The organism is Aliigemmobacter aestuarii (assembly GCF_004799285.1).
Classification (GTDB): domain Bacteria; phylum Pseudomonadota; class Alphaproteobacteria; order Rhodobacterales; family Rhodobacteraceae; genus Aliigemmobacter; species Aliigemmobacter aestuarii.
The window spans coordinates 1-112,096 of sequence record NZ_SSND01000004.1; the positions used below are offsets into that span (position 1 = coordinate 1).

The following is a 112,096-nucleotide window of genomic DNA, read 5'->3' on the forward strand; positions in this document are numbered from 1 at the left end:
ATCCCGGATCGCCGCGATCAGCAGTTCGGGAATGCCGCAAAGGCCAAAACCCCCCGCGGCAATGGTCATGCCGTCAAACAGCAGACCGTCCAACGCGGATTGCGCGTCAGGATAAACCTTCGTCATGGGAAACCCCCTGCAAACTCTCCACGGGTTTTGTGGGGCAGGGCGCGGGCGGAGTCAATCGCCGCACTGCGGCGACTGCCCTTGGCCGCAGGTTTCAGAACAGCTCGATCGTGGCGCCGTTGAAGAGGTCGTCGAATGTGTCGACACCGCGGAACAGGATCGTCTCGCCGCCCGCGAACCGAAGGGCGAAGTCGCCGTTGATCGTGGTGCCGAAGCGCTGGATCACCTCGGAGGAGCCGAGGGTTCCCGTCCACAGCCGGTCATCCAGCCAGATCGTGTCGCGCAGGTCTGCGGCCAGCCCCGGTGTGGTGCGGATATCGGTGATCACGTCCCGTCCCGACCCGCGGGTGAAGATGAAATCGTCGGGGCCCGCGCCGCCGGTCAGCCGGTCGCGCCCGCCGCCGCCGTTCAGCACGTCATTGCCGGCGCCTCCGTTGATGGCGTCGTTTCCGCCTCCGCCGAACATCCGGTCATGGCCGCGCGCGCCGTCGATCCGGTCGCGCCCCGCCCCGCCGAAGAGGTCGTCGTTGCCGCCCCGTCCGTTCAGCGTATCGGCGCCGCCCCGGCTCTCGATATAGTCGTCGCGCCCCGAGCCGTTCAGTGTGTTCGCCTGTGCGTTCCCCGCCTTGTAGGCCGCAAGGAACGGGGCCGGTTTCAGGAAGGGGTTCGACAGGGCGAAGGTGCCGGGCCGGTCGGTGGCGCCCCCCGGCTGCAGGTCGCCGTCCGTCGCATGCACCGTGATCACCCGCCCGTCGGCGGAAATGTCGTAGCTGTAGGCCGACACGTTCAGCCCGGCGTCGAAACTGTCTCCAGTCCGCGTCACGCCGTTCCAGGATCCCTGCAATTGCACCGATTTCCCGGTTGCGGCGTTGAACAGCCAAAGCCCGTTCTTCGTCACGTCCGGATTGCCCGAATGCGAAAACAGCACGAACTGGCCGTTGCCGCTGATCTGGGGGCCATAGGAATCGCCGTCCAACTGGCGGCCTGCCTGATCGACCGACACAAGCCGCGTGTTGCCGCCGGCGGCAGAATAGAGGAACACGTCATCGTCGCCGTTCCGATCGCCGCTGATCAGGTTCGTGGCCTCGGACCGGTAGGCGACGAAGCGCCCGTCGGCGGAAATCTCGGCTTCGCGCGAGGTGGCGTTGCCCGGATCGCCGTTCGCGGCGCGGCTGATGATCCGCGCCCCGCCGCCTGTCCCATAAAGGACCACCTGATACCCGTTCGTCTCGGCCCCGGCCGAACTGGAGAAATAGCCGGTATAGGCCATGGCCAGCCCGTTCCCCGAAAGGGACGCAGGGCCGAAGGTCGAGGTTTCACCGGTCGGCGTGCCGGGGCGCGTCACCGTGTTCGAGACAAGATCGACGATTACCATCTCGTCGCCGCCGCGGGTTCCGCCGAAACTGTCGATCCGGTCCACGGCGACGGCCACCTTCTGCCCGTTGCGCGACAGGGCCGCGAACGAGGTTTCCAGCAGAAGGCCGGGCCCCGCATTCGCCACCCCGGTGAAACCGGTGCCCGGGGTTCCGACCAGCACATCGATCGCGGCGTTCGGAAAGGCGATGCGGCTTCCGTCCGGCGCCAGCGCCACGGTGATGGCGAGGCCCGTCTGCAGAAGGCTGAACGTATTGGCCAGCGTGGTCTGCCCGGTCTGAAGATCGCGGACAAAGAAATTGCGGTCGTTCAGGCCAAGGGGGCCGGGTGTATTGGGCACCAGATCGGTGGAGGTCGAGGCGAACAGGACAAAGCGGCCTGTTTCCGAGATGATCTGGCTGGAATTCAGCGGGTCGTTCCGGCCATTTCCGAGGCGTCCGCCGTTGCCGACCGAAACGAATTTCATGTGCGAAAGAAACATGGGTCACTCCGTAAAACCTTGGGTAAAACCTTGGTGCTAATGCAGCTACGAATATGCGGGTCGGAAATTCCGCAGATCAAATCAAATCTTCAGGGTGCGGGATTTTTCCCGCTTCGGTGATGCGGGTGCCGTGGAGCGGTTCTGCAGCGCCCGCCTGCCATCCCTTTACCCCGCCGCCGCGGCCGCTATGCTGCGCGCGCCCGCCCGCGTGGTGGAATGGTAGACACAGGGGACTTAAAATCCCTAGGCTTCGGCCATGCCGGTTCGAGTCCGGCCGCGGGCACCATCCATTTGGCTCGTTCCGCGTTCGGCGTTCGGCCGTCGTAGGGACGGGCAGGTCGTGACGCGCAGGTCGTGACGGGCCGTCTTGCGGGCGCAAGGCCTGTCTGGTTTGATCTTCCGGTCAGCAGGAAGGAGCCGGAGCCATGGCGACAGAATCCGAAGTTTTCACGCTTCCCGCGCGTCGGGGTCGTGCGGTGCGCCTTGGAAAGGGCGACGCGATCCAGATCATCAACACACACGGGTCGCAGGTGGTGGATACATGGGTGTTCAACGCCGAGGACCTGACCGAATTCTAGTCGAACGAACACATGCGGCCGACGCTTGGCAAGCTTTGGCCGGGCAAGGGCGATGCGCTGATCACGAACCGGCGCCGGCCGATCGCGATCATCGAAGAGGATACGTCGCCCGGGCGTCACGATACGCTGATCGCGGCCTGTGACGATTATCGCTATGGGCTTCTGGGGTGCAGGGATTACCACGACAACTGCACCGACAACCTGCATGCGGCGATGCGGCGGATCGGGCTTGAGGCGCCGGAATGCCCAAGCCCGCTGAACCTGTGGATGAACATTCCGGTTGCGGCGGACGGATCGACAAGCTGGGGCGAACCCCTGTCGAAGCCCGGCGACCATGTCGTTCTTCGTGCGTTGATGGATTGCGTGGTGGCGATGTCGGCCTGTCCGCAGGACATGCTGCCGATCAATGGCGCGGATTGCCAGCCCACCGAGGCGCATTACCGGATCCTGCACGGCCCGCGCTGAGGGCGGCGGCGGGCTTTTGCCGCCGGGATCAGCAGGTGCCGCCGCAGAGGCGGGCCTGTCGGGGCGGTTCGGGCCAGCTTACCTTTTGCGGCCACTCGGCCTTTTGCGGCAGGACCATCAGTTGGCGGCGATAGTCGAGCCACTGCGCCCGACCTGCCAGCGCGACGGGATGGCTTTCGATCCACTCCGTCGCCATGAGACAGCGGCGATGATAGAGCACGGCAATCTCTTCTGTGTTCCGGGCGAAGGGCAATTCGGTCATGGGTGCGGTGATCCTCTCTGGCGGGTATCGTGCGCGCAATCGCCGAAAAATGGATTGATATATATCAAGCAGCGACCCCTGTGCCCTGGCGCCGGGGGACGCGGGACCGTTGCAGATCGCCGGGGATGGCCGGGAAAACCCGCGATTTCACACGGTCGGGAAGCGGTGTAAGGTGGCCCGGTGCAACGGCTGGCTCCCTGTGGCGAGGGCATGGCCCTCAGGCCGGGGATGTCAAAGCGGGCGTGGTGGAACGGGCATGGCGGTAACCCTGAAGGACGTGGCAGAGCGCGCGGGCGTGTCCCGTTCGGCGGTGTCGCGCACCTTCACGCCGGGCGCGTCGGTTTCGGCCAGAACCCGCGAAAAGGTGGAACGGGCGGCGCGCGATCTGGGCTATGCGCCCAATGCGCTGGCCTCAAGCCTGACGACCGGACGCACCAAGCTCATCGGCCTGATCGTGAACAACTTCCACAATCCCCTGATCCTCGAGGTGTTCGACCTGTTCACCCGGGGCTTGCAGGACAGGGGCCTGCGGCCGCTGGTGGTGAACCTCAGTGCCGCGACCGATCCGGCGGGAACGGTGCGGATGCTCAGGCAGTATTCCGTCGATGGCGTGATCGTGGCGTCCTCCACCCTGCCGCCAAGTTTTTCGGCCTCGTTCCGCGAGGCGGGGATTCCGGTGGTTCATGCCTTCGGGCGCCATTCGCCCGCGCCGGATGTCCATGTCGCGGGGATCGACAACATCGTCTGCGGCCGGATGGCCGCTGATGCGCTGGTCCGCCGGGGCCACCGCCGGGTGGGGTTTCTGGGCGGGCCGGAACGGGCCAGTTCGACGCAGGATCGCGCCGCGGGGTTCCTTGAGGCCCTGAAGGCCCATCCCGGCATTTCCGTCAGCGTCAGCTACGCGACCGATTACACCTTCGATGCCGGCCGGACCGAGATGCAGCGCCTGCTTTCCGGCACCCCGGCCGAGGCCTATTTCTGTGGCGACGACCTGTTGGCCATCGGCGCGCTGAGCGCGATCCGCGAGGCTGGCCTGCAAGTGCCCGGGGATATCGGCCTGATCGGGCTGAACGACATGGAAATGGCGCGCTGGCAGAACATCGGGCTGACGACGATCCGCCAGCCCGTGGCGCAGATCATCGAGGCGGCGATCGACCTTGTGGTGAAGACGATCGAAACCCCCGACTGCCCGATTGAATCCCGGCTTTTCCCCTGCGATGTGATTGACCGCCAGACGCTGCGCCCGCCCCTCTGACGCACCGTCAGCGGAACATCGGCGGGCGGGCATCGACCCATGCGCCCCCCGCCCTGGCCGAGGCCACGGCCGCATGGACCGCCGCCATCGACCGCAGGCCGCTTTCCGCGCCCGGAAGCCCGTCGCGCGCTTCTCCCCGGATCGCATCGGCGAGATCGCAATAGATGTTCGCCACCGCCAGCGGAAAACCCTCTGGGTGGGCGATGGCCACGCGCGACAGGCGCCGCGCCTCGTCATGCAGCCCTCCTTCGCCCTTTTCGATGATCTGGGTGCGCCCGCCGACCGGCGTATAAATCAGCTGGTTCGGCTGTTCCGAAGCCCAACGAAGCCCCCCGGTTTCGCCGAAGACCTGAATGTCGAACCCGTGCTGACGGCCGATCGCGACCGAGGATGTCCAAAGCCGCCCGACCGTGCCGCCGGTCATGCGGAAATTCACCATCGCGTCATCCTCCAGTTCACGGCTGGGGATGGTCGAGGCGAAATCGGCGGACAGGCGTTCCACCTCGTCATCGCAGATGAAGCTTGCCATGTGCAGCGCATGGATTCCGCAATCGGCGAACTGCCCCGAGACCCCCGCCATCGCCGGATCATAGCGCCAGCGCACGCGGGGATTGTCGGCATCCGTCGCATCGCCGTGGTGGCCGTGGCTGAAGTTCGTGACGACCAGCCGCACGCGCCCGACCTCGCCCGCGCGCACCATGGCGCGGGCCTGGCGGATCATCGGATAGGCGGAATAGCAGTAGTTGACCGCGCAGATGCGGCCCGTCCGGCGCGCGGTGCGCACGATCTCTTCGCCCTCGTCCACCGTCATTGTCATGGGCTTTTCGCACAGCACGTGGAACCCGGCCTCTAGAAACGCCCGGGTGATCTCGAAATGGGTGGAATTGGGTGTGGCCACGGTGACAAGGTCGACGCGGTCGGGGCGGTTCCGTTCGCCTTCCAGCATCTCGCGCCAGTCGCCATAGGCACGGTCGGCGGCGATGCCCAGACGTTGTGCATAGTCGCGCCCGGCATCGGGCCGGTGGTCCAGCGCGCCCGCGACAAAGGCGAAATGCCCGTCAGCCTGCGCGCCAAGACGGTGTGCCGGGCCGATCTGGCTGCCTTCGCCGCCGCCGATCATGCCCCAGTTCAGTTTGGCCATGGCTTTCCCTCAGAATCCGATGGATTTCAGATAGTCGCGGTTCCGGCGCGCGTCCTCGACCGGGTGGACATCCAGCGTCGGGTCGCAATCCTGCTCGACCGTGCACCAGCCTTCGTATCCCGCGTCCAGCAGGATCTGCCGGACTGCGGGGAAATCGACATCGCCCTGCCCGAGATTGCAGAAGATGCCTTGCCCGCAGGCGTCGTAAAAACCCGTGCCGCGCGCGATCACATCCGCCTTCACCGCCGGGTCGATATCCTTGAAATGCATGTACGAGATGCGCCCGACATGGCGGCGCATGAAGGCCACCGGATCGAACCCCGCATAGGAATGATGGCCGGTGTCGAAACAGATCTTCAGGATCTTTTCATCCACCTCGTCCAGGAGGCGTTCCAGTTCGGGTTCAAAGTCGATGAAGCCCGCCGCATGGGCATGGATGCCGACGGTCAGGCCGTAATCCTCGGCACCCATCCGGGCGACCGTGGCGATGCGGTCGCGGAAGGCTGTCCATTCGGCAAGGTCCATCTGTTCGGCGGCATCCGGGCGGCCCGCCGTGGGTGCCCGGCGGGGCGAGATCGAATCGATCAGCACCAGATGCCGCGCACCATGCGCGACCAGCGCCCGGCAGGTCCGCTGCGCCGCATCCACCACCTCGTCCCATTTGGCGGGATCGTGGAACGGGCGAAAGACCACGCCGCCGATCAGCTCCAGCCCGTTTTCGGCCAGCGCCTCGGACAGGATCGCGGGGTCTTCGGGCATGTAGCCGATGGGGCCAAGCTCGATCCCGCGGTATCCTGCGTCGGCGCAGTCCTTCAGCACCTGACGCCAGGGCGGGTTGCGCGGATCGCCCGCGAATTCGACGCCCCAGGAACAGGGCGCATTGCCGATGCGGATGGTCATTTCGGGGTGTTCCTCATGTGGTCAGGACGCTGTGCCAGCGTCCGTCGGCGGATGCGGCGAAGGCCGTTTCGATCACCTGGGCCACGGCAAGGCCATCGCGGAAGGTTGGCCAGACCGGGCGGCCTGTCTCGATCGCGGTCAGGAAATCGCGCGCCTCGATGATGATCTGATCCTGATATCCGGTGCCATGGCCCGGACCCTGGCAGAAGGCGAGGTAATCGGGATGTGCGGGGCCGGTCAGGATGCGGGTGAAGCCGCGCGCGGCCTCGGGCCCTTCGGCGCGATAGAGCCAGACCGCGTTCTGGTCTTCCTGGTCAAAGCGGATCGCGCCCTTCGTGCCGTGGATTTCATAGGCATAGCCCATCTTCCGCCCGGTCGCGGTGCGGCTGATGTAGAGATGCCCCATCACGCCCGAGGCAAAGCGCAGCATGATCTGGGCGTGGTCGTCATTGTCCACCGCGACCGGGCCATGCGGGCCGGGGCGGGTGGTGTGGATCGTCTCGATCCGGGCCGACAGTTCGGCGACATCCCCCATCAGTGCCAGCGCGCAGTTGATCGGATGCGGCGCCAGATCGCCCATGCAGCCATTCGCGCGCCCGGTCGTCCGCCATGTCGCGGGCAGCGCGGGATCGGCCAGGAAATCCTCGGTATGTTCGCCGCGGAACCACGTCACCTGTCCGATGGCGCCTTCGGCCAGAAGGCGGCGTACGAACTGCGTGGCGGGGGTGCGCACATAGTTGAAGCCGATCATGTTCGGCAGGCCCGAGGCCTCTGCCGCCGCCACCATCGCGCGCGCATCCTCAAGCGAGGCCCCAAGCGGTTTTTCGCAAAAGACGGGCTTTCCCGCGGCAAAGGCCGCTTCGGCAATCGCGCGGTGGGTGGCTTGCGGCGAGGCGATCACCACCGCCTCGACCCGTGGATCGGCGACGAGGTCGCGCCAGTCGCGCGCCGCGCGGGCAAATCCATAGGCGCGCCGATAGGTTTCGGCCGAATCCGCGCTTGAGGCGGCGATCATTTCAAGCCGGGGCCTGAGGGCAGTGTCAAAGACCGCGCCCACGGCAGACAGGGCCACGGCATGGGCCTTGCCCATGTAGCCGCCGCCGACAAGCCCGATCCCGATTTCCCGCATTGGCGCCTCCTGTCGTCGACCCGGTTGCAACCGGTTGCAAAAGATGTATCCTCAGTCCGCACGGCGCGCAAGTCCCGTTCCTGTCGAAACGCGGGGGGCGCCATGCGGGGGAGGAAGAATGTCGGGTTCGGACGGAAGGATCAGGCTGACCGTGGCGCAGGCCATCGTCCGCTGGCTGATGAACCAGTTCATCGAGATCGACGGCGTCGAGACGCGCATCTGCGGCGGGGGCTTCGGCATCTTCGGCCATGGCAACGTGCCCTGCCTGGGCGAGGCGCTCTATCCGGTTCGCGACGAGATGCCGCTTTACCGGGGGCAGAACGAACAGGCGATGGGATTTGCCGCGGCGGCCTATGCCAAGTATCACCTGCGGCGACGCTTCATGTTCTGCACCGCAAGCGCGGGCCCCGGCACGGCGAACCTGGTGACGGCGGCGGCCCTTGCCCATGCCAACCGCCTGCCGATGCTGATGCTTTGCGGCGATACGTTCCTGACGCGCCTTCCCGATCCGGTGCTGCAGCAACTGGAGCATTTCGGCGATCCGACGCTGGGGGTGAACGACGCCTTCCGCGCCGTCAGCCGCTACTGGGACAGGATCACCCATCCGGCGCAGGTCCTGCAATCCCTGCCCGCCGCGCTGGCCACGATGCTGGACCCGGCCGATTGCGGGCCCGCCTTCCTTGGCCTTCCGCAGGATGTGCAGGGCTGGGCCTGGGATTACCCCGAAGCCTTCTTCGCCCGGCGGGTGCATCGCATCCGCAGGCAGACCCCGGACGAGGCCGATCTGGCCGAGGCGGCGGCCCTTCTGCGGGCGGCGCGGCGGCCGGTGATCGTTGCGGGCGGTGGCGTGCAGTATTCCGGCGCGGTGGCCGAACTGACCGCCTTCGCCGAGGCGCATGGCATCCCGGTCGTGGAAACCATCGCCGGCCGCGCGAACCTTCTGGCCACCCATCCCCTGAACGCCGGGCCGATCGGCGTGACCGGATCGGACAGCGCCAATGCCATCGCCGGGGCCGCCGATGTGGTGTTGGCGGTCGGCACAAGGTTGCAGGATTTCACCACCGGATCCTGGACGGTCTTCGCGCCAGGGGCGCGTCTGATCGGCCTCAACGCGGCGCGCCATGATGCGGCCAAGCACCTGTCGCTGCCGGTCGTCGGGGATGCACGGCTTGGGCTGGTGGCGCTGGATCGTGCGCTTGGCGGCCATCGCGCGCCTGCAGAGTGGACGGCACGGGCGGCGGCCGAGCGGCGCGCCTGGGATGACTACGTCGCGGCGAACACGGCCCCCGGAAACCGCCCGAATTCCTATGCCCAGGCCATCGGCACGGTGAACGCGCTTTGCCATCCGCGCGACCGGATCGTGACCGCCGCGGGCGGGCTTCCGGCAGAGATCACCGCGAACTGGCGCACGCTGGGGATCGGAACGGTGGATGTGGAGTTCGGCTTTTCCTGCATGGGCTATGAAATCGCCGGCGGCTGGGGCGCGCGGATTGCACAATCCGAACAAGAGCCTGATCGGGATACGATCGTCTTCGTCGGTGACGGCAGTTACCTGCTGATGAACTCCGACATCTATTCCTCGGTCCTGACGGGGAAAAAGCTGATCGTGCTGGTGCTGGACAACGGTGGTTTCGCCGTCATCAACAAGCTGCAGAACAACACCGGACAGGACAGTTTCAACAATCTGATCGCCGATTGCCCGACGGTGGCCGACCCGTTCCCGGTGGATTTCGAAGCCCATGCGCGGGCAATGGGGGCGCTGGCCGAAACCGTCGCCAATCCGGCGGAACTGGCTGCCGCCTTCCGTCGGGCGCAGGCTGCCGACCGAACGACGGTCATCGTGATGCAGGTCGATCCCTACGAAGGCTGGACGACGCGAGGCCACGCCTGGTGGGAAATCGGCACTGCCGAGGTGTCGCAAAGCGCCCGCGTGCGTGACAGCCGCGCCGGGGTCGAGTCCGGCCGCGCGGCGCAAAGGCAGGGCGTGTGATGGGGGGTCTTGCCAGGCTTTCGGGGCGGTCCTTTCTGGTCCTGGGCCGGGCGGGGATGGACCTTTACGCCGATCCCCCCGGCGCGCGGATGGAAGAGGCCACGCGCTTTACCACCGCGCTTGGCGGATCGTCGGCCAATATCGCGGTGGCACTGACGCGGCAGGGTTGCCAGGCCGCGCTTGTGACCTGTGTGTCTGATGACGCCATTGGCCGGTTCTGCCTGAACCAGCTTGACCGCTATGGAATCGACCGGCGGCATGTGCGTGCCGTTGCGGGCGAGGCGCGCAATTCGCTGGCCCTTGTCGAAACCCGGCTGGAGGATTGCCAGTCGGTGATCTACCGCAATGGTGCGGCGGATTTCGCGATGACCCTCGCCGATGTCGAGGCGGTGGATTATTCCGCCCATTCGGCGCTGATCGCCACCGGGACGGTGCTTGCGGCCGAACCTTCGCGCGGCGCTGCGTTCCGGGCCTTCGATCTGGCGCGCGCGGCAGGCCTGCCCCTGATCTTCGATATCGACCATCGCCCCTATTCCTGGCCTTCGGCGCAGGTCGCCTCGGACGTCTGTTCGCGCGCCGCCGCGCTATGTGACGTGATCGTGGGCAATGACGTGGAATTCGGCTTTCTCGCGGGCGATCCCGGCAAGGGACTGGAAGCCGCGCGCGCCCTTGTCACGGCCGGAGCGGCGATCGCCGTCTACAAGATGGGCGAGAAGGGCGCGATCACCCTTGCGCCGGATGACGAGTTCGAAACCGGCATCTACCGCACAGCGGCGCTGAAGCCGACCGGGGCGGGCGACAGCTTTCTTGGCGGCTTCATCGCGGCCCTTGCCGATGGCCGCCCCCTGCGCGAGGCGGTGCTGCGCGGATCGGCCGCCGCCGCAATCGTCGTGTCGCGGGTGGGTTGCGCGCCTGCGATGCCCGATCGCGCCGAACTCGACCGTTTTCTTGCCGAACACCCCGGCCCCGATGCCGATTGAGGAGAGACCATGCACATCGCCCCCTTCGACAATCAGAACCGCCCCATCGTCGATGCCGATGACGCCCTCGTGCCGCTGGTCTATTTCAACCGCATCCGCCTGCGCGCCGGAGAACACTTCGATTATCGCGTGGCTGGGTATGAAACCTGCATCGTGCCCGCGACCGGGACCGTGACGGTCGAGACGGCGGGCGAGGCCTTTGCCGGGATCGGCCATCGCGGCGCGGATGTCTGGGATGGCGAACCCGAAGGCGTCTATGTGCCCACCGACACCGGCGCGCGCATCACCGCGCTGACCGATACCGAAACCTTCATCGCGGGCGCGAGGTTCGCCGAAACCCTGCGCCCCTTCGCGGTGCGGGCGGGTGATCTGGACGTGGTGCAATACGGGTCGGACGACACCAAGACTCACCGCAAGATCAAGCATATCCTGGGCGCGGCCTACCATGACCGCGTGGGCCGCCTTCTGGTCAGCGAGCTTTTCACCGTGGGGGCAGGGGGGTGGTCGGGATTTCCCAGCCACAAGCACGACACCGACCGCCTGCCCGAGGAAACCCGGCACGACGAATGTTACAATTTCCGCTTCCGGCCTGACTATGGGTCGGGCCTGCAGATGCTGCAGCGCGTCGACAACGAACCGGGCGATGCCTATCACATCATGGATGGCTCGACCGTGCTGATCGACCGTGGCTATCACCCCTGCTGCGTCCTGCCGGGATACGAGATGTATTACTTCACCATCCTCGGCGGGCAGAACCAGCGCAGCCTGAAACAGTATTTCCAGCCGACCCATGCCGCGCAGCTGCACACCATTCCGGGGATTATGGACATGGTGGCCAAGTTCAAATGACGCGGGCCACGCTGGCACAGGTTCTGCAACCGGCCCTGCGGTCAGGCTATGCCGTGCCGGGCTTTGTCTGCCTCGGGTGGGAGGATGCCCGCGCCTATGTCGCCGCGGCCGAGGCCGAACAGGCGCCCGTGATCCTTCAGGCGGGGCCGGGCGCGCGGGCGCATATGCCGGTGGCGGTCTGGGCGGCGATGTTCCGGCACCTGGGGGAAGGCGCGGGCGTGCCGGTGGTGGCGCATCTGGATCATGGCACCGACATCGAGGAATGCCGCGCCGCGATCGGGGAAGGCTTCACCTCGGTGATGTTCGACGGATCGCGCCTGCCGCTGTCGCAGAACATCGACCTGACCGCCGCCGTTGCCGGTCTGGCGCATGCCGCCGGGGTGTCCTGCGAGGGCGAGATCGGCTTTGTCGGCTATGCGCGGGGGGCGCAGTCCAAGGGCACGGACCCGGCCGAGGCCGCGCGCTTTGCCAAGGAAACCGGGGTCGATGCGATGGCCGTTTCGGTCGGGAACCTGCACCTTCAGGAAGACGCGGGCAACGGGCTTGACCTGCCCCGCATCCGCGCGATCGAGGCGATGACGGTTGTGCCCCTGGTCATTCACGGCGGCTCCGGGGTTCCGGCATCGGAACGCAGCGATCTGGCGGCGTCCTCGCATGTGTGCAAGTTCAACATCGGAACCGAGCTGCGGCAGGTCTTTGGCCGGGCGCTGCGCGAAGCTGTCGCACGGGATGCCGCAAGGTTCGACCGGCTTGAGCTGCTTGGGGAAACCGAAGCGCCGCTGGTCGAAGCCGCGCGGCTGGTCCTGCGCCAGCTTGGCGCGTCCGGCAAGGCGGGGCAGGGCGCCCTTTCACAATGATCCCCCCGGAATGACGAAACCCCGGACAGTGTCCGGGGTTTCGCCGTGTCGTGTGGGGCGGACCAGGGCCCGCCCCGCCCTGTGCCTTACGCCAGATCGAAGCGGTCGGCGTTCATCACCTTGGTCCAGGCGGCGACGAAGTCCTGCACGAACTTCTCGCGGCTGTCGTCCTGGGCATAGACCTCGGCATAGGCGCGCAGGACCGAGTTCGAACCGAACACCAGATCCGCACGGGTCGCGGTGTGGCGCACGGCGCCGGACTTGCGATCCTGGATCTCGTAAAGGTTGCGGCCCTTCGGCACCCACTTCAGGCCCATGTCGGTCAGCGTGACGAAGAAATCGTTCGTCAGCGCGCCGGGGCGGTCGGTGAAGACGCCATGCGCCGTGCCGCCGTGGTTGGTGCCCATCACGCGCATGCCGCCCAGAAGGCAGGTCATCTCGCAGGCGGTCAGGCCCATCAGCTGCGCGCGGTCCAGCAGCAGCTCTTCGGGCTGCACGACGTAATCCTTCTTCAGCCAGTTGCGGAAGCCATCGGCCACCGGTTCCAGAACGTCGAAGGATTCCGCGTCGGTCTGCTCTTGCGTCGCGTCACCGCGTCCGGGGGCGAAGGGCACCGTGATGTCGAAGCCCGCGGCCTTCGCCGCCATCTCGACGCCAAGGTTGCCCGCCAGCACGATCACATCGGCAACCGAGGCGCCCGTCGCCGCGGCGATCGGCTCCAGCGCCGCAAGGACGCGCGCCAGCCGGGCCGGTTCGTTGCCTTCCCAGTCCTTCTGCGGCGCAAGGCGGATGCGGGCACCGTTCGCGCCGCCGCGGAAGTCCGACCCGCGGAAGGTGCGGGCGCTGTCCCAGGCGGTGGCGACCATGTCGGCCGCCGACAGACCGGCCGCTGCGATCTTCGCCTTGACCGCCGCCACGTCATAGCCGGTGCTGCCGGCCGGGACCGGATCCTGCCAGATCAGGTCTTCGCCGGGGACTTCCGGGCCGATGTAGCGCGCCTTCGGCCCCATGTCGCGGTGGGTCAGCTTGAACCAGGCGCGGGCGAAGGCATCGTCGAACTGGTCGGGGTTCTTGTGGAACCGCTCCGAGATCTCGCGGTAGATCGGGTCCATCTTCATCGCCATGTCCGCGTCGGTCATGATCGGGTTGTAGCGGATCGACGGGTCTTCCACGTCAACCGGCTTGTCCTCTTCGCGGATGTTGACCGGCTCCCACTGCCATGCGCCGGCGGGGGATTTCTTCAGTTCCCATTCATACCCCAGCAGCAGGTCGAAATAGCCGTTGTCCCACTTGGTCGGGTGCGTGGTCCAGGCGCCTTCGATGCCCGAGGTCACGGTGTTCCGGCCGATGCCGCGGCTCGTGTGGTTCATCCATCCCAGGCCCTGTTCGTCGATCGCCGCACCTTCGGGCGAGGGGCCGAGGTTTTCGGCCCGCCCGTTGCCATGGGCCTTGCCCACGGTATGGCCACCGGCCGTCAGCGCCACGGTTTCCTCGTCGTTCATGCCCATGCGGGCGAAGGTCTCGCGCACCTGAAGCGCGGTCTTCAGCGGGTCAGGCTGGCCATTCACGCCTTCGGGGTTCACGTAGATGAGGCCCATCTGCACGGCGGCCAGCGGGTTTTCCATCGTCGAGGGGTCCTCGACGTTCTCATAGCGGTTGTCGGACGGCGCAAGCCATTCCTTTTCCGAACCCCAGTAGACGTCCTTTTCGGGATGCCAGATGTCCTCGCGGCCGAAGCCGAAGCCGAAGGTCTTGAAGCCCATCGATTCATAGGCGACGTTGCCGGCCAGGAGGATCAGGTCGGCCCAGCTGATCTTGTTGCCGTACTTCTTCTTGATCGGCCACAGCAGACGGCGCGCCTTGTCGAGGTTGGCGTTGTCCGGCCAGCTGTTCAGCGGGGCGAAACGCTGGTTGCCGGTGTTGCCGCCGCCGCGCCCGTCGGCCGAGCGGTACGAGCCCGCCGCGTGCCAGGCCATGCGGATCATCAGGCCGCCGTAATGGCCCCAGTCCGCCGGCCACCAGTCCTGGCTGTCGGTCATCAGTGCGGTCAGGTCGGCCTTCAGCGCCTTGACGTCCAGCTTCTTGACCTCTTTGCGATAGTCGAACCCTTTCAGCGGGTTGGTCTTGGTGTCGTGCTGATGCAGGATGTCGAGGTTCAGCGCATTGGGCCACCATTCCATCACGCTGCTGCCGGTCGAGGTCAGCGCCCCATGCATCACCGGGCACTTGCCGGGTTCATTGACGTTTTTACCGTCCATCTGTCTCTCCTGATCTGGGTGAATGGCTTGCCGCAATGGCAATGTGGAATCGTTCTAACAAAAAGTGTTCATCAGTGGAATTCCAATCTCCTGATTGCCGTGATAATTTTGCCTTATGATAAACCTCACCCTGAAACAGTTGCGCTATTTCGACGCCCTTGCCCGGCAGGGGCATTTCGGGCGGGCGGCCGAGGTCTGCGCCATCTCGCAGCCCGCACTGTCCATGCAGATCAAGGAGATGGAGGCGACGCTTGGTACCGATCTGGTCGAACGGGGGGCGCGGCAGGTCCGCCTGACTGCCTTCGGCGAAGAGGTTCTGGCCCGGGCACGCGAAATCCTGCGGGCTGTCGACGAGTTGCAGGATCTGGCCCGGGCGACGCGGGGCGGGCTTTCGGGGCGGTTGCGGATCGGGGTGATTCCGACCGTTGGCCCCTATCTTCTGCCCCGCCTGATCGCCGATCTGACCCGGCGCTTTCCCGAGCTTGACCTGCAACTGCGCGAAACGGTGACGCACCGCCTGATCCGCGAACTGGCCGAGGGTCGGCTGGACACGGCCATCGTCGCGCTTCCGGTGTCGGAACCCGCGCTGGCCGAGGTCGCCCTGTTTTCCGAGGAATTCGTGCTTGTCCGCCCGGCCGAGGACGCGGGCAAGCCCGTGCCCAACCCCGAGGCACTGCGCGAGATGCGGCTTCTCTTGCTGGAAGAGGGGCATTGCTTTCGCGATCAGGCGCTGTCGTTCTGCAACCTTGAAACCCGGCGCCCGCGCGAATTGCTGGACGGCAGTTCGCTGTCGACGCTGGTGCAGATGGTGGGCGCGGGGATCGGCGTCACGCTGATCCCGGAAATGGCCGTGGCGGTGGAAACCGGATCGGCCCCCGTGTCGATCGCGCATTTCGACAAGCCCGCGCCAAGCCGGACCATCGGCATGGTCTGGCGGCGGTCAAGCCCGCTGGCGCGTCAGTTGCAACAGGTGGCCGAGGTCGTCCGCGCCGTGGCCACGTCGAAGACCCCGGCGCAGGCCCCGCACTGACCCCGGCGCGCTGATCCGGCCTAGAAGGCGATGATGTCGAAGTCGTCTTCCGTCAGATTGGCCACGTTGAAGTTTTTCAGCAGGATCTCGACCTCATCCCCGGTGAGCCGGACATCTGACCCGACCTGGAAACGGTCGAACTCGATCAGTTGATCGGCCGGCGCCCGGATCACGATCCGGTCCACCCCGTCCTCGAAATCGGTGATGACATCGCTGCCGCTGTTCACCTTGTAGATGAAGCGGTCCGCGCCGGCCCCGCCGGTCATCGTGTCATTCCCGCCGCCGCCGTTCAGGCGGTCGTTTGCGCTGCCGCCAAGAAGCGTGTCACTGCCCGACATGCCCTCGAGCAGGTCTGCCCCCAGCCGCCCCTCAAGCCGGTCGCGACCGATGCCACCTTTCAGCACGTCATTGCCCGCGCCCCCGATCATCCGGTCTGCGCCGGTCTGACCCAGCAGCACATCCGCGCCGGCCTCGCCGCGCAGCCTGTCGTTGCCAAGGCCGCCGATCAGCCGGTCGCTCGCCGTGCCGCCCCGGATCAGGTCGTTGCCGGCATCGCCCAGGATCGTATCGCCCAAGGAACTGCCGATCACGGTGTCATTCCCCGCTCCGGCAAAGAAGTAGTGCCCTTCGGGCGGAAGCGGCCCGTCGGTCAGCAACCGGACGAAGTTCGCGGGCGCCAGCATCTGCCGCAACAGGGCGATGTCGTCCGTCCGGTCGGAGGTTGCCGCCGCGTTCGCGACATCCACCGCCGAAACCACGAAACCCATGATGCCGTTCACCCATTCCGGCCCGCCGGTGTGATAGGCAAAGCCGTAAACCGCCCCGCCGGTGATCGTGCCACTGCTTTCGGTGATGTTGCTGCCAAGGAAGACGGGGAAAAAGCTCATCGGGCCGGGGCCCATGATCCGCAGCTCATCGTAATACGCGATGTTGCCCAGTCCGTAGACGGCGACGGTCTTGCCCAGGTCGCTGTCGATCAGCGATGCCGTTGTCGGCCCGCCAAGATCGGAAAGGTTGAAATCGCGCATGTCGAAGGGGGTGCGGATCACGACCCGCGCGTCGGCATCAATCAGAAGGGGTTCAGACATGACTTTGCTCCACAGGCCATGATGTTCAAATTACCATTCACACAATTGCAGCAGAGATTATCACGCCGGCGCGAGTCGGCCTATCCGTCTCGTGCGGTGGTCAGCCCGTTTCCTTGACGGCTTCCATCGCCACATAGGTCGATGTCCCTGCCACATGGGGCAGGGCGCTGATCTTTTCCGCAAGGACCCGGCGGTAATCCTGGATGTCCGATGTCCGCACCTTCAGAAGATAGTCGAAGCGGCTGGCGATCATGTGGCACTGTTCCACCTCGGGGATCGTCAGCACCGCCCGGTTGAAGGCCTGCAATGCGGCCTCGCGCGTGTCGGACAGCCGCACCTCGACGAAGGCCACATGCGCCATGCCCATGCGGATCGGGTCCAGCAGGGCGCGATATCCGGTGATGACACCGATTTCCTCAAGCCGCTTGAGCCGCGCCTGTGTGGGCGATTTCGAAAGCCCGATGCGCCGGGCGAGTTCGGTTGCGGTGATCCGGCCTTCGGTCTGAAGGATGGTCAGGATGGCCCGATCGAACCGGTCAAGGTCTACGCTTTCCATTTTGCCTCCGATAGTTGGGAAATTCACGGCAAACGGCCACCATATGAAGCATCTTCAGGAAGAACGACTTCCTGATCAGATGTATCATGGGCGAAACGCAGATTCCAGCCACAGGATCACCCCGATGCCGCGCGACGCCGCCCCGAATGCCTGGTCGATCATCTCTCATGACAGCCTCCGGGACGAGGCCGCGCTGGTCCGCGCCCTGATCGCCGAGGCGGGGCTGGATGCCGAGGCCCGCGCCCGCATCAGCGCCGCCGGGGCCGATCTGGTGGCCCGCATCCGTGCCAGCGCCAAACCTGGGCTGATGGAGGTTTTCCTGGCCGAATACGGCCTGTCCACCGACGAAGGCATCGCGCTGATGTGCCTTGCCGAAGCGCTTCTGCGGGTGCCCGACGCCGAGACGATGGATGCGCTGATCGAGGACAAGATCGCGCCCTCGGACTGGGGCCGCCATCTGGGCAAGTCCGCCTCGAGCCTTGTCAATGCCTCCACCTGGGCGCTCATGCTGACAGGCAAGGTGCTGGACGACCGCGAACCGGGCGTCGTGGGCCATCTGCGCGCGGCCGTCAAACGGCTGGGCGAACCGGTGATCCGCACCGCCGTCTCGCGCGCGATGAAAGAGATGGGCCGCCAGTTCGTGCTGGGCGAAACCATCGAAGCCGCGATGAAGCGCGCGACCGAGCTTGAGGCGAAGGGCTATACCTACAGCTATGACATGCTGGGCGAGGCCGCGCGCACCGAAGCCGACGCGCGGCGCTATCATCTGGCCTATTCCAAGGCGATCTCGGCCATCGCCGCCGCCGCGACCAAGGGCGACATCCGGTCGAACCCCGGCATCTCGGTCAAGCTGTCGGCGCTGCATCCGCGCTATGAGGTCGCCAAGCGCGACCGTGTGATGGATGAACTGGTGCCGCGCGTCCGGGCGCTGGCGGGGCTTGCCAAGGCCGCGGGGCTTGGCTTCAACATCGACGCCGAGGAAGCCGACCGGCTCCAACTGTCGCTTGAGGTGATCGAACGAGTGCTGGCCGATCCGGCGCTGCGCGGGTGGGACGGCTTCGGCGTGGTGGTGCAGGCCTATGGCCGCCGGGCGGGCGCGGTGATCGACTGGCTTTACGACCTGGCCACGCGGCTTGACCGCAAGATCATGGTGCGACTGGTGAAGGGCGCCTACTGGGATGCCGAGGTGAAGCGCGCGCAGGTCCTGGGGCTGGAAAGCTTTCCCGTCTTCACCCGCAAGCAGGCGACCGATGTGTCCTACATCGCCAATGCCCGCAAGCTTCTGGGGATGACCGACCGGATCTATCCGCAGTTCGCCACCCACAACGCCCACACCGTCGCCGCGATCCTCGACATGGCCGAGGACAAGCGCGCCTTCGAATTCCAGCGCCTGCATGGCATGGGCGAACGGCTGCACGATCTGGTGCTGACCGGGCAGGGCACGCGTTGCCGCATCTATGCGCCGGTGGGCGCGCATCGCGACCTTCTGGCCTATCTGGTGCGCCGCCTGCTGGAAAACGGCGCGAATTCCAGCTTCGTCAACCAGATCGTCGACGAGGACGTGCCGGCCGAGGTCGTCGCGGCCTGCCCGCTGACGGCGATGGAAGGGATGGCGCAGATCGCCAACCCCGCGCTTGTCACCGGGCCCGGCTTGTTCGGATCCCGTCGCAACTCTGCCGGGTTCGACCTGACCGACGAGGCGGACCTTGCGCGGATCGAGGCCGCCCGCGCGCCCCATGCGGCCACCCTCTTTGACGCCCGCCCGCGTCTGGCGGGGCCGCTGGCCGGGGGGCAGCGCGACGAGATTCGCAACCCCGCCACGGGCGCGCCGGTGGGCAACGTGATCCCCGCCGCCGCCCCGGATGTCGAAACCGCGCTGGCATCGGCGCGGGTCTGGGATGCGGCCCCGGCGGAACGGGCCGAGGTGCTGCGCCGCGCTTCTGACCTTTACGAGGCCGAATTCGGCCCGATCTTCGCGCTTCTCGCACGCGAGGCGGGCAAATCGCAGGCCGATGCCGTTTCGGAACTGCGCGAGGCGGTGGATTTCCTGCGCTATTACGCGGACGGGGCCGGAACCCTTTCCGCCCCGCCGCGCGGTGTCTTCACTTGCATCAGCCCGTGGAACTTCCCGCTGGCGATCTTCACCGGCCAGATCGCCGCGGCGCTGGCCGCCGGAAACGCGGTGATCGCCAAGCCCGCCGAACAGACGCCGCTGATCGCGACCTTCGCGGTGGACCTGATGCACCGTGCGGGTGTGCCTGCGACGGCGCTGCAGCTTCTTCCCGGCGATGGCCCGACCGTGGGCGCGGCGCTGACGCGCGATCCGCGCGTGAACGGCGTCTGCTTCACAGGGTCCACCGAAACAGCTCTGATGATCCGCCGCGCGATGGCCGAACATCTGGACCCGTCCGCGCCGCTGATCGCCGAAACCGGCGGGCTGAACGCGATGATCGTGGATTCGACCGCGCTTCCCGAACAGGCGGTGCGCGACATCCTCGCCTCGGCCTTCCAGTCGGCCGGACAGCGCTGTTCCGCGCTGCGCTGCCTCTACCTGCAGGAAGACATCGCCGGCCACGTGCTGCCCATGCTTTATGGCGCGATGGATGAACTGGCCCTTGGCGATCCCTGGGCCTTGTCCACCGACGTGGGGCCGGTGATCGACGCCGAGGCGCAGGCGGGCATCCGCGCCTATGTCGAGGCCGCGCGCGCCGAGGGCCGGGTGCTGAAGGAACTTGCCGCCCCCGCCGCGGGCACCTTCATCGCGCCGACCGTGATCCGGGTCGCGGGCATCGACCGGATGGAGCGCGAGATCTTCGGCCCGGTCCTGCATGTGGCCACCTTCAAGGCCAACGAGATCGACGCCGTTGTGGATGCTGTGAACGCCACCGGCTACGGGCTGACCTTCGGGTTGCATACCCGCATCGACGACCGTGTGCAGCAGATCGTGGACCGCATCCGCGTGGGCAACACCTATGTCAACCGCAACCAGATCGGCGCCGTGGTGGGCAGCCAGCCCTTCGGCGGCGAGGGCCTGTCGGGCACCGGGCCCAAGGCGGGCGGGCCGGAATACCTGTCGCGCTTCACCGCGCATCCCGCCACCCACAGCGCCCCTGACGGCAGCCGCGCGGACGAGGCGGCGGTACAGAAGGCCCTGACGGCGCTGCGCCCGATCGCGCGGCCAATCCACACCCTTGACCTGCCGGGGCCGACGGGTGAATCGAACCGGCTGTCCACCTTCCCGCGCGAACCGCTTCTGTGCCTTGGCCCCGACCGGGCGGCGGCACTGACGCAGGCGGAACTGGTGCGCAAGCTGGGTGGCCTCGCGGTGGAAGCACCGGGGCTTGATCCCGAGGCGCTGACACGGCTTCAGGGCTTTGCGGGCGCGATCCTCTGGGGCGGGGACGGCCACGCCGATGCCCGCGCCCGCGCCCATGCGCGCGCTCTCGCCGCGCGCCCCGGGCCGATCCTGCCACTGATCACCGGCACGCCAGACCTTGCCCATGTGGCGCTGGAACGGCATGTCTGCATCGACACCACCGCCTCGGGCGGGAACGCGCAGCTTCTGGCGGCGGTCGGCGAAGGCTGACCGTCTTTCTGGCCCGGATATCCGCGACCTGTGCCGACTTGCTGCGGGGTGCCGCCACCGCCCCGCCAGCGATGCGGCCTTGATCCGGCTTGATCCGGCCATCCCCCGTTCCGGGGCCAGCAGGGCGCGCCCACTCGGCGCTTGACGGCCCGGCGGTATTGCGGAACTCTGCCGCCCATGTTCCCGATCCGCGATCACAATCCCTCGGGCCGCACGCCCTTTGTCACCTATGCGCTGATCGTGGCGAACGTCCTGATCTTCCTGGGCTATTTCCTGACCCTGACGGATGAGGTCAGCCTTGGCCGCTTCTTCTACGACTGGGGGCTTGTCCCGCGCTTCCTGACCGAGGGCGGCGGATGGTCGGGCCTTCTCAGCCACATGTTCCTGCATGGCGGCTGGATGCACCTGATCGGCAACATGCTGTTCCTGTTCATCTTCGGCGACAATCTGGAAGACGTGATGGGGCATGTGGGCTTTGCCGTCTTCTACGTCTTGTCGGGCCTTGCCGCGGCCTTCCTGCAATTCGCGGCCGACCCCCTGTCCGAGATCCCGATGGTCGGCGCGTCGGGCGCGATCGCGGGGGTCATGGGGGGCTATCTTCTGCTGTTTCCCAAGGCGCGCGTCGATGTGCTGCTGATCATCTTCATCTTCATCCGGATCATCCCGGTGCCCGCCTGGGTGATGCTGGGCCTGTGGTTCGCCTTCCAGATGGTGTCGGGTTTCACCATGCCGACCGATGGCGGGGGCGTGGCCTACTGGGCGCATGCGGGGGGATTTGTCGCGGGGGTCGTCCTGGCGCTGCCGGTCTGGATGCGGCGCGGCGCGGCGGGGTTCTGGTCGCGGACCCGCGGCCATCCCGACCACCCCGAGGCGACCTATCGCTTCCACAAGTCGCGCATCCCCCGCGTGCCCCGGCGCTGATCCTCAGCGGCCGTAGTAATCCCGATACCAGTCCACGAAGGCGCGGATGCCGTCCTTCACATCGGTCTGCGGGCGGTATCCTGTCAGGCGCTGCAACAGCGTGGCATCGGCGAAGGTGCGCGGCACGTCGCCCTTCTGCATGTCCATGTAATTGCGGATGGCCTTGCGGCCGAGGGCCTGTTCGATGGCCTCGACGAAATCCAGCAGCCGGACGGAGCTGGAATTGCCGATGTTCACCACCCGCCAGGGGGCTGCGGGCGACAGGCTGTCGCCTGCGGGAATGTCTGCGGCGGTTGCCGGGCGTTCGGGGGGCGTATCGACCAGAAGGCGGATCGCCCGCACCAGATCGGTGACATAGGTGAAATCCCGCCACATCTCGCCGTGGTTGTAGATGTCGATCGGGCGGCCATCGAGGATCGCCTCGACGAACCTGAAAAGCGCCATGTCGGGCCGCCCCCAGGGGCCATAGACGGTGAAAAAGCGGAACATCGTCGTGGGGATGTTCCACAGATGGGCATAGGCATGCCCCATCGCCTCGGTTGCCTTCTTGGTGGCGGCATAGATCGTCAGCGGCGTGTCGGCCTTGTCGGTTTCGGCAAAGGGCACGTCCTCGTTCGCGCCGTAAACCGACGAGGTCGAGGCCATCAGCAGATGTTCCACCGCGTGGCGCCGCGCGACCTCCATCACGTTGAAGGTGCCCACCACATTCGCATCGACATAGGCACGTGGGTTTTCAAGGCTGTAGCGCACGCCCGCCTGCGCGGCCAGATGCACGATCACCTGCGGCCGGAAGGCATCGGCCACCCGGTCGAGCGTCGCCTGATCCTCAAGCATCGCCTCATCAGCCCGGAAGTTCGGGTGCTGCAACAGGATCGCATGGCGCCGCGCCTTCAGCGCCACGTCATAATAATCCGTCATCCCGTCATAGCCCTGGACGACAAAACCTTCGTCCAGCAGAGCCTTGGCCAGATGGAACCCGATGAACCCGGCGCTTCCCGTGATCAGCACCCGGCGCATCGGCGGTCACTCGCCCCGGATGATCTTGCGGAAGGGCTCGAACAGGCCCTCGTTGCCGCAGATGACCGCGCCCTTCTCCAACGGGTCGTCATCCTCGCGGATGCCCGAGACGAAGCCGCCCGCCTCCCGGACCAGCAGCATGCCCGCCGCGATGTCCCAGGCGTTGATGCCGCGTTCCCAATAGCCGTCATAGCGCCCGGCCGCCACATAGGCGAGGTCCAGCGCCGCCGAACCCCAGCGTCGCACGCCCGCGCAGACCGGCATCAGCCGCGCAAGATCCTGCAGCGTCGCGGGCAGGGTGCCGCGCCCGCCGAAAGGGACGCCCGTGGCGAAGATCGCCTCGATCATGTTGCGACGGCCCGACACGCGCAGGCGCTTGTCGTTCATCCAGGCGCCGGCGCCCTTCTCGGCCCAGTAAAGCTCGTCCTTGGCGGGGTCGAAGATCACGGCCGAAACGATCTGGCCCTTGTGTTCCAGCGCGATCGATACCGACCAGTGGGGCAGCCCGTGCAGGAAGTTCGTCGTCCCGTCCAGCGGGTCCACGATCCAGCGCCGCGTCGGGTCCTCGCCCGCCGTCTCGCCGGTTTCCTCGCCCAGCCAGCCATAGCTCGGGCGACCGCCCATCAGTTCTTCCTTGATGATCCGCTCGGCCTCGCGGTCGGCCTTCGACACGAAGTCGCCCGGCCCCTTGGCCGACACCTGAAGGTTCTCGACTTCGCGGAAGTCCTTCACGAGGCTGCGGCCCGCCTTTCGGGCGGCCTTGATCATCAGGTTCAGGTTGGCGCTGCCCTGCATGGCGCGGCTCCTTCAGGCGTTCGGGTTCAAACCGTTGCCCTACACGCGCGAACCGCGATTGTGAAGGCCTCCCGGCCGTCATTCATTCTGGCGCACATATCCCGCGGGGGGTGGGGTGGGGGTCCGGGGGGTGTGAACCCACCCGGCCAGCATCTCAGCCGCGCTGCAGCTTGACGGGCTCGCTGCGCCCCAGCCGCAGGAAATGGGCCATGTAGGGCTGGCTCACGTCCTCGCTCCGGGTCGCGGCGTAAAGGCGTTTCGTCACCGTCCGGGGCCCCAGCGGGCGGGTGACGTAATCGGCATTGGTGTGGATCGTGCGCAGCACCCAGTCGGGCAGGACCGCCACGCCCCGGTTCGATCCGACCAGCATCAGGATCACGGCGGTCAGTTCGACGCCCCGCATCGCGCGGGGCTCGACCCGCGCGGGCGTCAGAAGCTCGGTGAAGACATCCAGCTTGTCGCGCGGGACCGGATAGGCGATCAGCGTCTGGTCGCGGAAATCCTCGGCCTCGATCATCGCCTTTTCCGCCAGCGCGTTCTGGGCCGAGGCGACGAAGGTCGGATGATAGTCGAACAGCGGGTTGAAGCTGACGCCATCGAGTTTCACCGGATCGGACGAGATCACCAGATCGACTTCCTCGCGCAGAAGCGCGGGCATCGCCTCGAAGGCAAGGCCTGCGCGAATGTCCACATCCACATCGGGCCAGGCATGGCGGAACCGTTCCAGCACCGGGAACAGCCAGTCGAAACAGGCATGACATTCGATGGCGATGTGCAGCCGCCCCGTCTTGCCCGACCGCAGCGCCGCGAATTCCTCTTCCAGCGCCTCGATCTCGGGCAGGATGCGGTCGGCCAGCCGCAGCATCCGCTGCCCCGCGGCCGTCAGGCGCATGGGTTTCGACCGGCGCACGAACAATTCCACCCCGGCCTGATCCTCAAGCCCCTTCACCTGATGCGACAGCGCGCTTTGCGTCATGTTCAGGATGTCGGCGGCGCGCGACAGCCCCCCGGCCTGATGGATCGCGCGGATCGTCTTGAGGTGGCGCAGTTCGATATGCATGTGAGTGAGTTTCATATTGATGTTGAGAATTATGAATTTGTCTCACATCCGGCTTTCCGGCACAAGAGAGGCAGAAAACAGGAGCAGTTCCATGTCCCAGACGCCGCGCATCAGTTTCGAATTCTTCCCGCCGCAGACGCTCGAAGCGTCCTTCCGGCTGTGGGAAACGGTGCAGATGCTGGCGCCCCTGTCGCCCGAATTCGTATCGGTCACCTATGGCGCGGGCGGGACCACCCGCAAGCTGACGCATGACGCGGTGACGACGATCGGCAAGTCCTACGGGCTGAACGTGGCCGCGCATCTGACCTGTGTCGATGCCAGCCGGGCCCAGACGCTGGAAATCGCGAATGCCTATGCCGACGCCGGTGTCACGCAGATCGTGGCGCTGCGCGGCGACGCCCCGAAAGGGGCCGCACGCTTCAACCCCCATCCCGAAGGTTTCGCGAATTCGATCGAACTGATCGAGGCGCTGGCCGCGACCGGTCGCTTCACCCTGCGGGTGGGCGCCTATCCCGAACCCCATCCCGATGCCGCCGATACACTGGCCGATGTCCGCTGGCTGAAGCGCAAGATCGACGCGGGCGCCTCTGCCGCGATAACGCAGTTCTTCTTCGAGGCCGAAACCTTCCTGCGCTTCCGCGATCTCTGCGTGAAAGAGGGAATCACCGCGCCGATCATTCCGGGCATCCTGCCGATCGAGAATTTCGGCGGCGTGAAGCGCTTTGCACAGCGTTGCGGCGCGCAGGTTCCCGCCTGGCTGGACGAGGCCTATGCGGCCGCTGCCCGCGACGGGCGCGAGGACCTGCTGTCGGTCGCGCTTTGCACCGAACTGTGCGACACGCTGATTTCGGAAGGGGTGGAAGACCTGCACTTCTACACCCTGAACCGTCCCAATCTGACGCGTGACGTGTGTCACGCCCTTGGTGTTACCCCCGAGGTGGCGCTGGAAAAGGTGGCCTGACAGGCTCTTTCCAGTCATCTTGCGCCCGGTGGAGGATCAGCCACCGGGCGTTTTTTGTTGCTGCCGTCGGACAGGCACGGACGGGCCGCGGGGGCGGTAGCGGGATTTTCCGCGTGCCGCGCGCGCCCGAAGCCTTGCCCCGCCGTCCGGTTCGGCTAAGGTCGGACGACCGCGAAACGGGGCCGCGATGCCGTCCCGCATTCCTGCCCGAACCAAGGCGAACCGATGACCAAGCCCATCTTCATCCTGAACGGCCCGAACCTGAACCTTCTGGGCAAGCGCCAGCCCGAAATCTACGGCCGCGCGACGCTGGAGGACGTGGCCGATGCCTGTGCCGCCCTGGCCGAGGATCTGGGCCTGTCGATCCGCTTCCACCAGTCCAACCACGAGGGCCAGATCGTCGACTGGATCCACCAGGCGCGCGATGAAGGCGCGGGCGTCATCATCAACCCCGCCGCCTATACCCACACGTCGGTGGCCATCCTCGACGCGCTGAACGCCTTCGACGGCCCGGTGCTTGAGGTCCATATCTCCAACGTCCACAAGCGCGAGGCCTTCCGGCACCATTCCTACGTCTCGCTTCGGGCGGACGGGGTGATCGCGGGCTTCGGCACCGAAGGCTATCAGCTTGCCCTGCGGCGCATGGCGACGCTGGTGAAGGGGAAATGACGATGGCCGACATGCCGGTGAACCTGTTCAGGCGCGGGCTGGCCGAGGGGCGCCAGCAGATCGGCCTGTGGAATTCCATTCCCGGCCCGCTGGTGGCCGAACTTCTGGCGGGGGCCGGTTTCGACTGGCTGGTGATCGACACCGAACACGCCGTGACCGACGTGCCCGACACGCTGGCCATGATGCAGGCGATGGCGCCCTATCCGGTGGCGCCCGTGGTGCGCCCCGCCGCCAACGACACGGTGCTGATCAAGCGGCTTCTGGATCTGGGCGCGCAGACGCTGCTGATCCCCTATGTCCAGTCGGCAGCCGAGGCCGAGGCCGCGGTGCGCGCCATGCGCTATCCGCCGCGCGGCATCCGTGGCGTGGCGGGCGCCACGCGCGCCAGCCGGTTCGGCACGGTCGCCGATTACGCCGCCCGCGCCGAAGAGGAACTTTGCCTGATCGTTCAGGTGGAAACCGATGTCTCGGTCGACCGGATCGAAGAAATCTGCGCCGTTGACGGGGTTGATGCGCTGTTCATCGGGCCTGCGGACCTTGCCGCCTCGATGGGGTATCCGGGCAAGTCATCGCACCCCGCCGTGGTGGCCCGCATCGAAGAAGCGATCCGCCGGATCACCGCGGCAGGCAAGCCCGCGGGCATCCTGACGCTGGACCCTGCCTTCGCGCGCCAGTGCATCGACTGGGGCACGACCTTCACGGCGGTGGGGATGGACCTGTCGATCCTCGGGCAGGGGGCGCGGGCGCTGTCCTCGGCCTTCCGGGGCTGATCCGCTTGACCGGGGCAGGGCAGCCAGGCGGCGCCATCTTCCGCTGGCACGATGCGGCGCGGCTGATCGACGGGGCAGGGCGGGCTTTCGGCCCGGCGGGCCCCTGCGAAGGGGGGGTGCTGGCCGATGCAGACGCGGTCGCCGCGCTGCGCTCTGCCATCGGATCGCCCGCCTTCCGCATCGGTGCGACCGGTGCGCCTTCGCCCCGTGCCGACCGGGTACCGGCCGGGGCGCCCGTTCTGGAAACCCTTTCGGGCGGCACCTCGGGCACGCCGCGCCGCATCCTGCGCACGCAGGCCTCGTGGATCGCTTCATTCGACGTGAACGCCCGCCTTTTCGGGATCGGACCCGGTGCGCGGGTCGCGGTTCTGGGGCGGCTTGTCCATTCCCTTGCCCTTTATGCCGCAATCGAGGCGCTGCACCTCGGGGCCGAGGCGCATCTTCTGGACCGGCTGCGCCCCGACCGGCAGGCCGAGGCGCTGGCCCTCAGGGACATCACGCATCTTTATGCCACACCCGCGCAACTTCGCAGCCTTCCGGCCACGGCGCGCCCGTGCCCCGGCCTGCGTCACCTGATCGTGGGCGGCGCCCAACTGGACCCTGCGCTCAAGGACCGGATGGCGCTGCTTTTCCCCTCGGCCGTGCAGCGTGAATTCTACGGCGCCTCCGAAACCAGCTTTTTGACCGTGACCGATGCAGACACGCCGCGCGGGTCCGTCGGTGCGGCCTATCCGGGGGTCGAGATCGCGCTGGATCCCGATGGCGCGATCTGGGCGCGGTCACCCTATCTGGCGCTTGGCTATGCCGGTGAGCCGGGCGGGGCACGCTGGCGCGACGGCTGGGTCTGCGCCGGGGAAACTGGGCGGATGGACGGTGGATACCTGTTCCTGTCCGGCCGGATCGGCCGGGCGATCCGCGTCGCTGAACAGACGCTTCACCCCGAAGAGATGGAGACGTTCCTTCTGTCCCGTCCGGGGGTGGAAGAGGCGGCTGTCCTGCCCAGGCCCGACGCCGCGCGCGGCCTTGTTCTTGTCGCCGTGATCCGGGGCGACCCGACCGCCGAGGCAGCGCTGCTGGTCGATCTCAGGGCGGCCTTCGGGCCGATGCTTTCCCCGAGAACGATCCGCTGGTGGCAGGCGGACTGGCCGCAGCTGCCCTCGGGCAAGACGGACCTGCAGGCGATTGAAAGGGAGCTTCGATGGTGACGATCCTTTCCGCGCGCCGCACTGCCGTCATGCCACGGGGCGGCGCCTTCGCGCGGCTTGCGCCGCATGAGCTGGCCGCACCCGTGATCCGCGCCGTCCTTGACGATGCCGGAATCACCGCGGACCGGGTGGACGAGGTGATCCTGTCCAATGCCCTGGGCGGCGGTGGCAACCCCGCGCGGGTCGCCGCGCTTGCGGCGGGCCTGCCCGAACGCGTGGCGGGGATCAGCATCGACCAGCAATGCGCGGGCGGCCTTTCGGCCATCGGCCTTGGCGCGGCGCTGATCGCCTCGGGTCAGGCGGGCGTGGTCATCGCAGGCGGCGCGGAAAGCTGGTCGCGCCGTCCGATCCGGCTTGCGACCGCGCCGGGCCAGCCGCCGGTGGCCTATGAGCAGCCCCCCTTCACCCCCTGGCCCGACCGCGACCCCGACATGGCCGAGGCCGCCGACGCACTTGGCCGGTCGCTTGGCATATCGCGCGACTGGGCCGACGGCTGGGCGATCGAAAGCCATGCCAGGGCCCGCGCGGCGGCGGATCGTCTGGCGGTGGAAATCCTGCCGCTGGAAGGCATGGGGCTAGACGGGTTCACCCGGCCTCTCACGCCCCGCCTAGCCGCCCGTGCGCCGGTGGTCACGGGTGCTGTCACCGCCGCCAATGCGGCCGTCGCGGCCGATGCCTCCGCCTTTGTCCTGTTGGTGCGCGACGATCTTGTCCCGCCCCGGGCCCGGCGCGCGGCGATCCTTGCCGCCCGGACCTTGGGGGCTGCCCCGGACCAACCCGGCCTTGCGCCGGTGCCCGCGATTGCTGAGACCCTCGCCGCTGCCGGGCTGCGCGCCTCGCATCTTGCGCAGGCCGAGATCATGGAGGCCTATGCCGTCCAGGCCATCGCCTGCGTCGAAGGTGCGGGCATCGACCCGGCCATCGTCAACCCGCGCGGCGGTGCGCTGGCACGGGGCCATCCGATCGGGGCGTCGGGGGCGATCCTTGCGGTTCGGCTGTTTCACGACCTCGCACCCGGTGCCACAGGCCTTGCGGCCATCGCTTCGGCCGGGGGGATCGGTGCGGCGATGGTGCTGCGCGGTGCCTGAGCTTCAGCCCCGCGCCAGAAGCGAGGCCGGGCGCGCCCGCGCCACCGCCTGAGTGACCAACCCCGCCAGAACCGCCTTCAGCACGTCGCCCGGCAGGAAGGCCAGCGCAAGGACGCTGGCTTCGGAAAAGCTCTTGCCCAGCATGATCGCCATCCCCGTGATCCCGAAGAGGTAAAGAACGCCGATCCCGCCGATCACGGCCCCCGCGGTCGCCGCCCAGAACGGGGCCAGAGTGGTGCGTTCCATGATCAGGCCCGCGACGAAGGCCGCGACCGGAAAGCCCAGCAGGAACCCAACCGTCGGCGAGGCAAAGACACCAAGGCCGCCGCGCCCACCGGCCAGAAGCGGCAAGCCAAGCGCGACAAGAAGCAGGAACAGAAGAACCGCCAGGGCCCCGCGCCGCGCGCCAAGGATCGTGCCGCACAGCATGATGCCAAGCGACTGCGCCGTGATCGGCACGCCCGCCGCAAGGTCGATCCTTGGAACCAGCCCGAGGACCGCGATCAGGGCCGTGAACAGGGCGATGTGGGAAAGGCTGCGTTCCATCGGCGGACTCCATCCAGTGTCGGGCCCTCCTTAGCCCGCACCGCCCCGCGCCCGCAAGGCCTCGGCGACGCGGTCGGCGTCATCGAGCGCCGCCAGCGCCGCCGGCGCCAGGACGCGCCAGCCCGGCCTGCGGCGGGGGCTGCGGGCGCGATGGGCATCCACGATCTGACCGACCCGCGCCGACAGGACCGGCACGAAACGGATCACCAGCGCCACCGCCAGCGCCAGCCTTCGCGGCGGCAGCACCGGCGCGATCGGGCGCATCACCCGGCTCAGCACATCGATCATGTCGGAAAGGCGGGTGGTCATCGTCACCAGATTGGCCGCGGCCACCGCCGCCAGCATCCGCAGGATGATCGCCGTCCCCTCAACCAGCGCACCTGTCCAGCCGTGCCAGAGCGTCACGATCACGACGAAGGGCCAGAGGATCCGCAGCGCGCCAAGGCCGCGCCATGCCAGATCGCGCCCGCCGGTAAGGTGCAAAAGCGCGACCACGGCGAGGCACAACGCCAGCCAGACGGGCGACCGCAACAGGAACAGCCCGGCCGAGAACAGGCACAGAACGGCCAGCTTTCCGCCTGCGGGCAGCCGATGCAGGCGCGTTTCAACCGGCGATGTCAATGTCAGCATCACCGGCTCCCAGTCTCTGCATCGCATCCTGAAAGGCGGGAAGTACCTCGTTGGCCGTCCCGTCGGCAAACACCCGCCCCGCCTCGATCCAGATCACCCTGTCGCACCCGACCACCGCCTCGGGGTCATGGCTGATCGTGACCAGCCGCTGCGCAAGCGAAGACAGCCGCCGCGCCATCCGGGCACGTGTGGGCAGATCGAGCGCGGCAAAGGGTTCGTCCAGAAGGATCGTCCCCGGTTCCATCATCAGGACCGCCTGCAGGCACAGGTATTGCTTCTGCCCCTGGCTCAGCGTCGAGGTCGCAGAACCCGCCCAATGCGCGCGTCCCTCCGCCTCAAGCAGTCGCATCACGGCCGCCTCCGCCGCCCGGGCCTCTTGCCCCATCTGGCGCAGGCCGAATGCCAGTTCCTCGGCCACGGTCGGAAACAGGATCTGGTGATCGGGGTTTTGAAAGAGGATGCCCAGACGCCGAAGCACGCCCTTCCTGTCGCGGGCTGGATCGATCCCATCCACCGCCACCCGCCCGGTCGTGGGCGCGACCAGCCCCGCAATCAGCCGCAACAGCGTGGTCTTTCCCGATCCGTTGCGCCCGACGATCCCGATGCGCGGTTCGTCCAGCGCCAGCGAGATGCCCTGCAGGATGGGCCGCCCCATCACCGCGTAGTCCACCCCGTCCAGTACGATCCCCATGCCCGCGGCCCCCTGGCTCCACGGCTTCCGTCTAACGCCCGCTCTCGGGCCGGGCAATGCAAAAAGGGGGCTCTGCCCCCTCGGGCCTTGCGGCCCTCACCCCCGGGGTATTTTCACCAGGTTGAAGCGCATTTGAATCAAATTGTCCTTCAACCTGACGAAAAAACCCTCGGGGGGTGAATTTGCGAAGCAAAGAGGGGGGCAGACAGCCCCCCTCTCTTCCTCGACCGTGGAGACCCGGTGGATCAGCCTTTCTGCGCGGCCGCGATGGCGTCTTCCAGGATGCCCATCGCCTCGGTGAAATGCGCGTCCGGAATGGTGATCGGGGCGAGGAAGCGGACCACATTGCCGTAGACGCCGCAGGTCAGCAGGATCAGGCCGCGCTTCTGCGCTTCCATCCGGACACGTCCGGTGAAGCCCGCGTCGGGTTCCTTCGACGAAGGGTTGGCGAATTCGACCGCGACCATGAAACCCGGGCCGCGGATGTCGGCGATCTCGGGCGTGGTGCCGCGCAGCGATTCCAGCTTTTGCTTCAGTCGGCTGCCCAGTTCATTGGCCCGCGCGCAAAGGTCTTCCTCCTCGATCACGTCCAGCACAGCATGGGCGGCGGCGATGCCCAGCGGGTTGCCGGCATAGGTGCCGCCAAGGCCGCCCGGGTTGGCCGCATCCATCAGGTCGGCCCGGCCGGTCACCGCCGCAAGCGGCAGGCCGCCCGCCAGGCCCTTGGCCATGGTCGTCAGGTCCGCGGCCACGCCATGGGCTTCCATGGCGAAAAGGTTCCCCGTCCGGGCGAAGCCGGTCTGCACCTCGTCGGCGATCATGACGATGCCATGCTTGTCGCAGAGCGCGCGGATCGCCTTCACCAGATCGGTCGGCGCGGGATAGAAGCCGCCTTCGCCCTGCACCGGTTCGAAGATGATCGCGGCGACGCGCGCCGGGTCGAGATCGGCTTTGAACAGCTTCTCGATCCCCGACATCGCATCCTTGGTGGAAATCCCGTGCACATCCATCGGGAAGGGCACATGGAAGACATCGGGCATCATCGCGCCGAAGCCTTTCTTGTAGGGTTCGACCTTGCCGGTCAGCGACATGCCCATGAACGTCCGGCCGTGGAAGCCGCCGCCGAAGGCGATCACGGCGTTCCGGCCCGTCGCAATGCGCGCGATCTTGACCGCGTTCTCGCAGGCCTCGGCCCCGGTGGTCACGAAGATCGTCTTCTTCTTGAAATCGCCCGGCACCTTGTCGTTCAGCCGTTCGGCCAGACGGATGTAATTCTCGTAGGGCATGACCTGGTGGCAGGTGTGGGTGAAGCGGCCCATCTGGTCGGCCACGGCCTGCATCACCCTGGGGTGGCAATGGCCGGTGTTGACCACGGCGATCCCGGCAGCGAAGTCGATATAGCGGTTGCCTTCGATGTCCCAGACTTCGGCGTTCAGCGCCCGGTCGGCATAGATCTGGGTCATCATGCCCACACCACGGGAAATCGCCTCGTCCCGGCGCTTGGCCACTTCTGCGTTCTGCATCGCAAGTCTCCGTTCCTGTCCCGCAGGACCGCGGGAATGATCGGCACGCATTTGATCAAAGTTCGGCCTGCGCTTCAATCGTCATTCGGGGCCGGGATGGCTCCAGTTCCGTGATGTCGTCAGGCCAGCCGACGCCGGGGCTTGGTGCAGGCGGGGTTTACCTGCCGTTAACCAACGCCGGTCCAGCCTTGGAGGAGATTCGCGAAGGGGCGGGCCATGGCACGGGACGATCGACTGGCAGGAAGCGCACGACGGTTCGATGCGGCGGACAGGGCCGACAGGCTGCGCCTTATCCGGTCGCGCCGGGTCGGCGCGGTGACCTTCCACCGGCTGCTGGCCGAACATGGCAGTGCCGCGGCTGCCCTTGCCGCCTTGCCCGAGGTGGCCCGCGCCGCCGGGGTGGATAACTATGCCCCCTGTCCGGTCGAGGTCGTCGACCATGAAATGGCGGCGGCGCGGCTGAAGGGCGCGCGGTTGGTCTGTCACGGGGAAGCGGCCTATCCCCGGCTTCTGGCAGACCTGCCGGATGCGCCGCCCGTCCTGTGGGTGCAGGGCGACATCGAGCTTTTGTCGCGCCCGATGGTGGCGATGGTGGGGGCGCGCAATGCCTCGTCCCTGGGCCTGCGCATGGCGCGGCGGATGGCCGAGGGGCTGGCGCAGGCGGGCTTTGTCGTCGTCTCGGGGTTGGCGCGCGGGATCGACGCGGCGGCGCATGAGGCGGCGATGCCGACAGGAACGGTCGCCGTTCAGGCCGGCGGCGTGGACGTGGACTATCCGCAGGAAAACGCGCGTCTGGCCGCCGATCTGCGCGAACGGGGCGCGGTGATTTCCGAACAGCCGATGGGCTGCGAGCCGCAGGCGCGGCATTTCCCGCTGCGCAACCGGATCGTGTCGGGCCTCGCCCGTGCGGTCGTGGTGGTCGAGGCTGCGGCGCGGTCGGGCAGCCTGATCACCGCACGCGAGGCGGGGGATCAGGGGCGCGATGTGATGGCAGTGCCGGGGCATCCGTTCGATGCGCGCGCCGCAGGCTGCAACCAGCTGATCCGCGACGGGGCCACCCTTGTGCGCGGCCCGGCCGATGTGGTGGAGGCCATGGGCCTTTCGCCGATTGCGGAACGTGCACCGCGCCTGCCGGACCATCCGCCGCTGCCCGGCCCCGTGCCGGAACGCCGCCCGCTGGGGGAAACCGCCGGGTTGCACCAGCAGATCCTTGACCGTCTCGGCCCGTCGCCCCTGGCCGAGGATCAGTTGATCCGCGATCTTGCGCTTCCGGCGGCGGATGTCGCGCCCGAACTTCTGACGCTGGAGCTGGAAGGCCGGGTCATCCGGCAGGCGGGCGGGCTTTTGGCGCGGGCGGTGTAGGCGTCGTTGGGTGCACGCCTCCGGAACGGCAGGGTGATGACGGTTGGCCAAAGGGGGCCTGCCGCGCGGCTTGGATGTCGCCCCGCGCGGCGGTTTCGGCACGGTCTCGGATCGGTCAACCGCTGCTGATCGTCTGCGGCCGGTCACCGGAAGGCTGGCCCCAAAGGAAACAGCGTGCATGGTGGCATGCCGGCGCCAGGCAAGCGCCGCTTTGGGGCAGGCCGGCCTCTTGCGGCAGGTCGGGAGCGGTAGATCGGGTGGGCCAAGTCGGGCGGGCCAAGTCGGGCGGGCCAAGTCGGGCGGGCCAAGTCGGGCGAAGAACAGCGGGGGCGGCAGGGCGGGCCGTGCCGGCATTTCGCCGTATCAGGTGCCGACAGCGTGTCAGTTGCCGGGCAAGGCGTGGGCGAACTCTGGGGGCGCGTGCATCCTTGCCGGGCCTCCTTTCCCTGCGGCGAACGCGCCCTTGTCCCCGCCAATTCCAGCCTCCATTGACATTGTGCCCCGTTCCCCCACATTTTGCCGACCCTCGCCGGATCGTGCCCGGACGAGGCCGAAGAAAGGGTTCCAATGGCAGTCGTCGTCGTCGAGTCTCCGGCCAAGGCCAAGACAATCAACAAATATCTCGGCTCCGACTACACGGTTCTGGCATCCTACGGCCATGTCCGCGACCTGCCTCCGAAGGATGGTTCGGTCGATCCCGAGAACGAATTCGACATGAAATGGGAGGTCGCGCCGGAAAGCCGCAAGCATGTCCGCGCGATCGCCGAGGCGTTGAAGACCGACGACACGCTGATCCTTGCCACCGACCCCGACCGCGAGGGCGAGGCGATTTCCTGGCATCTGAAAGAGGCGCTGGCCCCCAGCCTGAAGAAGGGCAAGAAGGTCAGTCGCGTCACCTTCAACGCGATCACCAAATCCGCCGTGACCGAGGCGATGAAGGCCCCCCGCGAGGTGGACGATGCCCTGGTCGAGGCCTACCTCGCGCGCCGCGCGCTGGATTATCTGGTGGGCTTCACCCTGTCGCCTGTCCTGTGGCGCAAGCTGCCGGGTGCCAAGTCGGCGGGGCGGGTGCAATCGGTCTGCCTGCGGCTGATCGTCGAACGCGAGATGGAGATCGAGGCGTTTCGTGCCCGCGAATACTGGACCGTCACCGCCACGCTGGCCACCCCGCGCGGGCAGGAATATCAGGCCCGCCTGACCGTGTTGGGCGGGAAGAAACTGGACAAGTTCGACATACCCACAGCCGAGGCGGCGGAACTGGCTGTCAAGGCTGTCACTTCCCGGACATTGACGGTTTCGGGCGTGGAATCGAAACCCGCCAGCCGGAACCCCTGGCCGCCCTTCATGACCTCGACCCTGCAGCAGGAGGCCAGCCGAAAGCTGGGCTTCGGCGCCAAGGCCACGATGTCGGCGGCGCAGCGCCTGTATGAGGCCGGGCACATCACATATATGCGGACCGACGGCATCGACATGGCCCCCGAGGCGGTGATGGCCGCGCGGGACGAGATCAGGGACCGCTTCGGGCCGGGTTATGTGCCCGACAGCCCCCGGATGTACAAGAACAAGGCCAAGAACGCGCAGGAGGCGCATGAATGCATCCGCCCCACCGACATGTCGGCCGCACCCGAGAAACTGCGCCTGGCCGACCCTGACCAGCGCAGGCTTTATGACCTGATCTGGAAACGCACCATCGCCAGCCAGATGGCCGCCGCCCGGCTGGAACGCACGACGGTCGACATCACCAGCCCCGACGGCCAGGTGGGCCTGCGCGCGACGGGCCAGGTGGTGCTGTTCGACGGGTTCCTCAAGGTCTATGACGAGGGCCGCGACGACGATGGCGAGGACGAAGGCCGCCTGCCCCAGATCATGCAGGGCGAGGCCGCCGAAAAGCGTGGCGTTCTGCCCGAACAGCATTTCACCCAGCCTCCGCCCCGCTACACCGAGGCGACGCTGGTCAAGCGGATGGAAGAGCTTGGCATCGGTCGCCCCTCGACCTATGCCTCGATCATCTCGACGATCCAGGATCGGGAATATGTCCGCAAGGACAAGAACCGCCTGATCCCCGAGGACAAGGGGCGGCTGGTTACGGCCTTCCTTGCGAACTTCTTCCGCCGCTATGTGGAATACGATTTCACCGCCGATCTGGAAGCCCAGCTTGACGATGTCTCGGCGGGCGAACGGGATTACAAGGAAGTGCTGGCGCGGTTCTGGCGCGATTTTTCGGCCGCGGTCGGCGAGACGTCGGATCTGCGTATCGGCGAGGTGCTGGAAAAGATCGACGATTTCCTGGCACCCCATCTTTATCCGCCGCGCCCCGATGGGGCCGATCCGCGGGCCTGTCCGACCTGCGGAACCGGGCGGCTGCACCTGAAGACCGCGCGGTCGGGCGGGGCCTTCATCGGCTGCGGGAACTATCCCGAATGCCGCTATACCCGCCCGATCTCGGGTGCCGAGGATGCCGTGACGGCCGATGGACGGGTTCTGGGTGAAGAGGACGGGGTCGAGATCACGCTGCGCGCGGGCCGCTTCGGCCCTTATGTGCAGAAGGGCGAGGCCACGGCGGAAAGCCCCAAGCCGCCCCGTGCGAGCCTGCCCAAGGGCTGGTCGCCCGAAAGCCTGACGCTGGAACGCGCGCTGATGCTGTTGAACCTGCCGCGCCGGATCGGGCCGCATCCCGATGATGGCGAGGTGATCGAGGCCGCGATCGGCCGCTTCGGTCCCTATGTGAAGCACGGGTCGACCTATGCCAACCTGCCGGATGTCGAGGAGGTCTTCACCATCGGCATGAACCGCGCGGTCGAGGTTTTGGCCGAAAAGGCGGCGCGTGGCCCCGGCAAGGGGCGCGGGGCTGCGGCAGAGCCGCTGCGCGTGCTGGGTGATCACCCCGACGGCGGGCCCGTCGTCGTCATGCCCGGCAAGTACGGCCCCTATGTGAAATGGGAAAAGGTCAATGCGACCCTCCCGAAAGGGTCCGCGCCGGAAACCGTGACGCTGGACGAGGCGCTGGTGCTGATCGCCGAGAAGGCCGGAAAGGCGGGCGGCCGCAAGACCGCGAAGAAGCCCGCCGCCAAGGCCGCAGGGGAAAAGCCCGCCAAGGCGAAGGCTGCGCCGAAAAAAGCGGGGGCGAAAAAGCCTGCGGCAAAGAAACCGGCGACAAAGACTGCGGCGGCCAAGCCCGCCACGCGGAAGGCTTCGGCAAAGGCATCGCCCGCGAAGGATTGAACCCCGCAAGATGGCGGGCGCGGTCGGCGCTCCGGCCCCGCGCCCTCAGCCGCGCGGGTTCACCAGGCGCGCCATCACGTCGACCGCGGTGATCCGGCCCAAGGGCCGGCCCGCTTCGGTCACGGCGATCTCGGTCGCGCCATCGCGGATCATCTCCATCACCTGGCGGACGGGCGTGTCCGGGCCGACCTCGGGGCCGGTGCTTGTGCCTGTGCCTTCGGCCATGATGTCGGCCGCCGTCAGAACACCCAGCGGGTTCATATGCGCCACGAAATCGGCCACATATTCGCTGACCGGGTTGGCGATGATCTCGCGCGCGGTGCCGCATTGCACGATCCGCCCGCCCTCCATCAGGGCGATCCGGTTACCCAGCTTGAAGGCTTCGTCCAGGTCATGGCTGACGAAGATGATGGTGCGCTTCAGGGTGGACTGAAGCTCCAGCAGTTCGTCCTGAAGCTTGGCCCGGATCAGCGGGTCAAGCGCGCTGAAGGGTTCGTCCATCAGAAGGATCGGCGCCTCGGTCGCGAAGGCGCGCGCAAGGCCCACGCGCTGCTGCATCCCGCCCGAAAGCTCGCCCACCTTGCGGTCGGCCCATTGCGACAGGTTCACCAGTTCCAGCTGCTGGTCAACGCGTTCGCGCCGCGCGGCCTTGTCCATCCCGCCCAGTTCCAGGCCAAGGCCCACGTTTTCGCGCACGGTGCGCCAGGGCAGAAGGCCGAACTGCTGAAACACCATGGCCACCCGTGTAAGCCGGATGCGGCGCAGCGTTTCCGGGTCGGCATGGGTCACATCGACCAGACCATTGCCGTCGCAGACATGCACCGCCCCCCGGCACACCGGGTTCAGCCCGTTGACCGCACGCAACAGCGTGGATTTCCCCGAACCGGACAGGCCCATCAGCACCAGGATCTCGCCCTCGGCCACATCAAGCGAACAGTCGTGCACGCCCAGTACCTGGCCCGTGGCCTCCTGGATCTCGCCCCGGCTCTGGCCCTGATCCATCAGCGGAAGGGCACGGTCGGGGTGATCGCCGAACACGATCGAGACATTGTCGAACCGCACGGCCAGCCCGGCGGTTTCGGCGGGATCGGTGATGCGGGTCATTTGCGCGACACTCTCAGCATGCGGTCCAGAAGGATCGCGACCACGACGATGATGATGCCGGATTCGAAGCCGAGCGCGGTGTTCACGCTGTTCAGCGCCCGCACCACCGGCACGCCAAGCCCGTTCGCGCCGACAAGCGCGGCGATCACCACCATCGACAGCGACAGCATGATCGTCTGGTTCAGCCCCGCCATGATCTGCGGAAAGGCGTAGGGCAGTTCCACCTTCCACAGGACTTGCCGCTTCGTCGCGCCAAAGGCCGTCGCCGCCTCCAGCAGGGCCAGCGGCGTCGAGGTGACGCCCAGGTGGGTCAGGCGGATCGGCGCGGGCAGAACGAAGATGACCGTCGCGATAAGGCCCGGCACCATGCCGATGCCGAAAAAGACGATGGCCGGGATCAGATAGACGAAGGTCGGCAGCGTCTGCATCAGGTCCAGCACCGGCACCATCCACTGGTAAAGACGCGGGCGGTGCGCCGCCGCGATCCCGATCGGCACTCCCAGACCCATGCAGACCACACAGGCCGAAAGGACCAGCGTCAGGCTTTCGGTCGTGGGTTTCCAGTAACCCTGGTTCAGGATGAACAGAAAGCCCACCAGCACCAGAAGGGCCGTCTTCCATGATTTCTGCAGCGCATAGGTCAGCACGACGAACAGTGCCACGATCACCAGCGGCGGCGGCGTCTGCAAAAGCCACAGGATCGCGTCGATCAGCGCCTCCATCGTGGCGCCCATGGCGTCGAAGACCGGCGCCAGATGGTCTTTCATCCAGTCGAAGACGACCTTGGCCGCCTTGCCGACCGGAATCTTGTTGTCCGTCAGCCAGTCCATTGGCGCGCGATTCCCTTCATTCTGGTGAAAATATCCCTGGGGGTCCGGGGGGCAGCGCCCCCCGGCCTCCGGTCAGGATCGGCCAGGGATCAGAGCCCAAGCGCCCCCTTGACGGCCGCCATCGCGTCGCCGCCGTCCTTCGTGGTCACGCCCGCAAGCCAGGCGTCCAGGACGCCCGGATTGGCGGCAAGCCAGGTCTTGGCGGCCTCCATCGGGTCGGCCCCGTCGTTCAGGATCGCGCCCATGATCTCGTTTTCCATGGCCAGCGTGAATTCGAGGTTCTGCAGCAGCTTGCCGGTGTTCGGGCATTCCGCGACATAGCCCTTGCGGGTGTTCGTGGCCACTTCCGCGCCACCGAAGTTCGGGCCGAAGAAGTCATCGCCGCCCGACAGGTAGGTCAGTTCGAAATTGGCGTTCATCGGGTGGGGTTCCCAGCCCAGGAACACGATCGGCGTGTCGGCGCCCGCGCGGGCCACCTCGGCCAGCATCCCCTGTTCCGAGGATTCGACCACCTCGAAGCCCTGCAGGTCAAAGGCATTCTGCCCGATCATGTCGAGGATCAGCCGGTTTCCGTCATTGCCCGGTTCGATGCCATAGATCTTGCCTTCCAGCGCGTCCTTGTGCTTGGCGATGTCGGCGAAATCGGCGATCCCCAGGGCCTTGCCCGCGGCGTTGGTGGCCAGCGTGTATTTCGCGCCCACAAGGTTGGTGCGCACGGTTTCCACCGTGCCTGCCTCGCGGTAGGGGGCGATGTCGGCTTCCATCGTCGGCATCCAGTTGCCAAGGAAGACATCCACATCGCCTTCGGCCAAACCGGTATAGGTGACCGGCACCGACAGAAGTTTGGTTTCGGTTTCATACCCCAGCGCCTGAAGCACGACCGAGGTCGCGGCGGTGGTGGCGGTGATGTCGGTCCAGCCCACATCCGAGAAGACGACCTTGTCGCAATTGGCGAAGGCGGGGGTGGTCAGGGCCAGAAGGGCCGAGGTCAGAAGGGCTTTGCGCAGCATGGTTCAAGGGGCTCCCTGTTGTGGCGTCGTGCATCATCGCATCGGATTGCGCGGTTGTTGATTGACGAGTCAATAAACTTCGCGCTACCCCGGTTTGGCAAGTCATTTTTGGGAACCTGCCATGCCCAAGGTCGGAATGGAGCCTATCCGAAAGGCCGCGCTGGTCAAAGCCACGATCGTCGAGATCGGGCGCACCGGCAGCCTTGACGTGACCGTAAGCCAGATCGCCAAGCGCGCGGGCATGTCCTCGGCGCTGGCGCATCACTACTTCGGATCGAAAGAGGAAATCTTCCTGGCCGCGATGCGCCACATCCTGACGCTGTACGGCGCCGAGGTGCGGGGGGCGCTGGCCGCCAGCGAAGGACCCGAGGCGCGGTTGCGGGCGATTTTGCGCGTCTCCTTCTCGCCTGCGAACTTCCGGCGCGAGGCGGTAGGGGCCTGGCTGAACTTCTATGTGCTGGCCCAGACCAATCCGCAGGCGCGGCGGCTTCTGGCGGTCTATCAGCGGCGGCTCCATTCCAACCTGATGGTTTGCCTGCGCCCCCTGGCCGGGGACCGGTCCGCCGACATCGCCGGCGGAATGGGCGCGCTGATCGACGGGCTTTACCTGCGCGAGGCGCTGAAACACGGCGCGCCCGACAGCACCGCAGCCGTCGCGGCCGTGTTCGACTATCTCGACTGTTCGCTGAAAGGAAAATCCGCATGAAGGCCCAACCCATCGCCAGCCATTTCATCGACGGGGCCTATGTGGACGATGCCGAAGGCGCGGTGATCGACGTGGTCTATCCCGCCACCGGCGAGGTGATCGCCCGCCTGCACGAGGCAACGCCCGCCCTGATCGACCGGGCGCTGGCTTCGGCCGCGCGGGCGCAAGGCGCCTGGGGGGCGATGCGGCCGGTGGAACGGGCCCGCATCCTGCGGCGCGCGGTGGACATCATCCGCGCGCGCAACGCCGAACTGTCGGAACTGGAAACGCTGGACACCGGCAAGCCCATTCAGGAAACGACCGTGGCCGACTGGCCATCGGGTGCCGATGCGATTGAATTCTTTGCCGGTCTTGCGCCGACAGTGACCGGGGAAACCGTGCCGCTTGGGGGCGATTTCGTCTACACGATCCGTGAACCGCTGGGGGTTTGCGTTGGGATCGGTGCCTGGAACTATCCCAGCCAGATCGCCTGCTGGAAGGCCGCGCCCGCGCTGGCGCTTGGCAATGCGATGGTCTTCAAACCGTCCGAGGTCACGCCCCTTGGCGCGCTGAAACTGGCCGAGATCTTCATCGAGGCGGGAATGCCCGCAGGCCTGTTCAACGTGGTGCAGGGCCGTGGCGCGGTGGGCGCCGCACTTGTCACTGATCCGCGCGTGGCGAAGGTGTCGCTGACCGGGTCTGTGCCGACGGGGCAAAAGGTCTATGCCGCCGCGGCGCAGGGCATCCGCCATGTGACGATGGAACTGGGCGGCAAGTCGCCGCTGATCGTCTTTGAAGATGCCGATCTGGACAGCGCCGTCGGCGCGGCCATGCTGGGGAACTTCTATTCCACCGGGCAGATCTGTTCCAACGGCACGCGGGTCTTCGTGCAGAAGGGCGTGAGGGAGGATTTCCTGCGCCGCCTGAAGGCACGGGCCGAGGCGATCCGCCTGGGCGATCCGCTGGACCCCGATACCCAGATGGGGCCGCTTGTCAGCCAGGCGCAACTCGACAAGGTGCTGGCCTATGTCGAGGGCGCCATGGCGCAGGGCGCGCGTCTGGTGACGGGGGGCGCGCGGGCCGGGCAGGGGCAGGGGCAGGGCTATTTCATCCAGCCCACTGCCTTTGCCGATGTGACCGACGACATGACTCTGGCCTGCGAAGAGGTCTTCGGGCCGGTCATGGCGGTTCTGGATTTCGACACCGAGGACGAGGTGATCGCGCGCGCCAATGACACCCAGTTCGGGCTGGCCGCGGGCGTGTTCACCGCCGATCTGACGCGCGCGCATCGCGTGGTGGCACGGCTTCAGGCGGGCACCTGCTGGATTAACGCCTATAACCTGACGCCGGTCGAAGGCCCGTTCGGCGGCGTCAAGATGTCGGGCGTCGGGCGCGAGAACGGCCGCGCGGCGGTCGAACATTACACGCAGGTCAAGTCCGTCTATGTCGGGATGGGGCCGGTCGATGCCCCTTACTGACGTCCCCGCGCCGGATCATCTGGCGGCGGCCTATGCGGTGACGCGGGCCGCGACGCGCCGGACACCGCTTCTGGAGGCGCCCGATCTGGCGCGCGCCTGTGGTGCCGCGCGGCTGTTCGTGAAGGCGGAAAACCTGCAAAGGGCGGGATCGTTCAAGATCCGGGGGGCCTACTGGCGGTTGACGCGGCTGTCACAGGACGCGGCGGCGCGCGGGGTGGTGGCCTATTCCTCGGGCAATTTCGCGCAAGGACTGGCGGCGGCGGGAGCGGAACTGGGCGTGCCGGTGACGATCGTCATGCCGGTCGACGCGCCCGAGATGAAGCGCCGCGCGACCGAAGCCTTCGGCGCGCGTGTCGTCCTGTCCGATCATGGCGACCGGCCCCGCGAAGAGGTCGCCAGCGCGCTTGCCGCCCGCCTTGCCGCGGATGAGGGCCTGACGCTGCTCCATCCGTTCGATGATCCCGAGATCGTCGCGGGGCAGGCCGGCGCGGGGCTGGAAGCGCTGGAACAGATGGCCGAAATGGGCGCCGAGGCGCCCGATGTGGTGGCCTGCCCGGTCGGCGGCGGGGGGCTTTTGGGCGGTGTCGCGCTTGCCGTGCGCGCGGCCCGGCCCGAGGCGGCGATCTTTGCGGTGGAACCGCAGGGCTATGACGGCATGGGCCGTTCGCTTGCACAGGGGGAACGGCTGCGCCTGACCGGAGGCGGGGCCACGATCTGCGATGCGCTGCAGGCCACCCAACCGGGCGCAGCCCCTTTCGCCGCCGCCCGCGCGGCGGGTGTGACAGGCCTTGTCGTGACCGATGCGCAAGTGGCCCATGCGATGCGCGCGGCCTTCGAACAGTTGAAACTTGTCCTCGAACCCTCGGGTGCGGTCGCGCTGGCCGCCGCCCTCGCGGGCGACCTGCCGCTTGCCGGCCGGTCCGCCCTGATCCTTGTCACCGGCGGCAATGTCACCTTCGACCACTTTGCCGCCTGCCTGTCCTGCGAAGAGATTCGAACATGACCCCGGAATATGTGATCGTCGGCGCCGGATCAGCCGGATGCGCCATGGCCTATCGTCTGGGCGAGGCCGGAAAGCGCGTGCTGGTCATCGAACATGGCGGCTCGGACGCGGGCCCCTTCATCCAGATGCCCGCCGCCCTGTCCTATCCGATGAACATGGGGATCTACGACTGGGGCTTTCAGACCGAACCCGAACCGCATCTGGGCGGGCGGGTGCTGGCCACGCCGCGCGGCAAGGTGATCGGCGGCTCTTCCTCGATCAACGGGATGGTCTTTGTCCGCGGCCATGCGAAGGATTTCGACCACTGGGCCGATCAGGGGGCGCAGGGCTGGTCCTATGCCGACGTGCTGCCCTATTTCCGGCGGATGGAAACCAGCCACGGCGCGCAGTCGGAATTCCGCGGCAGCGACGGGCCGCTGCATGTGACGCGCGGGCCGCGCCGGAACCCGCTGTTCGACGCCTTCATCAAGGCGGGGGAACAGGCCGGCTATCCGGTGACCGCCGATTACAACGGGCAGCAGCAGGAAGGTTTCGGACCGATGGAGGCCACGATCTGGAACGGGACTCGCTGGTCGGCGGCCAATGCCTATCTGAAGCCCGCGAAGGCCCGTTTCGGCGTTCAGGTGATCCGCGCCTTCGCCCGCCGCGTGGTGATCGAGAACGGCCGCGCCGTGGGCGTCGAGGTGTCGAGGGGTGGCCAGACCGAGGTGATCCGTGCAAGCGCCGAGGTGATCATTGCTGCATCGTCGATCAACACGCCCAAGATCCTGATGCTGTCGGGGATCGGCCCGGCCGCGCATCTGGCCGAACACGGGATCGCCGTGGTGGCCGACCGTCCGGGTGTGGGCGCGAACCTTCAGGACCATCTGGAACTTTATCTCCAATTCGCCTCGAAGCAGCCGATAACGCTTTACAAGTACTGGAATCTCTGGGGCAAGGCGGTGATCGGGGCGCAGTGGCTGTTCACCCGCAAGGGGCTTGGCGCGTCGAACCAGTTCGAAGCCTGTGCCTTCATCCGGTCGTCGGCCGGGGTCGATTACCCCGATATCCAGTATCATTTCCTGCCCATGGCCGTGCGCTATGACGGCAAGGCTGCGGCCGAGGGGCACGGCTTTCAGGCCCATGTCGGGCCGATGCGGTCGGTCAGCCGCGGGTCGGTGACGCTTAGATCCGCCGATCCCGCGGCAACGCCGGTGATCCGGTTCAACTACATGTCCGATCCGTCTGATTGGCGCGATTTCCGCACCTGCATCCGCCTGACGCGGGAAATCTTCGGACAAGAGGCCTTTGCGCCCTTCGTGCGGCACGAGATCCAGCCCGGCGCATCGGTCCAGAGCGACGACGAGCTGGACGGCTTCATCCGCGAGCATGTGGAAAGCGCCTATCACCCCTGCGGGACCGCCCGGATGGGGCGGCGCGACGATCCGATGGCTGTCGTCGATCCCGAAAACCGGGTGATCGGCGTAGAAGGGTTGCGCGTCGCCGACAGTTCGATCTTCCCGCGCATCACCAACGGGAACCTCAACGCGCCCTCGATCATGGTGGGGGAAAAGGCGTCGGACCATATCCTTGGCCGCCGCCCCCTGGCGCCTGCCAATCTGGAACCCTGGGTCAACCCGCGCTGGTCGGTCGCACAGCGGTGACGCCGCGGCAAATCCGATCCGCAAAATGCCGCTTTGTTGACCCTTATTGACCCTTGTCAAAGTTACCGGTGATTCCCGCGGTTAACCTTGGGCGCAACGACAAGAAAAAGGAGACGCGAATGTCGAATACGCCGCACACGCTTCAGGAAGAATTCCCGTTCGACCTGGAGAAGATCCATCAGCTGAAGGTGTCGAACGCCCATTTCGCCAAGCTGCTGACAAGCTATGACGAGGTGAACGACAAGGTGCACCGCGCCGAAACCCGGCTGGACCTTCTCACCGAGGCCGAGGAAGAGGCCCTGCGCCGCCAGCGGTCGCAAGTGAAGGACGAGATCGCCCGGATGCTGCGCGGCTGACGGGCTGCGATCTTCGGACCACAAGAGGAGGGGGGCTGTCTGCCCCCCTCTTTGCTTCGCAAATTCCCCCCCCGAGGATATTTCCGCCAGACTTAAAGCAATTTGAGTCAAACTTGCCTCATTCTGGTTCAAATATCCCGGGGCTGAGGGCCAAAGGCCCGAGGGGGCAGCGCCCCCTGCACCGGTCGCCATCCGCGTGGCGCAAGCTTGTCAGTCCGCGATTTCGTAGGGCAGAAGATCCCTGCGGTCGGGATCGACGCGCAGCCGGCGTTCCAGCGGCGGAACCGACCTCTGGTGGCAGTCCCGCCGTTCGCAGATCCGGCAACTGATCCCGATGGGTTCGAACCGTCCCTTCAGGTCCATGCCATCGGCATAGACCAGCGCGCCGGCGTGCTGCACCTCGCAGCCCAGGCCAATGGCATACCGCCGCGTGGGGGCGTGGAACGATCCGCCGGGTTTCGAGACATCGCGCGCGAGGCAGAAATACTTCACCCCGTCGGGCGTTTCGGCCAACTGGCGCAGGAAACGGCCGGGCGTCTCGAAGGCCCGGTGCACGTTCCACAGCGGGCAGGCCCCGCCGAAGCGGGCGAATTGCAGGCGCGTGGCCGAATGGCGCTTGGTGATCGTTCCGGCCTGATCGACCCGGACGAAGAAAAAGGGGATCCCCTTTTCACCGGGGCGCTGCATCGTCGACAGGCGATGCGCCACCTGTTCGATCGAGGCGCCGAACAGATCGGCCAGCCGTTCCAGATCGTGCCGGGTGCTGCGGGCGGCGTCCAGAAAGGCCCGGTAGGGCAGGAGCGCCGCGCCGGCGAAATAGTTGGCAAGGCCGATCTTGGCGATGTCGCGTGCCTCGGGCGTGGCGAAGCGGGCGAAATCCAGCGTGGCCTCAAGCAGATCGTTCTGGGTCAGGATCGCGACCTGATAGAGAAGCTGGAACCGCTGTGTTGGGCCGCTGGCGCGGGTGGACAGGGTGAAGCTGCGGCTTTCGGGGTCATAGGCGCGCATGGCGGGCGCATCGCTGTAGGCCAGCCGCACGCCCATCCGTTCCAGTGTCTCGCCGGCGGCCTGCATCGGATCGCGGCGCACCCCGCCGGGACAGGCGAAATGTTCGGCCGCCCGGTCCACCGCATCGAGGTAGTTGTCGCAATAATGGAAGAAGTCGCGCACCTCTTCCCAGGGGCTGGGGCGCAGGCTTGCGTCCTCGCGCCCGAGCGCCTCGTCGAGCGAGGCCAGCCGCTCATGGGTCTGGCGATAGGCGCGATGCAGTTCCAGGAAGGCCCGCGCCAGGGCGGGCGCGTTCGAGGCCGCCAGCCGCAGATCCGCCACCGGGGGCGTGGTGGCCGAGGAAAAGACAGGATCGGCCAGCGCCTCGCGCATGTCCGAGACGATCCGTTCGGCATCGCCCGAGGTCAGTTCGGTGACGTCGAAGCCGAATTCCTGCGCCAGGGCCAGCACGACGCTGGCCGACACAGGGCGATGGTTGTTTTCCATCTGGTTGAGATAGGGCAGCGATACCGACAGCTTGTCGGCAAAGGCCTTCTGCGTAAGCCCCAGCCGCCCGCGCAATTCGCGCAGCTTGACGCCTGCATAGAGTTTCTGGGTGGCCATCGCGGTCTCCGGTGCTTTGCAAAAGCAATGCCGGATTTGCAAAGCGCGTCAAGGCCCGGATGCGGGAAGGTCGGTTCAGGACATCACGCCCAGGCGGCGCGCCCGCCGGATCACCGCGAGGATCGCCAGAAGCGAGGCCAGCGCTGAGCCGAACATCAACAGGACCAGGGGCAGTTCCGTGGCGCCCGGCTTCATCAGGATGCCCGCCAGCGCGGCAAGGCCCGCACCGCCGCCGATCTGGATCGCCCCCCCAAGGCCCGAGGCGGTGCCGGCCAGTTCCGGCCGGATCGACAGCATGCCCGCGTTCGCATTGGGCAGCGTCATCCCGTTGCCCATGCCCATCGTCAGCGTCAGCCCGAAGAAGACCACCGGATGATGCAGGCCGCCCATCGTCAGGACCGCCAGAAGGCCCATGCCCAGTGTCACCACCAGCGTGCCGAACAGCACCATGCGGTTCATCCCGACCCTTACCGAAAAGCGCCCGGCCAGGAAATTGCCGAAGGCATAACCCACGGCGGTCAGCGCGAACAGGGCGCCGATCTCGGACGAGGAGAGGTCGAAGATCTCGGTTCCGACATAGGGCGCGCCGCCGAGATAGGCAAAGAACGACCCCGAGGCGAAGGCCGCGCACAGGACATAGCCCCAGAACCGCTGCGAGGACAGAAGCAGCGGATAGGTCCGGACCTGATCCATCAGCCCGACCTTGCGGATCGTCGCCGTCTCGCCAAGGTCGGACCAGGTCAGCCACAGCGCCGCGCCACCGGCGACCAGAAGTAGCGCGAAATTCGCTTGCCAGCCGAACCATTCGTCCAGGAACCCGCCGATCACCGGCCCGATCATCGGCACGATCGACATGCCCATGGTGACATAGCCGATCATGCTGGCGGCTTCGGCATCGGCCACCATGTCGCGCACGACCGCGCGGCTGAGCACCATCGCGGCGGCGACCACGGCCTGCGCCATCCGGAAGGCCAGGAAAATCTCGGCCGTCGGCGCGACGATGGTTCCCACAGTGGCGATCAGGAACAGGACCAGCGACCAGATCAGGACCTTGCGGCGGCCATAGCGGTCGGAAATCGGGCCGATCACGATCTGCAGGGCGGCCGACAGCCCGAGGTAGAGCGCCACCGAAAGCTGCATCAGCGCATACGGCGCATCGAACCAGGCCGCCATGCCAGGCAGCGAGGGCAGGAAGATGTTCATCGTCAGCGCCGAGAGGCCCGCCAGAAGGACCAGCGTGACGATGTGGGGCGGGGTGGTTCTGTCCAGAAAGCGGACGAAGAGTTTTTCCGACATTCCCATGGGCTAGGCCTGCGCCGGGGCCTTGTCCATGGCCGAAACGCACAAGGGGCTGCGCATCAGGCCCATTTGTGGAAGATGAAGAAGGCACCAATTGCGATGAAGCCGAAGCCCAGCAGGTGATTCCAGTGCAGCGGTTCCTTCAGGTAAAGCACCGAGAAGGCGGCAAAGACGGTCAGGGTGATGACCTCCTGGATGGTCTTGAGTTCGGCGGCCGAGAAATGCCCGTGCCCGATCCGGTTCGCGGGCACCTGCAGCAGGTATTCGAAGAAGGCGATTCCCCAGCTGACGAGGATCACGAGGTAAAGCGGGGCCGCCTTGAACTTCAGATGACCATACCATGCGAATGTCATGAACAGGTTCGAGGCCAGAAGCAGGCCGATGGTGATCACGGGGACGGGCAGGGACATCACGCGCTCCGAAAGGGAAAAGGGCCATGGGACGGGCAGGGTTGCAGGGTGTTGCTAAACCCAATTCCGGTTTCCCGCCAGCCGGATTGAAACAGTGATTTGCAATTTGCGTTGAAAGACTTGCCAATAATTTGCAAATTTACCGGATTCTCCTTCCTGCAAGGCCCTCGCACGTGTAATTTCCGGCAAAATCCATGGGGGGAGACACCATGAAGGATATCCTGGAACAACTGGAACAGCGCCGTGCAACGGCCCGTCAGGGCGGCGGGCAGCGCCGGGTCGACGGTCAGCACGCCAAGGGCAAGCTGACCGCCCGCGAACGGATCGAGCTTCTGCTGGACGAGGGGTCGTTCGAGGAATTCGACATGTTCGTGGCGCATCGCTGCACCGATTTCGGGATGGAGGCCGACCGGCCCGCAGGCGATGGCGTCGTGACCGGCTGGGGCACGATCAACGGCCGCATGGTCTATGTGTTCAGCCAGGATTTCACCGTGATGGGCGGCTCCGTGTCGGAAACCCATGGCGCTAAGATCTGCAAGATCATGGACATGGCGATGCAGAACGGCGCACCCGTGATCGGGCTGAACGATTCCGGCGGCGCGCGCATCCAGGAAGGCGTGGCCTCGCTTGCCGCCTATGGCGAGGTCTTCCAGCGCAACATCGAAGCCTCGGGCGTGGTGCCGCAGATTTCGGTCATCATGGGCCCCTGCGCGGGTGGCGCGGTCTATTCGCCGGCCATGACCGACTTCATCTTCATGGTGAAGGATTCGAGCTACATGTTCGTCACCGGCCCCGATGTGGTGAAGACCGTGACGAACGAGGTTGTCACCGCCGAGGAACTGGGCGGTGCCTCGACCCATACGAAGAAATCCAGCGTGGCCGATGGCGCGTTCGAGAATGACGTCGAAGCGCTGTCCGAAGTGCGCCGCCTTGTCGATTTCCTGCCGCTGAACAACCGGCAGAAGGCCCCGGTCCGCCCGTTCTTCGACGATCCGTCGCGGGTGGAAACCAGCCTCGATACCCTGGTTCCCGACAATCCGAACCAGCCCTACGACATGAAGGAACTGATCCTGAAGATCGCCGACGAGGGCGATTTCTTCGAGATCCAGAAGGATTTCGCCGCCAACATCATCACCGGGTTCATTCGTGTCGAAGGGCAATCGGTGGGCGTGGTGGCCAACCAGCCGATGGTGCTGGCGGGCTGTCTGGACATCGACGCCTCGCGCAAGGCCGCGCGTTTCGTGCGGTTCTGCGATGCCTTCGAGATCCCGATCCTCACGCTGGTCGATGTGCCGGGCTTCCTGCCGGGAACGTCGCAGGAATACGGTGGCGTCATCAAGCATGGCGCGAAACTCCTGTTCGCCTATGGCGAGGCGACGGTGCCCAAGGTCACGGTCCTGACCCGCAAGACCTATGGCGGGGCCTATGTGGTGATGGCGTCAAAGCACCTGAAGGCAGATTTCAACTATGCCTGGCCCACCGCCGAGGTCGCCGTTATGGGCGCCAAGGGCGCGGTCGAGATCCTCTATCGGTCCGAACTTGGCGACAAGGACAAGATCGCCGCCCGTACGAAGGATTACGAAGACCGCTTTGCCAATCCCTTTGTCGCCGCTGAACGCGGGTTCATCGACGAGGTGATCATGCCCCATTCGACCCGCCGTCGCGTGGCGCGGGCATTTGCGGCCCTGCGCAACAAGAAGCTGTCAACCCCGTGGAAGAAGCACGATAACATCCCCCTGTAACGAGCATCCAACAGGGGGTATTCATGCAACTTGCCATCGACATCGGGGCCGAAGCGGCCGAGGCGGCGATCACGTCGCTTGACCTGTCGTGTCTCGACAGGGGCGACCTTCTGAACCTGATCCTGCAACGGTCCGAGGTCATGTATGACCGGCCGAAATCCGGCCGGATCATCAAGGCATGGAACGATGGCGACGACGGGCCGATCACGGCGGTGGTGGACGAGATGGGCGATGCCATCGCCCGCCGCGCCGCCGGGGTGATCCGTGCCGAATTCAGTGCGATCGTGAGCCTTCTGCAAGAGCTGAAGCCGAAGCGCATCGCCGATATCGGCTGTGGCTATGCATTCTTCGACCTTTTCGCCGCGAAGGCACTGAAGGCCGAAGTCCTGCTGATCGACCTTGAGGAAAACGAACATCGCCATTTCGGGTTCAAGTCCGAAGGGGCGGCTTATTCCTCGCTCGCACGGGCGCGCAAGCTTCTGGAAGACAACGGGATTTCGCCCAAGAAGATCGAAACCCTGAACCCGCGCGATGTTGCGCCGGAAACCGCAAAACCCGTGGATCTGGCGGTCAGCTTCCTGTCCTGCGGCTTCCACTATCCGGTCGATCTGTATCTGCCGTTTCTTGAACGGGCGCTGAAGCCCGGCGGTGCGGCAATCTTCGATCTGCGCGAACGCACCGCCGATGAACAGGCCGCCAAACTGGCGCGGTTCGGCACGCTGACCGATCTTGACGCCCCGCCCAAGGCGCGCCGGGTCCTGTTGCGGAAGGCCACGGCATGACCGCAGACATCACACCCTTTCCCGATCTGGCGACCTGGTCCGTCCAGCAGGACGGCTCGGCCGTTCTGACGGGCGAAGATGCCACCATTCCGGTGCCCTCGGGCCAGCCTGTCACGTTGCAGGATGTGATCTGGAACGCGCCGGGGCCAGAGGGGCTGACGTTGCGCTTCCGCTTTGTCGCGCCGCAGATCGCGCGCGAGGGGGGGGGCGTGGATTTCGACACCGCCGCCGCCGACATGTTGGACCTGTGCCAGAACTACGCGCTTCAGCGGTTGTCGGAGACCGGTCCCGTGCCGAACCAGATCATCATCTCGCTTTCGGATGTGGCCCTGCCCTTCGGAGAAGCGGCGCCCGATGCGACGCAGTTTTTCGAGGCATTTTCCATCGTCGACGGCCAATGCGTTTGGGATATCTACTGATGACGCTGCAATCACATCACAGGCTTGCCGGTTGCGCGCCGATTTCTGCCGATACGGCAAAGTTCCTCTGCCCCGCGGGTGTGGCATCGGCTATCCTGTCGCCGGGCGACGCGATCCGCGCGCCCCAAAGGAACAGGAGCAGAAAATGTCGAACATCGTCCGTGCAACCATGGCAATCGGTCTTGTCGCCTTCATCTCGGCCTGCGCGCCCAAGATGGAAGAGCCGACCTATGTCGAAACGCCCGTCACCACCGAGCCGACCTACACCGGCAAGTACAACTGACGCATCTGCCCGGACCGGCCTTCGCGGGCCGGTCCGTCGCGCCGCCGCGATCCGTCAGCGGAGGGCGCAGACATGCTGAAGCACCGCGGCTTTCCCGGTCGCCTGCCCGGGACGGATTTCCAGTTCACCATCCGCCGCGCCAACAAGGACGGGGCGACGAAGCTTGTGAAGCGCGAGCGGTTCAAGGACCGCAAGTACGCCGACCGCATGGCCGATCAGGGTTTCATGGCCGCCCTCTGGGCGCAGTTCGGCGAGGACCCGTTCGAGCGCGGGAACCTCGATGCCGGGCGCCTGTCCTGGCTTTTCGGTCGCGAAGTCGTGCCGGCCGAAGATCCGTTCGACCCTTCCAGCTATGAGGCGCTTCTGCGGATCGACCTGAAGCGCGCGCAGGCCTCCTTCCCCGAGGTCTTTGCCGGTGATGCCCCCGATCTGTCCTTCGATGACTGGGACGATGACGAGGACGACACGGCATGATTCTGCGCAACCCCTTGTCAATCAGGCAGAAATCCGCGCATCGCCAGATGCGTGTCGGATTCCCGTTTGATCGCGACAGGGGCGTGCGCCATGCTGGTGCCATCGGGAATGCGGCCCCATCCGCATCCCGGATCTGCCGTAACTGTTACCCTTCCCCTTCCTCCCGGTCCGGCCCTTCGCGGGTCGGGCCGGTTTTTGCCGATGCGCCGCTTGGCGGCTTTTTCCGCTTTTCCGGGGCCGAGATTGGGGTAAACTCACAGGGCATAACATCCCCTGATGGAGGCAGAGCACCATGCGTATTTCCACTTTTGTACTTGTTGCAGCGGCTTTTGTGGGCGTCACCGCCTGCACGCAGACCGAACGCGGGATCACCGGCGCCGTTGTCGGCGCGGCGATCGCGGACGCGACCGATGAGAACATGGTCGCCGGCGCGGCCCTCGGCGGTCTGGCCGGTGCTGCCAGCTGCGGCGTGCCGGGCCTGCCGCCCTGCCCGTCTTACTGATCTGAACCGTCGCGCGGGCGACCGCGCGCGCATCGCCAATCAAGGGACCATCCGGGCCGACCGCCCGGGTGGTCCTTTCGTTTTCGTGCCTGGGGACGGGCGCGTTCAAGGGGAAGGACCGAAATGTTCAAGAAGATCCTGATCGCCAACCGGGGCGAGATCGCCTGCCGCGTCATCAAGACGGCCCGCAAGATGGGTATCCAGACGGTTGCCGTCTATTCCGACGCGGACCGCAACGCGCTGCATGTGAAGATGGCCGATGAGGCCGTGCACATCGGTCCGCCCCCGGCAGCGCAATCCTACATCGTGATCGACAAGATCATGGAGGCGATCCGTGCCACCGGGGCCGAGGCGGTGCATCCCGGATATGGCTTTCTGTCCGAGAACATGAATTTCGCCGCCGCGCTGGAAAAGGAAGGCGTGGTCTTCGTCGGCCCGCCGTCCCCGGCGATCGAGGCGATGGGGGACAAGATCACCTCGAAGAAGATCGCGCAGGAGGCGGGGGTTTCCACCGTTCCCGGCTACATGGGCCTGATTGCCGACAGCGACGAGGCGGTGAAGATCAGCCGTGAAATCGGTTATCCGGTGATGATCAAGGCCAGCGCGGGCGGCGGCGGCAAGGGGATGCGGATTGCCTGGAACGATCAGGAGGCCGCCGAGGGCTTTCAGTCCTCGAAAAACGAAGCCGCGTCCTCGTTCGGGGATGACCGTATCTTCATCGAGAAGTTCGTCACCCAGCCGCGCCACATCGAAATTCAGGTGCTGGCCGACAAGCACGGCAACTGCGTCTATCTGCACGAACGCGAATGTTCGATCCAGCGCCGCAATCAGAAGGTCATCGAAGAGGCGCCCAGCCCCTTCCTTGACGAGGCCACACGCAAGGCCATGGGCGAACAGGCCTGCGCCCTGGCCCGTGCCGTCGGCTATACCAGCGCGGGCACCGTGGAATTCATCGTCGACGGCAACCGCAACTTCTATTTCCTGGAAATGAACACCCGCCTGCAGGTGGAACATCCGGTCACGGAACTGATCACCGGCGTCGATCTTGTGGAACAGATGATCCGCGTCGCCAACGGCGAAAAGCTGCCTTTCGCGCAATCGGACCTGAAGATCAACGGCTGGGCGATGGAAAGCCGGCTTTACGCCGAAGACCCCTACCGCAACTTCCTGCCCTCGATCGGGCGGCTTACGCGCTATCGCCCGCCGGTCGAAGGCAAGACCAGCGGCGGCGGCATCGTGCGGAACGATACCGGCGTCTACGAGGGCGGCGAGATCAGCATGTATTACGACCCGATGATCGCCAAGCTCTGCACCTGGGGGCCGACGCGGGCGGATGCGATCGAGGAAATGCGCCTCGCGCTCGACACGTTCGAGGTGGAAGGCATCGGCCACAACCTGCCGTTCTGCTCGGCGGTGATGGATCACCCGCGCTTCACCTCGGGCAACATCACCACCGCCTTCATCGCCGAGGAATATCCCGAAGGCTTCAACGGCGTCACGCTTGATGCCCAGACCCTGCGCCGGGTCGCGGCCAGCGTCGCGGCGATGAACCGCGTGGCCGAGATCCGCCGCACCAAGATTTCCGGCACGATGGACAACCACGAACGCCGGGTCGGCGACAACTGGGTGGTGACGCTTCAGGGCGAATCCTTCCCCGTCACCATCGCGGCAGACAAGGCGGGATCGACCGTGACCTTCGCCGATGGCAGCAGCCACCGGGTCGAAAGCGGCTGGACGCCGGGCCAGCCTCTTGCACGGCTCATGGTCGATGGCGATCCGCTGGTGATGAAGGTCGGCAAGATCCCGATGGGCTTCCGCATCCGCCTGCGCGGCGCGGACCTCAAGGCCCGGGTGCAATCGCCCCGCCAGGCGGAACTGGCCCTGCTGATGCCCGAAAAGCTGCCCCCGGACACCTCGCGTTTCCTGCTGTGCCCGATGCCGGGCCTGGTCGTGAAGATCAGCGTCGAAGAGGGGCAGGAAGTGCAGGAAGGCCAGGCGCTGGCCACCGTCGAGGCCATGAAGATGGAAAACATCCTGAAGGCCGAAAAGAGGGGCGTGGTGAAGAAGATCAATGCCGCACCGGGCGCCAGCCTGAAGGTCGACGACGTGATCATGGAGTTCGAATAAGGTGGCGAGGGGGCCGGAAACCGCGCAGCCCTTCCCCCGGCGGGAAGGGACGGGACGGGGGGCGATGCCATGCGGCGCCTGCCCGTCCCGCGGTTCCGCGCACCCTCGGCCCGCCTATCGACCCGCCTATCGACCGGCGGGCAGCCGTTCCAGCATCTCCTGCCTGCGCAGCGGGAACTTGTCGATCGCCGCCACGATCTCGCGCACGTCCCAGGGCAGGGGCTTGCGGATCACCGGCTTCAGGTCCTTGTCCATCAGCACCAGCGAAAACCCGCGGGGCCGCAGTTTTTGCCGGATCGCGGATTTCGCCGCCGGGTCCGTATCGACGATCAGCACCACGTCGCGCGCCTCAAGCCCGGCGAAATCCCGCTCCAGAAGCGCCAACTGCCGGGTGAAGTTCGGATCGTTCGGACTGTCGGCGAAGACCACCACCGGACGCTTGAGATACATCAGATCCTCAAGCACGACCTCGGACCCCGGCACCGGGGCGAAGGCGGGGCTGTCCTCAGCCATCGTGGCAAGGGGCAGAAAGGCCGAAAGAACAAGGATGTAGAGCGGTTTCATGGCACCTCCGTCCTGACAGATATAGGGGCGGAGCGCCGAAAAACCAAAGCAAGGATTGCGGGTCGCCCACGCCCGCGTGACGCAAAGGAAGACGACGATGACCGAAGACCTGAACGCCTGGCGCGCGCTGGCCGCGAAAGAGCTGAAGGGCCGCGACCCCGACAGCCTGACATGGAACACGCTGGAAGGGATCCCGGTCAAGCCGCTGTACACCTCTGCGGACACGGCGGACCTGCCGCATATGGGCGGCGTGCCGGGGGCCGCGCCCTTCACACGCGGGGTGCGGGCCACGATGTATGCCGGCCGCCCCTGGACGATCCGGCAATATGCAGGCTTTTCCACCGCCGAGGAATCGAACGCCTTCTACCGCAAGGCACTGGCCGCAGGTCAGCAGGGCGTGTCGGTGGCCTTCGACCTCGCGACCCACCGCGGCTATGACAGCGACCATCCCCGCGTGGTGGGCGATGTCGGCAAGGCTGGTGTCGCCATCGACAGCGTTGCCGACATGAAGATCCTGTTCGACGGCATCCCGCTGGAAAAGGTCAGCGTTTCCATGACGATGAACGGCGCGGTCATCCCGATCCTCGCCAATTTCATCGTCACCGGCGAGGAACAGGGCGTCCCGCGGCCAGAGCTTTCGGGCACGATCCAGAACGACATCCTGAAGGAATTCATGGTGCGGAACACCTATGTCTATCCGCCCGAACCCTCGATGCGGATCGTGGCCGATATCATCGAATACACCGCCAGGGAGATGCCCAAGTTCAACTCCATCTCGATCTCCGGCTATCACATGCAGGAGGCGGGGGCGAACCTCGTGCAGGAACTGGCCTACACGCTGGCCGACGGTCGCGAATATGTGCGCGCGGCCATTGCCCGCGGGATGAATGTGGACGAATTCGCGGGGCGGCTGTCGTTCTTCTTCGCCATCGGCATGAATTTCTTCATGGAAGCCGCGAAGCTGCGCGCCGCGCGCCTTCTGTGGCACCGGATCATGTCGGAATTCGAACCGAAGAAGCCCGGCAGCCTGATGCTGCGCACCCATTGCCAGACCTCGGGCGTTTCCCTGCAGGAACAGGACCCCTACAACAACGTCATCCGCACCGCATACGAGGCGCTGGCCGCCGCCCTTGGCGGCACGCAGTCGCTGCACACCAACGCGCTGGACGAGGCGATCGCCCTGCCCACCGAGTTTTCTGCCCGGATCGCGCGCAACACCCAGTTGATCCTGCAAGAGGAAACCGGCGTCACCCGCGTCGTCGATCCGCTGGCGGGCAGCTACTATGTCGAAAGCCTGACCGCGCAACTGGCCGACGAGGCCTGGAAGCTGATCGAGGAAGTCGAGGCCATGGGCGGCATGACCAAGGCCGTGGCCTCGGGCATGCCCAAGCTCAGGATCGAGGAATCCGCCGCCCGCCGCCAGGCCGCCATCGACCGGGGCGAGGATGTGATCGTCGGGGTGAACAAGTACCGGCTGTCCAAGGAAGACCCGATCGACATCCTCGACATCGACAACGTCAAGGTGCGCGAGGCGCAGATCGCGCGGCTCAACGCGGTGCGCGCCGGTCGTGACGAGGCCGCCTGCCAGGCGGCGCTTGACGAAATCACCCGCCGCGCGTCCGAGGGCGGCAATCTTCTGGAAGCGGCCGTCGATGCCGCCCGCGCGCGCGCCTCAGTCGGAGAGATCAGCATGGCCATGGAAAAGGTGTTCGGTCGCCACCGCGCCGAAGTGAAGACGCTCGCCGGTGTCTATGGCGCGGCCTACGAGGGCGACGACGGGTTCGCCGCAATCCAGAAGGACGTGGAAGCCTTCGCCGAGGCCGAAGGTCGCCGTCCGCGGATGCTGGTGGTGAAGATGGGCCAGGACGGCCATGACCGCGGCGCCAAGGTGATCGCCACCGCCTTCGCCGACATCGGCTTTGACGTGGATGTGGGACCCCTGTTCCAGACCCCGGAAGAGGCGGCGCAGGATGCCATCGACAACGACGTGCATGTGGTGGGCATCTCGTCCCAGGCGGCGGGCCACAAGACGCTTGCGCCCAAACTGATCGAGGCGCTGCGCGACCGTGGTGCGGGCGATATCATCGTGATCTGCGGCGGGGTCATTCCGCAGCAGGATTACGATTTCCTGATGCAGGCAGGCGTCAAGGCGATCTTCGGGCCGGGCACCAACATCCCGAACGCCGCCCGCGACATCCTGCGCCTGATCCGCGAGGCGCGCGGCTGAGGCAGGGGCAGGGGGCTTTCCGTCCCCCTCGCTGCCTGCGACGGCTCACCCCCGAGGATATTTGCGCCAAAGTGAAGCAAGTTTGAGTCAAATTGCTTTCATTCTGGAAGAAATATCCTCGGGGGGTGAATTTGGCGAAGCCAAAGAGGGGGCAGACAGCCCCCCTTTTCTTACAACTCGATCTGGGTGTCCGGTTCGGCTTTCCGGCGGATCAGGATGTCGCCGTTCGGAAGGCGCACGGGCGGTTCGTAGTTGCGGATGTCGCCCAGCATTTCCATCAGGTCGCGCAGCGCGGGCTCCATCTCGGACAGCGCGCCTTCCATGTCCCTCAGGGCGGGTTCGACCTCGTCCATCAGGCCGCGCAACAAGAGTTCGGCCCCCCGCTTGATCAGGTCCGCGCCTTCCTCCAGGTCGTCCGATGGCGCGGGCGCGGCCTCGGGCGCGATCTCGGGCGCGGGGATGATCGGGGCGGGCGCGGGCGTTTCCTGCGCCGACAGCGGAAGGGCGCCAAGGGGCAGGGCCGCGATGAGGATCAGGGCAATCGGTTTCATGCGTTCAATATAGGCCCTTGTGCCAGAGATTCCTATGGGTTGCGGATGGGCTGCGAAAACGCCGTTCGCGGCGTGCCGGTCGCGCGGCCAAACCCGTATTCGGAGCGGTGCGCAGGGGCCTTACAGCGGCAGGTCGATCGTCACCGGGAAATGGTCCGAGGCGGTCAGAAGCGCCTCGCGCAGTTCGGGAACCCTGTAGCAATCAGGGTCGTCCAGCGGGTGCCAGATGCGCCAGACGGGCCCGAGCGCCGCAAGATCGGGCGACACCATGACGAAATCCAGCAGTGCCTCAAAATAGCGCTTTTTCGAGGCCAGGTAGAATCGTGCGGTCGTGGGCGAGAATCCCACCTTGCGCGACAGCGCCATCTCGGCATGGGGATCGGTCAGGCGCCTGTCGCGCGGAACGTCAACGCCCATCACGATCTCGACTCCGGAATGGCCGAACAGCCGTTCGAACTCGTCCAGACCGGGACCGTCATTGAAATCGCCCAGAACGATCAGGCTGTCGCCGGCATCGAGATGGGTTTCGACCCGGCGACGCAGCCAGACGCATTGCGCCAGTTGCTTGCGGCGGTTCTCAATGCCGATCCGCTTGGCTTCGTCGCCGTTGCGGGCGCCGTGCGGGGCTTTCGACTTGGCATGGACGCCGATCAGGCGCAGCTTGCGGCCGCTGGCCGTCGTGGCTGCGATTTCAAGAGGCGGTTTCGAAAACTGGATCGTTTCGGGGGTGGAATCGGCATCCAGATCGAACCGGAACGACCCGTCGAACCGTGGCGCGCCTTCCTTTCCCATCGGATCGCCCTTGGGATCATGGCGCACCGTGATCCGCGCGGGATCGTAAAGCAGGGTGATTTCCTGTTCGGTTTCCGAGGCGAACCCTGTCAGCGCCCGGGTCGTGCGCAACTGGAAATGAGCGGCGAAGTTTTCCAGCGCGGTCACGGATTTGCGGCGGCTGCCGGTGTCGGGCGCCTCGATCACCATGATCGCATCGGCATCGAGCGCGGTAAAGACGATGGCCAGCGCGCCCAACTGGTCCGACCGGGTCACCTGGTAGCGGGCGGATGGTTCGCGGTCTTCCAGAAGCTTTCCACGATCGTCGAACAGGGCGTTGAACCATTCGACATTGTAGGTCGCGATGCGCAGACCTTCGCGGGTCATGCGGCCTGTTTCCGGCTGATTTCCTCCCAGGCGCGGTTGACGGCCATCAGCCGCCTTTCGGCAAGGCGCACCGCCTCTTCCGGAACCCCGCGCGCCTGCATCCGGTCGGGGTGGCTTTCGCGCACCGCCTTTTTCCAAGCGGCGCGGATCACTTCGATCGGCGCGTCGTGGTCGACGTCAAGCACGTCATAGGGATCATGCGGCATGTCGGGCGCATAGCGTTCGCGCAGGCCCCGGAAGCAACATTCCCGCAGCCCGAAGATCGTCGCCACCTCGCGCAGGAAGCCGTCTTCGGCCTCGTGGTATTCGCCATCTGCGATGGCGATGGCGAACAGCCCTTCCATGATGTCCATCAGGGTTTCGCGGTCGCCCTCGAACATGGCGGCAATCCGCCGGGCATAGGTTTCGTAGCCCGCAACATCCTGCCGCGCCAGGTTGAAGACCCGCGCTGCATTGGCCTCTTCGTCACGGTGAATGGTGAAGATGCGGCGGAAGGCCGTGACCTCATCGCGGGTCACAAGCCCGTCGGCCTTGGCCATCTTGGCGCCAAGCGCGATGACGGCGATGGTAAAGGCGACGGACCGTTCCGGCGGGCTGCGCAGGCGGTCGAAAACCGCCGTCAGGCCTTCGCCGGCGGTCAGCGCCTTCAGCGCATCGGATATGCGGGTCCAGATCGACATGGACGCAGCATAGCCGTTGCCACGCGGGCTGTCAGGTCAGGATTTTCTGCATCAGCACAAGATCCCAGAACCGCCCGAACTTCCAGCCGACCTCGGGCACGATCGCGACTTCGCGAAAGCCGATCGCGGCGTGGAAGGCGCGGCCTTCGGGGGTGCCGCCGGAAACGCCCGCAATCAGGCAATGGGCGCCTCGCGCACGCGCATCGTCTTCGATCGCGCGCATCAGGGCGCGGCCGATCCCGCGCCCGCGGGCGTCGGGGCCAAGCATGATCGTGTGTTCCATCGCGCGGGCATAGCCGACCCCGCCGCGAAACTGCCCGTATGTCGCAAAGCCCGCGATCCCGTCCCCGCTGTCGGCGACGATGAACGGATACCGGTCGGCCTCTTTTGCGGCCAGCATCGCGGCCAGGTCATCAGGCGACTTTTCGGCCGCGTTGAAGGTCACCATCGTGTCGCGGATGAGCGGGTTCCAGATGGCGAGGATGGCGGGAATATCCGCCGCGGTCGCTGGCCGGATCATTCCAGCACGCGCGGCCCGTGCGGGGTTGTGAAATGCGCCCGCATGTCCATGTCGGGACCGTCGATCACCGCGACGCGCGGATCGTCGAACTGGCCCTTCAGCGCCTCGCGCAGGGCTGCGGCCTGCGGGTGGGCGATCTCGAGCCGTTCCAGCCGCACCTCGACCTCGGGCAAGCGCCGGGTGGGGTGCTGGTTTCCCAGCCACTGGATCAGGGCCGGGTACGCGCCGTCGAAAGGCAGCCGTCCATCTGCCGGAATGGCCATGCGCCAGCGCAGGTCACCGCGTTCCAGATCGGTGATCATGCCGGAGCCCCTGGGGGCCACGGCAAGTGCGGCCGCCAGATCGTCACAGGCGCAGATCCAGTTGGTCAGGCGCGGCCGGCCTTCGAACCGGTCAAGGTCGAACCAGCGCGGGCGCCCCGGATCGGGGGCATCGGGATCGGGGGCGATCACCTCAAGGTAGATGTCGCCCAGACCCAGAAGCCGGTTGTGGGTGGACATCAGCGGATGCTGCCCCCCCGGCACCAGCGGCACGCCAAGGGCGAATTCCACCGCGGCCACGCCTTCGGCAAGTGTGCGGGCTGACACGGCCAGGTGATCGAGACGCAGCATCCTAGCCCTCCATTTCGGTGATCCGGACTTGCGCGCGCAAGGCGACGGCCAGTGAATTGAAGCGCGCCTGCGCCACCTCGCCGAAAAGCCCCCGGCCCCGTTCTGTCAGCGCAAGGCCCAGGACACGCTTTTTCGGCTGCCAGGTCAGCGCCCCGGCGGTCTCGGGCTTGTCGATGGAAAACATCGCGCCGAAACGCATCGCCTTGCCCAGAACCTCGGCCTCCTGGATTTCCTCTTCGGAAAGCAGGCGGAACAGCGGCTCCATCCGGCTGCCGCTGCGGCTGTTCTTGTAGCGGTGCAGAAGCGCAAGACCCAGGAACACGCGCCCCGGATGGTCAAGCCCGCCCAGGTTGGCCCGCGTCGCATTGTCGAAACAGGCCTCGGCGCGATAGTCGGGATGGGCGCGCCAGGTCGTGTCATGCAGAAGACAGGCGGCCCGGATCAGGCGCAGGCGTTCCTCGCTGGCGCCCTTGAAGATGGGATGGATGAAGCCGAACAGTTTCTTGCCGAACCCCGGCACGCGGGCCTGGGTGGCTTCGGTCGCGCGGGCGGCCTCGATCAGCGGGTCGCGTGCGCGCAGCCGGTCGGGCATCTGTTCGTAAAGCAGGCCTTCGCGGATACCGTAAGAGGACACGTCGATCTCGGACGGTTTCAGAATATCGATCAGTTCGCGCAGCACCTCGCAGGCCAGCGGCACCAGTTCCATCCGTTCGGCCGAGGTGCCGGTGCGCCCGCGCAGGACCGCCAGATCGCTGGACGCGATCCAGTCGAGCGTATCCAGCAGCGATTTCGGCTGCATCCGGTATTCGTGCAGCACCGTCAGCGGGTAGTTCCGCCGTTCCATGTCAAGCCGCGCGATCACGCGCCACGAGCCGCCGACCAGGTAGATGCGTTCGCCCTTGGCGCGGATATCCTCGTTCAGGGCGCGAAGCTGGCGGCGGATGTGGTCTTGCCGCTTCTTCGGATCGGCAGAGACCTGCATCAGGCGGAACGGCCCCAGAGGCGATGTGACCCGCCGCCCGACCTTGCCGCCGCCGATCCGCGCCAGTTCCATCGAGTTGCCGCCGATGTCGCAGACCACGCCCTTGGCATCGGGCCATCCCAGAAGCACGCCCTGCGCCGAAAGTCGCGCTTCTTCCGGGCCGTCGATCACCCACAGCCGCAGGCCCGTTTCGCGCTGGACCTGTTCCTGGAATTCCGGCCCGTCCACGGCCTCGCGGACGGCGGCGGTGGCGACGACGGTCAGGGGCGCTATTCCCATCCCCTCGGCCAGAAGCGCAAAGCGTTTCAGCGCGGCAAGCGCACGGGCGCGGCCTTCTGGGTTCAGGCGGCCCGTTTCGGCCAGTCCCTTGCCGAGCCCCGCCATGACCTTTTCGTTGTAGAAATAGGCCGGGCTGCGGGCGGCGCCGTCGAACACCACCATCCGCACCGAGTTCGACCCCACATCGACCACGCCGACACGCGACAGGGCGCGCGCGGAGGGGTCTTCGAACAGCGGGCGCCCGAAGGGTCCGCCGTCATCCGCGGGGTGGTCGGCGGTGTTCGGTCGGTGGTCCATGGGTCTTCTCCGGCAGTCCAAGCGGACCATGCCGATAACGGGGCCTCCGGTCAACGATTCCGCGACCGGTTCGGCAGGTCAGGCGCCGGTCCCGCCCTTCAGCCGCGCCAGTTTCGGCACGTCCTTGGCGCGGGCCGTTCCCCGGCCGGAAAGGGATGGATTTTCAAGGAAGTAGCGGTGGCAGCTGAACAGTTCACCATCCTCGGCGGTCAGGCTGCGGCGATACTGCCCGTGGGCATCCAGAACCCAGCTTTGCGCCTCGTCCGCAAGGTTGGCGACCATGATCTGATCCAGGATCTGCGCCTTGACGGTGGGGTTCAGCGCCTCCACCAGGGTTTCGACCCGGCGCGTCAGGTTGCGGCCCATCCAGTCGGCCGACGACATGAAGACCCGCGCCCCGGATGACGGCAGGCCGTGGCCGTTGCCGAAACAGACGATGCGCGAATGTTCCAGGAACCGCCCGACGATCGATTTCACCCGGATGGTTTCCGAAAGGCCCTTCACGCCGGGGCGCAGCCCGCAGATCCCGCGCACGACGCAGTTGATCTTCACCCCCGCCTGGCTTGCGGCGTAAAGCGCGTCGATCACCTCGGCCTCGATCAGGCTGTTCAGCTTCAGCCAGATTTCAGCAGGACGACCCGCGCGGGCATGGTCGGCCTCGGCCGCGATCAGTTCCAGAAGCCGGGGCTTGAGCGAAATGGGCGAGATGGCAAGGTTTTCCAGCCCCTCGGGCTGCACATAGCCCGACAGGTAGTTGAACACCTTGGTGGCATCCCGGCCAAGCGCCGGATCGCAGGTGAAGAACGACAGGTCGGTGTAGATGCGCGCGGTGATCGGGTGATAATTGCCGGTGCCGTAATGGGTATAGGTCACCAGCGCATCCCCCTCGCGGCGGACCACGGTCGAGATCTTGGCATGTGTCTTGTAGTTGATGAAGCCATAGACGACATGCGCGCCCGACCGTTCCAGCCGCCGCGACTGCCGGATGTTCGCGGCCTCGTCGAAGCGGGCCTTGAGTTCGACCAGGGCTGTCACGGATTTGCCGGCCTCTGCCGCCTCGCACAGCGCCGAGACGACGGGGCTGTCGTGGCTCGTGCGGTACAGCGTCTGCTTGATCGCAAGCACGTTCGGATCGCGCGCCGCCTGTTCCAGGAAACGGATCACCAGATCGAAGGTTTCGTAGGGATGATGCAGAAGGATGTCCTTCTGGCGGATCGCCGCGAACATGTCGCCGTCATGGTCCTGCACCCGTTCGGGCACGCGCGGGCTGAAGGGCGGCCAGAGCAGATCGGCGCGCGAGGACAGCACCAGTTCCTTGAGGTCGGCCACGCCAAGCATGCCCTTGACCTCGACCATCTCGTCCTCGGTCACGCCCAGTTCTTCCATGATCAGCGCGCGCAGGTCTTCGGGCGCGCCTGCGCTGATCTTCAGGCGGATCACCTCGCCGCGACGGCGGCGCTTCAGCGCGGTCTCGAACTCGCGCACCAGATCCTCGGCCTCGTCCTCGACTTCAAGGTCGCTGTCGCGCAGCACGCGAAAGGCGCAATGGCCCCGGTCGGTGTAGCCGGGAAACAGCATGTCGAGATGCAGAAGCAGCAGTTCTTCCAGCGGAACGAAGCGGTGTTCGCCCTCTTTTGCGGGCAGGGCCACGAAGCGGGCGATCTGCTGCGGGATCGGCAGAAGCGCCTGAAGGCTGCGCCGGTCCGACCGGCGTTCCAGTTCCAGACCCAGACAAAAGCCGGTGTTCGGGATGAAGGGGAAGGGGTGCGCCGGGTCGATCGCCAGCGGCGACAGCACCGGGAACACCTTGTCGAGGAAGTGCTGTTCCAGGAACTTCAGGTCCCGCGTCGTCAGCTTGGACCGCGTCAGGATCGTGATGCCCTGCGTCTCCATTTCCTTCTTCAAGCGGTTGTAGGTGGTCTGCTGCGTCTGCATCAGGCGCCGGGCGTCCTCATGGATCAGCCGCAGCTGTTCCGACGGGTTCCGGCCGTCCTCGGACAGTGAACTGTTTCCGTTGCGCACCAGCGCCCGCAGGCCCGCCACGCGGACGGTATAGAATTCGTCCAGGTTGGTGGCCGAGATCGATAGGAACCGCAGGCGTTCCAGAAGCGGCACCGAAGGGTTTGCCGCCTCTTCCAGAACGCGCCAGTTGAAGGCCAGCCAGCTCAGTTCGCGATTGAAAAAGCGGTGGGGGCCATGGGTATCGGCTTCGGACAGATCGACCGGCTTCGGCATCGGCGCATTCAGAAAGTCGGCCTGTGTCATGTTTCTGTCACAAAATCAGAAGGTTGCGGTGAATTTTCTTAATATTCCGCCGGATCATCCGCTTTGTCCAGCAGCTTTGCCGCCATGGCCCGCGAGACGGGTTTCCGGCTGGCCAGAGATTGTGCGTCAAGTGCCGCGACCAGATCGCGCGCTGCTTCGACCGACCGTTCCATCCGGGCCAGAAGATAGGGGATTAGCGTTTCGGGCACGACCAGTTGCCGGTCGGCGAAAAGCTTGACAAGAACAGCCGACAGTAGCGCGTCATCGGGCGCGTCAAGCCGCGCCGCCTGCATGGCCTGCACCCGGCTCAGCAGGTCGGGCAGGCCAAGCCCCCAGTCGCGCGGGCTAATGGCCGAAGTCAGCAGCACCCGGCGGCCCTGTGCCGCGGTCAGGTTCAGCAGGTGAAACAGCGCGGTCTGGTCGGCCGGATCGCGCGCGACCGCCTCGGCATCCTCCACCGCGACGTCGCCGGCCGCGACCAGCGCGTCGAGCCTTGCCGCAGCCAGACCTGCGCCGGGCACGATCGTGGCGCCGGTTTCCGCGGCCCAGATATGGGCCAGATGCGTCTTGCCGGAACCCGCCGGACCGGTCAGCAGAAGCCGCCCGTCGGGCCAGTTCGCCCAGTTTTCCACGGTGGCCAGCGCCAGCCGGTTCGCGGGCGAGGCAAAGAAATCGTCCCGCCCGTAGGCATCAAGCGCGGGCAGGTCGAAGGCCATCTGACGGGGCTCGGGCCCGCTCACGCGGCGTCCTCGTCACTGTCGCCCGGTTCGGTCCCGGAAAGGCCGCGGTAAAGCAGGCTCTGGCGGTATTGTTCGACCCCGAACCGGGCCAGAACGCCGATCGCCGCCGCCACCGGCACGGCCACCAGCATGCCCACGAAGCCAAAGACCGACCCGAAGGCCGACAGCGCGAACAAAAGCCAGACCGGATGCAGGCCCACCGAATTGCCCACCAGCCGCGGGGTGATGACATTGCCCTCAAGGAACTGGCCCGCGGCGAAGATCGCCGCCACCACGCCGATGCGGACCCAGTCGGTGCCCTGGCGGATCACCTCGCCGTCCACCTCGACCGGGCCCCAGAATTGGAACAGCGCAAGCCCCATCGCAAGCGCCCCGCCGACCAGCGCGCCGACATAGGGGATGAAGGTGATCGCCCCCGCGATCGCGCCCACGACGATGCCGAACTGCAAGCCCGCGACCATCAGCGCGATGGCATAGAACGTGCCCAGAACGACGCAGACCGAAAGCTGCCCGCGCACGAAGGCCGCCAGCACGCGGTCGATCTCTTTCGCGAGGCGGCGGATGGTGGGGGCGTGGTCCCGCGGCAGCCAGCCGTCGACATGGGCCACCATCCTGTCCCAGTCGAGCAGCATGTAGAAGGCCACGACCGGCACGACGACGATGAACAGCACCGCGTTCAGAACCCCCATGGCCGAGCCGATCAGGGTCTGCGCGAGTTCAGCCCCCTTGGACTGGATCACCCGGCCGATGTCCTGCAGGCTTTGCCGGATGGTCGAGGTTTCGTCGCTGAGTTCGGGAAGCTGTTCGGTCAGGAAGGCCTGAAGCCGCTGGAAGATCTCGGGCGCCGCGTTCACCAACGCGGTCAGCTGGTTCAGAAGCGTGGGGATGACGGCGAGGATCAGCAGGACGACGATCAGCAGCGCGGTCAGCGAGATGACGGTGGTCGCCGCCGCTCGGCCAAGGCCCGCGCGTTCCAGCCGGTCGGCCACCGGATCAAGGAAATAGGCCACCGCGCCGCCGACGATGAAGGGAAGGATCACATCCCCCAGAAACCACAGCGCGGCCAGAAAAACCGCCGCCGCGATCCCCCAGTATTTCGCCTGATCCCGAACCGGAAGGCCCATGCCCGCCCCCTTTGCACACAAAGACCAGACATCGCCCATGGGGGGCGCAGTTTCAAGGGGGGGAGGGGCGGTGATCCTCGCCGCCGGCCGCGCCTTGTGCCCCGGCCCGACCCGGCCCGCTTGCCAGCCCGGCGCCTTCCGGCTAGGAACGGCCAAACGCCATGCCAGAGGTCCGTTTCATGCGCCTGTCCCGCTATTTCCTGCCCGTCCTGAAGGAAAACCCCGCCGAGGCGCAGATCGTCTCGCACCGCTACATGCTGCGCGCCGGCATGATCAAGCAGCAGGCGGCGGGGATCTATTCCTGGCTGCCGCTCGGCTTCCGCGTGCTGCGCCGGATCGAGGAGATCGTGCATCAGGAACAGATCCGGGCGGGGCATATCCCGCTTCTGATGCCCACGCTGCAACCGGCCGACCTGTGGCGCGAAAGCGGGCGCTATGACGATTACGGGCAGGAGATGCTGCGCATCAAGGACCGGCACGACCGCGACATGCTCTACGGGCCGACGAACGAGGAGATGATCACCGACATCTTCCGCGCCCATGTGAACAGCTACAAGGACCTGCCGCTGACGCTGTACCACATCCAGTGGAAGTTCCGCGACGAGGTGCGCCCCCGGTTCGGCGTGATGCGCGGGCGCGAGTTCCTGATGAAGGACGGCTACAACTTCGACGTGGACCGCGACGCGGCGCTGCATGCCTACAACCGCCACATGGTCAGCTACCTGCGGACCTATGAACGGATGGGGCTGACCGCCATCCCGATGCGCGCGGCTTCTGGCCCGATCGGGGGCGACAACACGCATGAATTCCTCGTGCTGGCGCAGACCGGCGAATCCGAGGTATTCTATGACGACCGCGTGACCGGGCTGAAGCTGGGCCAACGCGATATCGACTATGACGACCGCGCGCAGGTGGCCGCGGTCTGCGAGGAATTCACCACCCTTTACGCTCGCACCGACGAAACCCACGATCCGGCGGTTTTCGACCAGATCCCCGAGGCGCATCGCAAGGTCGGCCGGGGGATCGAGGTGGGCCAGATCTTCTATTTCGGCACCAAGTATTCCGAGGCGATGGGGGCCACGGTCGTCACCGCTGACGGGTCCCGCGTGCCGGTCGAGATGGGCAGCCACGGGATCGGCGTCTCGCGCCTTCTGGGGGCGATCATCGAGGCCAGCCATGATGACAAGGGCATCATCTGGCCCGAGGGCGTGACCCCCTTCCCGGTGGGGATCGTGAACCTGAAGCAGGGCGACGGGGCGACCGATGCGGCTTGCGAGAGCATCTACAAGGCGCTGGCGGCAAAGGGGCTCGAGGCGCTTTACGACGACCGCGACGAACGCGCGGGGGCCAAGTTCGCCACGATGGACCTGATCGGCCTGCCCTGGCGGATCACCGTGGGCCCGCGCGGGCTGGCGGCGGGCAAGGTGGAACTGACCTGCCGCCGCACCGGCGCCTCGGAAGAAATGAGCGCCGAGGCCGCGGTCGACCGCGTGGCCGCGATCTACGCGGGCCGCTGAACATCGCGCCTTGGCGAGGGGCAGGCGCGGCGCCAAGGGCAGGGGGCGGCCAACCTGGTTCACGGTGGGCGTGGCCCTGTCCCTGCTGTGCCTCGTCGTTTTCGGACATCCTGCCTAGTCTGGTTGACCGTCAGGGCGCCGGACGATGACAGGCGCGCCGCAACGATCGCCGCCCTTTCGGGGCGTTTCCCGATCAGCGCGATCGACGACCGTGGCACGGAATGGCGGGTTCGGCGTCATGAGGTGACATCGGTCGAACATGGTCCCTGTCGCCGTGACCTGTCGGTTGACGCGCCGTCTGGCCTGCTACGGCAGGGCCTGATCTTCGGGCGGATGACGATTTTCTGTCTGGATGTCCTGCAACATCCCGCACACGGGCGGTTGCGGGCCGTCATCAGGTATGACCACGGTCGGGGCGACCGGATCCCGCGCTCCGAGGCGCACGGAGGCACGGGCCTTGTCGCAGAGGCTGCGCGCCTGGAGCGGTGAGGCGGCCTTTCGGTATCTCGCACCCTGACGCGGTCGGCGGACACCCCGCCCGGCATGGCTCCGCATCCTGTCGCGCTAAGACCCTTGTCAGGTGAATCCCGCAGGACACACCTGAGCGGATTTCGCCCGCCGGGCCGGGCGGTTTTTCTTTGTCCCGCCGATTCAAGGAATTACCCTTGGCCCGAAGGGTGCGGCATGACACCCGGGTGTGAGCAGTTTTTAAACGGGACAGGCACAGTGCGGCTGAACCACGCAGAGCTTATCGAACACGAACGCAAATATCCCGCAGGCCAGAAGGACGGATACGCCGGCTATCTGACCTATCTCGACGAGTTGCGGGCCGAATTCTATGCGCAGTTCCTTGAAACGAAGACGCCCAAGCAGGCGTCGGTGAACGAGGTGATCGCGGCCTTCGGCGAGGCCCCTCCCGAGGAATTCACCGAACCCTATGACCTGACCCCGGAAGGTCTGGAACTGACATCGAAGACCGTGCAGCGCAAATATGTCGTGCGCTTCAAGAACATCCGTCGGTCCTGGGCGATCCTGCTGCAGCATATGCCCGAACTGATCGTCGAGGGGGCCGCGCCGCGCGATGTGCTGGAGATGTCCACCGCGCATGGCGCGACGCTGGAAATCCTGCGCCATTTCGGGCACCGGGTGGTCGGGAACGATTTCGCCAATTTCCTCGGTCGGAAGGAAGGGGCCGACAGCCGCTTTCGCGGGGTGAACGAGGTCGACCTGACGCAGATGAAGGACGACCACCATCTGAACCGCGGGGACGGGACGATCGAACGCTGGCCCTATCAGCCGATCATCGAAAGCCTGGGCCTAGATGTGCGCCTGTTTGACGCGGGTCATGTGCCCTATCCGTTCGAACGCAAGAGCTTTGACACCGTGCTGTGCTTCGACGCGCTGGAACATTACTGCCACCCGAAGGACTGGATGGCGATCATCGGGGAATTCACCCGGCTGGCGCGGCAGTCCGTTCTGGTGATCACCAACCCGGTTCAGGGGCATCTGGTGGATGATGCGGACTACATGGGGCATTTCCATGCCTTCCAGACCGCGATGCGGCGGTATGACAGGGACGGGTTCCAGTGCATCCATGCCGGGATCAACCGCAACCAGCTGACCGTCTACAAGCTGATGCGGCTGGGTTCCGCCAAACTGAAACCGGCCAAGTAAGCCCCGCTTGACCGCGACGGCCGCCCAAGCCACAAGGCGCACATGGCCAACCGCACCGCCCCCTTTGCCCCGTTCGAATGGATGATCGCCTGGCGCTATCTGCGCGCGAAACGGGCCGAGGGCGGCATTTCGGTGATGACGCTGATCAGCCTTGTCGGGATCACGCTGGCGGTCTTCGCGTTGATCGCGACGCTGGCGGTGCGGGCGGGCTTTCGGGCCGAATTCGTCGACACGATCCTGGGGGCCAATGCGCATGTGACCGTCTACGCCCAGGAACGGCTGGACGAGAACGGGATGCGCCTGCGCGGTTTCCCCGATTTCGACGCGGTGGCCGAACGCATCCGCGCGGTCGAGGGCGTGACCCGCGCCGCGCCCCTGGTGCGCGGGCAGATCATGGCCACGGCAAACGGGCAGAACGCGGGCGGCGATGTCTATGGCATCCGCGCCGAAGACCTGCGCACGATCCCCCGCGTGGGCGATGGGGCCGAGGCCGAAGGCGATCTGGCCCTGTTCGACGAGGGCGTGGCGATCGGGTCCGTGCTGGCGCGCGACCTGGGCCTGTCCGTGGGCGACCGCATCCGGCTGATTTCGCCTGACGGGGTCAAGACCGCCTTCGGCACCAGCCCGCGGGTGAATGCCTACGAGGTCGTCTACATCTTCACCGCCGGGCGCTACGACATCGACAAGACGCGCATCTACATGCCCTTTGCCGAGGCGCAGAGCTATTTCAACCGCGAGGGCTTCGCCGACGAGATCGAGGTGATGGTCGAAGACCCCGAAACCGTCGACCGCCACGCGGTGGACCTGTCGATGGCGGCGGGCGAACATGCGCTTTTGTGGACCTGGCGGGACAGTGCCGGATCGTTCCTGCGCGCGCTCGACATCGAGGACAACGTGATGTTCATCATCCTGTCGATCCTTGTCCTGATCGCGTCGATGAACATCATTTCCGGGCTGATCATGCTGGTGAAGAACAAGGGGCGCGATATCGGCATCCTGCGAACGATGGGCCTGACCGAAGGATCGGTCCTGCGCGTCTTCTTCATCTGCGGGGCGTCCACGGGGCTGGTGGGAACGGCGCTTGGCGTGGTGCTGGGGTGCCTTTTCGCGATCTATATCGATCCGATCTTTTCCTTCGTGAACTACGTCTCGGGCGGCGGGGTGTGGGATCCGTCGATCCGGGGCATCTACAACCTGCCCGCAAAGCTGCAACTGTCCGACGTGGTCTCGGCCGTGGCGCTGTCACTGGGCCTGTCCTTTATCGTCACGATCTTTCCCGCCCGCCGCGCGGCCCGGATGAACCCGGTGGAGGCATTGCGCTATGAATGACGCGGTGCTGACGCTGGAGGCGATCGAAAAGGGCTACAACCGCGGCAAGCCGTCCGAGGTGATCGTGTTGCGCGGTGCAAGCCTGTCCATCGCACGGGGCGAGGTCGTGGCGCTGGTGGCGCCATCGGGCGCCGGGAAATCCACGCTTCTGCACATCGCGGGGCTTCTCGACACGCCCGACAGCGGTCGGGTGCTGCATTCGGGGCGCGAGATGGGCGGCCTGTCGGACCGCGCCCGCACCGAGGCGCGGCGCGGCGACGTGGGGTTCATCTATCAGTTCCACCACCTGCTGCCCGAGTTCACGGCCCTGGAAAACATCGCCCTGCCGCAGCTTGCCAACGGCGTCGCCCGCAAGGCGGCCGAGGCGCGGGCGATGGATCTTCTGGCGCGCGTGGGAATTGCGCCGCGCGCCGGTCACCGGCCGGCGGCCCTTTCGGGCGGCGAACAGCAGCGCGTGGCCTTCTGCCGGGCGCTGGCCAACGGTCCGCGGCTTCTTCTGGCCGACGAACCCACCGGAAACCTCGATCCGGCGACCTCGGACCAGGTGTTCGGCGCGCTGATGGACCTGGTGCGCGAAACCGGCTTGTCGGCCCTGATCGCGACCCATAACCTTGACCTTGCCGCCCGGATGGACCGGATCGTGCGGCTGGATCAGGGCCGGATCGTCTGACCGGTTGTTTCGGTGCCGGTGACGTGGTTTTCTGGACATCTCATCAGGAAAGGGCCGACATGCGGGGCATGGCATTTGGGGGAACGATCGTGACGCTGGCGCTGGCCGGCTGCATCGCGACGATGCCGAAGGAACCGACCCCGACCGGGGCCGAGGATTTCGCGACGTTCTGCGCCTCGTGCCACGGGGCGGATGGCAAGGGCAAAGGTGCGGTCGCCGCCACGATGGCCCGGGCGCCCGCCGACCTGACCCGGCTGCCGCAGGGCAAGGATTTCCCCGCCGCCCGCGTGATGAGCAAGATCTACGGCTATCAGGGCGATGCCGCCGCACAGGCCGTGATGCCCGAATTCGGCGACCTTCTGGAAGGCGAGACGGTGCTTTACGATTCCGGTGACGGCATCCCGACGCCGACGCCCCTGCGCCTTGTGCAACTGGCCGAATACATCCGCGCCCTGCCGCGCTGACCCGTCAGCCGCGCTGAATCAGGAAAAGCCCCGCCGCCATCAGGCCGATCCCGCCCGCGCGCGTCAGCGTCACCTGTTTCTGGATCGCGCCGAACAGGCCGAAATGGTCGATCGTCGCGGCCGAGATCATCTGCCCCAGCAGCACGAAGAACACCGCGTTGCCCACCCCAAACCGGGGCGCGACCCAGGTCACCGACAGCACGTAGAAGGCAACCAGAAGCCCGCCCAGAAACAGGTGCTTCGGCTGGCCCGGCAACGACGCGAGGGCGCGCGTGCCGCCGGTGGCGAGCAACACCAGAAAGGTCGCCGACAGCGCCACCACGAACAGCACCGTCGCCGCCGCGGCGGGTGATCCGATCCGCGCGCCAAGCCGGGCATTCAGCGCCGCCAGCAGCGGGATGCCGATGCCCGCGGCCAGCATCACCGCCGCAAAGCGAAGGGTTTCGGGGGTCATCGGCGCTCTCCATTCCGGGATGCGCGCACTTAAGCAGGTTCGGCGGAGACTCGCAAACGTGACCGGCGGGGTGCTTGCGAAGGCGCCGGGGGCATGGTTTGGTTTTTTCCGTCAGGCAGCGCAGGGGACGGACGGAATGCGATTGGCACGGATGATCGGCATTGCGGTTCTGGCACTTGCCACGGCCGCACCGGTGGCGGCCGAAACGGTCGTCATCGCCAATGACGGCGGTGGCAACATCAACGACTACCGCGCCCGCCGCGCGGCGCTCGCGCGGGTCGAGGCGGTCGAGATCCGGGGCAAATGCCTTTCGGCCTGCGTGATCTTCACCACGCTGCCCAATGCCTGCATCGGTCGCGGCGCGCGGATCGGCTTTCACGGCACGTTGCCGAAATCCGGTATCCCGGCGGTGGATTACTGGCTCGACATGCGGATGGGCGAATTCCTGCGGGGCGAGGCGCGGCGGCTTTACGAACGCGAATGGCGCCATCTGGGCGGGCGCGACGAATTTCATGTGATCTCGGCCCAGGAATACAAGCGGCTCGATCCGCAGATCCGGATCTGCAAGCGCTGACTTCGCGCGGGGGCGGGGGGCAATGCGGGGCGACCGGTCGGCGCGCCGGTCAGCGTGCAGGTCGCGCCGCCTGTCCGGGTACCGCCGGCCAGATCAGGGGCCGAAGCCGTGCGCGGACCCTGCGTTCGGCCAGGACCACGCCGACGCTGGCCAGCCCCACCACGCCAAGGGCCAGTACCAGCGAGGGCAGGCCCGACACCCCCGCCTGATGCAGCAGGAACACCGTGGCCATCCCGGTGGTGTAGTGGTTGAGGTAGATCGGATAGCTCAGATCGCCCAGAAAGCGCATCAGCCCCGGCCGCGACGCGAACAGCGGGCGCCGGATCGACAGCAGGAGCCACCCCATCGCCGCCGCCCAGACCAGCATCGACCCGATCGCCCGCGGCGTGCTTGGCTGATTGAGCAGCCACAACTCGATCAGCCCCATGACGGTGAACAGGCCCAGAAATAGCCGCAGGCGTGGCGTCAGGGGCTGTGACATCGCATGCCAGACCAGCATCCCGATGGCGAAGAAGACCCCGTGATGCAGCAGGAAGACCTTGAACGGAAAACGGTCCATCAGGGCCGCCGCGCCGTGGTGCCCGGTCAGCGTTGCGGCCAGAAGCAGCGCCAGAAAGGCCGAACTGGCCAGCCCCAGCGCAATGGCGATCCGGGCCAGCGGCAGGCGCGCCCAGCACAGGATCGCCAGCCCGATCAGCAGGTAAAAGACCGCCTCGACCACCAGCGACCAGACCACGCCGTCGATATAGGGCCCGATCGGCGACAGCACCGCCGACCGCGCCGCCCGCGCCAGCAGGGGGCCGGGATCGAAGCCGCAAAGGATCAACGCGACAAGGCTGATCGCGGTCGACAGCCACAACGCGGGCAAGATGCGTGTCATCCTTGCCAGCGCAAAGCGCATGGCGCCCGCGGCCCCGGAAAGCCGCGCCGCGCTCATCGCGATGACAAAGCCCGAGATCACAAAAAAGATCTGCACCCCCGTCGCCCCGATCCCGACGAAGGGATCAAGATAATCGTAGGCGCGCAGGCTGCGATCCATCGTCACCTCCGGCTGGTCGGTGGCGTAGGTCGCGAAATGGTTCAGCACGACCAGCATCGCCGCGACGAAGCGCAACAGGTCAAGCCCGTGGATATGCGTCGCTGGCCGGGGGCTCATGGCCCGCCACCCGACACCGGCCGGTCACGGTCATGAACGGGGGCGCGCGGAGCAATCCCGTGCCTTGCCCCGAAGGCGCCTTCTGCACAGGCGAAAATGCGCATAGGTCAAACTCCCTGACGCCGCTCCGTGCGGGCCGAGGCACGCCGTCGCAGCCAAAAGACATTATTCCTCAAGGAAATGGCAGGATTCCCGTCCTGTCAATGGCGGGTTCGGCACAAGACTGTCGCCCATATTGCGCCCCCGCCGTCATGCCCGCGGCCAAAACCGCTTGGCAGGGCGGGTCCGGTGGCGTTAGCCTTCCTCCCATGCCGAGCGATGGAAATGCAGCGATGCGCGCTTCCGTTCGGGCCATCGTTCTGGCCCTTCTCATGGCCTTCTCGGGCCTTCTGCCCCGTCACGCCCAGGCCGAGATGTCGCGGCCCGAGATGCCGAGCCCCGAAACGCTGAGGGTCGTCGTCGACATCTCGGATCAGCGGATGGTCGTGCTGTGGGATCACCACCCGATCCACGACTGGCCCGTGTCGACCGCGCGGGCGGGGAAATGGACGCCGCGCGGCACCTTCACCCCGCAGGTGCTGGTGCGGATGCACTATTCCACGATCTACGACAACGCGCCGATGCCCTGGTCGATCTTCTTTCGGGGCAATTACGCGATCCACGGCACCGAGCAGGTCTCGCGCCTCGGCACCCCGGCCAGCGCCGGCTGCATCCGCCTGGCGCCCGAGAACGCAAGGGTTCTGTTCCGGGCGGTCCAGGCGGTGGGGAAGGGGAATGTGACGATCGTGGTTAAGGATTAATTCAAGTCACAAGGGTCCACTCACACATCCAACTCTTCCACGAAGCGCGCATTCTCCTGGATATACTGGAACCGCAATTCCGGCTTCTTGCCCATCAGCCGCTCCACCAAGTCCGAGGTTTCGCCCGGCGCGTCCTCGTCGATCGACACCCGGATCAGCTTGCGGCTTTTCGGGTCCATCGTGGTTTCCTTCAGGTCCTTGGCATCCATCTCGCCCAGGCCCTTGAAGCGTTGCACGTCGATCTTGCCCTTGCCGCCGATCCCCTTGGCCAGCCAGTATTCCTTTTCCGCGTCATCGGTGACGTAAAGCCGCTTCGGCCCCTGTGTCAGCCGGTAGAGCGGCGGACAGGCGAGGTAGAGGTGCCCCTTGTCGATCAAGGGGCGCATCTGGGTGAAGAAGAAGGTCATCAGGAGGCTCGCGATATGCGCGCCGTCCACATCTGCGTCGGTCATGATGATGATCTTCTCATAGCGCAGGTCGTCGAGGTTGAACTTCGTGCCCATCCCCACGCCAAGCGCCTCGCAGATGTCGCGGATCTCGGCATTGTCGCCCAGCTTGTTCGAGGCCGCACCCAGCACGTTCAGGATCTTGCCCTTCAGCGGCAGAAGCGCCTGCGTCTCGCGGTCGCGCGCGCCCTTGGCAGACCCCCCCGCGCTGTCGCCCTCCACGATGAAAAGCTCGGTCCCTTCGCGAGATTTCGCCGAACAGTCGGTCAGCTTGCCGGGCAGGCGCAGTTTCTTGGTCGCCGACTTGCGGGCGGTTTCCTTTTCCTGCTTGCGCCGCAGCCGTTCCTCGGCCCGCAACACAAGGAAATCGAGGATCGCCCCGGCCGATTTCGTATCCGCCGCCAGCCAGTTGTCGAAATGGTCGCGCACCGCGCCCTCGACCCATCGCGCGGCCTCTTCGGTGGCCAGCCGGTCCTTTGTCTGGCCCACGAACTGTGGCTCGCGAATGAAACAGGACACCAGCGCGCAGCCCCCCGTCAGCAGGTCATCGCGCGAAATCAGTTCGGCCTTGCGGTTCTTGACCAGATCGCCATAGGCGCGGATGCCCTTCAGGATCGCCGACCAGAACCCCGCCTCATGCGTGCCGCCCTCGGGCGTGGGGACGGTGTTGCAGTAGGACTGGATGAACCCGTCGCGCGACGGCGTCCAGTTGATCGCCCATTCCACCGATCCGGGCACGCCGTATTTGTCGGGAAAGCCGACCTTGCCGGCGAAAGGCCTTTCGGCATAGGTCGTGGTCTTCTGCAGCGTGTCGCTCAGGTAATCCGCAAGCCCGCCGGGGAAGTGGAAGACGGCCTCCATCGGCGTGTCGCCATCCGGGATCGCCGATTTCCAGCGGATTTCCACGCCCGAGAACAGATAGGCCTTGGACCGCACCATCTTCAGCAGTCGGGCGGGCTTGAACTGGTGGTGGCCGAAGATCTCGGCATCGGGGTGGAAGGTCACGGTCGTGCCGCGACGGTTCGGCGCGGGGCCCACCTTCGCCACCGGCCCGAGCGGCTTGCCGCGCGAGAACTCCTGCACGAAAAGCTCGCGGTTGCGCGCGACCTCGACCCGCATCCTGTCGGACAGCGCATTGACGACCGAGGCGCCCACCCCGTGCAACCCGCCCGAGGTCTGATAGGCCTTGCCGTTGAACTTGCCGCCCGCGTGCAGCATGCACAGGATCACCTCCAGCGCGGACTTGTCGGGGAACTTCGGATGCGGGTCGACCGGCATGCCGCGCCCGTTGTCGCGGATGGTGATCGCGAAATCGGCGTGCAGTTCTACCTCGATCCGCGTGGCATGGCCCGCCACCGCCTCGTCCATCGAATTGTCGAGGATCTCGGCCACCAGATGATGCAGCGCGCGTTCATCGGTGCCGCCGATGTACATCCCCGGCCGCATGCGGACCGGTTCCAGCCCCTCAAGCACCTCGATCGACGAGGCGTTGTAGTCGTCCGGCATGCCGGAAAGCAGGTCATTGGCCATGGGATGCTCGAGTCTGTTCTGTTGGGCTTTGGCGCAGGATTAGACCATCCGCAGCGCCGGGGCGCAAGGGATGGTGTCGGCCCTGCCGGCGGCCCCTTCATTCTGGCCCAAATATCCCGGGGGCGCGGGGGGCAGCGCCCCCCGGAAAATTCTTCGTACGAAGAATTTTCCCTCCCGCCCCGCCGTCAGGCCGGTTCGGCCAGCCGCGCCTCCCACATCTCCTTGAACGCGGGCCGCGACTGGCAGCGTTCCAGCCAGGCCTTCGCGTTCGGGAAGGCGGCCATCAGCGCCGCGTTGCCCTGTGCATAGCGCAGGCATTCGGCGACCATCACGTCGGCCACGGTGAACCGGGCATCCACCATCCATTCCCGGCCGTCCAGATGCGCGTCCAGCCGCGCCAGCGGGCGTTGCAGCGCCTCGACCGAGGCGGCAATCTTCGCGTCGGCCTCGGGCGTGCCGGGCTGGGCATAGAGCATCTCGAGCGCCGGCCCCTCGATCGAGGTTGCGGCGAACAGCGCCCACTGGTCGGTTTCCGCCTGTTCGTTCAGCGTCTGCGGCGCCAGCCGACCGCCGTATTTGCGCGCGATATGCTGGCAGATCGCAAGGCTTTCGGTCAGCGTCAGGTCGTCATCCGTCATCGCCGGAATCTGGCCCTGCGGGTTGATCGCGCGAAACGCGGCCGAGGTGGTGTTGATCTGCACGCCCGGTGCCGCCGGATCGGGCAGGCGATACCCCTGGATGACCGGAACATGCTGGAAATCCAGCCCGATTTCGCCCAACAGCCACAGCGGCCGCGAGGCGCGCGACCGGTAGACGCCATAGATGGTGATCATGTCGGAAACTTCCCTGATACAGGCCCCTGATGCAGGCCCCTGATGCAGGCCCGTGTCGGCCTCTGCCGGTCACGATAATCCGTCCGTCCTGCGGCAGGCAACAGCGATGCGGCGGCTTGGTCAACTGATCCGCCATTTCTCTTGTCGGCACTGTACGAAAGGATATGTTCCTTGCCATGAAACAGCGCGAAAGGGGCTCGGGCCGGGTGCCGCCGGGGGCGCAACTGGCCGAGAGGGATCACAAGGCCGAAATCGTCGACCGGCTCTATGATGTCGCGCTCGACCCCATTCGGCTGGAAGAACTGCTGGAGGTCTGGGAGGGCCGCATCGGCCCCTTGCGTGTGGGCACGCTGGAACGGGCCGTGCCGCTGGAAGACCCCGAGATCGAGGCGCATACCGCACGGGCGACCGTATTCCTCGACCGGTTCGAGGCGACGCGCGAGGATGGCGCATACCGGTCTGTGCTGGAGGACATCCCCCGGTCCGCCGCCTTTCTCAGCGATGGCGGATCGCGGATCGTCGCGGCAAACCGTGCCGCGCGGCTTGCCTTTGCGGTGGACGAAGGGGCGCCGCTTGCCGATCTGCCCTTCGATCCCGATGACATCGCCACGCTGCGCGACGTGATCCTGAAGGTCGCGGGCGGATGGGCCGAGAAAGTGATCACGCTGCGCATCCGCTCGCTTGTGACGGGGGGGCCTGTGATCGTGCGGGTCAGCCCGGTGGAAAGCGACCGGACGGCGCCGCTTGCCCTGATCCTTTCGACCGAACTCGTCTGGCCCGAGGGTTTCGAGCAGATCGTGCGCGAGGCATTCGGGCTGACCATGGCCGAGGTCGAGATCGTGCAGGCCATCACGCTTGGCCTGCCGCTGAAGGACATCGCCGAGGCGCGCGGCCGGTCGGTCGAGACGGTGCGGACGCAGTTGCGCTCGATCCTGTCCAAGACCGAGACCCACAGCCAGTCCGAACTGGTGCGGGTGGTCCTGGGGCTGATGGATGTGGCGCTGATCCCGGCCGTCGCCGCCGATGGCCGACGCGGCGACGGCGCACTGGAACCCGTCCCCTTCCGCGAGATGCGCCTGGGCGACGGGCGGCGGCTGGAATGGATCGAATTCGGCGCTCCGGACGGGGTGCCTGTCCTGTTCATGCACATGGATTACGGCCTGATCCGCTGGCCCGTGCCGGCAGAGCGTGCGGCGGTGGCGCAAGGCCTGCGGGTGATCGTGCCGGTCCGGGCCGGTTATGGCCGGACTGATCCGCATCCCCGCGGGGCCGAGCGACTGACCGCGTGCAGCCGCGATTATGCCGCAGTGCTGGATCATCTGGGCCTGTCCCGCGTGGCAGTGATCTGCATGGGCGCCGATCTGCGCTTTGCGCTGAAGCTGTCGCAGATGCGCCCCGGGCTGGTCAGCGGCATCGTGGGATGCGCGGCGCAGCTGCCGCTGCGCACCGCCGCGCAATACGATCGCATGGACAAGTGGCAGCGGTTCATCCTGGCCAATGCCCGCTATGCGCCGCGCGTCCTGCCCTTCATGGTCAAGGCCGGGTTTTCGCTGGCCCGCCGGCTTGGGAAAGAGGCCTTCTTCACACAGGTGAACGGCGGCTCGCCCGCCGACATGCAGGCCTTCGCCCAGCCCGAGGTGCGCGAGGCGATCCTGCTTGGATCGGATGTCTGCATGACGCGCAAATGGTCGGCGCACGAGGCCTTTACCGCCGAGTGCATCGACAGCGAACGCGACTGGTCGGATCTGGTGCGGGCCGCCGCCGTGCCGGTCGTCCTGCTTCAGGGCGATCAGGACCCGCAGACGCCCATGCTGACGATCCGCGAACTGATGGGTGACTTCCCCGCGCTTGACGTCACCTTCCTGCCGGGGACGGGGCAGTTGCTGTTCTTCGCCGAATGGCAGACCGCGCTTGACCGGCTGCGTCCGCTGCTGCCGGGGCGCAACTAGAAAGTCCTGCCGCCGATCGGGTTTTTTCCGCCTCTACCCCATTCGGGGTATGCGCGCGCCTGATGCCGCGGCTAGAGAGGGGATACGACGTTTCCTCTGCGAGCGTTTGTTGAAAGAAAAGACATTTTCATCACCTGTAGAAAGTCCCCTGGAGGGGCGGCGTCGGCTGGGGCTGCGCCGCCCCTTTCACCTGCAGCGCCCCGCTTCGACGCGCCGTCACGGCCCGTTTCCTGCCCTTCCGATGCGCCCGATTTTGACCCGGATCAAGGCGGGCTGCGGCAGAATGTCGTATGATTGCAGGGTCAGTCAGGAAAGAGGAGACGCTGCATGAACGACCAGGCGCCGAACAAGGAAGGTCTGTCCAAAGGGGGCGATGCGGAAGTGTTGGAGGCTGCGGCGGTCGGGGCCGATGTCCTTGAGCCTTCGTCGAACGCCGCGACCGCGCCGGTCAAGCCCTCCGCCGAACCCGTGGCCGAACCCGCCGCCGAACCTGCAGTCCAGCCCAAGGCTGGCCGGAAGGGGCCGCAGAAATATCCGGCCGTCGATTCAAACACCATCCGTGAGGCTTTCGAATCCGGACGCTACCCCTATGCCCGGCCGATGGGCCGCAAGGAATACGAAACGGAAAAGGCCCGGCTTCAGGCCGAACTGCTGAAGGTGCAGATCTGGGCGCAGGACACTGGCCAGAAATTCGTGATCCTGATGGAAGGCCGCGATGCGGCAGGCAAGGGCGGCACGATCAAGCGGTTCATGGAACACCTGAACCCGCGCTATGCGCGCGTCGTCGCGCTGACCAAGCCCACCGAGAAGGAAAAGGGCGAATGGTTCTTCCAGCGCTATATCGAGCATCTTCCAACCGCGGGCGAGATCGTCTTCTTCGACCGGTCCTGGTACAACCGCGCCGGGGTCGAGCGGGTGATGGGCTTCTGTACGCCCGCGGAATACATGGAATTCATGCGCGAGGCGCCCGAGATCGAACGGATGCTCGTCCGGTCGGGAATAAGACTTTACAAATACTGGTTCTCGGTCACGCGCGATGAACAGCGCCGCCGCTTCACCGCGCGCGAGACGGACCCCCTGAAGATGTGGAAACTGTCCCCCATCGACAAGGCCAGCCTCGACAAGTGGGACGACTATACCGAGGCGAAAGAGGCGATGTTCTTCTACACCGACACCGCCGATGCGCCCTGGACCATCGTCAAGTCCAACGACAAGAAGCGCGCGCGGCTGAACTGCATGCGGCATTTCCTGTCCTCGATCGACTATCCCGGCAAGGACTGGTCGGTGATCGGCGAGGTCGATCCGCTGATCGTGGGCGGTGCCGCGCAGGTGATCCGGGGGGCGACCCATATCCTTGATACGGCGTTGCATCCCGATATCCGCAAGGGGCGCTGATCCCGCCCGGCTTGGCCCGGCCCGACACCGTCCAGAACGCTTGCCTTCGCGCCGCCGCCACCCCAGATAGGGGCGGATGGCGGTGCGAGGGGGCGTGCGATGTGGGATGAACGGTTTGCGGGGCCCGGTTATCTGTTCGGAACGGACCCGGTCGCGTTCCTGCCGGCCCATGCCGGGCTGATCCCGGCGGGCGGGCGTGTCCTTTCCCTGGCCGATGGCGAAGGGCGCAATTCCGTCTGGCTTGCGGGGCAGGGGTTTCGCGTGACCGCGATGGAAGCCTCGGGCGTGGCGCTGGAAAAGGCGCGCGCGCTGGCACGGGCACGGGACGTCACGGTGGATTCCCGGCAGGCCGACATCGCCGACTGGGACTGGGACGCCGGACCCTGGGATGCGGTCGTGGGGATCTTCATCCAGTTCGCCGCCCCCGCGCTGCGTGAGGCGATCCACAAGGGGATCGCGCGCGGCCTGCGACCGTGCGGGCGCGTTTTCCTGCACGGCTATGCCCCACGTCAGATCGGCTATGGCACCGGCGGCCCGCGGGCGGTGGAAAACCTCTATACCCTCGACGCGCTGCGCGCGGATTTCCCCGGTTGGCGCGTGCTTGTGGCGCGCGACGAGGATCGCGAGATCGCCGAGGGCACCGGCCATGTCGGCAAATCGGCGCTGATCGACTTCGTGGCGGAAAAGCCGTGATTGGCCGGAAGGACACGGATGCGCTAGGGTCCGGGCCGACAGGCGCGATGAGGGGGCTTCGCGGACAGGGATGACGGTCAGGATGCGAAAGGGACTGCGGGCCTTTGGCTTGGCAATGGCGGGCGTGGCGATGCTTTCGGCGAAGCCTGCCCTGTCGCATCCTCATGTCTTCATCGATGCCGGGGTCGAGGTGATCTTTGACGCCGGCGGCCAGGCAGAGGCGCTGCGCATCGAATGGGCCTATGACGAGCTCTTCTCGCTTGTGGTGATCGAGGAACAGGGGCTCGACCCCGACATGGATGGTGTGCTGACCGAGGCGGAAAACGCAGCCATCAACGGCTTTGACATGGAATGGGATGCGGATTTCCCGGGTGATACCTATGCGCTGTCGGGCGAGACGCCGCTGGCCCTGTCGCGCCCGGCCGAATCTTCGGCCCGTTACGAAGGCGGCCGACTGATTTCCACGCATTTGCGCCGGTTCGAGACGCCCGTCGCGATGACCGCGCCGCTGGTGGTGCAGGTCTATGATCCGGGGTTCTACACCAGCTATGTGATCGCAAAGGCCACGACGCTGACAGGCAGCCCGCCCGAAGGCTGCGAGGCGGTGATCTATGAACCCGACCGGGCCGCCGCCGACGCCATCCTCGCGCAGGCGCTTGAGGAATACGCGGGCGAGGATGCCGAATTCCCCGCGATCGGCGCGGCCTATGCCGAAGAGGTGCGGATCACATGTCCGGCGCCGTGATGCGTGGCCTTCTGCTGGCGGGGCTGGCGGTGGCGCTGGTCCTTGGCACGGTCTGGGCGCTTGGCCTGACCGCGCCGCTGTCGTCCTGGGTCGCCGACAGCCAGCGCAGCGTCCAGAACCAGATGGCAGGGGCCGTGCGGGCGATCCGCGCGGGTGATCCCGGCGCGGTCTTGGCGCTGCTGGCGGTGGCCTTCGGATATGGCTTCTTTCACGCCGCGGGGCCGGGGCATGGCAAGATGCTGATCGGTGGCTACGGCATGGCGCGGCGCGTGGCCCTGGGCCGTCTTGCGGCGATCGCGCTTCTGTCGTCGCTGGCGCAGGCGGCGGTCGCCGTGGCGCTGGTCTACGGGTTCATCGCCCTTCTGGGCTGGACGCGCCAGCATGTCGAGGGGATGGCCGAAACCGTGCTGGACCCGGTGGGGACGCTGGCGATCCTGGGCATCGGGCTTTGGCTTGTCTGGCGCGGCGGGCGCGGGATCTCGCGGCAGGTTGCCGCGCACGACGCTGCGCATCACCACCCCCCACATCCCGAGCCGGCCAATCACCACCACGCCCATCACCACCACGACCACGGCCACGACCACGACGACGACCATAACGAGCCTTGCGGCTGCGGCCATGCCCATGCGCCTACCTTGGTCGAGGTCGAACGCGCAACCGACCTGCGGGCGGTTCTGGCGCTGATCGCCGGTATCGCCATCCGGCCCTGCTCGGGGGCGTTGTTCCTGCTGATCCTGACGTGGAAGATGGGCATCGCGGGGGCGGGTATCCTTGGCACCTTCGCGATGGGGCTGGGCACGGCGACGGTCACTGTCGCGGTCGCGGCGATGGCGGTCTGGGCGCGCGAGGGCGCGCTTGCCGCGCTTCCGGGCCGCAGCGTGGCACGCGCCCTGCCGGTCCTCGAACTGGCTGTCGGCGCGGTGGTGGCGCTGGTCGCGGCACGGATGCTGATGACCGCGATCTGAACCGCCGCGTCCGAAAGGCGGCAGGCCTGCCGGGGCTGTCTTGCCGCTTTCATCGGGGCGGGCTATGGCTTGGCCATGACCGCGAACACATCCCCCCATCACGCCAGGGCCATTCTGGTCCTGGGGCTGCCGCTGATCGGCAGCCATCTGGCCCAGTTCGGCCTGCATGTGACGGACACGATCATGCTGGGCTGGTATGGGGTCCTGCCGCTTGCGGCGGGGGTTCTGGGCGCGTCGACCTTCTTTGTGGTCTTCATCCTGGGTTCGGGTTCGGCCAAGGCGGTGTTGCCGCTGGTTGCCACGGCGCATGGCCAGGACGACGACGTTCAGGTGCGCCGCGTCACCCGGATGGGGCTTTGGCAATCGGCGATGTTCGGGGTGATCTGCTATCCGCTGTTCTGGTGGTCGGCGCCCGTCCTGCTGGCGCTTGGCCAAAAGCCGGATGTGGCGGCGCTGGCCAGCGATTACCTCAGGATCGCAGGGCTGGGGATGATCCCGGCGCTATGGGTCATGGTGCTGAAAAGCTATCTGGCCGCGATGGGGCGGACGCAGGTCGTGCTGTGGGTGACGGTGGCGGCCGTCTTCGTGAACGCGGCGCTGAACTGGGCGCTGATCTTCGGCAACTGGGGCGCGCCGGAACTGGGTGTCCTGGGATCGGCCGTCGCCACGGTCGCGGTGCAGGTCTTCAGCGTGGTCATCCTGTGTGCCTATGCCGCCCTGCTGCCCAGCCTCAGACGCTTCCAGCTGTTCGTGCGCTTCTGGCGCGCCGACTGGCCGGCCTTTGCCCAGGTCTTCCGCCTTGGCGCGCCGATGGCGCTGACAGGGCTTGCGGAAAGCGGGCTGTTCCACGCCTCGGCGCTGATGATGGGCTGGATCGGCACGGTGGAACTGGCCGCCCATGGCATCGCGCTCGAGATCACGGCACTGACGTTCATGGTCCATGTCGGGCTGTCCAACGCAGTCACGGTGCTGACCGGCCGCGCCTATGGTGCGGGCGATGCGGCAGGGCTGCGGCTGGGGGCAAAGGTGGCGATCGTGATGTCGCTTGCCTTCGCGGGGGTCACGGTCCTGCTGTTCCTGCTGCTGCCCGAACCGATGATCGCGGTGTTCCTGGACGATGCCGACCCGGACCGCGCGGCGATCCTCGCGATCGGGACGACGCTTCTGGCCTGCGCGGCGCTGTTCCAGCTGGCCGACGCCGCGCAGGTGATGGCGCTTGGCCTTCTGGCCGGGGTGCAGGACACGCGGGTGCCGATGATCTATGCCGCGATCAGCTACTGGCTGATCGGCATCCCCGTCAGCTATGCGCTGGCCTTCCCGCTGGGTCTTGGTCCGGCGGGGCTGTGGCTTGGCCTGGTGGTGGGGCTGGCCTGCGCCGCAGCAAGCCTGATGGCGCGCTTCTGGCGCAGGGCGCCGGCACCCGAGACTGCCCCGGCCTATTCCGCCGCGTCCTGACCGGCCTTTCCCTCGGCCTCGGCCTGCCGCATCAGCCGTTCCGCCTTCTTGCGCACCAGGACCGACCGCAGGTCGTGCATCGCCAGCAGCAGCGCATCGGTCACTTCCTCCAGCGCCTCCTCTTCGGCGCGGGTCTGCGCCCAATGCGCGGTCAGGTTCAGGTGGTCGATGGTGCGGAAGATGTCGTCGATGTCGCGCCGTGCCAGCATCGACTGTCGCCTGTCCAGCCAGTCGCGGATCACCGACAGGTCGCTGTCCGTCAGCTGGTAATCGCCATGCGGCTTGATGTTGCCGTTCTTGACGTTGACCATGGCGATCTCTTCCATGTCGATGCGGCGCTGCCGGTTTTCCGTGTCCACACGAAAAACCGCCGCCCCGTTGTCACGGATCCGGAAGTAATAGTCCGGAAGATCGCCTGTCATGCTGTCCCGTCTGCTGCCCGTTGTTGCCACGCACTGTAGCAGAACCCCGCCGGGCGCCAAAGGAATGTTTGCCCCCGGCCTGACCGCGGGCCTTAATCTGGCCCCCGGCCATGCCGGGCGTTCAGGTCAGGCCTGCGCAGAAGGTCTGGATGCGGCGGCAGGCCTCTTCCAGCGCCTTGTCCGAGGTGGCATAGCTGATGCGGAAGTTGGGCGACAGGCCGAAGGCCGCGCCGAACACCACCGCGACGCCGGTCTCTTCCAGCAGGGCCGATGCAAAGGCCTCGTCATCGGTGATCTTCGCGCCGCCTGCGCTGGTCTTGCCGATGCAGCCTGCGATATCGGGATAGACGTAGAAGGCCCCCTCGGGCGTCGGGCACTGGATGCCGGGGGTGGCATTCAGCATCGAAAGGACCAGATCGCGGCGGCGCTGGAACAGGGCCTTGTTCGCGGTCAGGAATTCCTGCGGCCCGGTCAGCGCCTCGAGCGCGGCATACTGGCTGACCGAACAGGGGTTCGAGGTGGATTGCGACTGGATCGTCGCCATCGCCTTGATCAGATGCACAGGCCCCCCCGCATAGCCGATGCGCCATCCGGTCATCGCATAGGATTTGCTGACCCCGTTGCAGGTCAGCGTGCGGTCGTAAAGGCCGGGTTCCACCTGTGCGGGGGTGCAGAATTCGAAATCGTCGAAGACAAGATGTTCATACATGTCGTCCGTCATCACCCAGACATGCGGGTGGCGCATCAGCACATCGGTCAGCGCGCGCAACTCGTCCCAGGTATAGCCCGCGCCGGTGGGGTTCGAAGGCGAGTTGAAGATGAACCATTTGGTGCGCGGGGTGATCGCCGCCTCAAGCTCTGCCGGGGTGATCTTGAAGGCGTTTTCCAGCGTGGCGGTCACAATCACCGGCGTGCCCCCCGCCAGCAGCACCATATCGGGGTAAGACACCCAATAGGGCGCGGGGATGATCACTTCGTCGCCCGGATTGCAGGTCGCCATCAGCGCATTGTAGAGGATCTGCTTGCCGCCGGTGCCCACGGTGATCTGGTTCGGCTGATAGGTCAGCCCGTTCTCGCGCTGGAACTTGTCGCAGATCGCGCGCTTCAGTTCCGGGATGCCATCTACGGCGGTGTATTTCGTCCGGCCCTCGTCGATTGCCCGTTTCGCCGCGTCCTTGATGTTCTGCGGCGTGTCGAAATCGGGCTCCCCCGCGCCAAGGCCGATCACGTCGCGCCCCGCCGCCTTCAGTTCGGCCGCCTTGGTGGTGACGGCGATCGTGGGCGAGGGTTTCACGCGGGCAAGTGTATCGGAAAGGAAGGCCATGGCGCATGCTCCAGAGGGGTTCGGGGGGCATCGGTTTGAAATCCGGGCCTCGGTGTCTTAGGGTGCGCCTGAAACGCGATCAAGCGATATCGGACAAGGAGAGGCGAGATGACGGGAACCCCTGACCAGAGTTGGTTCAGTGAAAAGACCGCAACCTTCGGAGACAGGCTGGCCGGCGCCCGCGAGGCGCAGGGCCTGTCGCAGGAAGGGCTGGCGCGTCGCCTGGGCGTGAAGCTGAAGACGATCCAGGCCTGGGAGGACGACATGTCGGAGCCCCGCGCGAACCGGCTTCAGATGATGGCGGGTCTTCTGAACGTGTCGATCCGCTGGCTTCTGACCGGCGAAGGCGAAGGGCTCGAAGGCCCGGCTGCGCCCACCGTCCTTTCAGATGACGCACGCCGCGCACTGGCCGATCTGTCGCGGATGCGCGCGCAGATGCTTGTTCTTGTCAAGGACATGGGGCAGATGGAAAAACGTCTGCGGGCCTTGCTGCGTGAGGAAGTTGAATGACCGAAACCCCGGAAGCGCGTCTGAAACGGATGCGGATGCGCGCCTGGCGGCGCGGGACCAAGGAGATGGATCTGGTCTTTGGCCCCTGGGCGGATGCGCATCTGGAAGGCCTGTCGCCCGACCGGCTGGACCTTTTCGACGCGCTTCTTCTTGAAAACGATCAGGATATCCTGCCCTGGGTTCTGGGGCAGGTGCCCGCGCCTGACCGCTTTGCCGGGCTGATCACCGAGATCGGCGCCTTCGCCCGCGCGCGGCTTGAACGCGGCTAAGGCGCGGCTGAGGCGCTGTTGAGGCGCGGCAGGGGCAGACCCACGCGCCGATTTTTCCGAGAATTTGCCAACAGTTTACGGAATGTTTCCTTTTCGTGCGCGAAATTCCCCACCAGACGCAACATTGGTGGAGTTTCGGAATGACCATCCATTCCCCCGTGCTCGACGGGTCGCAAAAGGCCTTCATGCTGGGATATCTGGAAACACTGTCGCTACTTGAACGGCTGCACAGGCTGCTTCTGGATGTCATCAAGGATGAATTCGAACGCCTGCAGATCCTCGAGATCAACCCGGTGCAGGCGCTACTGCTGTTCAACGTGGGCGAGAACGAGGTGACGGCGGGCGAGCTGAAGTCGCGCGGCTACTATCAGGGCTCGAACGTCAGCTACAACCTCAAGAAGCTGGTGGAACTCGGCTTCATGCATCACCAGCGGTCGGAAATCGACCGGCGATCGGTCAGGGTGCGGCTGACGGAAAAGGGCCGCAGGGTGCGCGGCCAGGTGGCCGAGCTTTTCGCCCGCCATGCCGCCGGTATCGAAAAGCGGGGCCTTGTCGATGCGACGGGGGTCGAGGATATCAACAGCGCGCTGAAGCGGATGGAACGTTATTGGAGCGAACAGATCCGCTATATCTACTGATCAGCGCCGCCACAGCCAGGCATGGGCGGCCAGCGCGCCCTGTGCCTTGGCCAGAAGGCGGTTTGCGAGGCCGCGCCGGGGCAGGGGGCCGCCGGCCAGTCGGTCCACGATCACCTCGGGCGGGCAGGGCAGGCCGCTCTGCGGGTCGCGGTAGCGCGGATAGGCGATCAGCGCCGCATGGACCAGCTGCGCAAGCGGCGGGCGCGGCAGCGGATGGCCGTCGGGCGCACGCAGGCGCCGTTCGGGCACCGGCCCCAGATCGCGCGTCAGGCCCCAGCCGGCATAAAAGGGCGCGCCAAGGCAGGTCACCGGAATGCCCCGCAAGAGGGCCTCGAAACCCAGAAGCGATGTCATGGTCCAGACCTCGTCTGTCCGGGCCAGAAGCGCCAGCGGATCGGCCTGATGCGCGACATGATCGGCAAGACCGCGCAAGTCGGCCTCGGCGATCGTTCCCGGCCTCAGGCCCGCCTCGACATCGGGATGCGGCTTGTAGGTGATCAGCGCCTCGGGATGGGCCGCGCGCGCGCGTCGCAGAAGGCCAAGGTTCGTGCGGATCTCGCCCCCCCCCAACCGGATGGAGGCGTCATCCTCCACCTGCCCGGGCACGAGGAGGCGCAGGCGCCCGTCGCAGGCGGCTGCCCTGTCGCGATCGGGCGGCGGTTCTGCCAGCAGCACGGGCACCATTTCCCCCGGATCGGCGGGCGGGGCCTGGTCGCGCAGGTTGTATTTCGTCACCCCTGCCGCGACGATGCGCGCCCGCAGCCTTTCGGCCCGCGCGACGCCACCCGGTGGCGGGGCCGCGGCGATCAGCGCCTCAAGCCGGCTGGGGCGGGACGGGTCGTAATAGATGCCCAGATCGTCGGCGACCAGCGACAGGGGCGGCACCAGACCGGCCCCCAGCCCGCGCGACCTGAGAAACCCGTCCTCGACCCGCCGGACGGCGGTGGCAGGGGGCAGGCCCGGCGGTTCCCGTCCGGCCCAGACCATCAGGGAACGCCCGTCGGCCGCGGCCAACCGCATCGCGCGTTCCGCACTGTCGGCAAAGCGCAGCGCCCTTTCCCGCCCGAAGAAGTCCTGCAGGTGGGGGCGTTTCCACAGCCGCATGCCAAGGGCGACATGGCCCTGGCGGTCCTCGCGGAAGGCGCGCACCTCTGCCTCAAGCTGATCGACCGCTTCCTCGAAGCTGCACAGCCGGCCCCGGCACGGATCGTACCAGGTGGGCGCAAGGATCATCGCCCCCGCGAACAGCTGCGCCCGCGTCAATTGCCGCGTGCGGCGCGGGATGGGTTGTTCATCCTCGGTCAGCCCCCATCCCGCATAGAACGGCTGGCCGAAGACGCGCGGCCTGTGCCCGGCGAGGATCGCCTCGAACCCCATTTGCGACGACACGACATAGACCGCGATCGCCCCTTCCAGTAGCCGCCAGGGCGAAACCGGGTCGGCGCAAAGCGTGGTCCGGTCGTCGCAATCGGCCTGCCCGAAATGCCCCCCCCGCAGGCCCAGTGCGGTTTCCGGATGTGTCTTGATGACGATCCGGGCGCGTGGGTGATCCAGCCGCGCCTCGGTCAGCATCCGGGCAAAGGTCGTGGCATCGGCCCCCGAATGGCGGATCGAAGCATCGCCCCGCGTCTGGTCGATGACCAGCACATAGCCCGCCGGGGGAAGGGGGGGCGTGGCCTCATGAATATTGTATTTTGAAAGGTCAGAAGCCTGAAGACGCGCGATTCCGTCACGCGCCCTTGTGAGCAAGTCGGAATTGTCCAAGGGATCGGTCATCAGGTGATGTTCGATCAGCGACGGCGCGGTCGCATCGAAATGAACCCCGAACGGGTCGATCAAAAGACCGAGCGGCCCCGCACCCCCCATCCGCCCCGGTCGGACCGAGCGGAGGAACGCATCCTCGACCCGGATCAGGGGCAGGCCTGTCCGGGCGGCCATCGCCTCGCCCCGGCGGGCATAGGGCGACCGGCCCCAGACAACGATGCCGTCGCCCGGCCGGGGCTTGCCCAGATGCAGGGAATGGCCCGCCGCGGCCAGGATCTCGCGCAGCCGCCGCTGTCGCAGGAACCCTGCGTTGAAATGGTAAAGCCGCCGGGGAATGGCCCCGGCGGCTTCGGAATGCGCGCGCGCCTCGGTCAATCCCGCCTCAGCCGCCCGACCCGACGCTGCCCAGTGACGAGGCGGCGCCAGTGGTGCCGGTGATCGCGCTGATGGTGCGTTGCCACTGCACATAGGGCGCTTCGGTCACATAGACGGTATCGCCGTCACGGATCACGAAATCGCGTGCCTCGAACATGCCGGTGGGTTGGGTCAGGTCCAGCACATAGACCATGCGCTGATCGCCGATCAGGTCGTTGCGGCCCAGAACGGCATTTGCGATTTCGGCGGGTTCGTTGCGGAAGACGAAGACGCCGGTCGGGTCCGCGGTCACCGCCGACAGGCCGCCGACCTGGGCGATGGCCTCGATCGCCGACAGGGTCTGCGTCTCGAAGGGTACGCGGTTCTGTGTGCCGGTGGCGCCAAGCGCGGTAAAGGCGCGGTTGTCACGCTCGACCGTGATGCGGTCGCCGTTGCGCAGCGCGATGTCGAGCCCCGGATTTTCGTAAAGGTCGCGCAGCCAGACCTTGCCGGTCTTGCCGCCCCGCGTCACGCGCACGATGGCAACATCGGGTTCGATGGCGATCCCGCCCGCCTTGGCCAGCATGGCCGAAAGCGTGCGCGTCGGCCGTTCGATCGGATAGACGCCCTGGCCGTTGACCGCGCCCGAGATCGAAACCGACGATCCGTCGCCCGCCACGCGCTGCACCGTCACCTGCGGGTCGGGCGTCTGCGTGTCGAGCTTGCGGGTGATCGCCTGGCGCAGGCCTTCGGGGGTCTGGCCCGCGGCCTTGATCCGCCCGGCGTAGGGCACGAAAATGAAGCCCTGACCATCGACCTGCACCTGATCCAGCAGGCTCACGCGCTGGCCGGTATTGCCCAGTAGCGGGTCGTCCTTGACGTTCTCGAACACGGTCAGCGCAAGGATATCGCCGGCAGAGATCGTGTCAGACCCGACCACGCCCGCATTGCGGAAATCGGATCCGAAGCCGAAGGCGGGGATGACCGAGGTGGCCTGGGTCACACGGTTGTTCACCGTCACAATGAAGGCATCGCCCTCGTTCAGTACCGAGCCTGCGAAGATTTCCTTCTTGTTCGGGCCGGGGCGGGGCAGACCGCAGCCCGCGACCATGCCCACAAGCGCGACAAGGGCCAATGCCTTGGCCCCTCTTGATGCCGAAAAAACCACTGCTCGGGCTCCTTTACTGGATACTGCCTCAAGTTTTTTGTGCAAACCTATCGAAAGAGGCAGGAAAATGCCAGCACGGCGTTTCGCGGTCAGTTCACCAGACGCAACTGTTGCCGTGGTGCCGCGTTGCCCGATGTCAGCGCGTCATAGGGATCTTCGGGCGCCAGCATCATGTCGACGACCTGCCGCAGCAGCGCGCGCCGCCCCTTTGAGGAATAGAACCCCCCCGGCACCTGCGAGGTTTCCAGCAGGTAATGGCGATAGTCGCGGTAGGCGCGGCTGTCGGGCCGGGTGGGCTGCGCGAAGAAGTCGTGCAGCGGCTGGGTCGAGACGAATTCCGGCTTGGCATAGACCGCGGCACCGAAACATTTCAGCGGAAGCCCGCGCCAAAGCACCTGCTGGCCGGCGGTGGAATTCACGGTGACGGCGCTGCGCGCATGGTTCAGAAGCTGGGCCAGCTTGCCGCCCCTGACGAAATGGACACGTGCCGAAACGCCATGCTGGCGCGCCAGGCGGCGGATCTCGCGGGCCAGCGGCGCGCGCCCGTCTTCCAGCGGATGCGCCTTGAACACCAGATGGTGATGTGGCGCGGCCCCGCGGGCGAAGCCCTCGATCACGAGCGCCAGGAATTCCGTCATGCTGGAAAACGGCGAATGCATGCGGAAACTTGCGTCATGTTCCAGTTGCAGAAGGCACAGGTGATAGGGAAAACCGCCATGCCTGATGCGGAAGGTGGCGATCATCCGTTCGACGATATGCAGCGGCAAAAGCGCAAGCCTGCGGCAATACAGCAGGAATTCCTGCCGGACGGTCAGCGCCCGATGCGGGCGGAAGTTGCGGTAATCCCAGAACCCGGTCAGCACGAACCAGTGATAGAGCGCGCCATAGAACATGTGCTGGCGCATGTCGCCCCAGCGGGCGGGCGCATCGGGCAGGTCGATGTCGGACTGCGCGAGCGCCGCCTGCATCTGGCTGACGGACAGCGACATCAGGCGCGAATGGCCGTTCGATCCGCCGCGTTCGTATGTCACCCAGTGGGGGCGCAGATAGCCTTCCTCGAAGACATGCACGGTCAGCCCCGCCTCGCGTGCGATGGTCACCGCATGGGCATGGATCGGCCGCGTGTCGCCGTAAAGTACGACGTCGGTGATCCGGTAGTCGCGGATCAGGTCGCGGAAGGTGTCGGGCCATGCCTCGGGCGTGCCGCGATAGGGGATGAAGCTGCGGCTGGTGGGCCAGAAGGCGCGGTCGCCGCGATTGAAGCCGACGCGCCAGACCTGCGCGCCCGAGGCTTCGACCATCCGGCCCAGCCGGTGGAAGAACGGCCCATGCGGACCTTGCAGAAAAAGGAACCGGCGATCCTCACCCGAAAGACGCATACCCACACCCGTTTGCCCGCACCCGACTAGCAGAGCGGCCCCCCGCGAAGAAAGGGGAAAACCCACACGACCCCGTCAATACCTGCCAAGAAGGGCGGAAATGCGGCAACCCTAGCCGCGCCCGGCTTGCACGCGGGGGCCGGGCGGGCTACCTCGGGGGACGGATGCGGGGCTGACGGACGAAGGAGACGGGCGATGTTCACCGGGATCGTGACGGACATCGGCGAGGTGCTGGAGCTGGAGCAGACGGGCGACCTGCGCGCCCGGATCGGCACGCATTACGACGTGGAGGGAATCGACATCGGCGCCTCGATCGCCTGTGACGGCGTCTGCCTGACGGTGATCGCCCTGGGGCGCGAGCCGATGAACTGGTTCGACGTCCAGATCAGCGCCGAAAGCGTGGCCAAGACGAACATCGGCGGCTGGCACAAGGGCAAGCAGATCAACCTGGAACGCGCGCTGAAGGTGGGCGACGAACTGGGCGGGCATATCGTTTCGGGCCATGTCGACGGTGTGGCCGAGGTGGTGCGCCTGACCCCCGAGGGCGACAGCCTGCGCGTGACCTTCCGCGCGCCCGAGGCGCTGGCCCGTTTCATCGCGCCGAAAGGGTCTGTCGCGCTGAACGGCACATCGCTGACCGTGAACGAGGTCGATGGCTGCGATTTCGGCATCAACTTCATCCCGCATACCCGGAAGGCCACCACATGGGGCGGCGTCGCGGTGGGGGATCGCGTCAACCTCGAGGTCGATACGATGGCGCGCTATGTCGCGCGGCTCAGGGACTGGTCGTGATGGCTGGCATCGGCCCCGGCCATAACGGCGGCCCGACGATGGAGCCGGGCACAAGCTGGCGGCGGCATTGCTGGAGCGCGGCGCGGGCCAGCCTGTTGCCGACCCTGCCGGTCGAGGTGGTCCGCCTGCGCGTTCGGCGGGCTGCGGAACTGGGGCTTGATTACCGGACCTATGCCGGGGTACGGGCCACCACAGGGCATGACATCGTGGCCTTTCTCTTTTCCACCAATGCCTTGCGGATGCTGCGCGACGGTCAGCCCATGCCCTGCGCGCGCCGGGAAAAGCTGGCTTCGCTGACGTCCTGCGGGCGCGTGGCGCTGGTGCAGGGCAGGCTGTCGCGCGACCGGGTGCTGGCGCAGGCCGAAGGCGCACTTGACACGGCCCACCCCGCCCCGGCGCCTCTTGCGCAATGGGGCGAGGCGCGTGCGGTGCTGCGCGCGGCGCTTGGCCGGTTGCCCTCGGATCAGGTGGTCCTTGTCGGGGATCACGGGCTTGAAGGCGAATGGGCCGCCGCCGCCCGCCTAGCCGCCTGGCTGCCCGCCGAACGCTATTTCGCCTGACGCAGCACTGCGCCGGGGTTCATGATCCCCAACGGGTCAAGCGCATCCTTGATCGCCCGCATGGCGGCGAGTTTCGCCGGATCGCCGTAGGTTTCCAGATCCTTGACCTTCAGCCGCCCGATGCCGTGTTCGGCGCTGACCGATCCGCCCATTTCGTGCACCAGATCATGCACGCAGGTCTTGATCGCGTCGCGCGCGCCCTCGTGGTCGGCCCGGCTCTGGCCGCGCGCGGGAAAGACGTTGTAATGCAGGTTGCCGTCGCCCAGGTGGCCAAAGCAGTTTATCCGCCATTCGCCCAACCGGGCCAGCGCGGGGCCCGCCCTGTCGATGAAGGCCGGGATTTCCGACAGCGGCAGCGAGATATCATGCGAGGACACCGCGCCGATGTGCCGGTTCGCCTCGGGCAGGCTTTCGCGCAGGGTCCAGAAATCGTGCCGCTGCGCCTCGTTCTGGGCGATCACCCCGTCGGTGACCAGACCCGCCTCGGCGCCGGCGACGAACAGCGCCTCAAGCGCTTCGGCGGGGTCCAGACCAGTGGGCAGGCCGAGGTCGATCAGCACCATCCAGTCCGGCGGATCGGCCAGGGGATGGCGCACCTGCGGCATGGTTTCCGACAGGAATTCAAGGCCCTGGCGCGCGATCAGCTCGAAGGCCGACACAAGGCCGGGCAGGTGATCCTGGGTCAGCGCCAGAAGGTCCAGCGCGGCCGAGGGCGAGGGCACGACAAACAGCGCCGTTCCCTGTCCCGCCGGGCGGGGAAACAGGCGCAGGGTCGCGGCGGTGATGATCCCCAGCGTGCCTTCCGAGCCTATCAGCAGGTTGCGCAGGTCGTAGCCGGTGTTGTCCTTCCGCAGCCGTCTCAGCCCGTGCCAGATGCTGCCGTCGGGCAGCACCGCCTCAAGCCCCAGGCACAGGTCACGAGCGTTGCCATAGCGCAGCACATTAACGCCGCCCGCATTGGCCGCCAGATTGCCGCCGATCCGGCAGGACCCGTCCGAGGCCAGCGCCAGCGGGAACAGCCGGTTCACGCCTTCGGCTGCGGCCTGGATATCGGCCAGGATCGCACCGGCTTCGGCGATCAGCACGTTTTCGCGTGGCAGCACCTCGCGGATGCGGGTCATCCGTTCCAGCGACAGGATCAGCGGCAGCGGGCCATCGGGCATCACCTGCCCGCCGACAAGCCCGGTGCCGCCGCCAAGCGGCACGATGCCCACCCGCGCCTCGGCTGCGGCCCGGACGATGGTGGCGACCTCGCCGGTCGTGGCCGGGCAGGCCACCGCCCCCGCGATCCCGTGCCAGCGGCCGCGCGGTTCTTCCAGATGGCGGCTTTCGGGTGTGCGCAGCGTGCCTTCGGGCAAGATCGCGCGGAGGCGGTCAAGAAAGGCGGCATCGGCAGGGTTCAGCATCGTCGGGTGCTCCGGTTTCCGGTCGATCCGTAAACCGCGCCGACGTTCAGGGCAACCACTCGGGCTCCAGCACCATGATCGTGGGGCGCGAGGGCAGTTTCTGAAGGGACAGGTCGATTTCCGAAAGGCCCGTGCGGACGACCTCGAACTCGCCGCTCATGTCGGCAAGGAAGATGTCGAGCGAGGCGCCGGAAAACCAGTGCATCGGCATCACGATCGACGACCGCAGCCTGCGCACCACATCGGCCATCGCGGCCACATCCATCGTATAGCCGCCGTCGACCGGCACCATCACCACATCAAGCCGCCCGATTGCGGCAAACTGGTTGTCGTCGGGGATGTGATGCAGGTGGCCCAGATGGCCGATGCAAAGCCCCGCCGCCTCGAAGATGAAGATCGAATTGCCGTCGGGCCGCACCGCCCCGAACCGGCGCACGTCGGTGGGCACGTTGCGGATCAGCATCTCGCCTAGATCCAGCCGGTGCTCGGCCGCCCCGCCCAGATCGTCCCAGCCCTGAAGGACATGGGGAATGCGCGGATCGGGCCGGTCGGTCCAGTGGGTCCGATGGGCGTTGTTCATCGTGACCACATCGGGCACGAAATCCGTCGGCCCGATATATCCCTGGTAATCGGTGACGACCGTCACCCCGCCGGTGGTGCGGATCGCGAAGCTTGCATGGTCGAGATAGCGGATGCGAACGTGATCTTCGTCCAGCGGGTCCATGTAGGCGGCGGGGATCACGCGGTCGATGTCCCTGGCCAGCGCGATGCAATGGCTGGGGATACGGTCCTGCGCCATCGCGGGCAGCGCGGTCAGGCAAAGGGCAAGGGCGAAACGCAGCATCGGCAATCCTCCTTGACGGGAAGGATAGCGCGCCTGCGCAAATCGGAAAGCGCGAGGAGACCTGTTCGACGGAAAGTGATCGGCGGAAAGTGATCGGCGGCAAGCGGTGGTCGGGGCCGGTCAGGCCATGCCGATCTCGGTCCGGCCGCGCCGGTCGCCCCGGAGGTTGGCGTAAAGCACATGGTTGCGCCAGCGCCCGTTGATCTGAAGATAGGCCTGCGCCACGCCTTCGTACTTGAAGCCCGATTTTTCCAGCACCCCGCGCGAGGCCGCGTTTTCCGGCAGGCAGGCGGCCTCGATCCGGCTCAGGTCAAGCATGGTGAAGGCATGATGCACCACGGCGCGGATCGCCTCGCGCATGTAGCCCTGACGGGCGTGCTGTGCGCCCACCCAATACCCCAGGGTGCCCGCCTGAACCGGGCCGCGGCGGATGTTGTCCAGCGTGATCGCGCCAAGCAGCACCATGTCATCGCGCCGGAACATCATCAGCGGCATGGCGGTGCCCTGCGACCAGGCGCGGTTGGCCCAGTAGACCCGGTTGGTGAAGGCCTTGCGCGACAGGTGGTCATGCGACCAGACCGGTTCCCACGGGGTGAGGAAAGCGGCGCTTTGCTGGCGCAGGCTCATCCACTGCACGTAATCGGCGTGGATGGGCAGGCGCAGGGTCATCCTTTCCGTCTCGACCCTCAGCTTGCGCTTCAGGCCCAGCATCAGGCGGCAAGCCGCTTGCGGATGGTTTCCACATCGGGCGCTGCCCCGACCGGGCCATACAGCGCCAGCGCCGCCGGGGCGATGGTCAGCCCCGCGCCGAAGTCGCGCACCGCGCCGGTCGTCACCGCGTCGATCTTGCCCACGGTTTCATCGACATCCGGGATCCGGTCCCAGATCGCCAGAAGCCGGGCGTTCCGTTCGGCGCGCGACGACGGGCTTTCCAGACCCATCAGAAGCCCCGCCTTCAGTTGCGCGCGGGCGCGGGCAACCTCGGCCTCGGTCATGTCGGATGCGGCGCGCTTCATCTCGTCCGCGGTCAGATGCGTCAGATCGGCGATCTCGTCCTCGGAGGTCCCCGCATAGACGGTGATCTGCCCGGTATCGGCATAGGCCGCGGACTGGGCGAAGATCGAATAGCACAGGCCCCGTTCCTCGCGGATCTTCTGGAACAAGCGCGAGGACATCCCGCCCCCCATCGCCATCGAATAGACCTGCGCGGTAAAGACCGCGTCATCGCGATAGCCGGGCGCCTCGAAGGCCATTGCGAAATGCACCTGTTCCAGGTCCTTCACCTCGCGTCGCTCGCCCGGCGCAAAGCGGGCGGGTTCGACGGCGCGGCGGCCCACAGGGGCCAGCCCGCCGAAGATCGCGGTCGCCTGGGCCACGATGGCGTCATGGTCCACGCCGCCCGCCGCCGAAAGGATCATCTGGTCGGGGCCGTAATGTTCGCCAACGAACCGCAGGAAATCGTCCCGTTCAAATGCCGATACGCGGTCGGAAAGACCAAGGATCGTGCGCCCGAAAGATTGATCGGGATAGGAAACCTCGGTCAGCCAGTCAAAGATGATATCGTCGGGCGTATCCAGCGCCTGACCGATTTCCTGAAGGATCACGTGGCGTTCCACCTCGATTTCTTTCGGGTCGAAGATCGGGTTCAGCACGATGTCGGAAATCACGTCGATTGCCAGCGCCACGTCATCGGACAGCACCCGCGCGTAATAGGCGGTGGTTTCCTTCGATGTGTAGGCGTTGATGTAGCCGCCGACATCCTCGATCTCTTCGGCGATCTGAAGCGGCGTCCGGGTTTTCGTGCCCTTGAACGCCATGTGTTCCAGAAAATGCGCGATCCCGTTCTGTTCGGGGCGTTCATGCCGCCCGCCCGCCGCGATCCAGATCCCGACCGAGGCCGATTTCATCCGGGCCATCGTCTCGGTCACGATGCGCAAGCCGTTGGGAAGGGTGTGGATGCGGACGGTCAATGCCCGGTCCTTTCCAGCACCAGCGCCTTCAGCGCCTCAAGGTCATTGGGCACCCGGCTGACCCGTTCCGATCGGTCGAACAGATCGGCCATGCGCGCCGGCAGGGCAGGGCGCAGGCCGGTGGCCCGTTCCACCGCGTCGGGGAATTTCGCCGGATGGGCGGTGGCCAGCGTGATCATCGGGGTCGCGCCCAGATGGCCCTCGGCCACCTTCACGCCCACGGCGCTGTGCGGGCACAGAACCTCGCCCGTCTGGTCGCGCAGGCGGGTGATGGTGGCCAGCGTCTCGTCTTCCGAACAGCGACCGGAGGAGAAGATTTCGCGCAGGGTCTGCAAGGCGCCCTGGCTGATCGAGAAGCCGCCGGTCTTCAGCTCGTCCATCAGTTGCGCGATGGCCGCCCCGTCGCGCCCATAGGCATCGAACAACGCGCGTTCGAAGTTCGACGAGACCTGGATGTCCATCGACGGGCTGATCGAGGGCTTGACCCCGTCGGTGCGGTATTCGCCCCCCGACAGGGCGCGGTGCAGGATGTCATTCTGGTTGGTGGCGACCACCAGCCGGTCGATCGGCAGACCCATCTGCCGGGCGATGTAGCCCGCGAAGATATCGCCGAAATTGCCGGTTGGCACCGTGAAGCTGACAGTGCGATGCGGCGCGCCCAGGCTGACGGCGGAGGAGAAATAATAGACGACCTGCGCCAGAACCCGCGCCCAGTTGATGCTGTTCACGCCTGCCAGCCGCACACGATCGCGGAAGGCGAAATCGTTGAACATGTCCTTCAGCCGCGCCTGCGCGTCATCGAAGCTGCCGTCGATGGCCAATGCGTGCACGTTCGCCTCGGCCGGGGTGGTCATCTGGCGGCGCTGCACCTCGCTGACGCGGCCATGCGGGAACAGGATGAACACATCCACGTTCGACAGGCCCTTGAATGCCTCGATCGCGGCCGATCCGGTATCGCCCGAGGTGGCGCCGACGATGGTGATCCGTTCGCCGGTCTTTGCAAGCGCCGCCTGCATCAGCTGGCCGATCAGCTGCATGGCGAAGTCCTTGAAGGCCAGCGTCGGGCCGTGGAACAGCTCCAGCAGGAAGTGGTTCGGGCCAAGCTGGACAAGCGGCGCGCGCGCGGCATGGCCGAAACCGGCATAGGCCTTGGCGATCAGTCCGCGGAATTCGTCATCGGTGAAGGTGTCGCCGATGTAGGGGCGCATCACGCGGTAGGCGATGTCCTCATAGGACAGGCCGGCCAGGGCGGCGATCTCGGCCTTCGACATCTGCGGCACGGTTTCGGGAACATAAAGTCCGCCGTCGCGGGCAAGGCCCGTCATCATCGCTTCGCCGAAGGTCAGCGCCGGGGCCTGACCCCGGGTCGAGATATAGCGCATGGTGCCCCTGTCTCTCAGTGGTTCCGCTGTCTGATACGCCAGAGATACAGCGCTGTCATCCCCAGCCAGACGACGGCGAGCGAATACCAGGTGATCGCATAGTTCAAGTGGTCGTTGGGGATGCCCGAGGAATCGACCGGCATGGGTTCGATGCCGTCGCCCGTCTCGCTGCGGGCGATGATCAGGACGGGTTCGCTGTTCAGGGCGGTGGCCATCGCGGGCACGTCGCGGGCAAACCACAGGTTCCGCCCCAGGTCGGGGTCGGGGGTGTAGCTGTCCACCTCGTCGGGCCAGTGCAGGTTGCCGGTGACGGTCGCGGTCGTGGCGCTGCGCGGGTCCTTGCGCCGGGCCTCGGGGACGAACCCGCGATCCACCAGGATGCGGCGGCCGTCGTCGGTTTGCAGCACCTGGATCACGCGCACGCCCGCCCCGATCTGCTTGCGGCTCACCAGCACCTCGATCCCTTCGCCGGTGAAGCGGCCCGAGGCCGTCACGGGCAGGAAGGTGTCTTGCGCCGGGTCGGGAGTGGCGGGCAGCGCGACGGGGGCTGCGCCGATGCGGGCGTCGATCTGGTCGAGGATGCCGCGCTTCCATTCCAGTCGCTGCATCTGCCAGGTGCCAAGCCCGATCAGGATCGCGGCGCCCAGAAGGCCGAACAGAAGGAAGGGGATCATGCGTCGGGTCATGGGTGGTGCCTTTGGCAAAGGAAAAGCGCGCGCCTTGCGGCCCGCGCTTGCCCGAGGAAACGGCAGGCCGCCGGATGCCCGGCGACCCGGAGGGGCGTCACTGACCCCAGACGTAGATGGCAGCGAACAGGAACAGCCAGACGACGTCGACGAAGTGCCAGTACCAGGCGGCGGCCTCGAAGCCGACATGCTGTTCGGGGGTGAAATGCCCCTTCATCGCGCGGAACAGGCAGACCGCCAGGAAGATCGTCCCGATGATGACGTGGAAGCCGTGGAAGCCCGTCGCCATGAAGAAGGACGCGCCATAGATGTTGCCGGCAAAGCCGAAAGCGGCGTGGCTGTATTCGTAGGCCTGAAGCAGCGTGAAGATGAAGCCCAGCAGGATCGCCAGCGCCAGGCCGTTGATCAGGTCCTTGCGGTTGTTTTCATGCGCAAGAGCGTGGTGGGCCCAGGTCGCGGCCGCGCCCGAACACAGCAGGATCAGCGTGTTGATCAGCGGCAGGTGCCAGGGGTCGAAGGTTTCGATCCCCGCCGGCGGCCAGGGGCCATCGACCAGCGGGCTCGTCCCGTCGGGGTTCATCGGGTAGAGCGCGTGCTTGAAGAAGGTCCAGAACCAGGCCGAGAAGAACATCACCTCGGACATGATGAACAGGATGAAGCCATAGCGCAGGCCGATCCGCACCACGGGGGTGTGGTCGCCGGTCTGGCCTTCATGCACGACATCCGCCCACCAGGCATACATGACGTAAAGCACCAGCGCGAAGCCGATCAGGCCCAGCCAGGGGCCCGAGCCGTGCATCCAGATCGTGGCGCCGAACAGCATCAGGAAGGCGCCGACAGCCCCGAGGAAGGGCCAGATCGACGGTGGAAGAATGTGGTAATCGTGGTTCTTTGCGTGTGCCATGGTCCTCGGTTCCCTCGTTTCTTGTCAGTTCATGGCCGCCTTCGGGGTCGCGTCAAGCGCGGCCTGCTCGGCGGGAAGTTCGGTGCGGTGGAAGGTGTAGGAAAGGGTGATTTCCTTCACGAACTTACCTTCGCGGTCGTTCACGATTTCCGGATCGACATAGAAGGTGACGGGCATCGTCACCCGTTCGCCCGGTTGCAGCACCTGCTGTTCAAAGCAGAAGCAGTCTATCTTGGTGAAATAGCCGCCGGCCGCATATGGAAATACGTTGAAGCTGGCGGTGCCCGCGACCGGTTCGTCGGTGGGGTTATAGGCCTCGTAGAAGGCAAGACCGGTTTCGCCGATGCGGATGTCCATCGACACCTGCTGCGGCTTGAATTCCCAGGGCATCCCCGCCTCGCGCGAGGCGTCGAAGCTGACCTTGACGGTGCGTTCCAGGATCACGTCGGGCGCCGAGGCGGCCACCGACGTCGTGCCGCCAAAGCCGGTGACGCGGCAGAACCAGTCGTAGAAGGGCACGGCGGCGAAGGAAAGCGATCCCATCGTCACGACGACGGCGACCAGTTTCGCGGCGGTTTTACCTGTGTTGTTCATTGCGAGGCCTCCGGTGATGCGGGGGCGCCGGACGGCGTGGCAGGGACCATCTCGGGGCGCATGACGTGGTCGAAGCCCTGCATGGGATCGCCGCGCTGGACCTTGACCACGGTCAGCCCGAAGACGAGCGCCACGAAGCCGACCAGCAGCAGCCCGACGCCAAGATTGCGCCCGAAGCGGCGCTTGTGCATTTCGTGCTGTTCGCGAAAGGCCATGTTACCAGCCCCCCAGCCCGAACGGCACCAGCGCCATTTCCGCCAGCAGGGCAAGGAAATGACCGAAGAGATAAAGCAGCGAGAAGCGGAAGAACTTCTTTTCCACCGCGTAGCGGTCGGCCTGTGCGGCCTCTTCGTCGCGGCGCCAGATGCCCCAGGCGCCCCAGAGGAAGACGGCGTTCAGCGCGACCGCCACCGCCAGATAGACCGGCCCGCCGATCGACGTGAACGCGGTGGCCAGCGCGAAGGGCACCAGCGCGACCGTGTAAACGAGGATGTGGTTGCGGGTGACCCGGCGACCATGCGTCACGGTCAGCATCGGCACGCCCGCCTTTTCGTAATCCGAGTTCATGAAGAGCGCCAACGCCCAGAAATGCGGCGGCGTCCACATGAAGATCAAGAGGAACATCAGCACCGCCTCGATCGTGATGCTGCCGGTCGCGGCAACCCAGCCGATCATGGGCGGGAAGGCCCCGGCCGCGCCCCCGATGACGATGTTCTGCGGGGTCGAACGCTTCAGCCACATCGAATAGATGACGGCATAGAAGAAGATGGTGAAGGCCAGAAGGGCCGCGGCCAGCACGTTGGTGGCCAGCGCCAGCATCACGACCGAAATCCCCGACAGGGCCAGACCCAGCCCCAGTGCCTCGCCCGGCTGGACGCGACCCGAAGGGATCGGACGGTTCGAGGTGCGGCGCATCACCACGTCGATGTCGGCGTCCCACCACATGTTCAGCGCGCCCGACGCCCCAGCGCCAAGCGCGATGAACAGGATCGCGGCGAAGGCTTCGAGCGGGTGCAGCGAAACGGGTGCGACATAAAGTCCCACCAGCGCGGTGAAGACGACCAGCGACATGACGCGCGGCTTCAGAAGCTGCACGTAATCGCCGAATCCGGCGTCTCCAGTCTGCTCGTAGGCGCGGATGTCGCTCATCCGATGGCTCCCGTAGGGTGGCTTTCAGGGGCGCGGTAGCCGCGCCCCCGCAAGTATCGTGAAAAGAGGATCAGTTCGACTGTGCGAGCTGGATCGTCTGCGTCGCGCCCGGCGCGGTCAGGGCGTTGGCCAGTTCGTAATTGCCTTCCTTGGCGGCGGCGAGCCACTGGTCATAGACCTCGGGCGACACCGCCTTGACCGTAATCGGCATGTAGGCATGGTCCTTGCCGCAAAGCTCCGAACACTGGCCGAAGAAGATGCCTTCCTGTTCGACGTTGAACCACAGCTGCGCCAGACGGCCCGGCACCGCGTCCTGCTTCACGCCGAAGGCCGGAATGGTCCAGGCGTGGATCACGTCGGCGGCGGTCACCTGCATCACGATGGTCTTGCCGGTGGGCACGACGACGGCGGTATCGGTCGCCAGCAGGTAGAGGCTTTCGTCATAGCCGTTGGCAGCCAGATCTTCCTTCGCCAGAAGGAAGGAATCGAAGGCCACGTCCTCGCCCACGTATTCATAGCCCCAGTACCACTGGTAGCCCGTCACCTTGATGGTGATGTCGGCGGCGGGGATTTCCTGCTGCTTGAACAGCACCGGCAGCGAGAACGAGCCGATGAACACCAGGATCAGGATCGGGATCACGGTCCAGGTGATTTCCAGCGGCGAGTTGTGCGTGAACCGGGCCGGGGTGGGGTTGGCGCGGCGGTTGAAGCGGACGATCGAATAGATCATCAGCGCCGCGACGAAGATCGAGATCACCGTGATGATGATCAGGATCATGTGGTCAAGATCCTGAAGCTCGCGGGCGAGTTCCGTCGCCGCAGGCTGGAAGTCATGCCCCTTTTCGATGGGGGCGCCAACCACTTCGAGCGATTGACCGAAAGCCGCACCGCCCATGAGCGCCGCCGCTGCCGCGGTGAGAGTGCCTAGATGTCGCATGTCCGTTTCCCGTACGATGTGCGGCGTTTTGCGCCACTTTATCAGCCCCGCCCCGCAAGGAGGCAGAATCCCATTGTTTCCAGTGCCGTTGAAACCATATTAGGCGTCGGACGACAAGCGAAACCGTTGCGGCATAGTGGCGCCGTTTGACCTAGATCAAGGACATGCTGCATGGCAGAAACAGCTTTCCGCCCTTTCGAGTCTTCGCTGGATGAGGCGACAGCGCTGAAAATCCTGCGCGAGGCCACCCTTGGGGCCGAGGATGGCGAACTGTTCCTGGAGCGCCGCCGGTCCGAAGCCCTGGTGCTGGACGACGGTCGCGTGAAGACGGCCAGCTACGATGCATCCGAAGGGTTCGGCCTGCGTGCGGTGAAAGGCGAGGTCGCGGGCTACGCCCATTCCACCGAGATCAGCGAACGCGCGTTGCGCCGCGCCGCCGAAACGGCGCGCCTTGCGGTGGGTGACGGCGGCGGCGTTCTGGCCCCGCCGCCGAAGGGCACGAATCTGCGGCTTTATACCGATGCCGATCCGATGCTCGATGCCTCCTTCGCTGGCAAGATCGACCTGCTGCGCGAAATCGACGCCTTCACCCGCGCGCTGGATCCGCGCGTGGTCCAGGTGTCGGCCACGCTCAGCGCCGGGTTGCAGGAGGTGGAAATCCTGCGCCCCGAAGGCCTGCGCCTGGCCGATGTGCGGCCGATGGCGCGGCTCAATGTCTCGGTCATCGTGGAACAGGACGGGCGGCGGGAAAGCGGCGGGCATGGCGGGGGGGGGCGCTTTGGCCTGGCCGCGCTGATGGAACCCGCGTTCTGGCAGGACGCCGCGCGCGAGGCGCTGCGTGTCGCGCTGGTGAACCTTCAGGCCGTGCCCGCGCCCGCAGGCGTGATGGATGTGGTCCTTGGCCCCGGCTGGCCCGGCATCCTTTTGCACGAGGCGATCGGTCACGGGCTGGAGGGTGACTTCAACCGCAAGCAAACGTCGGCCTTTGCCGGGCTGATGGGCCAGCGGATCGCGGCGCCGGGCGTGACGGTGCTGGATGACGGCACGATCCCCGACCGGCGCGGATCGATCAGCGTGGACGACGAGGGCACGCCCTCGGGGCGGAACGTGCTGATCGAGGACGGGATCCTTGTGGGCTACATGCAGGATCGCCAGAACGCGCGCCTCATGGGGGTGGCGGCGACCGGCAACGGACGGCGCGAAAGCTTTGCCCATATCCCGATGCCGCGGATGACGAACACCTACATGCTGGGTGGCGATGCCGATCCGGCGGCGATCCTGGCGGACCTGAAGGACGGGATCTATGCCGTGGGCTTCGGTGGCGGTCAGGTGGACATCACCAACGGCAAGTTCGTATTCAGCTGCACCGAGGCTTATCGGGTGCAGAACGGCCGCGTGGGCGCGCCGGTCAAGGGCGCGACGCTGATCGGCGACGGGGCGACCGCGCTGAAGCAGATCCGCGCTATCGGCAATGACATGCGGATGGACCCGGGCATCGGCAACTGCGGCAAGGCCGGTCAGTGGGTGCCGGTGGGCGTGGGCCAGCCGACGCTGATGATCGGCGGGCTGACGGTGGGCGGTTCGGCCGCCTGACGGGGTTGCCTGTGGGAACTGCCTGACGGGGGTTCCCTGACAGGGGCCGAATCCCGCGGCGCAGGGTTCAGGCCAGGATGAAATCCGAGGCCCGCAGATCATCGACCCATGTGAATTCGACCATCATGTCGGTCGCCCCGTCCCCGTTGCGGTCGATCCTCAGGTGGGTGCCGTCAAAGAAGGCCGAGGCGCGGCCGTTCCCCGTGTGGGTCAGGTCGGTGATCCGCATGGCGCCGAAGGCGGTCAGGTCGATCCGGTCCTGTCCGGGCACGAACCCCTCGACAAGGTCGATCGTGCCGTTGGTCCTGCCGCTGTCTCCGGGTGTGAAGACCAGCGTATCGGCGGCGGCGCGGTCTTCCCAAAGGTAGATGCCATCCGCGCCCGCGCCCCCGTCCAGCCGGTCCGGCCCTTCGCCGCCGTACAAAGAGTCGCGGCCATCCCCGCCGGAAAGGCTGTCGGCCCCGTCGCTGCCGATCAGGCTGTCGTTCCCGGCCTGTCCGCGGATCCGGTCGTTTCCGTCGCCGCCATAGACAAGGTCGTTGCCCAACCCGCCTGCGATCCGGTCTGCCCCTTCGTCGCCGTGCAGCGTGTCGGCCCCGGCATCGCCCCACATCGCATCGTTGCCGGTCCCGCCGCCCAGGCTGTCGTCGCCGCCACCGCCCCGGATCCGGTCGGCCCCGCTTTCGCCCCAGATGCGGTCATTGCCGCCCGCGCCGCGTATCTTGTCCCTTCCGTCGCCGCCTCCGGCAAGGTCATTGCCCGCGCCCAGAAGGATCAGGTCGTTGCCAAGATCGGCCCAGACACTGTCGGCCCCGCCCCCGGCGATGTAGGTTTCGTTGCGCGCGGCGGCAAAGACGTTGCTGTAGGACCGGCCCACCAGTTCCTCGGCCGCGTCGCTGCCATAGACCATCGTGCGGCCGTTCAGGAAATAGTTCAGCCAGCCCGCCACATCAGCGGCGCGTTCGTTGTCGTTGCCGTCCTCGTTGTAATAGCGCCCGTTCTGGATGCGAAAGCCGTAGTGATAGATCGCGTCGGCCACGGTATCGGCAAAGTTCCGGCCCATGAATTCCAGCCGCCCGCCGTCATTCTGCAGGTTGTGATAACCGGTTTCCTGATCGCCCTCGTCATTGCCGTGGCCGATGTAGAAATCCCGCCAGAGCGCGGCGTTCCGGCGTTCCCACAGCGCATCCGAAATCGTGCGCATGTCGCCTGCCGTCAGCACGCCGTCACGGTTCACGCCGGTCTGTTCGATGATCCGGATCAGCACGCGGTTCAACAGTTGGGCCGCCTCGATCCCCTCGCGGAAGTCGCGATCGGAAACATTCGCACGCAGGCCGGGATCGGCCCGAAGGCCGGCGATCAGTCGGGAAAGCGGAAGCCGGGCCATGAAACCCCTCGTTGCAGGCAGGTGCGCGTTGCCTGACGGTCAGCTTAGCGCGGAATACGGGCGAAAATGTGAACAGGACACCAGGAAACGTATCCCACACCGGACCGTCCGGCAGCGGGAAAGGTGGCCAGACGCGCCACATCGCGACTGCAGGACTGCCTGACCGTGCCGGACGGAATCACAGCTTGGGGTTGCGCGCAACCGACGCGTCCGGGGGGCTGCGGCCGGTCGGCGATCCTTTGCCGGAAGGGCGTGCGCGCGAACGGATTTCCGCCGATGCTGCCGCGTCAGAAGCGGTTCAGCGCCCCCACTTGCCCTTGAGCGCATCGGCGAACGGGTTCGAAGCGCCGCCCGCATTGCCGGTTTTCGGCTTTGCCGTCATCGGGCCTGCCGCGCCGCGACGGCCCGTTTCGGGCTTCGGGGTGGCGGCGCGGTCGCGCGCCGTCTCGCGCGCGGCGGAGGTGTCGGATTTCATCGAAAGCCCGATGCGCTTGCGGGGCACGTCGACCTCGACCACGCGCACCTTCACCACGTCGCCCGCCTTCACCACGTCATGCGGGTTCGAAACGAAACGGTCGGCAAGCTGGCTGACATGGACAAGGCCATCCTGATGCACGCCGATGTCGACGAAGGCGCCGAAGGCCGCGACATTCGTCACCGTGCCTTCCAGCATCATGCCGGGCTTCAGGTCGGTGATCTCGTTCACGCCTTCGGCGAAGGTGGCGGTCCTGAAGCTGGGGCGCGGGTCGCGGCCCGGTTTTTCCAGTTCGGCCAGGATGTCGCGCACGGTGGGCAGGCCGAAGCGGTCGTCGATGAACTGGCGCGGGTCCAGCCGTTGCAGGGTGGCGGTATCGCCCATCAGCGACCGGATGTCCCGCCCGCTGGCCGCAACGATACGCCGGGCCACGTCATAGGCTTCGGGGTGGACGGACGAGGCATCCAGCGGCTCTTTCCCGCCGGAGATCCGCAGGAAGCCCGCCGCCTGTTCAAAGGCCTTGGGGCCAAGCCGCGCGACCTTCAGCAACTCGCGCCGCGTGGCGAACGGCCCGTTGGCATCACGATGCGCCACGATCGCCTCGGCCAGACCGGGGCCCACGCCCGACACCCGCGCCAGAAGCGGCGCCGAGGCGGTGTTCAGGTCCACACCCACGGCGTTCACCGCATCCTCGACCACCGCATCCAGCGATTTCGCCAGCCGGTGCTGGTCGACGTCATGCTGATACTGGCCGACGCCGATGGATTTCGGCTCGATCTTCACCAGTTCGGCCAGCGGGTCCTGCAGGCGGCGCGCGATGCTGACCGCGCCACGCAGGGAAACATCCAGATCGGGAAACTCGCGCGCGGCGGTTTCCGACGCCGAATAGACCGAGGCGCCGGCCTCGCTCACGATCACCTTGACGGGTTTTTCCGCGCCTGCGGGCAGGTGGGCCAAAAGGTCGGCCACCATCTTTTCCGTCTCGCGGCTGGCGGTGCCGTTGCCGATGGCGATCAGCTTCACGCCGTGCTGCCCGATCAGGCGGGCAAGCGCCACCTGTGCGCCGCGCAGGTCGTTCTTGGGCTGGAACGGATAGACGGTATCGGTCGCCAGAACCTTGCCCGTGGCATCGACCACCGCGACCTTCACCCCCGTCCGGATGCCCGGGTCCAGCCCCATCGTGGCCTTGCCGCCCGCCGGCGCGGCCAGAAGCAGGTCCTTCAGGTTGCGGGCAAAGACGGCGATCGCCTCGGCTTCGGCGCGGTCGCGCAGGTCGGCCATCAGGTCCAGCGTCAGCGAGGTGCGGATCTTCACGCGCCAGGCCCAGCTTGCCGCCTCACGCAGCCACTGGTCGCCCTTGCCCGCGCCGCCCGCCTGAAGGGCGGCACCGCAGGCCCGTTCGGCGGGGCTTTCGCCGCGCGGCGCGTCCGCGTCGATCGCAAGGTCAACCGACAGGACGCCTTCGTTCCGGCCGCGCAGCATGGCCAGCACCCGGTGGCTGGGGGCGGTGCCATAGGCTTCGGCATGGTCGAAGTAGTCCGCGAATTTCGCGCCCTCGGCCTCTTTGCCCTCGACCACTTTTGCGGTGAGCCGGCCCGCCTTGCGCATGTGATCGCGCAGGCGGCCCAGAAGATCGGCGTTTTCGGCCAGCCCTTCGGCGATGATGTCGCGCGCGCCTTCCAATGCGGCCTTGGCATCGGGCACGGTCTCGGTGACGTAACCTGCGGCCAGGGTCGCGGGATCGGCGGCGCGGTCGGCAAGGATCGCCTCGGCCAGCGGGCCAAGACCGTTTTCGCGCGCGATCATCGCGCGGGTGCGGCGTTTGGGCTTGTAAGGAAGGTAGAGGTCTTCGAGTTCCGCCTTGGTCGAGGCCCCCGCGATCGCGCGGGCCAGATCATCCGTCATCTTGCCCTGTTCGGAGATGGATGCCGCGATCGTCGCGCGCCGCGCCTCCATCTCGCGCAGATAGGTCAGGCGATCGGCCAGCGTGCGCAACTGCGTGTCGTCAAGGCCGCCCGTCACCTCCTTGCGGTAGCGCGCGATGAAGGGAACCGTCGCGCCTTCGTCCAGCAGGCCCACGGCCGCGCCCACCTGCGCCGGGCTGGCCCCGATTTCCGTGGCGATGCTGCGGGCAATGCGGGCGGCGATCTGGGCGGCGATCTGGGTGCTGGTCTGCGGGGCGGCGTCGGTCATGCGAATCCTCGAACTCGTGGGAGGCATGACCATAAGCCCGCGTCCGCCCAAGGCAAGATGAACCGCGCCGGGTTTGCCGGAGGCTCCAACTCCTGAGTAGGATGGAGCATCACGAGTTGAAGGATCGTGCGAAAAGGGTATGTGTTGGGCAGGTCGCCGTCGCGTGCCCGGGCAGGCCTCTGGACAAGGAGCACCGAATGTCGAAGACCCTCGAAGAAATCCTCGGCCTGGCGCGGGCCACCGGCTGGGATGACATGCCCACGGATCATGCCGACCTGATCGGCACCACCTTTGCCAAGAACAGCATTGACCGGGCGGCTGTTCCATTCCTCTATGGACTGACACGGGCGATATCACCGCGCCGGGCGATCGAGGTCGGGCTGGGGAGTGGCGCTTCGGCCACGACCTTTGCCTTGGCCGCCCGTCCGACCCTGGCCGCCTACGACATCATGGATCCCTACCAGTCCAGCGGCTTCGGCGACCGAGGGCTGAACGCGCTCCGCAAGGCCCTGGCTGACAGCGCATGTGCACTCGATTTCCACGAGGAAATGTCACATGTCGTCCTTCCGCGCCTGCTGGCGGCTGGCAAGCGCTACGACTATGCCATGATCGACGCCTCGCACAAGTTCGATGCGACCCTGATCGAGGTCTTCTATATCGACCTGATGCTGGTGACCGGGGGCATCATGGTTCTGGACGATCGTGCCTGGCCCATGGTGGGCGCGGTGATCGAATTCATGAAGACGAACTATGCGCATCTGACGGTCGACACCTCGGATGCCCGCCTGACCGTGGTCCAGAAGATCGGGCCGGACCGGCGCAAATGGTTCGACTACTGGCACTTTGACCCTCCGCGGTCCGCGCAGATGGAGGCCAAGATCGAGGAATACCGTCGGGCCAGCGCCGCCAAGCCGGGCTCGTGAGGCCAGCCGCCTTCCCCGCGCCCCCGCTTGATCGTGGCCAAGGTGCGAAACCTGGCGCGACGGCTCTATACCGCTGGCGGGGCGAGGGGCAGAGAATCCATATCGCGGCCGCGTGTTTTCCCCCTGAAATCGGCCTTCGGTGGTAGCCCGGTGGTAGCCCGGAAAGAAAAAAGGGCTTGGGCGTTTCCGCCTAAGCCCTTTATTTGATGGTACAGCCTCCCCGGCTCGAACGGGGGACCCCCAGATCCACAATCTGGTGCTCTAACCAACTGAGCTAAGGCTGCACACGGGGGCGATTTAGCCCCCCCGCGCCGCGATTGCAAGCCCGTCTTGCACGATCAGAGGTCGATCTCCCAGTGCTGGTCGATCACGTCCTGCCCGAAATCACGCGCCGGTGCGGATGACACCATCCGCCATCCGATGCGCCGGTAAAGCTCGCAGGCCGCGCGGTGGCTTTCATGCGTCCACAACACCATCCGGCGATATCCGGCCCGGCGGGCGAATTCCATGCAGTCCTCCAGCAGGCGACGGCCAAGTCCGGTGCCGCGCGCGGCGGGTTCCACAAGAAAGAGGCGCAGTTTCGCCACCTCGTCCGACTGGCGGACGCAGAAGATGCAGCCAAGCCGTTCCTGCCCCCGCCGGGCGATGAAGGCGCGTTCGCGCGCCGGGTTACGGGTGCGCAGGAAGTCGGAAAGGATGCCCG

104 protein-coding genes, 2 tRNA genes and 1 pseudogene (1 of these 107 cut by a window edge) are annotated in these 112,096 nt (G+C 66.4%); 51 read left to right on the forward strand and 56 right to left on the reverse strand.

Going from position 1 to position 112,096, the window contains the following annotated elements; translation table 11 throughout:
* On the reverse strand, window positions 1-126 hold a 126-nt coding region (locus E7811_RS13650), incomplete at its 3' end, for a CoA-transferase (RefSeq protein WP_281277067.1).
* A 94-nt stretch (window positions 127-220) separates the two neighbouring features.
* A complete protein-coding gene (locus E7811_RS13655; RefSeq protein WP_136395232.1) occupies window positions 221-1,981 on the reverse strand; it encodes a calcium-binding protein in 1,761 nt (586 codons plus the stop codon).
* Window positions 1,982-2,183: 202 nt separating this feature from the next.
* On the opposite strand from E7811_RS13655, the gene E7811_RS13660 reads away from it, so the two are divergent.
* Window positions 2,184-2,267: transfer RNA gene (locus tag E7811_RS13660), tRNA-Leu, on the forward strand.
* 139 nt (window positions 2,268-2,406) lie between these two features.
* A pseudogene (locus E7811_RS13665) lies at window positions 2,407-3,024 on the forward strand (DUF1989 domain-containing protein).
* A 28-nt stretch (window positions 3,025-3,052) separates the two neighbouring features.
* Here E7811_RS13665 and E7811_RS13670 read toward each other — a convergent pair.
* Window positions 3,053-3,286: a phage tail assembly chaperone gene (locus tag E7811_RS13670; protein ID WP_136395233.1), complete on the reverse strand. Its 234-nt coding sequence runs from the start codon at window positions 3,284-3,286 to the stop codon at window positions 3,053-3,055.
* 256 nt (window positions 3,287-3,542) lie between these two features.
* Here E7811_RS13670 and E7811_RS13675 point away from each other — a divergent pair, with 256 nt between their 5' ends.
* Window positions 3,543-4,541 carry a LacI family DNA-binding transcriptional regulator gene (locus E7811_RS13675; protein ID WP_136395234.1) on the forward strand — a complete coding sequence of 333 codons (999 nt, stop codon included), beginning with the start codon at window positions 3,543-3,545 and terminating at the stop codon, window positions 4,539-4,541.
* A gap of 7 nt (window positions 4,542-4,548) precedes the next feature.
* Here the strand turns inward: E7811_RS13675 and E7811_RS13680 are convergent, their stop codons facing one another.
* Genes E7811_RS13680 through E7811_RS13690 form a run of 3 tightly spaced genes read right to left on the reverse strand, consistent with a single transcriptional unit; the run spans window position 4,549 to window position 7,711 of the window.
* Window positions 4,549-5,682: a Gfo/Idh/MocA family protein gene (locus tag E7811_RS13680; protein WP_136395235.1), complete on the reverse strand. Its 1,134-nt coding sequence runs from the start codon at window positions 5,680-5,682 to the stop codon at window positions 4,549-4,551.
* A 9-nt stretch (window positions 5,683-5,691) separates the two neighbouring features.
* Window positions 5,692-6,582, reverse strand: coding sequence for a TIM barrel protein (locus E7811_RS13685; RefSeq protein WP_136395236.1), 891 nt, complete (start codon window positions 6,580-6,582; stop codon window positions 5,692-5,694).
* A gap of 13 nt (window positions 6,583-6,595) precedes the next feature.
* Window positions 6,596-7,711: a Gfo/Idh/MocA family protein gene (locus tag E7811_RS13690; RefSeq protein ID WP_136395237.1), complete on the reverse strand. Its 1,116-nt coding sequence runs from the start codon at window positions 7,709-7,711 to the stop codon at window positions 6,596-6,598.
* Between the two features lie 118 nt (window positions 7,712-7,829).
* Between E7811_RS13690 and iolD the strand changes: the two genes are divergently transcribed.
* Genes iolD through E7811_RS13710 form a run of 4 tightly spaced genes read left to right on the forward strand, consistent with a single transcriptional unit; the run spans window position 7,830 to window position 12,387 of the window.
* Complete coding sequence (gene iolD / locus E7811_RS13695) at window positions 7,830-9,701, forward strand: 3D-(3,5/4)-trihydroxycyclohexane-1,2-dione acylhydrolase (decyclizing) (RefSeq protein WP_136395238.1); 1,872 nt, start codon at window positions 7,830-7,832, stop codon at window positions 9,699-9,701.
* Window positions 9,701-10,681 carry a 5-dehydro-2-deoxygluconokinase gene (gene iolC, locus E7811_RS13700; protein WP_136395239.1) on the forward strand — a complete coding sequence of 327 codons (981 nt, stop codon included), beginning with the start codon at window positions 9,701-9,703 and terminating at the stop codon, window positions 10,679-10,681. Before iolD ends, iolC begins: the two co-directional genes overlap by 1 nt.
* A 9-nt stretch (window positions 10,682-10,690) precedes the next feature.
* Window positions 10,691-11,530, forward strand: a complete 840-nt coding sequence (locus E7811_RS13705) for a 5-deoxy-glucuronate isomerase (RefSeq protein ID WP_136395240.1) — start codon at window positions 10,691-10,693, stop codon at window positions 11,528-11,530.
* Entirely contained in the window at window positions 11,527-12,387 is an 861-nt protein-coding gene (locus E7811_RS13710; protein WP_136395241.1) for a class II fructose-bisphosphate aldolase, read from the forward strand. The genes E7811_RS13705 and E7811_RS13710 overlap by 4 nt, the downstream gene beginning before the upstream one ends.
* An 86-nt stretch (window positions 12,388-12,473) precedes the next feature.
* Here E7811_RS13710 and katG read toward each other — a convergent pair whose 3' ends face one another.
* Window positions 12,474-14,645 carry a catalase/peroxidase HPI gene (gene katG, locus E7811_RS13715; protein ID WP_136395242.1) on the reverse strand — a complete coding sequence of 724 codons (2,172 nt, stop codon included), beginning with the start codon at window positions 14,643-14,645 and terminating at the stop codon, window positions 12,474-12,476.
* 115 nt (window positions 14,646-14,760) lie between these two features.
* Between katG and E7811_RS13720 the strand changes: the two genes are divergently transcribed.
* Window positions 14,761-15,675, forward strand: coding sequence for a hydrogen peroxide-inducible genes activator (locus E7811_RS13720; protein WP_136395243.1), 915 nt, complete (start codon window positions 14,761-14,763; stop codon window positions 15,673-15,675).
* Between the two features lie 20 nt (window positions 15,676-15,695).
* Here the strand turns inward: E7811_RS13720 and E7811_RS13725 are convergent, their stop codons facing one another.
* Together E7811_RS13725 and E7811_RS13730 are read right to left on the reverse strand one after the other, a co-directional pair.
* The gene (locus tag E7811_RS13725; protein WP_136395244.1) at window positions 15,696-16,763 is read right to left on the reverse strand and encodes a calcium-binding protein; all 1,068 of its coding nucleotides are present in this window, start codon (window positions 16,761-16,763) and stop codon (window positions 15,696-15,698) included.
* Window positions 16,764-16,863: 100 nt separating this feature from the next.
* Window positions 16,864-17,319: an Lrp/AsnC family transcriptional regulator gene (locus E7811_RS13730; RefSeq protein ID WP_136395245.1), complete on the reverse strand. Its 456-nt coding sequence runs from the start codon at window positions 17,317-17,319 to the stop codon at window positions 16,864-16,866.
* A gap of 124 nt (window positions 17,320-17,443) precedes the next feature.
* Between E7811_RS13730 and putA the strand changes: the two genes are divergently transcribed.
* Both putA and E7811_RS13740 read left to right on the forward strand, forming a co-directional pair.
* Window positions 17,444-20,905, forward strand: a complete 3,462-nt coding sequence (gene putA, locus E7811_RS13735) for a bifunctional proline dehydrogenase/L-glutamate gamma-semialdehyde dehydrogenase PutA (protein WP_136395246.1) — start codon at window positions 17,444-17,446, stop codon at window positions 20,903-20,905.
* A gap of 177 nt (window positions 20,906-21,082) precedes the next feature.
* On the forward strand, window positions 21,083-21,826 hold the full coding sequence (locus E7811_RS13740) for a rhomboid family intramembrane serine protease (protein ID WP_136395247.1): 744 nt from the start codon (window positions 21,083-21,085) through the stop codon (window positions 21,824-21,826).
* A 3-nt stretch (window positions 21,827-21,829) separates the two neighbouring features.
* Here E7811_RS13740 and E7811_RS13745 read toward each other — a convergent pair whose 3' ends face one another.
* From E7811_RS13745 to E7811_RS13755, 3 genes are all read right to left on the reverse strand, one after another.
* On the reverse strand, window positions 21,830-22,843 hold the full coding sequence (locus E7811_RS13745; protein ID WP_136395248.1) for an NAD-dependent epimerase/dehydratase family protein: 1,014 nt from the start codon (window positions 22,841-22,843) through the stop codon (window positions 21,830-21,832).
* 6 nt (window positions 22,844-22,849) lie between these two features.
* Entirely contained in the window at window positions 22,850-23,638 is a 789-nt protein-coding gene (locus E7811_RS13750; protein WP_136395249.1) for an inositol monophosphatase family protein, read from the reverse strand.
* Between the two features lie 154 nt (window positions 23,639-23,792).
* The gene (locus E7811_RS13755; RefSeq protein WP_136395250.1) at window positions 23,793-24,698 is read right to left on the reverse strand and encodes a LysR family transcriptional regulator; all 906 of its coding nucleotides are present in this window, start codon (window positions 24,696-24,698) and stop codon (window positions 23,793-23,795) included.
* Between the two features lie 91 nt (window positions 24,699-24,789).
* Here E7811_RS13755 and metF point away from each other — a divergent pair, with 91 nt between their 5' ends.
* The 5 genes from metF to E7811_RS13780 all read left to right on the forward strand — a co-directional run bounded on the left by metF (window position 24,790) and on the right by E7811_RS13780 (window position 29,391).
* The gene (gene metF / locus E7811_RS13760) at window positions 24,790-25,659 is read left to right on the forward strand and encodes a methylenetetrahydrofolate reductase [NAD(P)H] (RefSeq protein WP_136395251.1); all 870 of its coding nucleotides are present in this window, start codon (window positions 24,790-24,792) and stop codon (window positions 25,657-25,659) included.
* Window positions 25,660-25,884: 225 nt separating this feature from the next.
* Complete coding sequence (gene aroQ, locus E7811_RS13765; protein WP_136395252.1) at window positions 25,885-26,328, forward strand: type II 3-dehydroquinate dehydratase; 444 nt, start codon at window positions 25,885-25,887, stop codon at window positions 26,326-26,328.
* 2 nt (window positions 26,329-26,330) lie between these two features.
* A complete protein-coding gene (locus E7811_RS13770; protein WP_136395253.1) occupies window positions 26,331-27,098 on the forward strand; it encodes an HpcH/HpaI aldolase family protein in 768 nt (255 codons plus the stop codon).
* A gap of 5 nt (window positions 27,099-27,103) precedes the next feature.
* Window positions 27,104-28,303 carry an AMP-binding protein gene (locus E7811_RS13775; protein ID WP_168733034.1) on the forward strand — a complete coding sequence of 400 codons (1,200 nt, stop codon included), beginning with the start codon at window positions 27,104-27,106 and terminating at the stop codon, window positions 28,301-28,303.
* Window positions 28,297-29,391, forward strand: a complete 1,095-nt coding sequence (locus E7811_RS13780; protein WP_136395255.1) for a thiolase family protein — start codon at window positions 28,297-28,299, stop codon at window positions 29,389-29,391. Before E7811_RS13775 ends, E7811_RS13780 begins: the two co-directional genes overlap by 7 nt.
* Window positions 29,392-29,394: 3 nt before the next feature.
* On the opposite strand, the gene E7811_RS13785 is transcribed toward E7811_RS13780, so the two are convergent.
* The 4 genes from E7811_RS13785 to E7811_RS13800 all read right to left on the reverse strand — a co-directional run bounded on the left by E7811_RS13785 (window position 29,395) and on the right by E7811_RS13800 (window position 32,781).
* Window positions 29,395-29,937, reverse strand: a complete 543-nt coding sequence (locus E7811_RS13785) for a biotin transporter BioY (RefSeq protein ID WP_136395256.1) — start codon at window positions 29,935-29,937, stop codon at window positions 29,395-29,397.
* A 30-nt stretch (window positions 29,938-29,967) separates the two neighbouring features.
* Window positions 29,968-30,567, reverse strand: coding sequence for an energy-coupling factor transporter transmembrane component T family protein (locus E7811_RS13790; RefSeq protein ID WP_136395257.1), 600 nt, complete (start codon window positions 30,565-30,567; stop codon window positions 29,968-29,970).
* Window positions 30,542-31,258, reverse strand: coding sequence for an energy-coupling factor ABC transporter ATP-binding protein (locus tag E7811_RS13795; RefSeq protein ID WP_136395258.1), 717 nt, complete (start codon window positions 31,256-31,258; stop codon window positions 30,542-30,544). The genes E7811_RS13790 and E7811_RS13795 overlap by 26 nt, the downstream gene beginning before the upstream one ends.
* 245 nt (window positions 31,259-31,503) lie before the next feature.
* On the reverse strand, window positions 31,504-32,781 hold the full coding sequence (locus E7811_RS13800) for a 4-aminobutyrate--2-oxoglutarate transaminase (RefSeq protein WP_136395259.1): 1,278 nt from the start codon (window positions 32,779-32,781) through the stop codon (window positions 31,504-31,506).
* 216 nt (window positions 32,782-32,997) lie between these two features.
* On the opposite strand from E7811_RS13800, the gene dprA reads away from it, so the two are divergent.
* Entirely contained in the window at window positions 32,998-34,143 is a 1,146-nt protein-coding gene (gene dprA, locus E7811_RS13805; RefSeq protein ID WP_136395260.1) for a DNA-processing protein DprA, read from the forward strand.
* Between the two features lie 567 nt (window positions 34,144-34,710).
* Window positions 34,711-37,365: a type I DNA topoisomerase gene (topA, locus tag E7811_RS13810; protein ID WP_136395261.1), complete on the forward strand. Its 2,655-nt coding sequence runs from the start codon at window positions 34,711-34,713 to the stop codon at window positions 37,363-37,365.
* Between the two features lie 45 nt (window positions 37,366-37,410).
* On the opposite strand, the gene choV is transcribed toward topA, so the two are convergent.
* The 3 genes from choV to choX all read right to left on the reverse strand — a co-directional run bounded on the left by choV (window position 37,411) and on the right by choX (window position 40,309).
* A complete protein-coding gene (choV, locus tag E7811_RS13815; RefSeq protein WP_136395262.1) occupies window positions 37,411-38,469 on the reverse strand; it encodes a choline ABC transporter ATP-binding protein in 1,059 nt (352 codons plus the stop codon).
* Entirely contained in the window at window positions 38,466-39,299 is an 834-nt protein-coding gene (choW, locus tag E7811_RS13820; protein WP_136395263.1) for a choline ABC transporter permease subunit, read from the reverse strand. Before choW ends, choV begins: the two co-directional genes overlap by 4 nt.
* Window positions 39,300-39,388: 89 nt before the next feature.
* On the reverse strand, window positions 39,389-40,309 hold the full coding sequence (choX, locus tag E7811_RS13825) for a choline ABC transporter substrate-binding protein (protein WP_136395264.1): 921 nt from the start codon (window positions 40,307-40,309) through the stop codon (window positions 39,389-39,391).
* Between the two features lie 121 nt (window positions 40,310-40,430).
* Between choX and betI the strand changes: the two genes are divergently transcribed.
* From betI to E7811_RS13850, 5 genes are all read left to right on the forward strand, one after another.
* The gene (betI, locus tag E7811_RS13830) at window positions 40,431-41,015 is read left to right on the forward strand and encodes a choline-binding transcriptional repressor BetI (protein ID WP_136395265.1); all 585 of its coding nucleotides are present in this window, start codon (window positions 40,431-40,433) and stop codon (window positions 41,013-41,015) included.
* Window positions 41,012-42,472 (forward strand): betaine-aldehyde dehydrogenase, encoded by a 1,461-nt coding sequence (gene betB / locus E7811_RS13835; RefSeq protein WP_136395266.1) that lies wholly within the window; start codon window positions 41,012-41,014, stop codon window positions 42,470-42,472. Before betI ends, betB begins: the two co-directional genes overlap by 4 nt.
* Window positions 42,459-43,475 carry a pyridoxal-phosphate dependent enzyme gene (locus tag E7811_RS13840; protein ID WP_136395267.1) on the forward strand — a complete coding sequence of 339 codons (1,017 nt, stop codon included), beginning with the start codon at window positions 42,459-42,461 and terminating at the stop codon, window positions 43,473-43,475. The genes betB and E7811_RS13840 overlap by 14 nt, the downstream gene beginning before the upstream one ends.
* On the forward strand, window positions 43,472-45,118 hold the full coding sequence (gene betA, locus E7811_RS13845; protein ID WP_136395268.1) for a choline dehydrogenase: 1,647 nt from the start codon (window positions 43,472-43,474) through the stop codon (window positions 45,116-45,118). The genes E7811_RS13840 and betA overlap by 4 nt, the downstream gene beginning before the upstream one ends.
* 119 nt (window positions 45,119-45,237) lie before the next feature.
* Window positions 45,238-45,474, forward strand: coding sequence for a YdcH family protein (locus E7811_RS13850; protein WP_136395269.1), 237 nt, complete (start codon window positions 45,238-45,240; stop codon window positions 45,472-45,474).
* Between the two features lie 210 nt (window positions 45,475-45,684).
* Here E7811_RS13850 and E7811_RS13855 read toward each other — a convergent pair whose 3' ends face one another.
* From E7811_RS13855 to E7811_RS13865, 3 genes are all read right to left on the reverse strand, one after another.
* Entirely contained in the window at window positions 45,685-47,085 is a 1,401-nt protein-coding gene (locus E7811_RS13855) for a helix-turn-helix domain-containing protein (RefSeq protein WP_136395270.1), read from the reverse strand.
* Window positions 47,086-47,160: 75 nt separating this feature from the next.
* A complete protein-coding gene (locus tag E7811_RS13860) occupies window positions 47,161-48,381 on the reverse strand; it encodes a multidrug effflux MFS transporter (protein WP_136395271.1) in 1,221 nt (406 codons plus the stop codon).
* 62 nt (window positions 48,382-48,443) lie between these two features.
* On the reverse strand, window positions 48,444-48,797 hold the full coding sequence (locus E7811_RS13865) for a DMT family protein (protein ID WP_136395272.1): 354 nt from the start codon (window positions 48,795-48,797) through the stop codon (window positions 48,444-48,446).
* Window positions 48,798-49,003: 206 nt separating this feature from the next.
* On the opposite strand from E7811_RS13865, the gene E7811_RS13870 reads away from it, so the two are divergent.
* From E7811_RS13870 to E7811_RS13895, 7 genes are all read left to right on the forward strand, one after another.
* Window positions 49,004-50,536 carry an acyl-CoA carboxylase subunit beta gene (locus E7811_RS13870; RefSeq protein ID WP_136395273.1) on the forward strand — a complete coding sequence of 511 codons (1,533 nt, stop codon included), beginning with the start codon at window positions 49,004-49,006 and terminating at the stop codon, window positions 50,534-50,536.
* Window positions 50,537-50,559: 23 nt separating this feature from the next.
* Window positions 50,560-51,318: a class I SAM-dependent methyltransferase gene (locus E7811_RS13875; protein WP_136395274.1), complete on the forward strand. Its 759-nt coding sequence runs from the start codon at window positions 50,560-50,562 to the stop codon at window positions 51,316-51,318.
* The gene (locus E7811_RS13880) at window positions 51,315-51,737 is read left to right on the forward strand and encodes a DUF6497 family protein (RefSeq protein WP_246020453.1); all 423 of its coding nucleotides are present in this window, start codon (window positions 51,315-51,317) and stop codon (window positions 51,735-51,737) included. Before E7811_RS13875 ends, E7811_RS13880 begins: the two co-directional genes overlap by 4 nt.
* A 145-nt stretch (window positions 51,738-51,882) precedes the next feature.
* A complete protein-coding gene (locus tag E7811_RS17950) occupies window positions 51,883-52,020 on the forward strand; it encodes a hypothetical protein (protein WP_168733035.1) in 138 nt (45 codons plus the stop codon).
* A gap of 72 nt (window positions 52,021-52,092) precedes the next feature.
* The gene (locus E7811_RS13885; RefSeq protein ID WP_136395275.1) at window positions 52,093-52,494 is read left to right on the forward strand and encodes a hypothetical protein; all 402 of its coding nucleotides are present in this window, start codon (window positions 52,093-52,095) and stop codon (window positions 52,492-52,494) included.
* Window positions 52,495-52,786: 292 nt separating this feature from the next.
* Window positions 52,787-52,996 (forward strand): hypothetical protein, encoded by a 210-nt coding sequence (locus E7811_RS13890; RefSeq protein ID WP_136395276.1) that lies wholly within the window; start codon window positions 52,787-52,789, stop codon window positions 52,994-52,996.
* Between the two features lie 123 nt (window positions 52,997-53,119).
* Window positions 53,120-55,123 (forward strand): acetyl-CoA carboxylase biotin carboxylase subunit, encoded by a 2,004-nt coding sequence (locus tag E7811_RS13895; protein ID WP_136395277.1) that lies wholly within the window; start codon window positions 53,120-53,122, stop codon window positions 55,121-55,123.
* A 126-nt stretch (window positions 55,124-55,249) separates the two neighbouring features.
* Here the strand turns inward: E7811_RS13895 and E7811_RS13900 are convergent, their stop codons facing one another.
* The gene (locus E7811_RS13900) at window positions 55,250-55,687 is read right to left on the reverse strand and encodes a DUF4174 domain-containing protein (RefSeq protein WP_136395278.1); all 438 of its coding nucleotides are present in this window, start codon (window positions 55,685-55,687) and stop codon (window positions 55,250-55,252) included.
* A 97-nt stretch (window positions 55,688-55,784) separates the two neighbouring features.
* On the opposite strand from E7811_RS13900, the gene scpA reads away from it, so the two are divergent.
* Entirely contained in the window at window positions 55,785-57,914 is a 2,130-nt protein-coding gene (gene scpA, locus E7811_RS13905; protein WP_136395279.1) for a methylmalonyl-CoA mutase, read from the forward strand.
* 170 nt (window positions 57,915-58,084) lie between these two features.
* On the opposite strand, the gene E7811_RS13910 is transcribed toward scpA, so the two are convergent.
* The 9 genes from E7811_RS13910 to E7811_RS13950 all read right to left on the reverse strand — a co-directional run bounded on the left by E7811_RS13910 (window position 58,085) and on the right by E7811_RS13950 (window position 67,121).
* The gene (locus E7811_RS13910) at window positions 58,085-58,465 is read right to left on the reverse strand and encodes an AAA+ family ATPase (protein ID WP_136395280.1); all 381 of its coding nucleotides are present in this window, start codon (window positions 58,463-58,465) and stop codon (window positions 58,085-58,087) included.
* A gap of 120 nt (window positions 58,466-58,585) precedes the next feature.
* Complete coding sequence (locus E7811_RS13915) at window positions 58,586-59,623, reverse strand: endonuclease/exonuclease/phosphatase family protein (RefSeq protein WP_136395281.1); 1,038 nt, start codon at window positions 59,621-59,623, stop codon at window positions 58,586-58,588.
* Window positions 59,620-60,303, reverse strand: a complete 684-nt coding sequence (locus tag E7811_RS13920; protein WP_136395282.1) for a molecular chaperone DjiA — start codon at window positions 60,301-60,303, stop codon at window positions 59,620-59,622. Before E7811_RS13920 ends, E7811_RS13915 begins: the two co-directional genes overlap by 4 nt.
* Before the next feature lie 31 nt (window positions 60,304-60,334).
* Entirely contained in the window at window positions 60,335-60,823 is a 489-nt protein-coding gene (locus tag E7811_RS13925; protein ID WP_136395283.1) for a GNAT family N-acetyltransferase, read from the reverse strand.
* Entirely contained in the window at window positions 60,820-61,434 is a 615-nt protein-coding gene (locus tag E7811_RS13930; RefSeq protein ID WP_136395284.1) for a VOC family protein, read from the reverse strand. Before E7811_RS13930 ends, E7811_RS13925 begins: the two co-directional genes overlap by 4 nt.
* 1 nt (window position 61,435) lies before the next feature.
* Window positions 61,436-62,992 carry a Ppx/GppA family phosphatase gene (locus tag E7811_RS13935; RefSeq protein WP_136395285.1) on the reverse strand — a complete coding sequence of 519 codons (1,557 nt, stop codon included), beginning with the start codon at window positions 62,990-62,992 and terminating at the stop codon, window positions 61,436-61,438.
* A 78-nt stretch (window positions 62,993-63,070) separates the two neighbouring features.
* Window positions 63,071-65,257 carry an RNA degradosome polyphosphate kinase gene (locus E7811_RS13940; RefSeq protein ID WP_136395286.1) on the reverse strand — a complete coding sequence of 729 codons (2,187 nt, stop codon included), beginning with the start codon at window positions 65,255-65,257 and terminating at the stop codon, window positions 63,071-63,073.
* A gap of 38 nt (window positions 65,258-65,295) precedes the next feature.
* A complete protein-coding gene (locus tag E7811_RS13945; protein WP_136395570.1) occupies window positions 65,296-65,973 on the reverse strand; it encodes a P-loop NTPase family protein in 678 nt (225 codons plus the stop codon).
* Window positions 65,974-65,993: 20 nt separating this feature from the next.
* Complete coding sequence (locus E7811_RS13950; protein WP_136395287.1) at window positions 65,994-67,121, reverse strand: AI-2E family transporter; 1,128 nt, start codon at window positions 67,119-67,121, stop codon at window positions 65,994-65,996.
* A gap of 179 nt (window positions 67,122-67,300) precedes the next feature.
* On the opposite strand from E7811_RS13950, the gene proS reads away from it, so the two are divergent.
* From proS to E7811_RS13980, 6 genes are all read left to right on the forward strand, one after another.
* Window positions 67,301-68,638: a proline--tRNA ligase gene (proS, locus tag E7811_RS13955; RefSeq protein WP_136395571.1), complete on the forward strand. Its 1,338-nt coding sequence runs from the start codon at window positions 67,301-67,303 to the stop codon at window positions 68,636-68,638.
* A 123-nt stretch (window positions 68,639-68,761) separates the two neighbouring features.
* Complete coding sequence (locus tag E7811_RS13960; protein ID WP_136395288.1) at window positions 68,762-69,127, forward strand: hypothetical protein; 366 nt, start codon at window positions 68,762-68,764, stop codon at window positions 69,125-69,127.
* Window positions 69,128-69,364: 237 nt separating this feature from the next.
* A complete protein-coding gene (locus E7811_RS13965) occupies window positions 69,365-70,312 on the forward strand; it encodes a class I SAM-dependent methyltransferase (protein WP_168733036.1) in 948 nt (315 codons plus the stop codon).
* A gap of 42 nt (window positions 70,313-70,354) precedes the next feature.
* Window positions 70,355-71,641 (forward strand): lipoprotein-releasing ABC transporter permease subunit, encoded by a 1,287-nt coding sequence (locus tag E7811_RS13970; protein WP_136395290.1) that lies wholly within the window; start codon window positions 70,355-70,357, stop codon window positions 71,639-71,641.
* Window positions 71,634-72,311, forward strand: coding sequence for an ABC transporter ATP-binding protein (locus E7811_RS13975; protein ID WP_136395291.1), 678 nt, complete (start codon window positions 71,634-71,636; stop codon window positions 72,309-72,311). The genes E7811_RS13970 and E7811_RS13975 overlap by 8 nt, the downstream gene beginning before the upstream one ends.
* A gap of 68 nt (window positions 72,312-72,379) precedes the next feature.
* The gene (locus E7811_RS13980; protein WP_246020455.1) at window positions 72,380-72,775 is read left to right on the forward strand and encodes a c-type cytochrome; all 396 of its coding nucleotides are present in this window, start codon (window positions 72,380-72,382) and stop codon (window positions 72,773-72,775) included.
* Window positions 72,776-72,779: 4 nt separating this feature from the next.
* On the opposite strand, the gene E7811_RS13985 is transcribed toward E7811_RS13980, so the two are convergent.
* The gene (locus E7811_RS13985) at window positions 72,780-73,229 is read right to left on the reverse strand and encodes a DMT family transporter (protein ID WP_136395293.1); all 450 of its coding nucleotides are present in this window, start codon (window positions 73,227-73,229) and stop codon (window positions 72,780-72,782) included.
* Between the two features lie 136 nt (window positions 73,230-73,365).
* Between E7811_RS13985 and E7811_RS13990 the strand changes: the two genes are divergently transcribed.
* Entirely contained in the window at window positions 73,366-73,803 is a 438-nt protein-coding gene (locus tag E7811_RS13990) for a hypothetical protein (RefSeq protein WP_136395294.1), read from the forward strand.
* Between the two features lie 49 nt (window positions 73,804-73,852).
* Here E7811_RS13990 and E7811_RS13995 read toward each other — a convergent pair whose 3' ends face one another.
* Window positions 73,853-74,959 (reverse strand): acyltransferase family protein, encoded by a 1,107-nt coding sequence (locus tag E7811_RS13995; protein WP_136395295.1) that lies wholly within the window; start codon window positions 74,957-74,959, stop codon window positions 73,853-73,855.
* Between the two features lie 332 nt (window positions 74,960-75,291).
* Here E7811_RS13995 and E7811_RS14000 point away from each other — a divergent pair, with 332 nt between their 5' ends.
* Window positions 75,292-75,759 (forward strand): L,D-transpeptidase, encoded by a 468-nt coding sequence (locus tag E7811_RS14000; RefSeq protein ID WP_246020457.1) that lies wholly within the window; start codon window positions 75,292-75,294, stop codon window positions 75,757-75,759.
* 20 nt (window positions 75,760-75,779) lie between these two features.
* Here the strand turns inward: E7811_RS14000 and parE are convergent, their stop codons facing one another.
* Window positions 75,780-77,735 (reverse strand): DNA topoisomerase IV subunit B, encoded by a 1,956-nt coding sequence (parE, locus tag E7811_RS14005; protein ID WP_136395296.1) that lies wholly within the window; start codon window positions 77,733-77,735, stop codon window positions 75,780-75,782.
* A gap of 185 nt (window positions 77,736-77,920) precedes the next feature.
* Entirely contained in the window at window positions 77,921-78,568 is a 648-nt protein-coding gene (locus tag E7811_RS14010) for a glutathione S-transferase family protein (protein ID WP_136395297.1), read from the reverse strand.
* Between the two features lie 176 nt (window positions 78,569-78,744).
* On the opposite strand from E7811_RS14010, the gene E7811_RS14015 reads away from it, so the two are divergent.
* The 6 genes from E7811_RS14015 to E7811_RS14040 all read left to right on the forward strand — a co-directional run bounded on the left by E7811_RS14015 (window position 78,745) and on the right by E7811_RS14040 (window position 85,770).
* On the forward strand, window positions 78,745-80,517 hold the full coding sequence (locus E7811_RS14015) for a LuxR C-terminal-related transcriptional regulator (RefSeq protein ID WP_168733037.1): 1,773 nt from the start codon (window positions 78,745-78,747) through the stop codon (window positions 80,515-80,517).
* A 327-nt stretch (window positions 80,518-80,844) separates the two neighbouring features.
* A complete protein-coding gene (gene ppk2, locus E7811_RS14020) occupies window positions 80,845-81,912 on the forward strand; it encodes a polyphosphate kinase 2 (RefSeq protein WP_136395299.1) in 1,068 nt (355 codons plus the stop codon).
* 99 nt (window positions 81,913-82,011) lie between these two features.
* Window positions 82,012-82,605: a class I SAM-dependent methyltransferase gene (locus tag E7811_RS14025; RefSeq protein ID WP_136395300.1), complete on the forward strand. Its 594-nt coding sequence runs from the start codon at window positions 82,012-82,014 to the stop codon at window positions 82,603-82,605.
* A gap of 82 nt (window positions 82,606-82,687) precedes the next feature.
* Entirely contained in the window at window positions 82,688-83,350 is a 663-nt protein-coding gene (locus E7811_RS14030; protein WP_168733038.1) for a DUF1007 family protein, read from the forward strand.
* The gene (locus E7811_RS14035; RefSeq protein ID WP_246020459.1) at window positions 83,335-84,315 is read left to right on the forward strand and encodes a nickel/cobalt transporter; all 981 of its coding nucleotides are present in this window, start codon (window positions 83,335-83,337) and stop codon (window positions 84,313-84,315) included. The genes E7811_RS14030 and E7811_RS14035 overlap by 16 nt, the downstream gene beginning before the upstream one ends.
* A gap of 75 nt (window positions 84,316-84,390) precedes the next feature.
* Window positions 84,391-85,770 (forward strand): MATE family efflux transporter, encoded by a 1,380-nt coding sequence (locus E7811_RS14040; RefSeq protein WP_136395302.1) that lies wholly within the window; start codon window positions 84,391-84,393, stop codon window positions 85,768-85,770.
* Here the strand turns inward: E7811_RS14040 and E7811_RS14045 are convergent.
* Window positions 85,752-86,192 (reverse strand): hypothetical protein, encoded by a 441-nt coding sequence (locus E7811_RS14045; RefSeq protein ID WP_136395303.1) that lies wholly within the window; start codon window positions 86,190-86,192, stop codon window positions 85,752-85,754. The genes E7811_RS14040 and E7811_RS14045 overlap by 19 nt on opposite strands.
* Window positions 86,193-86,313: 121 nt before the next feature.
* Complete coding sequence (locus tag E7811_RS14050) at window positions 86,314-87,516, reverse strand: pyridoxal phosphate-dependent aminotransferase (protein ID WP_136395304.1); 1,203 nt, start codon at window positions 87,514-87,516, stop codon at window positions 86,314-86,316.
* Between the two features lie 108 nt (window positions 87,517-87,624).
* Here E7811_RS14050 and E7811_RS14055 point away from each other — a divergent pair, with 108 nt between their 5' ends.
* The 3 genes from E7811_RS14055 (at window position 87,625) to E7811_RS14065 (ending at window position 88,933) form a co-directional block, all read left to right on the forward strand.
* Window positions 87,625-88,026: a helix-turn-helix domain-containing protein gene (locus tag E7811_RS14055; RefSeq protein ID WP_136395305.1), complete on the forward strand. Its 402-nt coding sequence runs from the start codon at window positions 87,625-87,627 to the stop codon at window positions 88,024-88,026.
* The gene (locus tag E7811_RS14060; RefSeq protein ID WP_136395306.1) at window positions 88,023-88,295 is read left to right on the forward strand and encodes an FAD assembly factor SdhE; all 273 of its coding nucleotides are present in this window, start codon (window positions 88,023-88,025) and stop codon (window positions 88,293-88,295) included. The genes E7811_RS14055 and E7811_RS14060 overlap by 4 nt, the downstream gene beginning before the upstream one ends.
* Window positions 88,296-88,435: 140 nt before the next feature.
* On the forward strand, window positions 88,436-88,933 hold the full coding sequence (locus E7811_RS14065) for a MarR family winged helix-turn-helix transcriptional regulator (RefSeq protein ID WP_136395307.1): 498 nt from the start codon (window positions 88,436-88,438) through the stop codon (window positions 88,931-88,933).
* Here E7811_RS14065 and E7811_RS14070 read toward each other — a convergent pair whose 3' ends face one another.
* From E7811_RS14070 to E7811_RS14080, 3 genes are all read right to left on the reverse strand, one after another.
* On the reverse strand, window positions 88,934-91,072 hold the full coding sequence (locus E7811_RS14070; RefSeq protein WP_246020461.1) for a capsular polysaccharide biosynthesis protein: 2,139 nt from the start codon (window positions 91,070-91,072) through the stop codon (window positions 88,934-88,936).
* Between the two features lie 7 nt (window positions 91,073-91,079).
* A complete protein-coding gene (locus tag E7811_RS14075) occupies window positions 91,080-92,162 on the reverse strand; it encodes a polysaccharide biosynthesis/export family protein (RefSeq protein ID WP_136395574.1) in 1,083 nt (360 codons plus the stop codon).
* A gap of 146 nt (window positions 92,163-92,308) precedes the next feature.
* Window positions 92,309-93,598 (reverse strand): capsule biosynthesis protein, encoded by a 1,290-nt coding sequence (locus E7811_RS14080; RefSeq protein WP_136395309.1) that lies wholly within the window; start codon window positions 93,596-93,598, stop codon window positions 92,309-92,311.
* 195 nt (window positions 93,599-93,793) lie between these two features.
* On the opposite strand from E7811_RS14080, the gene E7811_RS14085 reads away from it, so the two are divergent.
* Complete coding sequence (locus E7811_RS14085) at window positions 93,794-94,390, forward strand: riboflavin synthase (protein WP_136395310.1); 597 nt, start codon at window positions 93,794-93,796, stop codon at window positions 94,388-94,390.
* Entirely contained in the window at window positions 94,390-94,950 is a 561-nt protein-coding gene (locus tag E7811_RS14090) for a hypothetical protein (protein WP_136395311.1), read from the forward strand. Before E7811_RS14085 ends, E7811_RS14090 begins: the two co-directional genes overlap by 1 nt.
* Here the strand turns inward: E7811_RS14090 and E7811_RS14095 are convergent.
* The 11 genes from E7811_RS14095 to coxB form a co-directional block, all read right to left on the reverse strand.
* Window positions 94,938-96,356 carry an FAD-binding oxidoreductase gene (locus tag E7811_RS14095; protein WP_136395312.1) on the reverse strand — a complete coding sequence of 473 codons (1,419 nt, stop codon included), beginning with the start codon at window positions 96,354-96,356 and terminating at the stop codon, window positions 94,938-94,940. The two genes, E7811_RS14090 and E7811_RS14095, sit on opposite strands and share 13 nt — an antisense overlap.
* 46 nt (window positions 96,357-96,402) lie before the next feature.
* Window positions 96,403-97,200 carry an MBL fold metallo-hydrolase gene (locus tag E7811_RS14100; protein WP_136395313.1) on the reverse strand — a complete coding sequence of 266 codons (798 nt, stop codon included), beginning with the start codon at window positions 97,198-97,200 and terminating at the stop codon, window positions 96,403-96,405.
* 120 nt (window positions 97,201-97,320) lie between these two features.
* Complete coding sequence (locus tag E7811_RS14105) at window positions 97,321-97,911, reverse strand: GNAT family N-acetyltransferase (RefSeq protein WP_136395314.1); 591 nt, start codon at window positions 97,909-97,911, stop codon at window positions 97,321-97,323.
* The gene (locus tag E7811_RS14110) at window positions 97,911-99,170 is read right to left on the reverse strand and encodes a M16 family metallopeptidase (protein ID WP_136395315.1); all 1,260 of its coding nucleotides are present in this window, start codon (window positions 99,168-99,170) and stop codon (window positions 97,911-97,913) included. Before E7811_RS14110 ends, E7811_RS14105 begins: the two co-directional genes overlap by 1 nt.
* Window positions 99,167-100,552, reverse strand: coding sequence for a threonine synthase (gene thrC, locus E7811_RS14115; protein ID WP_136395316.1), 1,386 nt, complete (start codon window positions 100,550-100,552; stop codon window positions 99,167-99,169). The genes E7811_RS14110 and thrC overlap by 4 nt, the downstream gene beginning before the upstream one ends.
* Before the next feature lie 14 nt (window positions 100,553-100,566).
* Complete coding sequence (locus tag E7811_RS14120) at window positions 100,567-101,238, reverse strand: SURF1 family protein (RefSeq protein ID WP_136395317.1); 672 nt, start codon at window positions 101,236-101,238, stop codon at window positions 100,567-100,569.
* A 97-nt stretch (window positions 101,239-101,335) separates the two neighbouring features.
* A complete protein-coding gene (locus E7811_RS14125) occupies window positions 101,336-102,142 on the reverse strand; it encodes a cytochrome c oxidase subunit 3 (protein ID WP_136395318.1) in 807 nt (268 codons plus the stop codon).
* 24 nt (window positions 102,143-102,166) lie between these two features.
* Complete coding sequence (locus tag E7811_RS14130; protein ID WP_136395319.1) at window positions 102,167-102,736, reverse strand: cytochrome c oxidase assembly protein; 570 nt, start codon at window positions 102,734-102,736, stop codon at window positions 102,167-102,169.
* Window positions 102,733-102,951, reverse strand: coding sequence for a hypothetical protein (locus E7811_RS14135; protein ID WP_136395320.1), 219 nt, complete (start codon window positions 102,949-102,951; stop codon window positions 102,733-102,735). Before E7811_RS14135 ends, E7811_RS14130 begins: the two co-directional genes overlap by 4 nt.
* Before the next feature lies 1 nt (window position 102,952).
* On the reverse strand, window positions 102,953-103,885 hold the full coding sequence (cyoE, locus tag E7811_RS14140) for a heme o synthase (RefSeq protein ID WP_136395321.1): 933 nt from the start codon (window positions 103,883-103,885) through the stop codon (window positions 102,953-102,955).
* Between the two features lie 70 nt (window positions 103,886-103,955).
* Window positions 103,956-104,822, reverse strand: coding sequence for a cytochrome c oxidase subunit II (gene coxB, locus E7811_RS14145; RefSeq protein WP_136395322.1), 867 nt, complete (start codon window positions 104,820-104,822; stop codon window positions 103,956-103,958).
* 171 nt (window positions 104,823-104,993) lie between these two features.
* Between coxB and tldD the strand changes: the two genes are divergently transcribed.
* Window positions 104,994-106,415, forward strand: coding sequence for a metalloprotease TldD (tldD, locus tag E7811_RS14150; RefSeq protein WP_136395323.1), 1,422 nt, complete (start codon window positions 104,994-104,996; stop codon window positions 106,413-106,415).
* A 67-nt stretch (window positions 106,416-106,482) separates the two neighbouring features.
* Here tldD and E7811_RS18360 read toward each other — a convergent pair whose 3' ends face one another.
* On the reverse strand, window positions 106,483-107,802 hold the full coding sequence (locus tag E7811_RS18360; protein WP_136395324.1) for a calcium-binding protein: 1,320 nt from the start codon (window positions 107,800-107,802) through the stop codon (window positions 106,483-106,485).
* Between the two features lie 298 nt (window positions 107,803-108,100).
* On the reverse strand, window positions 108,101-110,470 hold the full coding sequence (locus E7811_RS14160; protein WP_136395325.1) for a Tex family protein: 2,370 nt from the start codon (window positions 110,468-110,470) through the stop codon (window positions 108,101-108,103).
* Window positions 110,471-110,667: 197 nt separating this feature from the next.
* Between E7811_RS14160 and E7811_RS14165 the strand changes: the two genes are divergently transcribed.
* On the forward strand, window positions 110,668-111,393 hold the full coding sequence (locus E7811_RS14165; RefSeq protein ID WP_168733039.1) for a class I SAM-dependent methyltransferase: 726 nt from the start codon (window positions 110,668-110,670) through the stop codon (window positions 111,391-111,393).
* A 207-nt stretch (window positions 111,394-111,600) separates the two neighbouring features.
* Here E7811_RS14165 and E7811_RS14170 read toward each other — a convergent pair.
* A tRNA-His gene (locus E7811_RS14170) sits at window positions 111,601-111,677 on the reverse strand.
* Window positions 111,678-111,731: 54 nt separating this feature from the next.
* Window positions 111,732-112,096: the 3' portion of a GNAT family N-acetyltransferase gene (locus E7811_RS14175; RefSeq protein ID WP_136395327.1), read on the reverse strand. Its footprint extends 127 nt past the window's final position; only the last 365 of its 492 coding nucleotides appear in the window; the start codon falls outside the window, past its right edge; its stop codon occupies window positions 111,732-111,734.

Coding starts and splice junctions, on each gene's coding strand:
- E7811_RS13655 (WP_136395232.1), bottom strand. CDS start 1,981: ATGTTTCTTTCGCACATGAAATTCGTTTCGGTCGGCAACGGCGGACGC.
- E7811_RS13670 (WP_136395233.1), bottom strand. CDS start 3,286: ATGACCGAATTGCCCTTCGCCCGGAACACAGAAGAGATTGCCGTGCTC.
- E7811_RS13675 (WP_136395234.1), top strand. CDS start 3,543: ATGGCGGTAACCCTGAAGGACGTGGCAGAGCGCGCGGGCGTGTCCCGT.
- E7811_RS13680 (WP_136395235.1), bottom strand. CDS start 5,682: ATGGCCAAACTGAACTGGGGCATGATCGGCGGCGGCGAAGGCAGCCAG.
- E7811_RS13685 (WP_136395236.1), bottom strand. CDS start 6,582: ATGACCATCCGCATCGGCAATGCGCCCTGTTCCTGGGGCGTCGAATTC.
- E7811_RS13690 (WP_136395237.1), bottom strand. CDS start 7,711: ATGCGGGAAATCGGGATCGGGCTTGTCGGCGGCGGCTACATGGGCAAG.
- iolD (WP_136395238.1), top strand. CDS start 7,830: ATGTCGGGTTCGGACGGAAGGATCAGGCTGACCGTGGCGCAGGCCATC.
- iolC (WP_136395239.1), top strand. CDS start 9,701: ATGGGGGGTCTTGCCAGGCTTTCGGGGCGGTCCTTTCTGGTCCTGGGC.
- E7811_RS13705 (WP_136395240.1), top strand. CDS start 10,691: ATGCACATCGCCCCCTTCGACAATCAGAACCGCCCCATCGTCGATGCC.
- E7811_RS13710 (WP_136395241.1), top strand. CDS start 11,527: ATGACGCGGGCCACGCTGGCACAGGTTCTGCAACCGGCCCTGCGGTCA.
- katG (WP_136395242.1), bottom strand. CDS start 14,645: ATGGACGGTAAAAACGTCAATGAACCCGGCAAGTGCCCGGTGATGCAT.
- E7811_RS13720 (WP_136395243.1), top strand. CDS start 14,761: ATGATAAACCTCACCCTGAAACAGTTGCGCTATTTCGACGCCCTTGCC.
- E7811_RS13725 (WP_136395244.1), bottom strand. CDS start 16,763: ATGTCTGAACCCCTTCTGATTGATGCCGACGCGCGGGTCGTGATCCGC.
- E7811_RS13730 (WP_136395245.1), bottom strand. CDS start 17,319: ATGGAAAGCGTAGACCTTGACCGGTTCGATCGGGCCATCCTGACCATC.
- putA (WP_136395246.1), top strand. CDS start 17,444: ATGCCGCGCGACGCCGCCCCGAATGCCTGGTCGATCATCTCTCATGAC.
- E7811_RS13740 (WP_136395247.1), top strand. CDS start 21,083: ATGTTCCCGATCCGCGATCACAATCCCTCGGGCCGCACGCCCTTTGTC.
- E7811_RS13745 (WP_136395248.1), bottom strand. CDS start 22,843: ATGCGCCGGGTGCTGATCACGGGAAGCGCCGGGTTCATCGGGTTCCAT.
- E7811_RS13750 (WP_136395249.1), bottom strand. CDS start 23,638: ATGCAGGGCAGCGCCAACCTGAACCTGATGATCAAGGCCGCCCGAAAG.
- E7811_RS13755 (WP_136395250.1), bottom strand. CDS start 24,698: ATGCATATCGAACTGCGCCACCTCAAGACGATCCGCGCGATCCATCAG.
- metF (WP_136395251.1), top strand. CDS start 24,790: ATGTCCCAGACGCCGCGCATCAGTTTCGAATTCTTCCCGCCGCAGACG.
- aroQ (WP_136395252.1), top strand. CDS start 25,885: ATGACCAAGCCCATCTTCATCCTGAACGGCCCGAACCTGAACCTTCTG.
- E7811_RS13770 (WP_136395253.1), top strand. CDS start 26,331: ATGGCCGACATGCCGGTGAACCTGTTCAGGCGCGGGCTGGCCGAGGGG.
- E7811_RS13780 (WP_136395255.1), top strand. CDS start 28,297: ATGGTGACGATCCTTTCCGCGCGCCGCACTGCCGTCATGCCACGGGGC.
- E7811_RS13785 (WP_136395256.1), bottom strand. CDS start 29,937: ATGGAACGCAGCCTTTCCCACATCGCCCTGTTCACGGCCCTGATCGCG.
- E7811_RS13790 (WP_136395257.1), bottom strand. CDS start 30,567: ATGCTGACATTGACATCGCCGGTTGAAACGCGCCTGCATCGGCTGCCC.
- E7811_RS13795 (WP_136395258.1), bottom strand. CDS start 31,258: ATGGGGATCGTACTGGACGGGGTGGACTACGCGGTGATGGGGCGGCCC.
- E7811_RS13800 (WP_136395259.1), bottom strand. CDS start 32,781: ATGCAGAACGCAGAAGTGGCCAAGCGCCGGGACGAGGCGATTTCCCGT.
- dprA (WP_136395260.1), top strand. CDS start 32,998: ATGGCACGGGACGATCGACTGGCAGGAAGCGCACGACGGTTCGATGCG.
- topA (WP_136395261.1), top strand. CDS start 34,711: ATGGCAGTCGTCGTCGTCGAGTCTCCGGCCAAGGCCAAGACAATCAAC.
- choV (WP_136395262.1), bottom strand. CDS start 38,469: ATGACCCGCATCACCGATCCCGCCGAAACCGCCGGGCTGGCCGTGCGG.
- choW (WP_136395263.1), bottom strand. CDS start 39,299: ATGGACTGGCTGACGGACAACAAGATTCCGGTCGGCAAGGCGGCCAAG.
- choX (WP_136395264.1), bottom strand. CDS start 40,309: ATGCTGCGCAAAGCCCTTCTGACCTCGGCCCTTCTGGCCCTGACCACC.
- betI (WP_136395265.1), top strand. CDS start 40,431: ATGCCCAAGGTCGGAATGGAGCCTATCCGAAAGGCCGCGCTGGTCAAA.
- betB (WP_136395266.1), top strand. CDS start 41,012: ATGAAGGCCCAACCCATCGCCAGCCATTTCATCGACGGGGCCTATGTG.
- E7811_RS13840 (WP_136395267.1), top strand. CDS start 42,459: ATGCCCCTTACTGACGTCCCCGCGCCGGATCATCTGGCGGCGGCCTAT.
- betA (WP_136395268.1), top strand. CDS start 43,472: ATGACCCCGGAATATGTGATCGTCGGCGCCGGATCAGCCGGATGCGCC.
- E7811_RS13850 (WP_136395269.1), top strand. CDS start 45,238: ATGTCGAATACGCCGCACACGCTTCAGGAAGAATTCCCGTTCGACCTG.
- E7811_RS13855 (WP_136395270.1), bottom strand. CDS start 47,085: ATGGCCACCCAGAAACTCTATGCAGGCGTCAAGCTGCGCGAATTGCGC.
- E7811_RS13860 (WP_136395271.1), bottom strand. CDS start 48,381: ATGTCGGAAAAACTCTTCGTCCGCTTTCTGGACAGAACCACCCCGCCC.
- E7811_RS13870 (WP_136395273.1), top strand. CDS start 49,004: ATGAAGGATATCCTGGAACAACTGGAACAGCGCCGTGCAACGGCCCGT.
- E7811_RS13875 (WP_136395274.1), top strand. CDS start 50,560: ATGCAACTTGCCATCGACATCGGGGCCGAAGCGGCCGAGGCGGCGATC.
- E7811_RS13880 (WP_246020453.1), top strand. CDS start 51,315: ATGACCGCAGACATCACACCCTTTCCCGATCTGGCGACCTGGTCCGTC.
- E7811_RS17950 (WP_168733035.1), top strand. CDS start 51,883: ATGTCGAACATCGTCCGTGCAACCATGGCAATCGGTCTTGTCGCCTTC.
- E7811_RS13885 (WP_136395275.1), top strand. CDS start 52,093: ATGCTGAAGCACCGCGGCTTTCCCGGTCGCCTGCCCGGGACGGATTTC.
- E7811_RS13890 (WP_136395276.1), top strand. CDS start 52,787: ATGCGTATTTCCACTTTTGTACTTGTTGCAGCGGCTTTTGTGGGCGTC.
- E7811_RS13895 (WP_136395277.1), top strand. CDS start 53,120: ATGTTCAAGAAGATCCTGATCGCCAACCGGGGCGAGATCGCCTGCCGC.
- E7811_RS13900 (WP_136395278.1), bottom strand. CDS start 55,687: ATGAAACCGCTCTACATCCTTGTTCTTTCGGCCTTTCTGCCCCTTGCC.
- scpA (WP_136395279.1), top strand. CDS start 55,785: ATGACCGAAGACCTGAACGCCTGGCGCGCGCTGGCCGCGAAAGAGCTG.
- E7811_RS13910 (WP_136395280.1), bottom strand. CDS start 58,465: ATGAAACCGATTGCCCTGATCCTCATCGCGGCCCTGCCCCTTGGCGCC.
- E7811_RS13915 (WP_136395281.1), bottom strand. CDS start 59,623: ATGACCCGCGAAGGTCTGCGCATCGCGACCTACAATGTCGAATGGTTC.
- E7811_RS13920 (WP_136395282.1), bottom strand. CDS start 60,303: ATGTCGATCTGGACCCGCATATCCGATGCGCTGAAGGCGCTGACCGCC.
- E7811_RS13925 (WP_136395283.1), bottom strand. CDS start 60,823: ATGATCCGGCCAGCGACCGCGGCGGATATTCCCGCCATCCTCGCCATC.
- E7811_RS13930 (WP_136395284.1), bottom strand. CDS start 61,434: ATGCTGCGTCTCGATCACCTGGCCGTGTCAGCCCGCACACTTGCCGAA.
- E7811_RS13935 (WP_136395285.1), bottom strand. CDS start 62,992: ATGGACCACCGACCGAACACCGCCGACCACCCCGCGGATGACGGCGGA.
- E7811_RS13940 (WP_136395286.1), bottom strand. CDS start 65,257: ATGACACAGGCCGACTTTCTGAATGCGCCGATGCCGAAGCCGGTCGAT.
- E7811_RS13945 (WP_136395570.1), bottom strand. CDS start 65,973: ATGGCCTTCGACCTGCCCGCGCTTGATGCCTACGGGCGGGACGATTTC.
- E7811_RS13950 (WP_136395287.1), bottom strand. CDS start 67,121: ATGGGCCTTCCGGTTCGGGATCAGGCGAAATACTGGGGGATCGCGGCG.
- proS (WP_136395571.1), top strand. CDS start 67,301: ATGCGCCTGTCCCGCTATTTCCTGCCCGTCCTGAAGGAAAACCCCGCC.
- E7811_RS13970 (WP_136395290.1), top strand. CDS start 70,355: ATGGCCAACCGCACCGCCCCCTTTGCCCCGTTCGAATGGATGATCGCC.
- E7811_RS13975 (WP_136395291.1), top strand. CDS start 71,634: ATGAATGACGCGGTGCTGACGCTGGAGGCGATCGAAAAGGGCTACAAC.
- E7811_RS13980 (WP_246020455.1), top strand. CDS start 72,380: ATGGCATTTGGGGGAACGATCGTGACGCTGGCGCTGGCCGGCTGCATC.
- E7811_RS13985 (WP_136395293.1), bottom strand. CDS start 73,229: ATGACCCCCGAAACCCTTCGCTTTGCGGCGGTGATGCTGGCCGCGGGC.
- E7811_RS13990 (WP_136395294.1), top strand. CDS start 73,366: ATGCGATTGGCACGGATGATCGGCATTGCGGTTCTGGCACTTGCCACG.
- E7811_RS13995 (WP_136395295.1), bottom strand. CDS start 74,959: ATGAGCCCCCGGCCAGCGACGCATATCCACGGGCTTGACCTGTTGCGC.
- E7811_RS14000 (WP_246020457.1), top strand. CDS start 75,292: ATGCGCGCTTCCGTTCGGGCCATCGTTCTGGCCCTTCTCATGGCCTTC.
- parE (WP_136395296.1), bottom strand. CDS start 77,735: ATGGCCAATGACCTGCTTTCCGGCATGCCGGACGACTACAACGCCTCG.
- E7811_RS14010 (WP_136395297.1), bottom strand. CDS start 78,568: ATGATCACCATCTATGGCGTCTACCGGTCGCGCGCCTCGCGGCCGCTG.
- E7811_RS14015 (WP_168733037.1), top strand. CDS start 78,745: ATGAAACAGCGCGAAAGGGGCTCGGGCCGGGTGCCGCCGGGGGCGCAA.
- ppk2 (WP_136395299.1), top strand. CDS start 80,845: ATGAACGACCAGGCGCCGAACAAGGAAGGTCTGTCCAAAGGGGGCGAT.
- E7811_RS14025 (WP_136395300.1), top strand. CDS start 82,012: ATGTGGGATGAACGGTTTGCGGGGCCCGGTTATCTGTTCGGAACGGAC.
- E7811_RS14030 (WP_168733038.1), top strand. CDS start 82,688: ATGCGAAAGGGACTGCGGGCCTTTGGCTTGGCAATGGCGGGCGTGGCG.
- E7811_RS14035 (WP_246020459.1), top strand. CDS start 83,335: ATGTCCGGCGCCGTGATGCGTGGCCTTCTGCTGGCGGGGCTGGCGGTG.
- E7811_RS14040 (WP_136395302.1), top strand. CDS start 84,391: ATGACCGCGAACACATCCCCCCATCACGCCAGGGCCATTCTGGTCCTG.
- E7811_RS14045 (WP_136395303.1), bottom strand. CDS start 86,192: ATGACAGGCGATCTTCCGGACTATTACTTCCGGATCCGTGACAACGGG.
- E7811_RS14050 (WP_136395304.1), bottom strand. CDS start 87,516: ATGGCCTTCCTTTCCGATACACTTGCCCGCGTGAAACCCTCGCCCACG.
- E7811_RS14055 (WP_136395305.1), top strand. CDS start 87,625: ATGACGGGAACCCCTGACCAGAGTTGGTTCAGTGAAAAGACCGCAACC.
- E7811_RS14060 (WP_136395306.1), top strand. CDS start 88,023: ATGACCGAAACCCCGGAAGCGCGTCTGAAACGGATGCGGATGCGCGCC.
- E7811_RS14065 (WP_136395307.1), top strand. CDS start 88,436: ATGACCATCCATTCCCCCGTGCTCGACGGGTCGCAAAAGGCCTTCATG.
- E7811_RS14075 (WP_136395574.1), bottom strand. CDS start 92,162: ATGGTCGCGGGCTGCGGTCTGCCCCGCCCCGGCCCGAACAAGAAGGAA.
- E7811_RS14080 (WP_136395309.1), bottom strand. CDS start 93,598: ATGCGTCTTTCGGGTGAGGATCGCCGGTTCCTTTTTCTGCAAGGTCCG.
- E7811_RS14085 (WP_136395310.1), top strand. CDS start 93,794: ATGTTCACCGGGATCGTGACGGACATCGGCGAGGTGCTGGAGCTGGAG.
- E7811_RS14090 (WP_136395311.1), top strand. CDS start 94,390: ATGGCTGGCATCGGCCCCGGCCATAACGGCGGCCCGACGATGGAGCCG.
- E7811_RS14095 (WP_136395312.1), bottom strand. CDS start 96,356: ATGCTGAACCCTGCCGATGCCGCCTTTCTTGACCGCCTCCGCGCGATC.
- E7811_RS14100 (WP_136395313.1), bottom strand. CDS start 97,200: ATGCTGCGTTTCGCCCTTGCCCTTTGCCTGACCGCGCTGCCCGCGATG.
- E7811_RS14105 (WP_136395314.1), bottom strand. CDS start 97,911: ATGCTGGGCCTGAAGCGCAAGCTGAGGGTCGAGACGGAAAGGATGACC.
- thrC (WP_136395316.1), bottom strand. CDS start 100,552: ATGCGCTATATCTCGACCCGGGGTCAGGCCCCGGCGCTGACCTTCGGC.
- E7811_RS14120 (WP_136395317.1), bottom strand. CDS start 101,238: ATGACCCGACGCATGATCCCCTTCCTTCTGTTCGGCCTTCTGGGCGCC.
- E7811_RS14125 (WP_136395318.1), bottom strand. CDS start 102,142: ATGGCACACGCAAAGAACCACGATTACCACATTCTTCCACCGTCGATC.
- E7811_RS14130 (WP_136395319.1), bottom strand. CDS start 102,736: ATGAACAACACAGGTAAAACCGCCGCGAAACTGGTCGCCGTCGTCGTG.
- E7811_RS14135 (WP_136395320.1), bottom strand. CDS start 102,951: ATGGCCTTTCGCGAACAGCACGAAATGCACAAGCGCCGCTTCGGGCGC.
- cyoE (WP_136395321.1), bottom strand. CDS start 103,885: ATGAGCGACATCCGCGCCTACGAGCAGACTGGAGACGCCGGATTCGGC.
- coxB (WP_136395322.1), bottom strand. CDS start 104,822: ATGCGACATCTAGGCACTCTCACCGCGGCAGCGGCGGCGCTCATGGGC.
- tldD (WP_136395323.1), top strand. CDS start 104,994: ATGGCAGAAACAGCTTTCCGCCCTTTCGAGTCTTCGCTGGATGAGGCG.
- E7811_RS18360 (WP_136395324.1), bottom strand. CDS start 107,802: ATGGCCCGGCTTCCGCTTTCCCGACTGATCGCCGGCCTTCGGGCCGAT.
- E7811_RS14160 (WP_136395325.1), bottom strand. CDS start 110,470: ATGACCGACGCCGCCCCGCAGACCAGCACCCAGATCGCCGCCCAGATC.
- E7811_RS14165 (WP_168733039.1), top strand. CDS start 110,668: ATGTCGAAGACCCTCGAAGAAATCCTCGGCCTGGCGCGGGCCACCGGC.